General features: G+C 39.3%; 112 protein-coding genes, 3 tRNA genes and 3 pseudogenes (2 of these 118 cut by a window edge). 61 read left to right on the forward strand and 57 right to left on the reverse strand.

Translation table 11 applies throughout. The features are described from left to right. The 9 genes from F885_RS11200 to dnaX all read right to left on the reverse strand — a co-directional run. Window positions 1–516, reverse strand: the start of a protein-coding gene (locus F885_RS11200) for a phosphoribosyltransferase domain-containing protein (protein WP_005315969.1). It extends 624 nt beyond the left edge of the window; 516 of the gene's 1,140 nt are visible here — the first part of the coding sequence; it begins with the start codon at window positions 514–516; its stop codon lies beyond the left edge, outside the window. 42 nt (window positions 517–558) lie between these two features. Then, entirely contained in the window at window positions 559–1,611 is a 1,053-nt protein-coding gene (locus tag F885_RS11195) for an ATP-grasp domain-containing protein (protein ID WP_005315972.1), read from the reverse strand. Then, window positions 1,608–3,137 carry a helix-hairpin-helix domain-containing protein gene (locus tag F885_RS11190; RefSeq protein ID WP_005315992.1) on the reverse strand — a complete coding sequence of 510 codons (1,530 nt, stop codon included), beginning with the start codon at window positions 3,135–3,137 and terminating at the stop codon, window positions 1,608–1,610. The genes F885_RS11195 and F885_RS11190 overlap by 4 nt, the downstream gene beginning before the upstream one ends. Further along, entirely contained in the window at window positions 3,130–4,941 is a 1,812-nt protein-coding gene (locus F885_RS11185) for a PP2C family serine/threonine-protein phosphatase (protein ID WP_005315996.1), read from the reverse strand. The genes F885_RS11190 and F885_RS11185 overlap by 8 nt, the downstream gene beginning before the upstream one ends. Before the next feature lie 21 nt (window positions 4,942–4,962). Continuing rightward, window positions 4,963–6,021 carry a TerY-C metal binding domain-containing protein gene (locus F885_RS11180; protein WP_005203234.1) on the reverse strand — a complete coding sequence of 353 codons (1,059 nt, stop codon included), beginning with the start codon at window positions 6,019–6,021 and terminating at the stop codon, window positions 4,963–4,965. 34 nt (window positions 6,022–6,055) lie between these two features. Further along, window positions 6,056–6,691, reverse strand: a complete 636-nt coding sequence (locus F885_RS11175; protein WP_005316005.1) for a vWA domain-containing protein — start codon at window positions 6,689–6,691, stop codon at window positions 6,056–6,058. Between the two features lie 37 nt (window positions 6,692–6,728). After that, the gene (locus F885_RS11170) at window positions 6,729–7,370 is read right to left on the reverse strand and encodes a TerD family protein (protein ID WP_004653171.1); all 642 of its coding nucleotides are present in this window, start codon (window positions 7,368–7,370) and stop codon (window positions 6,729–6,731) included. A gap of 34 nt (window positions 7,371–7,404) precedes the next feature. Continuing rightward, a complete protein-coding gene (locus tag F885_RS11165) occupies window positions 7,405–8,043 on the reverse strand; it encodes a vWA domain-containing protein (RefSeq protein ID WP_005203231.1) in 639 nt (212 codons plus the stop codon). 113 nt (window positions 8,044–8,156) lie between these two features. Beyond that, the gene (dnaX, locus tag F885_RS11160; protein WP_032859336.1) at window positions 8,157–10,175 is read right to left on the reverse strand and encodes a DNA polymerase III subunit gamma/tau; all 2,019 of its coding nucleotides are present in this window, start codon (window positions 10,173–10,175) and stop codon (window positions 8,157–8,159) included. Window positions 10,176–10,377: 202 nt separating this feature from the next. On the opposite strand from dnaX, the gene F885_RS11155 reads away from it, so the two are divergent. The 10 genes and pseudogenes from F885_RS11155 to F885_RS11115 all read left to right on the forward strand — a co-directional run bounded on the left by F885_RS11155 (window position 10,378) and on the right by F885_RS11115 (window position 21,040). Next, complete coding sequence (locus F885_RS11155; protein ID WP_005316011.1) at window positions 10,378–11,544, forward strand: cupin domain-containing protein; 1,167 nt, start codon at window positions 10,378–10,380, stop codon at window positions 11,542–11,544. Between the two features lie 197 nt (window positions 11,545–11,741). Beyond that, entirely contained in the window at window positions 11,742–12,797 is a 1,056-nt protein-coding gene (locus tag F885_RS11150; RefSeq protein WP_005316014.1) for a linear amide C-N hydrolase, read from the forward strand. A gap of 37 nt (window positions 12,798–12,834) precedes the next feature. Beyond that, window positions 12,835–13,347 (forward strand): annotated as a pseudogene (locus F885_RS0120135) (hypothetical protein). Between the two features lie 476 nt (window positions 13,348–13,823). Further along, window positions 13,824–14,390, forward strand: coding sequence for a TetR/AcrR family transcriptional regulator (locus tag F885_RS11145; RefSeq protein ID WP_005316020.1), 567 nt, complete (start codon window positions 13,824–13,826; stop codon window positions 14,388–14,390). A 565-nt stretch (window positions 14,391–14,955) separates the two neighbouring features. Continuing rightward, window positions 14,956–15,267 (forward strand): ArsR/SmtB family transcription factor, encoded by a 312-nt coding sequence (locus tag F885_RS11140; protein ID WP_004807645.1) that lies wholly within the window; start codon window positions 14,956–14,958, stop codon window positions 15,265–15,267. An 80-nt stretch (window positions 15,268–15,347) separates the two neighbouring features. Next, window positions 15,348–17,048: a SulP family inorganic anion transporter gene (locus tag F885_RS11135; RefSeq protein ID WP_005316021.1), complete on the forward strand. Its 1,701-nt coding sequence runs from the start codon at window positions 15,348–15,350 to the stop codon at window positions 17,046–17,048. Window positions 17,049–17,245: 197 nt separating this feature from the next. Continuing rightward, a complete protein-coding gene (sstT, locus tag F885_RS11130) occupies window positions 17,246–18,448 on the forward strand; it encodes a serine/threonine transporter SstT (RefSeq protein ID WP_005316023.1) in 1,203 nt (400 codons plus the stop codon). A gap of 6 nt (window positions 18,449–18,454) precedes the next feature. Continuing rightward, window positions 18,455–19,135, forward strand: coding sequence for a YoaK family protein (locus tag F885_RS11125; RefSeq protein ID WP_005203216.1), 681 nt, complete (start codon window positions 18,455–18,457; stop codon window positions 19,133–19,135). Between the two features lie 3 nt (window positions 19,136–19,138). Next, on the forward strand, window positions 19,139–19,678 hold the full coding sequence (locus F885_RS11120; protein WP_005316025.1) for a DUF2058 domain-containing protein: 540 nt from the start codon (window positions 19,139–19,141) through the stop codon (window positions 19,676–19,678). Window positions 19,679–19,798: 120 nt separating this feature from the next. Beyond that, window positions 19,799–21,040, forward strand: a complete 1,242-nt coding sequence (locus tag F885_RS11115) for a mechanosensitive ion channel family protein (protein ID WP_005316027.1) — start codon at window positions 19,799–19,801, stop codon at window positions 21,038–21,040. Between the two features lie 35 nt (window positions 21,041–21,075). Here F885_RS11115 and F885_RS11110 read toward each other — a convergent pair whose 3' ends face one another. From F885_RS11110 to F885_RS11085, 6 genes are all read right to left on the reverse strand, one after another. Continuing rightward, complete coding sequence (locus tag F885_RS11110) at window positions 21,076–21,330, reverse strand: hypothetical protein (RefSeq protein WP_005316029.1); 255 nt, start codon at window positions 21,328–21,330, stop codon at window positions 21,076–21,078. Window positions 21,331–21,465: 135 nt separating this feature from the next. Beyond that, window positions 21,466–21,747, reverse strand: coding sequence for a hypothetical protein (locus F885_RS11105; RefSeq protein WP_004653154.1), 282 nt, complete (start codon window positions 21,745–21,747; stop codon window positions 21,466–21,468). Between the two features lie 160 nt (window positions 21,748–21,907). Then, window positions 21,908–22,420, reverse strand: coding sequence for a lipopolysaccharide transport periplasmic protein LptA (gene lptA, locus F885_RS11100; RefSeq protein ID WP_005316031.1), 513 nt, complete (start codon window positions 22,418–22,420; stop codon window positions 21,908–21,910). A gap of 161 nt (window positions 22,421–22,581) precedes the next feature. Continuing rightward, on the reverse strand, window positions 22,582–22,914 hold the full coding sequence (locus F885_RS11095) for a hypothetical protein (protein WP_032859339.1): 333 nt from the start codon (window positions 22,912–22,914) through the stop codon (window positions 22,582–22,584). 261 nt (window positions 22,915–23,175) lie between these two features. Further along, window positions 23,176–25,047 carry a non-contractile tail sheath protein gene (locus F885_RS11090; protein WP_005316034.1) on the reverse strand — a complete coding sequence of 624 codons (1,872 nt, stop codon included), beginning with the start codon at window positions 25,045–25,047 and terminating at the stop codon, window positions 23,176–23,178. 184 nt (window positions 25,048–25,231) lie between these two features. Further along, window positions 25,232–25,885 (reverse strand): hypothetical protein, encoded by a 654-nt coding sequence (locus F885_RS11085; RefSeq protein ID WP_005316037.1) that lies wholly within the window; start codon window positions 25,883–25,885, stop codon window positions 25,232–25,234. Window positions 25,886–26,741: 856 nt separating this feature from the next. Here F885_RS11085 and F885_RS11080 point away from each other — a divergent pair. Beyond that, window positions 26,742–26,984 (forward strand): hypothetical protein, encoded by a 243-nt coding sequence (locus tag F885_RS11080; RefSeq protein ID WP_005203192.1) that lies wholly within the window; start codon window positions 26,742–26,744, stop codon window positions 26,982–26,984. A gap of 153 nt (window positions 26,985–27,137) precedes the next feature. Here F885_RS11080 and F885_RS11075 read toward each other — a convergent pair whose 3' ends face one another. From F885_RS11075 to F885_RS11065, 3 genes are all read right to left on the reverse strand, one after another. Further along, on the reverse strand, window positions 27,138–27,440 hold the full coding sequence (locus tag F885_RS11075) for a hypothetical protein (protein ID WP_005316041.1): 303 nt from the start codon (window positions 27,438–27,440) through the stop codon (window positions 27,138–27,140). Window positions 27,441–27,532: 92 nt separating this feature from the next. After that, on the reverse strand, window positions 27,533–27,727 hold the full coding sequence (locus tag F885_RS11070; RefSeq protein WP_005316042.1) for a hypothetical protein: 195 nt from the start codon (window positions 27,725–27,727) through the stop codon (window positions 27,533–27,535). A gap of 152 nt (window positions 27,728–27,879) precedes the next feature. Beyond that, complete coding sequence (locus F885_RS11065; protein WP_005203189.1) at window positions 27,880–28,197, reverse strand: hypothetical protein; 318 nt, start codon at window positions 28,195–28,197, stop codon at window positions 27,880–27,882. 523 nt (window positions 28,198–28,720) lie between these two features. Between F885_RS11065 and gltS the strand changes: the two genes are divergently transcribed. The 3 genes from gltS to F885_RS11045 all read left to right on the forward strand — a co-directional run bounded on the left by gltS (window position 28,721) and on the right by F885_RS11045 (window position 32,369). After that, window positions 28,721–29,950: a sodium/glutamate symporter gene (gene gltS, locus F885_RS11060; protein WP_005316044.1), complete on the forward strand. Its 1,230-nt coding sequence runs from the start codon at window positions 28,721–28,723 to the stop codon at window positions 29,948–29,950. 232 nt (window positions 29,951–30,182) lie between these two features. Continuing rightward, window positions 30,183–31,130 (forward strand): metal-dependent hydrolase, encoded by a 948-nt coding sequence (locus F885_RS11055; protein WP_005316052.1) that lies wholly within the window; start codon window positions 30,183–30,185, stop codon window positions 31,128–31,130. A gap of 163 nt (window positions 31,131–31,293) precedes the next feature. After that, window positions 31,294–32,369 (forward strand): IS3 family transposase gene (locus tag F885_RS11045; RefSeq protein WP_085946061.1). Its coding sequence is split into 2 segments (ribosomal slippage): window positions 31,294–31,546 and window positions 31,546–32,369, totalling 1,077 coding nucleotides; the frame shifts between segments, so codons are not numbered across the junction. Between the two features lie 271 nt (window positions 32,370–32,640). Here the strand turns inward: F885_RS11045 and F885_RS20655 are convergent. From F885_RS20655 to F885_RS21020, 3 genes and pseudogenes are all read right to left on the reverse strand, one after another. After that, a protein-coding gene (locus F885_RS20655; RefSeq protein ID WP_085944219.1) for an IS3 family transposase occupies window positions 32,641–33,785 on the reverse strand; the annotation gives its coding sequence in 2 pieces (ribosomal slippage) (window positions 32,641–33,521 and window positions 33,521–33,785; 1,146 coding nt in all). An 82-nt stretch (window positions 33,786–33,867) separates the two neighbouring features. Continuing rightward, window positions 33,868–34,092, reverse strand: a pseudogene (locus tag F885_RS11030) (hypothetical protein); the annotation flags it as partial. Between the two features lie 224 nt (window positions 34,093–34,316). Further along, a complete protein-coding gene (locus F885_RS21020; protein WP_005316059.1) occupies window positions 34,317–34,493 on the reverse strand; it encodes a hypothetical protein in 177 nt (58 codons plus the stop codon). A 281-nt stretch (window positions 34,494–34,774) separates the two neighbouring features. Here F885_RS21020 and F885_RS11025 point away from each other — a divergent pair, with 281 nt between their 5' ends. From F885_RS11025 to gcvH, 4 genes are all read left to right on the forward strand, one after another. Further along, entirely contained in the window at window positions 34,775–36,622 is a 1,848-nt protein-coding gene (locus F885_RS11025) for an ABC transporter ATP-binding protein (RefSeq protein WP_005316061.1), read from the forward strand. Further along, on the forward strand, window positions 36,622–37,062 hold the full coding sequence (locus tag F885_RS11020) for a MaoC family dehydratase (RefSeq protein WP_005316063.1): 441 nt from the start codon (window positions 36,622–36,624) through the stop codon (window positions 37,060–37,062). The genes F885_RS11025 and F885_RS11020 overlap by 1 nt, the downstream gene beginning before the upstream one ends. Before the next feature lie 128 nt (window positions 37,063–37,190). After that, on the forward strand, window positions 37,191–38,216 hold the full coding sequence (locus tag F885_RS11015) for an AraC family transcriptional regulator (protein ID WP_005316065.1): 1,026 nt from the start codon (window positions 37,191–37,193) through the stop codon (window positions 38,214–38,216). 80 nt (window positions 38,217–38,296) lie between these two features. Beyond that, a complete protein-coding gene (gene gcvH / locus F885_RS11010) occupies window positions 38,297–38,671 on the forward strand; it encodes a glycine cleavage system protein GcvH (protein WP_005211933.1) in 375 nt (124 codons plus the stop codon). Between the two features lie 92 nt (window positions 38,672–38,763). On the opposite strand, the gene F885_RS11005 is transcribed toward gcvH, so the two are convergent. Beyond that, window positions 38,764–39,921, reverse strand: coding sequence for a lytic polysaccharide monooxygenase (locus F885_RS11005; RefSeq protein WP_005316068.1), 1,158 nt, complete (start codon window positions 39,919–39,921; stop codon window positions 38,764–38,766). A 262-nt stretch (window positions 39,922–40,183) separates the two neighbouring features. After that, the gene (gene aspA / locus F885_RS11000; protein WP_005316071.1) at window positions 40,184–41,632 is read right to left on the reverse strand and encodes an aspartate ammonia-lyase; all 1,449 of its coding nucleotides are present in this window, start codon (window positions 41,630–41,632) and stop codon (window positions 40,184–40,186) included. A 473-nt stretch (window positions 41,633–42,105) separates the two neighbouring features. Between aspA and putP the strand changes: the two genes are divergently transcribed. Next, on the forward strand, window positions 42,106–43,602 hold the full coding sequence (gene putP, locus F885_RS10995; RefSeq protein ID WP_005189254.1) for a sodium/proline symporter PutP: 1,497 nt from the start codon (window positions 42,106–42,108) through the stop codon (window positions 43,600–43,602). Window positions 43,603–43,646: 44 nt separating this feature from the next. Here putP and F885_RS10990 read toward each other — a convergent pair whose 3' ends face one another. Beyond that, window positions 43,647–44,138, reverse strand: a complete 492-nt coding sequence (locus F885_RS10990; protein ID WP_004807694.1) for an Lrp/AsnC ligand binding domain-containing protein — start codon at window positions 44,136–44,138, stop codon at window positions 43,647–43,649. Window positions 44,139–44,258: 120 nt separating this feature from the next. On the opposite strand from F885_RS10990, the gene putA reads away from it, so the two are divergent. From putA to F885_RS10970, 4 genes are all read left to right on the forward strand, one after another. Further along, window positions 44,259–48,020, forward strand: a complete 3,762-nt coding sequence (gene putA, locus F885_RS10985; RefSeq protein ID WP_005316074.1) for a trifunctional transcriptional regulator/proline dehydrogenase/L-glutamate gamma-semialdehyde dehydrogenase — start codon at window positions 44,259–44,261, stop codon at window positions 48,018–48,020. A gap of 123 nt (window positions 48,021–48,143) precedes the next feature. Then, window positions 48,144–48,626: a GrpB family protein gene (locus tag F885_RS10980; RefSeq protein ID WP_005316076.1), complete on the forward strand. Its 483-nt coding sequence runs from the start codon at window positions 48,144–48,146 to the stop codon at window positions 48,624–48,626. A gap of 81 nt (window positions 48,627–48,707) precedes the next feature. Then, a complete protein-coding gene (gene trmA, locus F885_RS10975) occupies window positions 48,708–49,793 on the forward strand; it encodes a tRNA (uridine(54)-C5)-methyltransferase TrmA (RefSeq protein ID WP_005316079.1) in 1,086 nt (361 codons plus the stop codon). Window positions 49,794–50,042: 249 nt separating this feature from the next. Further along, a complete protein-coding gene (locus tag F885_RS10970; RefSeq protein WP_004653128.1) occupies window positions 50,043–50,270 on the forward strand; it encodes a hypothetical protein in 228 nt (75 codons plus the stop codon). Window positions 50,271–50,320: 50 nt separating this feature from the next. Here F885_RS10970 and F885_RS10965 read toward each other — a convergent pair whose 3' ends face one another. Next, window positions 50,321–51,058: a phosphodiester glycosidase family protein gene (locus tag F885_RS10965; protein WP_005316082.1), complete on the reverse strand. Its 738-nt coding sequence runs from the start codon at window positions 51,056–51,058 to the stop codon at window positions 50,321–50,323. A gap of 164 nt (window positions 51,059–51,222) precedes the next feature. On the opposite strand from F885_RS10965, the gene F885_RS10960 reads away from it, so the two are divergent. From F885_RS10960 to F885_RS20660, 3 genes are all read left to right on the forward strand, one after another. Then, entirely contained in the window at window positions 51,223–51,756 is a 534-nt protein-coding gene (locus tag F885_RS10960; RefSeq protein WP_004807701.1) for a lecithin retinol acyltransferase family protein, read from the forward strand. A gap of 233 nt (window positions 51,757–51,989) precedes the next feature. Beyond that, window positions 51,990–52,247 carry a YjhX family toxin gene (locus F885_RS10955; protein ID WP_004807702.1) on the forward strand — a complete coding sequence of 86 codons (258 nt, stop codon included), beginning with the start codon at window positions 51,990–51,992 and terminating at the stop codon, window positions 52,245–52,247. Between the two features lie 112 nt (window positions 52,248–52,359). Further along, the gene (locus F885_RS20660; protein ID WP_081401674.1) at window positions 52,360–53,427 is read left to right on the forward strand and encodes a bifunctional HD family hydrolase/N-acetyltransferase; all 1,068 of its coding nucleotides are present in this window, start codon (window positions 52,360–52,362) and stop codon (window positions 53,425–53,427) included. A 63-nt stretch (window positions 53,428–53,490) separates the two neighbouring features. Here F885_RS20660 and F885_RS10950 read toward each other — a convergent pair whose 3' ends face one another. The 5 genes from F885_RS10950 to F885_RS10930 form a co-directional block, all read right to left on the reverse strand. Then, window positions 53,491–54,042 (reverse strand): hypothetical protein, encoded by a 552-nt coding sequence (locus F885_RS10950; RefSeq protein ID WP_005316087.1) that lies wholly within the window; start codon window positions 54,040–54,042, stop codon window positions 53,491–53,493. 58 nt (window positions 54,043–54,100) lie between these two features. Beyond that, a complete protein-coding gene (locus F885_RS10945) occupies window positions 54,101–54,496 on the reverse strand; it encodes a hypothetical protein (RefSeq protein ID WP_005316091.1) in 396 nt (131 codons plus the stop codon). A 138-nt stretch (window positions 54,497–54,634) separates the two neighbouring features. Continuing rightward, window positions 54,635–55,375 (reverse strand): hypothetical protein, encoded by a 741-nt coding sequence (locus F885_RS10940; RefSeq protein ID WP_005316093.1) that lies wholly within the window; start codon window positions 55,373–55,375, stop codon window positions 54,635–54,637. 730 nt (window positions 55,376–56,105) lie between these two features. Further along, window positions 56,106–56,657, reverse strand: coding sequence for a hypothetical protein (locus tag F885_RS10935; protein ID WP_005316099.1), 552 nt, complete (start codon window positions 56,655–56,657; stop codon window positions 56,106–56,108). A gap of 60 nt (window positions 56,658–56,717) precedes the next feature. Continuing rightward, window positions 56,718–57,125 carry a hypothetical protein gene (locus F885_RS10930; protein ID WP_005203155.1) on the reverse strand — a complete coding sequence of 136 codons (408 nt, stop codon included), beginning with the start codon at window positions 57,123–57,125 and terminating at the stop codon, window positions 56,718–56,720. A 134-nt stretch (window positions 57,126–57,259) separates the two neighbouring features. Here F885_RS10930 and F885_RS10925 point away from each other — a divergent pair, with 134 nt between their 5' ends. Next, the gene (locus F885_RS10925; protein WP_005316102.1) at window positions 57,260–57,937 is read left to right on the forward strand and encodes a LexA family protein; all 678 of its coding nucleotides are present in this window, start codon (window positions 57,260–57,262) and stop codon (window positions 57,935–57,937) included. Between the two features lie 124 nt (window positions 57,938–58,061). On the opposite strand, the gene F885_RS10920 is transcribed toward F885_RS10925, so the two are convergent. Then, window positions 58,062–58,640 (reverse strand): YceI family protein, encoded by a 579-nt coding sequence (locus F885_RS10920; protein WP_005203153.1) that lies wholly within the window; start codon window positions 58,638–58,640, stop codon window positions 58,062–58,064. A gap of 227 nt (window positions 58,641–58,867) precedes the next feature. On the opposite strand from F885_RS10920, the gene F885_RS10915 reads away from it, so the two are divergent. Continuing rightward, window positions 58,868–59,278 (forward strand): OsmC family protein, encoded by a 411-nt coding sequence (locus F885_RS10915; RefSeq protein ID WP_005316105.1) that lies wholly within the window; start codon window positions 58,868–58,870, stop codon window positions 59,276–59,278. A 12-nt stretch (window positions 59,279–59,290) separates the two neighbouring features. On the opposite strand, the gene F885_RS10910 is transcribed toward F885_RS10915, so the two are convergent. The 3 genes from F885_RS10910 to tkt all read right to left on the reverse strand — a co-directional run bounded on the left by F885_RS10910 (window position 59,291) and on the right by tkt (window position 62,406). Continuing rightward, window positions 59,291–59,794 (reverse strand): hypothetical protein, encoded by a 504-nt coding sequence (locus F885_RS10910; protein WP_005316108.1) that lies wholly within the window; start codon window positions 59,792–59,794, stop codon window positions 59,291–59,293. 17 nt (window positions 59,795–59,811) lie between these two features. After that, entirely contained in the window at window positions 59,812–60,345 is a 534-nt protein-coding gene (locus F885_RS10905; protein ID WP_005316111.1) for a DUF3916 domain-containing protein, read from the reverse strand. Between the two features lie 72 nt (window positions 60,346–60,417). Beyond that, complete coding sequence (tkt, locus tag F885_RS10900) at window positions 60,418–62,406, reverse strand: transketolase (protein WP_005316114.1); 1,989 nt, start codon at window positions 62,404–62,406, stop codon at window positions 60,418–60,420. A 382-nt stretch (window positions 62,407–62,788) separates the two neighbouring features. Here tkt and metK point away from each other — a divergent pair, with 382 nt between their 5' ends. After that, entirely contained in the window at window positions 62,789–63,955 is a 1,167-nt protein-coding gene (gene metK / locus F885_RS10895) for a methionine adenosyltransferase (RefSeq protein WP_005211901.1), read from the forward strand. 63 nt (window positions 63,956–64,018) lie between these two features. Here the strand turns inward: metK and F885_RS10890 are convergent, their stop codons facing one another. Beyond that, entirely contained in the window at window positions 64,019–64,276 is a 258-nt protein-coding gene (locus tag F885_RS10890) for a hypothetical protein (protein WP_004653110.1), read from the reverse strand. A gap of 243 nt (window positions 64,277–64,519) precedes the next feature. Between F885_RS10890 and F885_RS10885 the strand changes: the two genes are divergently transcribed. Then, window positions 64,520–64,705, forward strand: a complete 186-nt coding sequence (locus F885_RS10885; protein WP_005316118.1) for a hypothetical protein — start codon at window positions 64,520–64,522, stop codon at window positions 64,703–64,705. Window positions 64,706–64,749: 44 nt separating this feature from the next. Here F885_RS10885 and F885_RS10880 read toward each other — a convergent pair whose 3' ends face one another. From F885_RS10880 to F885_RS10850, 8 genes and pseudogenes are all read right to left on the reverse strand, one after another. Continuing rightward, window positions 64,750–65,313, reverse strand: coding sequence for an FxsA family protein (locus F885_RS10880; RefSeq protein WP_005316121.1), 564 nt, complete (start codon window positions 65,311–65,313; stop codon window positions 64,750–64,752). A 186-nt stretch (window positions 65,314–65,499) separates the two neighbouring features. Next, window positions 65,500–65,935, reverse strand: a pseudogene (locus tag F885_RS10875) (putative hemolysin). Window positions 65,936–66,099: 164 nt separating this feature from the next. Beyond that, on the reverse strand, window positions 66,100–66,261 hold the full coding sequence (locus F885_RS21025) for a hypothetical protein (RefSeq protein ID WP_005316127.1): 162 nt from the start codon (window positions 66,259–66,261) through the stop codon (window positions 66,100–66,102). Between the two features lie 167 nt (window positions 66,262–66,428). Further along, window positions 66,429–67,847: an NAD(P)/FAD-dependent oxidoreductase gene (locus tag F885_RS10870; RefSeq protein ID WP_005316136.1), complete on the reverse strand. Its 1,419-nt coding sequence runs from the start codon at window positions 67,845–67,847 to the stop codon at window positions 66,429–66,431. Between the two features lie 600 nt (window positions 67,848–68,447). Continuing rightward, complete coding sequence (locus F885_RS10865; RefSeq protein ID WP_004807774.1) at window positions 68,448–68,660, reverse strand: cold-shock protein; 213 nt, start codon at window positions 68,658–68,660, stop codon at window positions 68,448–68,450. 459 nt (window positions 68,661–69,119) lie between these two features. Further along, window positions 69,120–69,329, reverse strand: a complete 210-nt coding sequence (locus F885_RS10860) for a cold-shock protein (RefSeq protein WP_004653101.1) — start codon at window positions 69,327–69,329, stop codon at window positions 69,120–69,122. Window positions 69,330–69,439: 110 nt separating this feature from the next. Beyond that, window positions 69,440–69,673: a hypothetical protein gene (locus F885_RS10855; protein ID WP_004807776.1), complete on the reverse strand. Its 234-nt coding sequence runs from the start codon at window positions 69,671–69,673 to the stop codon at window positions 69,440–69,442. A gap of 185 nt (window positions 69,674–69,858) precedes the next feature. Next, window positions 69,859–69,935: transfer RNA gene (locus tag F885_RS10850), tRNA-Met, on the reverse strand. Between the two features lie 297 nt (window positions 69,936–70,232). Between F885_RS10850 and ruvC the strand changes: the two genes are divergently transcribed. Next, on the forward strand, window positions 70,233–70,778 hold the full coding sequence (gene ruvC / locus F885_RS10845) for a crossover junction endodeoxyribonuclease RuvC (RefSeq protein ID WP_004807778.1): 546 nt from the start codon (window positions 70,233–70,235) through the stop codon (window positions 70,776–70,778). Here the strand turns inward: ruvC and F885_RS10840 are convergent. Further along, the gene (locus tag F885_RS10840; protein ID WP_005316141.1) at window positions 70,775–72,268 is read right to left on the reverse strand and encodes a bifunctional ADP-dependent NAD(P)H-hydrate dehydratase/NAD(P)H-hydrate epimerase; all 1,494 of its coding nucleotides are present in this window, start codon (window positions 72,266–72,268) and stop codon (window positions 70,775–70,777) included. The two genes, ruvC and F885_RS10840, sit on opposite strands and share 4 nt — an antisense overlap. Before the next feature lie 23 nt (window positions 72,269–72,291). Here F885_RS10840 and queG point away from each other — a divergent pair, with 23 nt between their 5' ends. Both queG and bioB read left to right on the forward strand, forming a co-directional pair. Beyond that, window positions 72,292–73,416, forward strand: a complete 1,125-nt coding sequence (queG, locus tag F885_RS10835; RefSeq protein ID WP_005316142.1) for a tRNA epoxyqueuosine(34) reductase QueG — start codon at window positions 72,292–72,294, stop codon at window positions 73,414–73,416. A gap of 91 nt (window positions 73,417–73,507) precedes the next feature. Beyond that, on the forward strand, window positions 73,508–74,497 hold the full coding sequence (bioB, locus tag F885_RS10830; protein ID WP_005203134.1) for a biotin synthase BioB: 990 nt from the start codon (window positions 73,508–73,510) through the stop codon (window positions 74,495–74,497). Window positions 74,498–74,540: 43 nt separating this feature from the next. Here the strand turns inward: bioB and F885_RS10825 are convergent, their stop codons facing one another. Then, entirely contained in the window at window positions 74,541–74,753 is a 213-nt protein-coding gene (locus F885_RS10825; protein WP_005316145.1) for a hypothetical protein, read from the reverse strand. A 132-nt stretch (window positions 74,754–74,885) separates the two neighbouring features. Beyond that, the gene (locus F885_RS10820) at window positions 74,886–75,233 is read right to left on the reverse strand and encodes a hypothetical protein (protein WP_004807786.1); all 348 of its coding nucleotides are present in this window, start codon (window positions 75,231–75,233) and stop codon (window positions 74,886–74,888) included. Window positions 75,234–75,721: 488 nt separating this feature from the next. Here F885_RS10820 and F885_RS10815 point away from each other — a divergent pair, with 488 nt between their 5' ends. From F885_RS10815 to F885_RS10775, 9 genes are all read left to right on the forward strand, one after another. Continuing rightward, window positions 75,722–76,255 (forward strand): fimbrial protein, encoded by a 534-nt coding sequence (locus F885_RS10815; protein WP_004653088.1) that lies wholly within the window; start codon window positions 75,722–75,724, stop codon window positions 76,253–76,255. A gap of 80 nt (window positions 76,256–76,335) precedes the next feature. After that, window positions 76,336–77,067, forward strand: a complete 732-nt coding sequence (locus F885_RS10810; protein WP_004807790.1) for a fimbrial biogenesis chaperone — start codon at window positions 76,336–76,338, stop codon at window positions 77,065–77,067. Window positions 77,068–77,133: 66 nt separating this feature from the next. Beyond that, window positions 77,134–79,707, forward strand: coding sequence for a fimbria/pilus outer membrane usher protein (locus F885_RS10805; RefSeq protein WP_005316149.1), 2,574 nt, complete (start codon window positions 77,134–77,136; stop codon window positions 79,705–79,707). Beyond that, window positions 79,704–80,732: a fimbrial protein gene (locus F885_RS10800; protein WP_005316153.1), complete on the forward strand. Its 1,029-nt coding sequence runs from the start codon at window positions 79,704–79,706 to the stop codon at window positions 80,730–80,732. The genes F885_RS10805 and F885_RS10800 overlap by 4 nt, the downstream gene beginning before the upstream one ends. Window positions 80,733–80,888: 156 nt before the next feature. Continuing rightward, a complete protein-coding gene (locus F885_RS10795) occupies window positions 80,889–81,788 on the forward strand; it encodes a DUF4882 family protein (protein ID WP_005316156.1) in 900 nt (299 codons plus the stop codon). A gap of 356 nt (window positions 81,789–82,144) precedes the next feature. Further along, entirely contained in the window at window positions 82,145–82,438 is a 294-nt protein-coding gene (locus F885_RS10790; RefSeq protein ID WP_005203129.1) for a hypothetical protein, read from the forward strand. Between the two features lie 311 nt (window positions 82,439–82,749). Further along, entirely contained in the window at window positions 82,750–85,776 is a 3,027-nt protein-coding gene (locus F885_RS10785; RefSeq protein ID WP_005316159.1) for a LodA/GoxA family CTQ-dependent oxidase, read from the forward strand. Next, window positions 85,777–86,883 carry an FAD-dependent monooxygenase gene (locus F885_RS10780; protein ID WP_005316162.1) on the forward strand — a complete coding sequence of 369 codons (1,107 nt, stop codon included), beginning with the start codon at window positions 85,777–85,779 and terminating at the stop codon, window positions 86,881–86,883. Between the two features lie 107 nt (window positions 86,884–86,990). Then, the gene (locus F885_RS10775) at window positions 86,991–88,142 is read left to right on the forward strand and encodes a catalase family protein (RefSeq protein WP_005203126.1); all 1,152 of its coding nucleotides are present in this window, start codon (window positions 86,991–86,993) and stop codon (window positions 88,140–88,142) included. 185 nt (window positions 88,143–88,327) lie between these two features. On the opposite strand, the gene F885_RS10770 is transcribed toward F885_RS10775, so the two are convergent. The 5 genes from F885_RS10770 to F885_RS10750 form a co-directional block, all read right to left on the reverse strand. Next, on the reverse strand, window positions 88,328–88,537 hold the full coding sequence (locus tag F885_RS10770; RefSeq protein ID WP_004807805.1) for a cold-shock protein: 210 nt from the start codon (window positions 88,535–88,537) through the stop codon (window positions 88,328–88,330). Window positions 88,538–88,637: 100 nt separating this feature from the next. After that, window positions 88,638–88,871: a hypothetical protein gene (locus F885_RS10765; protein WP_004807806.1), complete on the reverse strand. Its 234-nt coding sequence runs from the start codon at window positions 88,869–88,871 to the stop codon at window positions 88,638–88,640. A 185-nt stretch (window positions 88,872–89,056) separates the two neighbouring features. After that, window positions 89,057–89,133: transfer RNA gene (locus F885_RS10760), tRNA-Met, on the reverse strand. A 284-nt stretch (window positions 89,134–89,417) separates the two neighbouring features. Then, window positions 89,418–89,816 (reverse strand): hypothetical protein, encoded by a 399-nt coding sequence (locus F885_RS10755; RefSeq protein ID WP_005203125.1) that lies wholly within the window; start codon window positions 89,814–89,816, stop codon window positions 89,418–89,420. A 688-nt stretch (window positions 89,817–90,504) separates the two neighbouring features. Further along, window positions 90,505–90,581 (reverse strand) — tRNA-Ile (locus tag F885_RS10750). Window positions 90,582–90,858: 277 nt separating this feature from the next. On the opposite strand from F885_RS10750, the gene F885_RS10745 reads away from it, so the two are divergent. Both F885_RS10745 and F885_RS10740 read left to right on the forward strand, forming a co-directional pair. Then, window positions 90,859–91,404 (forward strand): 1-acyl-sn-glycerol-3-phosphate acyltransferase, encoded by a 546-nt coding sequence (locus F885_RS10745; RefSeq protein ID WP_032859286.1) that lies wholly within the window; start codon window positions 90,859–90,861, stop codon window positions 91,402–91,404. Window positions 91,405–91,546: 142 nt separating this feature from the next. Further along, window positions 91,547–92,296, forward strand: a complete 750-nt coding sequence (locus F885_RS10740; protein ID WP_004653079.1) for a YebC/PmpR family DNA-binding transcriptional regulator — start codon at window positions 91,547–91,549, stop codon at window positions 92,294–92,296. 43 nt (window positions 92,297–92,339) lie between these two features. Here the strand turns inward: F885_RS10740 and F885_RS10735 are convergent, their stop codons facing one another. Both F885_RS10735 and F885_RS10730 read right to left on the reverse strand, forming a co-directional pair. Further along, the gene (locus F885_RS10735; RefSeq protein WP_004661600.1) at window positions 92,340–92,810 is read right to left on the reverse strand and encodes an Lrp/AsnC family transcriptional regulator; all 471 of its coding nucleotides are present in this window, start codon (window positions 92,808–92,810) and stop codon (window positions 92,340–92,342) included. Between the two features lie 458 nt (window positions 92,811–93,268). Further along, window positions 93,269–94,039: a glutathione S-transferase family protein gene (locus F885_RS10730; protein ID WP_005189386.1), complete on the reverse strand. Its 771-nt coding sequence runs from the start codon at window positions 94,037–94,039 to the stop codon at window positions 93,269–93,271. 359 nt (window positions 94,040–94,398) lie between these two features. On the opposite strand from F885_RS10730, the gene F885_RS10725 reads away from it, so the two are divergent. The 7 genes from F885_RS10725 to ychF all read left to right on the forward strand — a co-directional run bounded on the left by F885_RS10725 (window position 94,399) and on the right by ychF (window position 102,030). After that, the gene (locus F885_RS10725; RefSeq protein WP_005316171.1) at window positions 94,399–95,610 is read left to right on the forward strand and encodes an SfnB family sulfur acquisition oxidoreductase; all 1,212 of its coding nucleotides are present in this window, start codon (window positions 94,399–94,401) and stop codon (window positions 95,608–95,610) included. A 13-nt stretch (window positions 95,611–95,623) separates the two neighbouring features. Then, complete coding sequence (locus F885_RS10720; protein ID WP_005316173.1) at window positions 95,624–96,847, forward strand: SfnB family sulfur acquisition oxidoreductase; 1,224 nt, start codon at window positions 95,624–95,626, stop codon at window positions 96,845–96,847. Continuing rightward, complete coding sequence (locus tag F885_RS10715) at window positions 96,847–98,259, forward strand: LLM class flavin-dependent oxidoreductase (protein ID WP_005316176.1); 1,413 nt, start codon at window positions 96,847–96,849, stop codon at window positions 98,257–98,259. Before F885_RS10720 ends, F885_RS10715 begins: the two co-directional genes overlap by 1 nt. A 27-nt stretch (window positions 98,260–98,286) precedes the next feature. After that, window positions 98,287–99,117 carry a MetQ/NlpA family ABC transporter substrate-binding protein gene (locus F885_RS10710; protein ID WP_005316178.1) on the forward strand — a complete coding sequence of 277 codons (831 nt, stop codon included), beginning with the start codon at window positions 98,287–98,289 and terminating at the stop codon, window positions 99,115–99,117. Window positions 99,118–99,128: 11 nt separating this feature from the next. Then, window positions 99,129–100,199, forward strand: coding sequence for a methionine ABC transporter ATP-binding protein (locus tag F885_RS10705; protein ID WP_005316180.1), 1,071 nt, complete (start codon window positions 99,129–99,131; stop codon window positions 100,197–100,199). Then, window positions 100,180–100,839 (forward strand): methionine ABC transporter permease, encoded by a 660-nt coding sequence (locus F885_RS10700; RefSeq protein WP_004962596.1) that lies wholly within the window; start codon window positions 100,180–100,182, stop codon window positions 100,837–100,839. The genes F885_RS10705 and F885_RS10700 overlap by 20 nt, the downstream gene beginning before the upstream one ends. A 99-nt stretch (window positions 100,840–100,938) precedes the next feature. Then, the gene (gene ychF / locus F885_RS10695; protein WP_005271118.1) at window positions 100,939–102,030 is read left to right on the forward strand and encodes a redox-regulated ATPase YchF; all 1,092 of its coding nucleotides are present in this window, start codon (window positions 100,939–100,941) and stop codon (window positions 102,028–102,030) included. A 51-nt stretch (window positions 102,031–102,081) separates the two neighbouring features. Here ychF and F885_RS10690 read toward each other — a convergent pair whose 3' ends face one another. Then, a complete protein-coding gene (locus F885_RS10690; protein ID WP_005316182.1) occupies window positions 102,082–103,029 on the reverse strand; it encodes a GlxA family transcriptional regulator in 948 nt (315 codons plus the stop codon). A 102-nt stretch (window positions 103,030–103,131) separates the two neighbouring features. On the opposite strand from F885_RS10690, the gene F885_RS10685 reads away from it, so the two are divergent. Then, window positions 103,132–103,911 (forward strand): alpha/beta fold hydrolase, encoded by a 780-nt coding sequence (locus F885_RS10685; RefSeq protein WP_005316184.1) that lies wholly within the window; start codon window positions 103,132–103,134, stop codon window positions 103,909–103,911. Window positions 103,912–104,013: 102 nt separating this feature from the next. Here the strand turns inward: F885_RS10685 and F885_RS10680 are convergent, their stop codons facing one another. Next, complete coding sequence (locus tag F885_RS10680) at window positions 104,014–104,547, reverse strand: Mpo1 family 2-hydroxy fatty acid dioxygenase (protein ID WP_005316186.1); 534 nt, start codon at window positions 104,545–104,547, stop codon at window positions 104,014–104,016. A gap of 107 nt (window positions 104,548–104,654) precedes the next feature. Between F885_RS10680 and F885_RS10675 the strand changes: the two genes are divergently transcribed. Together F885_RS10675 and F885_RS10670 are read left to right on the forward strand one after the other, a co-directional pair. Continuing rightward, window positions 104,655–105,359, forward strand: coding sequence for a Crp/Fnr family transcriptional regulator (locus F885_RS10675; RefSeq protein ID WP_005316188.1), 705 nt, complete (start codon window positions 104,655–104,657; stop codon window positions 105,357–105,359). A gap of 203 nt (window positions 105,360–105,562) precedes the next feature. Beyond that, the gene (locus F885_RS10670; protein ID WP_005316191.1) at window positions 105,563–105,880 is read left to right on the forward strand and encodes a hypothetical protein; all 318 of its coding nucleotides are present in this window, start codon (window positions 105,563–105,565) and stop codon (window positions 105,878–105,880) included. 64 nt (window positions 105,881–105,944) lie between these two features. On the opposite strand, the gene F885_RS10665 is transcribed toward F885_RS10670, so the two are convergent. Then, window positions 105,945–106,409, reverse strand: coding sequence for a hypothetical protein (locus F885_RS10665; protein WP_005316193.1), 465 nt, complete (start codon window positions 106,407–106,409; stop codon window positions 105,945–105,947). A gap of 187 nt (window positions 106,410–106,596) precedes the next feature. Between F885_RS10665 and F885_RS10660 the strand changes: the two genes are divergently transcribed. The 4 genes from F885_RS10660 to dapC all read left to right on the forward strand — a co-directional run bounded on the left by F885_RS10660 (window position 106,597) and on the right by dapC (window position 112,253). Next, window positions 106,597–106,986 carry a tautomerase family protein gene (locus tag F885_RS10660; protein ID WP_005316197.1) on the forward strand — a complete coding sequence of 130 codons (390 nt, stop codon included), beginning with the start codon at window positions 106,597–106,599 and terminating at the stop codon, window positions 106,984–106,986. A gap of 120 nt (window positions 106,987–107,106) precedes the next feature. Further along, a complete protein-coding gene (gene purT, locus F885_RS10655; protein WP_171068210.1) occupies window positions 107,107–108,324 on the forward strand; it encodes a formate-dependent phosphoribosylglycinamide formyltransferase in 1,218 nt (405 codons plus the stop codon). 70 nt (window positions 108,325–108,394) lie between these two features. Continuing rightward, the gene (gene glnD, locus F885_RS10650; RefSeq protein WP_005316204.1) at window positions 108,395–111,058 is read left to right on the forward strand and encodes a [protein-PII] uridylyltransferase; all 2,664 of its coding nucleotides are present in this window, start codon (window positions 108,395–108,397) and stop codon (window positions 111,056–111,058) included. 25 nt (window positions 111,059–111,083) lie between these two features. Beyond that, the gene (dapC, locus tag F885_RS10645; protein ID WP_005316206.1) at window positions 111,084–112,253 is read left to right on the forward strand and encodes a succinyldiaminopimelate transaminase; all 1,170 of its coding nucleotides are present in this window, start codon (window positions 111,084–111,086) and stop codon (window positions 112,251–112,253) included. A 55-nt stretch (window positions 112,254–112,308) separates the two neighbouring features. Here the strand turns inward: dapC and F885_RS10640 are convergent, their stop codons facing one another. Continuing rightward, window positions 112,309–112,926, reverse strand: coding sequence for a LysE family translocator (locus F885_RS10640; RefSeq protein WP_005316209.1), 618 nt, complete (start codon window positions 112,924–112,926; stop codon window positions 112,309–112,311). A 148-nt stretch (window positions 112,927–113,074) separates the two neighbouring features. Here F885_RS10640 and F885_RS10635 point away from each other — a divergent pair, with 148 nt between their 5' ends. The 3 genes from F885_RS10635 to F885_RS10625 all read left to right on the forward strand — a co-directional run. Next, complete coding sequence (locus F885_RS10635) at window positions 113,075–113,527, forward strand: Lrp/AsnC family transcriptional regulator (RefSeq protein WP_005316213.1); 453 nt, start codon at window positions 113,075–113,077, stop codon at window positions 113,525–113,527. Between the two features lie 182 nt (window positions 113,528–113,709). Next, window positions 113,710–114,900 (forward strand): efflux RND transporter periplasmic adaptor subunit, encoded by a 1,191-nt coding sequence (locus F885_RS10630; protein WP_005316216.1) that lies wholly within the window; start codon window positions 113,710–113,712, stop codon window positions 114,898–114,900. A gap of 1 nt (window position 114,901) precedes the next feature. Further along, on the forward strand, window positions 114,902–115,343 hold the 5' end (the start) of the coding sequence (locus F885_RS10625) for an efflux RND transporter permease subunit (RefSeq protein ID WP_005316219.1). It continues 2,711 nt past the right edge of the window; only the first 442 of its 3,153 coding nucleotides appear in the window; its start codon is at window positions 114,902–114,904; its stop codon lies off the right edge, out of view.

Raw genomic sequence — 115,343 nt, forward strand, 5'->3', positions numbered from 1 at the left:
TAGTGCAGACACTAAATTGATAAAGGTTTTCCCTGTAGAAGCTTCATCATCAACCAATACGATACTTTTACTGGCTAAAATTTTCTTTTGGATATCAGTATCAGGAGATCCATACAGCAATTGATCTTGGGCATGGCTATGTTCTTCTAAAAAGCGAGCCAATAACGGTGCGCCTTCAACAGGATGACGAGTCGTGGTGACATACAGTGCATCTGGATAGCGTTCTTGCAGGACTTGATGTACACCTGCGCCTAAACCTACCGCGGTTTCTGCCATCCCAATCACCAAGATTGGCTCAGGTAAATCACTCGGAATCAGTTGGGCTAAATCAGTAAACGCATGGCGCATGACTTGAGGGCTAACTGGAATATGTCTCCCCAAGACTTTTGAGACAAATAAAAAGGCTCTTTTCGGATTTATTCGTTCAGCAAAACCGAGTAAATCCTGCCATTTCCAATGGCTATTTTCATCGGGCTTTAAATCCAATTTGCCACGTTGTAATTCAATCTCAATCATATAATTCTTAAATCTAAGTTAAAATAATATACATAATGGTCTTTATATTACACAAATACTCTGACTTATGCTGCGTACAGTGACCGAACTTTTCATCTTTTCAGGTTGATAATTGAGCTGTAGTGCTTGAGCAATCGCCAAATGGACCAAATTCACACCACTCATGAAGGTATGTGCAATGCCACCTGATGGTCGAGAGTTCACCTCCAAAATATACAACTGCTGTTGATCATTATATCGAGCTTGCATATTCACTAACCCATCACAACCAAATAATGCAGCCACCTGATTGGCCAACTCGATCGCAGGATCTTCGAATGTCAAACTCTGGCAGCCATTCTTTTGCTTATAACGTGCGATCGCACCATGCACCTGACCATGTACGCACAACATATCCACTGAGCACTCCAATCCAGCAAGAAATGGCATGACCAAATACACAGGAGGCTGTTCTAACTGGCGATAACTCTCAATAAAACTTTCAGGATGCGCCTTGAATCTCATACTATTGGCAAACACATCAAAAGCATTCGCATTAGGGTCTAAATGCCAAAACCCTGAAGCAAACACCCCTTTGGCAGGCTTGACGCACACATCGCCTTTTTGCAGCCAGTCATGATATGCATCTTCTAATTGCTCGGCATTTTCAACTATGGTTGCTGGTGCAACTGCCAAGCCGTGAGTTACACAGATCTGAGTGAACAGAGCTTTGTCATTCAGTTGCTCGATCTGCTCGACCGTATCACAGCCCGCCATGAGACGGATGCCCAATTGTTCGAAGCGCTGTTTTTGCGCCAGATAAAGTTCAGCATGATGCCCAGCAATAATTAATTTGACGTTTAAGCATTGTGCCTTCTGTAAAACCCACTCGACTCGCTCTGACAAAGGCGGTTCTTGTAAAGCGATATCTGCAACAGATGTAATTTCAGGACGATCGTCTGCATGTGATGCCACCACATGAATTCGGGTATCAAACGGCGCCGTTTTTGCGGCCAAAATTAAATCACGTTGACAAGAATGCGCTTGGGTAAACCAAATCCCGATCGAATTTTCAGCAATGCCAATCTGAGCAAGATCATTCACTATTTGTGTCATACACATTCCACCATTTGCACCACTACTAAGCGACCTCCATCCTGACGTGAAAGTAAAATTTGTTTTCCATCTAGCAATTCAACTTTTTCGCCAATTGGAATCGTTGTTTGGGTTGCCACATCCATGAGGTCAGGCAGATTTTCATTGACCAGCCACCACTGATTTTGGTGAAAAACAAAATAGCCGACGCGTTTAGTTTGCTCTGCTGTTAGACGCTCATTGGGTGCAATCAGATTATTGGCATGCCACGGGTACAGCGATTGCCCGGTCCAGACCATTAAACGGTGATTATCGGGTCTAAAGCTGCCTTCTCGACGTGCCGAATAGAGGTTCAGTACAGGTAGCTTGCCTTTAAAGGCTGTGCCACAAAATGGACATACTGGTTTTGTTGTATTATCAAATACATACCATTTTTGACCGCAATCACTATTTAAGCATGGCTGAATCAAATCCACCGTTTTAACCAAAGCGGTTTCCCAATCATTGGCAGATGGTCGTTGTTGTGGCTGGTGCAAACCCGTCACAAAGCTTTGTAAAAACAGTTCTTTTAAATAAGGACCTGTCACGGTGAATGGAATTTTTTCTGGATCGGCCCACGGTAAAGAACTTGGACGTACCTGACTGACTTTTACACGATTGCTTGGATCGGTTGGATGCTCAATAAATAAAGCATTTTCACCCATTGCCAGATTTTCATCGCGCTGCGGATCATTCACATCATGGACCTTGCCACCACGCAATGGATGTCGATACAGCAAATACATATAAATCAATACCGCCAAGGCATGGCGATCAGTCATGATATTCGGGAGACTTCGCTGCGGATCATCCTTTTTAAAGTGATTGGTTTTCACCACTTCAGGCGCAATGAAATCAGGTGTCCCCACCACATCGGGTGGGTATTTGCCTGGCACGACCAAACCATCAACATCAATTACACAGGCACGCCCAGTTACAGGATCAATCAAAATATTCTTATAGGATAAATCTGAATGTGCCAAACCTGCTGCATGCATACGACGCACAGCACGGGCAATCAAAATACAAATTCTTAGATAATTCGACCAATTGCCTTTTTCTTTTTCATCTAAAAACCGATTTTGGTTATTGGCACTGGCAAACCATTTCCCTTCTTTTTCCTTACCTTTAATGCCTAAAAAATCATTATTTTTAGAACCATGCTCAAAGAAAAACTGTTTTTGGTACGTCGGGGCTGTAATCCCCAATAAACCATTATATTCAATCAAACCATCGGGCCAGCAAAACACATTTTTCCAGTAATCCCCGCCTGCACTGTTGAAAATACCTTGCCATTTATTGCCAACAATTTCCTTTAAGCGGTCCTTCTGTCTTTCCAGCTCAGCATGTGACTGATAGAAATGGTTTTTTTCTTTGCTAAAAAAACACACCACATAAGATTTATCAGGCGAAAAATAGACATCTTTCATTGCTCCTGAGCCAATGACTTCATCAACGAATGCGACTGGTCGACCATCTAAAGTTTGACATTGGATAATCTTAGTCATGGACAACACCCTCCACATCCACACTCACAGGCTTATTCCATAAAATCGCCAAAGTACGATCATCGTGATGTCCAGCACTAAAGAACTTTGACCACTCTAATAAAGCCTGATCTGGATGTGGCTGCTGTAACTGTGGTTCAATTTCTTGCCATAAGGCCTGCCATTTTTCGAGGTTCGCGAGTCCAGCATCCGTTTCAAAGCGTGGATCGGAAATACCATCTGTCATTAAAATCACAGCTTCACAATCATCGTAATAGCCAATATTGACGCGACTAGCAAACTGCTGTGCAAAACTGCGATCTAAGAAACGGGTTTGTCCAGCAAACTCTCCACCATCAGGTTTACCCATTAAACGCACTTTATCTTTGGCATATACAGCAATGGCACCATCACCCATCCAGAAGGTGCTAATAAAGGTTTTTTGCTCGCATTGTTTAACCACAGCCACCAATAAAGTCGTGGCATAAGCCTTGGCTGCAACCTGCTTTAACTCAGCTTCCTGCTCAATGGTCTCAATCGCCACTTGGGCTGTTTTATAGAAGGTATCGTGAAAATCTTTATAAATCTGCTGAGCAACAGACTTGGTCATTTCGTCGTCACTGCCAACTTGCCATTGCTGCAATAAGAGATCCAGATGCGGATGATGCTGTTCGAGGTAATCCGTCAGCGTTTTTGCTGCACTTTGCACCGCAAGTAAAGAACCTTGCCGAGAATAACTAGCACTACCAGCACCGTCTGCAACAATCAACACTGACCAATCAGTCTCTGCAACACGTGCAATCAGAAAATCATCATCACGGAAAGTACCTGCGTGTTCATGTGAACGTCCGCGCTGACTACAGGCTGCAAGGTTAAAATGCTCAGTCTGAATCAATTGGTGGTCACTATGTGCTTTTTGATAAGGTTCATTGCTATCAGGTTCATTGACCTGCCATAAACTACGCGGGTCAGCAGTAATAATAAAGGTCACCTCACCCGAAGACCATACTTGTACGGCTTCGTTGTTTTTATACTGAAAGGCCAGTTTAAACTCACCTGCTTGTAGCGGTATGCCCTGTAATTGTTGTGCTTCATCATCAAATACGATGCCTAAGTCGTCTGGAATTTTGATCGATTCAGAGCAAATCAGCACGTCCTCTTTGACTGGATATTGCATTTGGATACGGGCTTGATAGTCTTGCCCAACACGCGCATTGGGTATCTGAAAATGAGGCATTTTGTTCACCATTTTCACCTCATGATTTGGTCTTCCTGAGGCATTATTCTGATTGTGGTCTGTATTATTTGAGTCAATATCTGCAGTCGAATTAACTAAAATTAACGAGGTTGTCGGAAGTGACGTAGCGACAGAGCTATCATTGATGAAAGATGGTTCAGCTTCTGCTTCAACGGGAGATGACAAATAAAGCTCATCTAGAAAGTCAAGCTGATCAACTGACTCTAACGCATCAGTCTCATGAATTGGATTCTGCATCATTTGGGTATGATCGAATAGCGGTTGGCTTGAATCAGCGCTATTGATATTTTCAGCTTTAGAGATGTAAACCGGCAAGCGCCCCTGCTCCAAGATGCGCTGTAATAAAGAATGCTGAAACACTGCTGACTGTTCTAATTGAAAGCCTATTTGCTCATAAATCTGTTCAACCAAATCATGATAGGCATTATAAATTTTTTTACTGTTCAGCAATTGATCAAGAGAATCATCATCCAGTAACAGAGGGTTCTGTTGAGTTTGATCTTGTAACAGCTGCTTTAATGTATTTAAAAAAGCAGTCTGAACGTCAGAAGTCAAAGTTTGCGACATGGCTTTTCCTAAATCCAATTGTTAACCACGCCCTCGTTGCACATCGAAGCCGTCCATTCCACCATAACCAAAACTGACTTGGCGACGACACCATGGGCAAGTCACGTCCTCGCTAAAACCGTCATAACACATCAATTGGCCACAACCACACATGGCAAAAGCCGTTTCAGCCAAACAATGTGGACATTCTGGAGTACCTTGTAATAGCGTGGTATTGACCTGCTGCTGATGTTGGGTTTGATCAGACCAAGTAAAATAATCCTCATCAATTCTGCAGCATTCGGTCAATTGAAAATGATATAAATTCAGGTTGATATTTAAATCTTGAGGCGCTTGATACTGAATTTCACGTTCAAATTTCATTAAATAGGGGCGATTCAGCTTGCCACAACGCCCCACAAAAGTGACACAGTTTTCATCCACCAAAGTTTTCTTGGCAGGCAAATCCTTGACCAGACGCATATAGCGCTCATCAATTGGCGGTAAATGATCTTGCTGCTGCCCGTCCCCAATACTTTTACTTTGTGCAACCACAGACGCACTAATCCATTGGAAAAACTTTTTAAAGTCTTGTTCATTCAACTCATCAAAAGCAATACAGTGTTCTGTTAATTGCTTGAGCGTTGCATAATCGACGTTTTTACCCATTCCTAAGGCAATCAACGTACAGCGTCGCGCATATTTCTTTTGCCAGCGATATATCGCATCTTTACATTCATCGGTCGGACGACCATCTGTAAACAAATATACGATTGGCTTCCAATCCCCTTTAATTTCTTCCGTTGTTTTAATCAAATGACGATCAAATTCATTCATCAAATGTTCTAAGGCTTTGCCTAAATGTGTCCCACCACCCAAAGGTAATTTCGCAGGATAATAAGCAAATACTTCCACTAACGGAACTAAGGTTCGAACAATCCCTGCAAAGGCAATAACAGAAACATACACGGTTTCCAAGGCATATGGATCTTGACGTAATTGTTGCATAATCAACTGGATGCCTTGTTGCATCTGTTGAATATTTTGCCCCGCCATCGACTCAGAACAATCCAATACGAAAAAAACAGGTAAACGGCGCATCTTCTGATTATCCTTAATGTATTCTTTATTTTATTTACAACACCAATTGCACTTCCGGCGGCGGTGGCGGCAATGAAACAGAACCTGAAATGCCCGCACTACTACTTCCCACCACGACACTGGCAGACACCCACTTAAAGAATCCTGCAAAAGAGGCCGCATCCATAGTATCCAATACCGCAACTTTATCGGTCAGTTGCAGGAGATGTTCCTGTTTGGCTTTTGGCCCAGCGGCACAGGCAACGATACTGGCAAAGTTTAACTGTTTTATGACAGGAATCGCTTGCTGGTAAGCATAGACATCTGAAGGTGAGCCGTCAGTCATCACAAATAATAGCGGACGCCAATCCCCTTTGACCTCATCGGTACTTTTTTGTAATTGCTGAGTGACTTGCTCAGCAAGCAACTCAAGTGCAGCCCCCATAAAAGTTGCGCCTGCACTTGGAACATCGATATCGGCAAGCTGCACTTGATCCAAGGGCGTTAAAGGCAAATAAACCTTCGCTTCCAGATCAAAGGTAATAATACTTAAATGCACACTCTCCAATGCATAAGGATCTTGCCGCAATGCACTCAACATGGACTGCAAGCCGACGTTCACCGAATGAATTGGCTCACCTCGCATCGATCCTGAGGTATCTAATAAAATATAAACGGGTAAACGGCGCATGTTGTTCTAAACCTTTCTTTAGCCGAAAATCAAATTTTTAAGCGTATTGTTTTAACCATTCCACAAATGAATCAGATTGGGAAGCCTGTCCGACTGCATTAAATTTCCATCCTGCTGATTCACGGACAAGTTCAGCAAAGAGTAATGAGCGCTGTTGATCATATTGTCCAGTACCCGACAAATCGAAACGGACCATTTCCTTACCTGTAGTATCCACTGCACGGATAAATGCATTTTTGACTTGACCAAAATGTTGGTTATTTTCTGCGGCTTTATAGATTTGCACCACAAAAACCACTTTTTGGTATTGTTGATTCAGGTCATTGAGCTTCACGATAATTTGTTCATCATCGCCATCCCCCGCACCTGTACGGTTATCACCGGTTAACCAGATATGTCCAGAAGAATGCCTTTGATTATTAAAAAAGATAACATCACTATTTTCTAAGGTGACATTCCCCTGCGCATCTCGCCCCAGATTATTAACCTTGCCATTACTCCCCACCAGAAAAGCAATCACATCCAGATCATATTCAGCGCTATTGCCACCAAATAATCCGCCAAGAAAGCCTTTTTTCTGTTCCTGAATATCCCAACCTAAACCAATCGTTACTTGAGACAAATTATTTTCAGTTTTACTTAAACTTATGCCTTGACCTTTATTTAAACTTACAGCCATGGTTTTACCCTCTTATTTAATCTTTATTTTGCTTTTATAGTACGATGTTGACTTCAGGCGGTGGAGGTGGCAAATCGCCCAAGCCTGTGACTTCTTTTTGCCCTGCATCCACTTTCTGGCTGCCAGTTGAAATACTGGCAGAAACCCATTTAAAGAATGCTTTAATCGTATTTGAATCTGCCGTTGCCAATTCAACAACAACTTCTGTGATTTGTTTTAAAATTGAAGTATCAGCACCATGTCCCGCTGCGCAGGCCACGATCACCCCTGTTTTGACTTGTTGTAAACGTTGCAAACCTTTACGCCAATCATCTGTTGGCACACCATCAGTCATAATGAAAATCAATGGTTTCCAGTCACCTTTGACATCTGCTGTGGTTTTTGCCACTTCTTGTTCAATTTTATCGGCTAATAGCGCTAAAGCATCGCCCAAGGCTGTGGTTCCTGTGACCTGCAAATCTGGTGCTTGGAAAACAGCCAATTCAGTTAAAGGCACTAACTGTTTGGCTTGGCTGTCGAAACTGATTAAAGATAAATAGGCCGTTTCCAGCGCATAAGGATCTTGACGTAAAGTCGAAAGTAAAATTTGTACCCCATTTTTTACGGCTTCTATAGGCTCACCATGCATAGAACCTGAGGTATCAAGTAATAAATAAACTGGTAAACGACGCATTATTTTTTACCCTTATTTCGTTATGATTTAAATTTTAAGCCTAGATTACACTTTTAGCTTACCTAAATCATTACAAAGTAAAAAATAAATACTCTTCTGTCTACCTATTTCAGCTAAGGATTGAGCTTAATATTAACCAATTCGGCATCAAAGGTATCGACCAGACTCTTAATTGTTGGCTCTTGGTGCAATAACTCAACCGCACGGTTAAATGCTCGCTCTTTACGCTCATTCTGCATCATTAAAGGTGTATTGGAATCCACTGCAGCATATTGCACACTAAACAGGGTTTGTGGCCATTGCGCTTTTAAAGCATCCTCCAAGCCATGCTGCAATTGCGATAACATGCCTTCATATTCTTGAGGAATCTGAAAAACACAAGCAGCATTGATCTGTCCTTGCATCACACCATGCTGGGCTAATTCTTGAACCGCAGGTGAAAGCTGGCTGGTTCTAAACCAATACTCCCACTTCTCTAAATTCCACTCGCCTTCTAAAACCTGCTCACGCAGTTTTAAAATATCTTGAGGCATCAGATCAGTTTGTTCATGAACTTGCTGTTGTATTATTGGTGCAACTGGTTTGTCTGCGACAACAATCGGTTCCGAAACAACCGCTTCAAGCACTGGCTCTGCGATGAGATCAAGTACTTGCTCAACTTTGGGTTGCTCCAGCTGTACTTGAGAATTTTGCTCAACAGGAAAAACCAGCACATCATCTGCCTCAACGATATTCGACTGAATCGTGTGTTGTTGTACTGATACATCCAATCCAATTAACTGACCTTCCTCAGCATCAAACACTATGAGATGAGGATCTTGATTGCGCTGTTCAGGTTCAGGTTCAGGTTCAGGTTCAGGTTCAGGTTCAGGTTCAGGTTCAGGTTCAGGTTCAGGTTCAGGTTCAGGTTCAGGTTCAGGTTCAACGCTAACCGTTTCTTGCTGAACTGCAAACTGATTTTCTGTACTTAAATCCTGTATTGTCTGATGCACCTCAGGTGCTGTAATTTGCGTAACAGGCGTTGCCGTTACCGTGACTTCATTCAAAGTTAACGGTCTGAACGCCAGTAAACGCAACACCGTCATTTCAAAGCCTTGCTCTTGTGTCACCGCAAGTTGCAACTCAGCTCGACCTTTACAGGCAATTTGATAATACAACTGCAAATCTTGAGCAGAAATGAGTTTCGACAACTGTAGAATTTTCTGGTTAATTTCTTCACTATATTTCAGTGCAAGATCAGGCAAGTATTGCAACAATGCCAGTTCATGCAAGGTAGAAACCAATTGATCCAAAACCAAAGACACGTCTAAAGCTTGCTGTCTAAATTGTAGAAGTAGCTGACTTACTCGTGCTTGCTGATTTTGATGAATTGCCAAGATCAAATCATAAATAATGGTTCGGTCAATCAAACCGAGCATATCTTTAACATCTTGATGATGGACTGCACCTTGACCATAGGCGATTGCCTGATCTGTTAAAGACAATGCATCACGTAATGAACCTTGTGCAGATTCTGCAATTTGCCAAATCGCATCTTGATCGGCTTCGATATGCTCTTTATTTAAAATTGCTGTCAAATGTTCCGTGATTTCATCGACGGCCAAAGGACGTAAGGTAAATTGCAAACAGCGCGAGATGACGGTAATCGGCAGTTTTTGTGGATCTGTCGTTGCAAAGAGGAACTTCACATGCTCAGGTGGTTCTTCCAGTGTCTTGAGCAAGGCATTGAATGAATGCGTTGAAAGCATATGCACTTCATCGATCAGATAAACTTTGAAGCGACCCTGCGTTGGCGCATAAGGCACATTGTCGAGTAACTCGCGAGTATCCTCAACCTTGGTCCGAGATGCCGCATCGATTTCAATTAAATCAATAAAACGACCTTCATTTACCGCCTTACATGTTGCACAAACTTCACACGGTGTTGAAGTCACGCCTGTCTCGCAGTTCAAACACTTGGCTAAAATACGGGCAATCGTGGTTTTCCCGACACCGCGCGTTCCAGTAAATAAGTAGGCATGATGCAAACGCCCGCGTTCTAATGCGCTGGTTAAAGCACGAGAAACATGGTTTTGCCCCACTAACTCATTGAAATTACGTGGACGGTATTTTCTTGCCAGTACTTGATACATGAATGCTCCTTTTTGCGTCTTAAGCATACTGTTTTTTTGAAAGTCTGTGAATGAATCCGCTTCTAATTGATCAAGATTAAATACATTGCTGCACTTTTGATGACTATTTCCGAGCTTTTCATCACATTCAGACAAGACTTGCACCAATATTCAACTCAAGGGAGAATACGCACTAATTTATGTGTTGTTGGTTTTATTTCCCATGTCTCAATCTTTAACGGTACTCGGCGGCATTAGCGCAGAACAATTTCTTAATGAATATTGGCAGAAAAAGCCGTTGTTGGTCCGTAATGCAATGCCTGAAATTATCGGCTTATTAGAACCAGCAGATGTTCAAGAATTGGCATTGGAAGAGGATGTCACTGCCCGTTTGATCCGTCAAAAGAATAAAAATCCAAATGAGTGGCATGTGAAGTCCTCCCCTTTAACCAAAGGTGATTTCCAGAAGCTGCCAAATCTTTGGACACTTCTGGTTCAAGCAGTAGATCATTATTCATTTGATATTTCAGAGCTTTGGAAGAAGTTTCCATTTATCCCTCAATGGCGCCGCGACGATATCATGGTGTCTTATGCACCTAAAGGTGGCTCTGTTGGTAAGCACTTCGATTTTTATGATGTGTTCTTGGTACAAGGCCATGGTCATCGCCGTTGGCAATTAGGTCAAATGTGTGATGAATCAACTGAGTTTTTGCCAGATCAACCGCTGAAACTTCTAGCAGACTTAGACATTCATTTTGATGAAATTCTTGCCCCAGGCGACCTTCTTTATGTCCCACCAGGTCTCGCGCATTATGGTGTGGCTGAAGATGATTGCTTAACCTACTCTTTTGGCTTCCGCATGCCAAACCTCTCAGAAATGATTGATCAAGTGAGTGATAAATTTTCAGAAAATACTTTACTCAAAAATCCATTGATCGATATTGCACGCCAGCAAACAGCACATTTAGGGGAAATTAACAGTACTGAGTTTTCATATTTAAAGACTCAATTACTTGATTATCTCACTCAGGCACCTGAATTTGATGCAGCGATCATGGCCTATATGAGTGAAGCAAGCTATCCAAACAACATTCCAGAACCTGAAGAGGTTGATGCTCATGATGTTGCCGAGATTATTGGTGCGGATTATCAAATTATTCTAGAACCCGCCTCTCGTTTGCTTTACAGAAAACAAGGTGAATCTTTAGAGTTTTGGGCAAATGGCGATACCGTTTGCGTATCAGAAACGTTCATTCCTTATCTAAAGCAGATTGCAGATGGTGAAAGCTTATTGCTAGATGAACAATTGAATCAAGTTGAGATTCTAGAAGATATCACAACGCTGCTGAATACCGCCGTTGTGATGTTATTACCGCCAAACGAAGATTAGAACACGCATTTCCTTGTGGATAGAGATTAATCTCTATCCACATTTATCTAAATTCCAGATCAAAAATAAAACCCTACTTTTTATAATGATTACATTTTAATGCTTGAATAAGAATTTTTTTTTAATAGACTAAAGCCAAGTCATTATAAAAATATTTGATATAAATCACTTTGATACAACAGCAAGGAGTACGACTTGTGTTTAAAAAAATATTATGTTTTTCCTTTCTCGCATCCTCATTCATTCTACAAACCAGCCATGCCTGCACCCGAGCAGTTTATTTAGGCAACAATGACCATATCATCACCGCCCGCTCCATGGACTGGAAGGTTGATGTAGGCACTAATCTTTGGATTTTACCCAGTGGTGTACTTAGAGACAGCAATGCAGGGCCAAAATCTCTAAAATGGAAAGCTAAATACGGCAGTGTGATTGCCACAGGTTATGATATTTCAACGACTGACGGCATGAATGAAGCTGGATTGGTTGCCAATGTATTATGGTTGGTTGAATCTCAATATCCAGACACCAAACAATCTAAAAAACCGCAACTCAGCATTTCGGCTTGGGCGCAATATGTACTTGATAACTATGCAAGCGTTGCAGAAGCTGTCAGTGCTTTAGAAAAAGAACCCTTCGATCTGATTACTGACAGCGTGCCAGGCGAACAACGCCTCGCGACATTGCATTTATCTATTTCAGACAAAACCGGTGATAGTGCCATTATCGAATATATTGGGGGCAAGCAAGTTATTCACCACAATAAAAAATATCAAGTTATGACCAACTCACCAATATTTGATCAACAACTGGCACTCAACACTTACTGGCAACAAATTGGTGGTACAGTCATGTTACCAGGGACCAATCGTGCTGCTGACCGCTTTGCACGTGCCTCTTTTTATATCAATGCGATTCCAAAAAATGACAATCCTAAAGATGCCTTAGCTTCTGTTTTTAGTGTGATTCGTAATGCATCTGTTCCTTATGGCCTCAATACAGCAGAAGAACCGAATATTTCATCGACACGCTGGCGAACTGTTGCAGACCACAAACAACAACTTTATTTCTTTGAATCTGCAGTCTCCCCCAATGTATTTTGGGTGGATTTAAAGAAAATTAACTTTAAAGATCGTTTAACGCGTAAACTTGATCTTGGCAAAGATCAACAGAATACTTTTGCTGGTGATGCAACCAATCAATTTAAAATATCAAAACCATTTGAATTTCTTGGTCCACAACTACATCATTAACACTGAAATATTGAGTACATCCTAGAGAGTTAAAAAGATGAAAAAAACTTTAAGTTTACTGAGCCTTTGTATTGTGATGAGTGGCTGCGCGACCTTACCTGACTCTTCTGCAAACTCAACAGACAATCTCGCAACCGCAGGCTCTTTGAACTGCAAAGCCAACGAACTTTGCCCGAATGTTTTTGTTGAATGGGATAAACAACACAAAGAGCAATTAAGAGTCGAGACCGTACTCAACAGTAGCTATGATTATTATGATATCAAAAGCCTTACTTTCTTAATTGATGATAAGACTTTTACTTATCAGCCCGTTGGCCCAACGCAGCAAAAAGACATCAATCGACTTATTCCAAGACGCTCATCGAATAGCTTCATTCTGCCGAGTACATTCCTGTACTAGCTGAAAAAAGCAAAAAATGTCGAACTTTCGATCGAAACAGATAAAGGCAACATCAAACGTTCAGTCTATACCCCAAGCCAACAATCGATGCTTTACCATAATTTTATAAAGCTCATTGCAACACTACCATTGCAACAAAACAAATCTTAAAATAGAAAATTATACGATGAAAGTCAGTTATTTATTTTAACTATAACTAACTGGCTTTTATATTATGTATTTATTCAAAATAGATTCCAGAGTAAGCATTAAAACTAGAAGCGTTGCTTAAATATACACAAACCTACAAACAAGAATAAATCTCAACACAACCATCATAATTAAATCTAAACACCCCATCAAACCAGTTATCCTTTGAAAACAATTAGATGAATAATCACGAATCAAATAAATTTAAGTTATTCTAATCTTTTATCGTATTTTAAGATTTTATTAATAGTTATTTTCTATAGATATAAACATTATTTTCAAACCCTGTACTTGAAAATACGGACAAAAGAATCATTTAAATGAATAATGTTATTTTTTCCTATGATATTTCCAAAATACCATGTAAAATCCCTGCCAAAATTGCATGATGAAATGCAACATGATGCTCTTGGCGATGGGCGAACTAGAGGCGTTGTATGTCAAAAAAAGAAGATATTATTACCACTGCATTAAGACTTTTTAATTCGCATAGCTATAACTCGATCGGTGTAGATCGAATCATTAGTGAATCGGGCGTTGCAAAAATGACTTTCTACAAATACTTCCCTTCAAAGGAAAAGTTAATTGAAGAATGCTTAGTGCAACGTAACATTAATCTCCAAACTTCTTTAAATGCAACTTTGGCAGAATGTGATCCAGAGGATCATCTTGACCAACTTAAAGCAATCTTTGGATGGTATGCAGCCTGGTTTAACAGCGAAGATTTTAATGGCTGTATGTTTCAGAAAGCGTTAGAAGAAGTGATTAAAATCTATCCTTCTACGTTGCAACCTGCTACCCAATATAAAATTTGGTTAACAGCTTTAATTGAAAACTTATTGAAAAGTTTGGATATTCGTAACCCGACTCATCTTGCAACATTGATTGTCAGCATTTTAGATGGCATGACGATTCAAGCCCAAGTCAATAAGCACTCAGTTGAAATGGATGAATACTGGAAACGCGTAGAGCACTTAATCAGTTTTGAAAAAACTTTGGCATAAATACAAAATATCCCTTTATAAATAAAGGGATATTTTTTTATTAAAAGTGTTTGAAAAATCAGGTATCATTGCATAAAAAAATAAAGCGTGATTTATAGTTATTATTGTGGCTCACGCTTGCGTCTGAGTGTAAAAAGAATAATAAATATTATTACCCTCTGGCGGTTGCACTTTCGCACTTCCGATCCTTCTTATGCAGACAGATCGTTCTGTCTTGTTTCTCATTATATATGTTTTTTTGTAAAGCACAATCTTTTTTTTAGTTTTTTATATTCGTTAATTATATTAACCACTTAATTTTATTATTTAGTATTTTTAAAGAATAAAGCAAAGGATATCGAATCTTAATGGCGTCAAACTGGATATAAATCTCTCAAAACCACGATAATGTGAATTTAATCACGAATTTCACTCAAACAACCGATTAATCAACAGTATAACACCTTCTTATTACTTTTACTGATATACATTTTCATTAAAAACCATTGCAATTATTCAGTTTTACTACAATTTTTTCATTGCGTGACTTTATACTAGCCTCGGCTGTAACCTAGAGAGTATATGCATGCAAAAGGATTTCGAGATCGACGCCATGAGAGAGTCAGCTGGTACAATTGTGACTGTACTGAAATCTCTGGCAAATACTGATCGTTTAATTATTTTGTGTCATTTGGCTAAACAAGAACTTAATGTTTCACAAATTGAAGAATTAACCCAAATCTTCCAACCTACGCTTTCACAGCAATTGATGATGTTAAGAAAAAGTAATGTTGTTTCTACCCGTCGCGATGGCAAACAAATTTTTTACTCAATTTTAGATCCAAAGTTGCAAGTGGTTTTGAATACGCTGTATGAGCATTACTGCCCTCAGGCATAATTCTCAAAAAAATTCAATCGTACCCTCTTTAGCATTTTTTCTGCATAATATATATAAATTTATGATTTAGACTATTGCGCATGAAATTGCTAAACCTAAACCTATCTAAACTTTTTCCTGCGCGAAAATGGTTAAGTCATTATCAGCTTTCCAGCCTAAAGTCTGATCTGATTGCAGCCTGCATTGTATTGGCTATGTTGGTACCACAAGGTATGGCTTATGCAATGTTGGCAGGGCTTCCGCCAATTATGGGGATATACGCCAGTATACTACCCATGATTATCTATGCCTTTACAGGAAGTAGTACCACCCTTTCGATTGGTCCTGTCGCCATTATTTCGATGATGGTATTTACAGCGCTCGACCCACTATTTGCTGCTGGATCAACTGCCTATATCGAAGCTGCTTACTTATTAGCACTACTTGTCGGGATCATTTCTCTGCTTTTAGGTTTATTGCGTTTCGGTTTTCTTATTCAGCTTATTAGTCATCCTGTTATTCAAAGCTTTATCATTGCCTCTGCGTTACTGATTGCCTTAGGACAATTTAAGTTTTTACTGGATATTCCGTTGCAAGCAGGCAATATTCCTGAGTTTTTACTGAGCTTATCTCAAAACTTACACCAAGTGACTTTGACTGGCATAAGCTTTGGGCTAATTTCTGTTTTACTCCTGTTTATGCTTCCGAAACTGATTCGATCCAGCTTTCTGAACAAAATATTACCTTTATTACTGGTTTTGCTCTCTATCGCGGTCATCACCTTTATTGGAAACGATGATCAGGCAATCAAAACAGTTGGAGTCATCCCAACAGGCCTGCCCAATTTTCATTTCCCAACATGGAACACTGAGCTGATTCTGCAACTACTCCCAAGCGCATTTATGATTGCAATGATTAGCTTTGTAGAATCGCTGGCCATTGCGCAAGCCACAGCACTACAAAAGCGCGATGACTTAGACAGTAACCAAGAACTGATTGCTTTAGGCTTAGCCAATATTGCTGCGGGATTTAATTCCGGTTTTGCAGTCTCTGGTAGCCTATCTCGTACGGTTGTCAACGTTGATGCGGGAGCGAAAACCCCGATGTCTGGTGTTATTTCATCTTTATTGATGATTGCAGTCAGCCTTTACTTTACAGGCTTCTTTCAAAACCTACCACTCGCTGTATTAGCTGCCACAATTTTTGTTTCTATCTGGAAGTTGATAACACTGACTCCATTTATTGAAACATGGAAATATTCAAAAGCTGACGGACTGGCAATGTGGGTTACCTTTTTTGGTGTAACCTGTATAGATATTTCAACAGGACTGATCATTGGTATTGTACTTACCTTTATTCTACTGCTTTGGCGTATTAGCCGCCCTCATATTGCTGTTATTGGTTTAATTGAAGGAACTCAACACTTTAGAAATATCTCAAATTACAATGTCATTACAACTCCAACTGTGGCTTCTTTCCGTGTTGATGAAAACCTTAACTTTTTAAATGCCCATGTTCTGAAAGGTCATGTGATTACAGAAGTTAGCCAGAATTCGCTGTTGCAACATGTTGTGATCAACTGCTCAAGCATTAGCAATATTGATCTCAGTGCATTAGAAATGTTAGAAGACCTAAATCGAGAATTAGCTCAGTTGGCTATCCAATTACATTTATCCGAAGTGAAGAGCCCTGTTATGGAGCGACTATGTAAATCCCAGCTCAAAAATGAGCTTACAGGTCAAATATTTTTATCACATTATCAAGCAATACAAACACTTTCGCCTGAAATGCTTGTAGAATGAGCAGCTTTTATTGGATTTTTTTTATACAAAAGGATGTATCATGTTTTCATAATTATTTTTAAAAAACATTGTGTTAATTTTTTCGGTATTTTTAAAGTAATTGAATTGCAAAAAAAATTTTATTATTCACGGTTCTTAGGTATAGAATACCGCGCTTGTTTAACCTTAAACCGTGCATAGGTTTATAAGGCCTTTATATGTTTAATGTACTGTCTCGCTTGAGCTTAGTTAGCAAAATTATTATCGCTATTTTTTTAGGGATTGGCGTCGCTTTGCTCTTTCCTAACTTTACACCCTACTTAAGTTTATTGGGTGAATTATTCATTAAAGCATTAAAGTCTGTTGCACCGATTTTAGTTTTTGTTTTAGTTCTATCTTCAATTGCAAATTTCCAGATTGGTCAGAATTCAAATATCAAACCTGTACTGGTTTTGTATGTGGTCGGCATGCTACTTGCTGCATTCAGTGCGGTAACTGCAAGTGTTTTGTTTCCAAGCCAACTGTTTTTACATTTACCGGCAGAAACAGGCCTTCAAGCACCAGGTAGCCTTGCAGAGATTCTAAAGAATTTACTTTTAAGTTTTATTGCAAACCCTGTTCAAGCAATTGGTGAAGCCAACTTTATTGGTATCTTGGCTTGGGCAATTGGTTTAGGCCTAGCTTTACGTCATAGCTCTGACACGACCAAGCAAGTTTTGACTGATGTGGCTGGAGCAGTTAATAAAATCATTCATACCGTGATTGGTTTTGCCCCGATTGGTATTTTTGGTTTAGTTGCAGTGACATTTGCAAGCGAAGGTCTAGCAACACTGACCAGTTATGCCCACCTATTAGCGGTCCTCATCGGCACAATGCTATTTGTTGCACTGGTGATTAATCCAATTTTGGTTGCGATTACCATGAAGGCTAACCCATATCCTTTAGTCTTTACCTGTTTAAAAGAAAGTGGTATTACCGCCTTCTTTACCCGTAGTTCAGCTGCCAATATTCCAGTAAACCTAGATTTGGCTCAGCGTTTAGGTGTCAATGAAGCAACTGCAAGCGTATCAATTCCATTGGGTGCGACTATCAATATGGCAGGTGCAGCAGTCACGATTACGGTACTTACCCTTGCTGCTGTGCATACACTCGATATTCCTGTCGACTTGAGTACCATGATTATTTTATCGGTGGTTGCAACGGTTTCTGCATGTGGCGCTTCAGGCGTTGCAGGTGGGTCTTTATTGTTAATCCCTGTTGCTTGTAGTTTGTTTGGTATATCATCTGAAATTGCCATGCAAATCGTTGCGATTGGTATGATTATCAGTGTATTGCAAGATTCAACGGAAACAGCATTGAATTCATCGACAGATGTATTATTTACCGCTGCTGTTGATTTTAGAGACCATCCAAGATCATAGGTTGCTATGCCACTTCAACGTTTACCTAACTGGATTCAACTCGGTGCTTTCTTCCTTGCACTGAATGCAGGAATGGTAAACGTTTTGGGCTTATTTACAGTCCTCCATCAGTCCGTTTCACACATGACAGGCAATGTCAGTATGTTAGCAATGAGTTTGCTTGACTGGCAGCCTGAGCATTTTATCTACCTCAGTCTGGTTATCCTTTGCTTTGTGATTGGCTCTTTTTATAGTGGCTTAATCCTTGGCAATGGCAGCGTTGCATTTGGTCGACGTTATGGCTTGCCGCTTAGTTTAGTCGCGATCTTTCTGGTTCTCACTTGGCTCTTACTGCCTTATTTCCCGCGCTACGGCCTCTTATGGGCCTGTGTTGCCATGGGCGTACAGAATGCCATGGTGAGCCACTACAAAGGTGCAATTATCCGCACAACGCACTTATCTGGCGTCCTGACCGATATCGGTTTAGCATTAGGTTATAAAGCACGTGGCTTAAAAGTAGAAAAACGCCGTATTTTTCTGCATCTTCTCATCTTTATCGGTTTTTTATGTGGTGGACTTATTGCGAGTCTGCTTTATCCTTATTTAAACTTACAGACCTTTCTCATTCCAGCAGCATTAAGCTTAGCAATGAGTGTTGCCTACTGGATTTTCTATTTTCGTTCTTCATCAAACTCAAATTTGGATTGAATTATGGTTAAAAATGCATTGCAAGCTCAATTGTTAAAAGCGGGCTTGGTTGATAATAAGAAAGCAAAAAAATTAACTAAGCAAGCACAACATGGACAACGTACTGGACAAAATGATGATGCAGCATTGAAAGCTGAAATTGACCGTGCCAAACAAGAAAAACTAGCCAAAGACCAAGCATTGAATCAAGAAAAGCAAGCTGTACTGGAAGAGAAAGCCCTAAAAGCTTCGATCATCCAGATGATTAAGCACCACAAAGTCAAAGAAATTGAAGGTGATGTAACTTATCAATTTATTGATGAAGCTAAAATCAAAAAAGTCTATCTTTCACAGCAAGTTTATAATGCCCTTGTTTCAGGTTCACTTGTGATTGCCAAAGATCAAGACAGCTACGCTTATTTACCTAAAGCACTTGCGGAAAAAATTGATCAAAAAATGCAAGGTTTTATCTTGATAAATAACAATACCGAGAAAAATGATCAAACTACGGATGAGGAAGATCCATATGCAGCATATGTGATTCCTGATGATCTGATGTGGTAAATCATCCAACAGTTATGTAAAAACGCCTTTACAAATCGTATATAAACTGTGATCAAGTTAATATAAAACACCATTACACCTTACAATTCCGTCTCAAAGAATTTATAAGGTGTTTTGGGTTTGGATTATTTAAAGTATTTGCGTAGTGAGTTAAGCCATTACCCATGGCTAGAAACAGCGATTGCATTCATCATTTTGATTTTGTTTGCGGCACTTGCCAACTTTATTGCGAAAAGAATTATCGTCCGTGGTATTCGCCATTTAGTTACAAAATTTAAATCTCCAAATCAATCAATTTTCGCACAACATAGTGTGACTCAGCGTTTTGCCAATATCGTCCCTGCGATTGTCATCATGAATGGCATTACCACGATTCCACATCTACCAGAGAAATTCATCAGCTTTGTACAAATGGGTGCACAGGCTTTTATCTTCCTGACCCTAGCACTTACTGTCAGTGAAGCGCTGAATATTTTTAACTTAATTTATCAACGTAATCCCAAGTCTAGAAATAAGCCGATTAAGGGCTATCTGCAACTTGTTAAACTGATCTTATTCGTTGTTTGTGGCCTCATGATTTTGGGTACCTTCTTGAAAAAAGATGTGTTTACCCTACTTGCAGGCTTCGGTGCAATGGCTGCGGTATTGATGTTGGTGTTCCAAAATACCATTCTTTCTTTGGTTGCCAGTGTTCAAATCGCTTCTTATGACATGGTCCGTATTGGTGACTGGATTGAAATGCCATCTTTAAATGCAGACGGCGATGTCATTGATATGTCATTACATACAGTGACCGTACAGAACTTTGATAAGACCTTTACAACCATTCCAACAAATAAACTGGTGACTGACACCTTTAGAAACTGGCGTGGGATGAGTGAGTCAGGCTGCCGTCGTATTAAACGTTCACTGTTCCTAGATCAAAGTAGTGTTCACTTCATGTCTGATGCAGAACAACAAAAGCTCAAAGACTTCTTGTTACTTGATCAGTACCTCGATGCTAAGAAATCTGAAATTGAAGAGTTCAATAACCACTTGAGTAATCAGTCTCAGTATAATCAACGTCGTTTAACCAATCTTGGGACATTCCGTGCTTATGTTGAGTTTTACTTACGTCAGCATCAAGGGATTGCCCAAAACCAAACTATTTTGGTACGTCAAATGCAACCAACCAGTGAAGGCTTACCATTAGAAATCTATGCATTTACCAATACCATTGCATGGGCTTCGTATGAAGCAATTCAGTCTGATATTTTTGATCACTTGATTGCAATTATTCCTGAATTTGGCTTGAGAATTTATCAAGCACCATCAGGTCACGATTTTCAGTTACTCTCTACTGAACAAACCGATAAAGCCTAATCTAGCTCAATAAAAAAGCACCGTCAGGTGCTTTTTTATTGATTGATCTCAAAGTACTTCTTACACCCTTGCATCCACTCCGCTGATACTGGTGGCTCTTTTGGGTTTTCTGTATTTGCTAATTCACAATCTGCTGGATTGTTTAATCCATTGTCTCTCGGAAAAAAATAACCATAATAGCCATCACTATTCTTCTGATAACCACCCGTTTTTTTATAATCCCAGTAGAAGTAACTGGCAAAAGCCAATGCCATCCCTAACATGACAAAGAGCAATCCTTTTAAACTCATCCATCGCTCTAAATTGATTTTTCAACATTATAAACAAATTTATTAAACATTTAGGGATAAGTTTTACTTCTAGAAAAGAAAATGGCGCATAAAAAAGCCCCAATCAAATTTGGAGCTTTTTACGGTCTTTAGGAATCAGTCCCACTCTAGCTGAAACTGAATATTGGTATTGGTAAAATTAGGATTTAAGAAAACTCTATAACCTGCTTCCTTTAATTCAGTTACAACAATATCCGCATCTTCGCTACTGACTTCATGTTTTGAAAATTGTTGTAAGGCATCTCGATCACCGTCACTGGCTCTTAATTTAATCGTACTGGAAATTTTTGAGAGAATTTTATCTACTGTTAACTTTTTAACATTTGCATTAGAAATTGCAGTCGCTCGTGATGCAGGTAACAAAACTTCTTCGTTCACCGTATTCCGCCTGTAATATCAGAATAAGAAAAAAATTATAATATGTTCTATTTCCAGTTTTTCAAGTCCATAAAGTCAACTAAACGACAGATTTTGGCGCGCAAATACAAGAATAACAATTTTATGGGCTAAATAAGCAAATGGAAGTACTTTGACTCGCCTACTGACTTCTGATCAGCGGCTTCATTTGCACATTTTTCTGTGGTGGAATAACCATCTGAACGCGTTTATTCGAGCTACCACGAGCCTCAACATCACCTATGGTTAAATTATATCTTAGCGTTTCACCTGAAATACTGGAGCCATCCATGATAATGGATGCATTACCTTTTAATACAATTTCAGTTGCTGAAGTGCTGTACTCAACGCGGTTGGCCTTACCATAAACCATTCCCTTTTCTTCACTCACTTTTTGCTGAAATCTGACAGGGCTTCCCATAAGCGCAAGTTGATAAGGCTGGCCATTTTTCAAAGTTCCTATGGCTTTAGCCGCTTGGATATCAATCGTACCTTGTTTAATTTGGATATTAGAAGCCGAAAAGGAACTTTGATTTGGGCTATAAAGCGTATCTGTAGCTTCAATATAAATCGACTGCTGAAAGTCAGACTCAAGCGCATAAATATATGTACTGCACATCAAAATTGATGTAATCGAAACAATTTTCTTCATCATGATATTATTTTAGATCAATGCATTTATAAACGGCTGATCTTAGCACAAGATGAGATTAATTCTTATTTGAAATAATTAAATGAGCGTAAATACTGACTCTAAATATGCGAAAATTCCTGATGGGTAAAAATAAGAGAGGAAAATCTCCTCTCTAAGCCAGTCTATTGACAATTGATATCCAGTTTTTCAACATAATAATCAGTCGATACTTTTAAATCAGACATCAACTTCTCTTTGCTATAGTCCTTAGGTGCAAGTTTTAGTAAAGCAGGAATATACTTTGATTCATATAGATTAGGATAATCTTTGCAAAGTACACGTGTCTGCTCTTGTTTTGGTGTATCTGGATTATCCAAGATGTCCATGTATTCGGAGATTTTATTGTCCACGACTTCAAAACTTTCTTGCGCCTTCTCACTTTTAACTTCAGGCTGCTTGTTACAACCAACAAATAAGATGGAGATTAAGCCTAGAGATAGAATTCTGATTTTCATAACAATGCTGCATACGATAAATTCATAGAAATCCGCCATTGCGGGTCATTTGTTCTAATTTATCATTAAAGTACGACACCGCAGATATCTTTTGTACCAGTTGGGTAAGAAAAATTTAACAGTGTATGATCAAAAAAAAATTCTATGGATGTTCCGCCAGTACTCACTTCGTGATTCAAATCATTCTATTAAAAAATTAGGTAAATGATGAAAATAGAAGTGGCTTTTAATTTAAAAAACCACTTCCAGTCTAAGTATTAATTATAAATAAATCTCAGGTGGATACGGCGTATCATCGCTAATTGGCGTATACAGTGTATTTTCGACAAAGAATCCATTCGGTGCCTGTACAGTATCAATCGTCACAGAATCCTGCATCACTTGCGGATAGGCCCAGATAAACTGCTTCATCAGTCCTAAAGGATTATTATTCTTCATATCTCCAAATACACGCTGCCAAATTGGTGTTCGATAAGGCTTAGTGTTATCAAATCCATAGAGGTGAGCAATTGAGGAATCAGGAACAAATCCTGCTAAATAAGCCACTTTATCAGCTGGGTAGTTCAAATCTTGTGTAGGAATCTCTGAAACCGCCTGATGAGCCAAGCCTAAACGCGCTTCCAAAATCCAGTCATAGGCTTCCGTCATGATATAATCGAAATTCGGATAACTATAGTGCTCACTTGGATAATTGATATCTGTCGCCAAGGTTTCAATCGGTGTGCGAATCGTTGGAAAGAAAATCAGTGGACACACTTTTGCTGTTGGATACTTGGTTTTAATCACTATACGAATATCTCGACATGTCTGTCCTAGTTTATTGCGTAACCAAGCCTTAAACTCATCATATGGTGTGCCTGTTTTATTTACTGCATCATAAATCGTGCCCAAGTCTGGTGCATACAATCCCGTGTCTGCGTTAAATGCCAGTTTAGTTGGATAATCATAGACACATGGTAAATCTGTACCCTGATTATACCACCACCAAGGTTCACCAATTTGCATATTTACAGGGCAGCCGCCTACAGCCATCGTATCAGCAAACTCAATAAACGCTTTATGTAGATAAGCAAGTGCATTTTGATCACACGGGCTAAAGAAATAACTTGGCGGTTCATACCCCGTACGGCCTAAATTACTATTCCAATCGCGCTGTGCCCAGAATTCATTTGCGCCCAATGAGTACATTTCAAAACTGACACCAAATACAGGCTGCATCCCAGCATTTTGCAATGCTTGAGCAAAACGCTCATGCCATTTACGTGTACATGGATTTACAACAGATTGATTGGTCACCAACGTATCTGGAATTTGCCATTTATTAATACTACTGTTCCAAGACATTTCAGGATACTTTGACATACCACAATAATGATTGATCAAACCGTGATAGCCCAAAGCCTGCATATTATCGACCAAGCGCTGTGGATTCAGATCATAATGGTCATCGTAGCTGGTACAGATGCCGTAGTCATGTTGCGGAACAGAAACGCGCTTGAGCGTAAGTTTGGCATTTGGCCCTGTGGTTACCGAATTCGTTAAACGAATATAGCCATCTTCGACTTGGGCTAAAGGCTGGGTAGAATGCCCATTATAACTGCTCGTAAAACCTGAAAACGAAATTCGCTGAATGTTGGTGACAGGAAAAGACTCTGTTGCTGAAAACCCCGCTTTGACTGTATTCCAATTGATATGAATATGTGCCGAGCGAGATGCTGGCTGATTTGCATAGTTAAACAAGACAATGTAAGCAACCTTGTCTTCACCATTGGCTTTGTATTGCACAGTAAGTGTCGGTGTTAATGTTGGATTATTTAACATTGGCATAGATGCCGAGAGTTCAATATCAAAATCCCAAATCACACCGCTGTAATCATATTTAGTTTCATAAGCCAAAAACTTATGATCTTTCGCATCATATGAATCCCAAATAATCCCTGCAAGATCGGTTGTGGTACGTGAGCGAAATGATGCTTCAAAGCCATTCCCATAATTGGTAATTGCAAACGACATGGTCTGTGGACCATCAATGCGCCAGTACTTTGGACTAAAACGATTAATCATTGAGGTTTGGATGCTAATTGCGGGAGTTGTTTTTAAATTTTTTTGTTTATATTCAAAAGTATTTGTCATTTTTTAAATGCTCTCATTAATCACTGAATCTTTATCTTAAGCGATCGTGATTTTTTGACTGTTTGCATGAGTAAGGATTGATCAAAAAGTACGCATTTATTTCGACTTTATGTAAAGCTAAACTGAATCAGATCAATAAAAAAGCTCATCTTGTGACGAGCTCTTTTATTGCAAAAACGGATTCTTAGAAATTGTAACGAATGCCCACTTTATAAGTGATTCCATCTAGATCTAACACATCAGACGCGGTGCTCTCACAAAAATAACCTGTACATGCATCGTCAAAGTTTTCGATGTACAGCCATTTATATCCAAGTCCCACATAGCCTGCAATATCCTTTTGAATATAGTGACCTAATTCAAAATCAATCGGCAAAGTTACATAACGCAGTTTAGTATCATAGTCATCTGCATCAAGCCATGCATAACCAATACCAATACTTGCATTCGCATAAGTATTATTTTGATTATAAAATTTATAGCCACCTTTAACATTGATTTCAGTGCTGTGCCAATCTGAACTTTTTTGGTAATTCAATCCAAATGTTGTACTTAAGGTATCCAAGGCTGTAAATGTAACGCCTGTACCAAAGCCATTTAATTTCTCATGACCATCAATCGCATCCGACTGCAATCTAGAGCCATAATATTCTGCAAATACAGAAGTCTGAATTCCGCTGCTCGTCTCACTACGATAATTCTGATCTATGGGTTGGACTGTACGCTGTCCAAGCTCTTGAGGTGTCCCATAATTGACTTGTAAAGGTGTATCTGCCCACCCATTTACGCCCATGAGAGATACTGCTACTCCCATCACCCCGACAAATATTTTTTTCATCCTAATGCCTATTTTTATTTGAATTTAAGAGCTTAGAGAATAATTTATTTTCAATTTTTTAAAAATCATTTTTTTTAAAGACTATCAATAAAAACAAGAAACCGACATCTGGTCGCCCTTATATCGTTGTGTAATTTTAACACAAAACCATGTTCAGCCCTAAACTCACCGTATTGTTGTCTCATAGACACACTGAATAATATCTCCAAGAGATTTATTATCTTCGTTAACTTTACAGTTCAATTTTTTTATGTTGTATTAAGCCACATGCTAATTCATTAATAAAAAACATATTTTTTCATATAACCTATATAGGAAAAAAATGACAAATATTCTTCCATTGCGTTCATTTTTGCTACCCCACTATTTTATTACTGCAAAAAAACGTCATAATTGTCAATTTAGGGTCGGCTTTTACAATTTCAAAGTATACAAAAAAAATTGATTATTAAAACTTAGTTATTGATTAAATTAAATAAAAACTTAAAAACAGAATTATATAAATAATTATTAATGCTTGTCACAAAACACACAAAAAAGGCCAATCGAAATGTAACCGTCAGTTGACTAAAGCTTACAAATTGCATTATAAAATTAGAGTATTTTTCATTTATTTGTGAAATTTAAACCTGAAAGTTGACAAAATAATGATGCAAGATTCAGTATTGCCAATTTCAGAGTTATTCTCAGCTCAAACTTATAAATAAAAGTGACGCGCTGCAAGCAGTGAGAAATACATTAATGAATACCTATAGCATTTTATTTATTTAATATTCAATTAATTTTAATTTAATAAATCATTAAGCTATTTCCGTATTCTATTAATTATTGAGATACCTTTTATAGGAGAAAAAAAATGTATCAAAAACGGCAAAAAGATGCAGCAATCGACTATATCAAAACTGAAATTGATATGTTAATTGATCTTGACAATTCTGATGAAATCATTAAGAGCAAAAATCATCTTGAAATGACGCTGCTATTATTGGTCAAATTAGAGATATTTGGTTGGGATCAAGCCCAAACTTTAGCTAGAGAACTCAGTGTAACAAGTAGGACCGCAATTGACTGCTTGGAACATATGAAAAAAATAGCATAAGCGCAAGCAACTAAGCATCAAGAACACATTTCCAAGCAACTAGAATGAATAAACGCTCAAAATCAATGATGAAAATGAGCGTTTTAATTTTCAAGTGCCACTACTCGAACCTAAATCAAATTACTTCTAAACATTTAGTTCATCTGTTTTTTGTTATGGGCAGATCTCTTTATCTAAGCGTCTAGAAACCCAGTCAATAAAAGCTGTTTTATTACGAAATTGGGGTGTATTAAACAAGTTAATATCCAATTCAAAATGATCAAAATTCAGTAGCTTATACACTCCACCACCTAAAGGAATTAAACCAGTATGCGGGTATTTAATTGCTTTTAGCGCATTTCTCAAAAATAATGCTTTGATTTGTATGTCACTGTTTTTATAGGATTGATAGCTTTGAGAGTTTATGAATAGCTCATATTCTCGATCTAAAGTTTGAACAATTTCAGAAAAAAACACTTTATGCTCCTTTATTATTGGAATTATTTTTATACCACATAAAAATAAAAAGCCCATCATTTGATAAGCTTTTGTACAATTAAACATAAATTCTATTGAATACTTAATTCATCATCTTTAGCAACAATGACGGAAGTGAGCATTGGAACACCAAGAATAATCGGAACCATGATAATCCATAAATCCGTAGTCAACTTACTGGAAAAGAAGAAATGAATCACAAGAGCGACCAGAGCCAATACTGTGAATAAAACACCCATGAATCGGACTGCAAATTTAACAAGCACTTTTTGGTTCCTTATGATTCTAATACATATAAACAGTATACGCCTACTCTAGGAGTTAGGGCATTTTCTTTTTCTATTGCACTATAAAACCAACATATATATTTCTAAAGTTCAAAAAAGCCCAACATGAAGTGGGCTTTTTTAAACTAAAATTATTTCGCTTCGTTTACCCCAACGATAAACTGGCTGCAATTTGAACCTGCAGAAGCATTTGCCAGCTGTTTTTCAGAAAACTGAAATTTGGAAGCAACAGATTGATAGTCTTTCTTAAGACTTTGTCCAGTCAGTGTGCCTAACTGTTTAACCTGTTCTGGCGTTAATAATTCATTTTCAACCGCTTGATTCATCATGACACAAGCTGTAGTCATTGCATCATAACGTGCTGCAGTCTTTGAATAACCGAATGAACCGATTAAACCACCAATAACTAAACCGATAAGTAAAGATAAAATAATATGCTTTTTATTCATTTAAGTAACCTAGACAACCAATAAAAAATTAAGCAAATAAATATATTCACTTTTTCAAAATAAACGATTCGTTTTCTGTTTTTATTGTAGAGCGCTTTGCGGGATTTAAGCTACGAAATGTAACTTCTTATGAATTCAGCAACTTTATGGTTCCTGCGCGATAAGAGCGTCTTGATATTGCATTTCTCTAGCGTATTCATGATTGAAATTCTAAATTTTGCTGCAGCAAGCGTATAAAAAGTACCCTTTTAGATCCCATTCAGACAAAAAAATAATTTTTCTCAATTTCATGTGAAATCCATGGCAGCAACATGCCTTCTCAAATAAACAATCATTAAATTAAATGCTTAAATTTACTGTAATTTTACTCTTTGTTTACTTAAATATTTTGCAACAACTATTTAGATGCAGCAATGTTTAATTGTTAACCACATCACATATTTTAAAGCTGTTTTTTTTAATTTAATCTAGCGCCCTCAGAGAGCCTTTTATGCTCTTAACGGTTCATACTTTAAGGATATCTATGGATTTCATTCTTAATCCAACATATACGCTCATGCTAGCGGTGTTGGTCCTCTACGTAGGACGCATTTTAAACAAGCACATCCCGTTTTTAACAAAATACAATATCCCAGAGCCTGTTGCAGGCGGTTTAGTCGGCGCAATTATTTTTTACTTAATCCATCAATTTGCGGGTTATACAATTTCTGTAAATAAGCCAATGCAAGACACTTTTATGCTGATGTTTTTCGCATCCATTGGTTTAAGTGCTAATTTCGCCAAACTCAAAGAAGGTGGCAAACCATTAATCATCTTCTTAATTGCAATTTCCTTCTTTGTCATCATTCAAAATGGCGTTGGTATGGCAATTGCCTCTGCCGTAGGCCTTGATCCATTGATGGGTGTTGTTGCAGGTTCAATTGCCTTAGTCGGTGGCTTAGGTACTGCGGGTGCTTGGGGTCCAATTTTTGAAACCAAATATGCAGTTGAAGGCGCATTACCAATGGGTATTGCGAGTGCAACTTTTGGTATGGTGGTTGGCGGTTTAATGGGTGGTCCATTAGCGCGTTATCTTATTCGTAAGCATAATCTGGCGTCACCTTTAAACGCTGAAATACGCGAAGAAAATAAAGATGCCCCGCTTACTGATAGCGAATACACATTTGAAGCACCACAGAAAGTTCGTTTGATCACTGCAGACAACGCAATTGTCACCTTAGGTATGTTTGCATTTGCGCTAGCGTTTGCAGAAACAATGAAGAACCTGACGATTGGTACTGCAATTGAATTGCCTACCTTTGTCTGGGCATTGGGCGGCGGTATTCTGTTACGTAATGTGTTAGAAACAGGCTTAAAACAAGAAATCTTTGATCGTTCAATTGATGTATTTGGTAACACTGCCCTCGCGCTTTTCCTCGCCATGGCACTGGTATCATTAAAACTCTGGCAACTCGCAGACCTTGCAGTTCCAATGATCATCTTGTTGATTGCTCAGTCTATCGCAATGTGGGTCTTTGCAGTTTATGTTTCATTCCGTGTGATGGGGAAAAACTACGATTCAGCAGTACTAGCTTCTGGTCTGTGTGGTTTTGGTATGGGGGCAACACCAAATGCGATTGCAAATATGCAAGCCATTACCAACATGTATGGTCCTTCACATAAAGCATTCCTGATTGTTCCTCTTGTCGGTGCATTCTTTATTGATCTGGTAAACGTTGTTGTTATTCAAAGTATCTTACAAATCTTTGGTTAATTGCTAAGTCATAGATTGACTGCTTGATTAAGTTTATTAAAACCATATCTTCAAATGATATGGTTTTTTTATGTATGGCATTTCAAGCTTCAAAGTGAGAAGTTCTTGCTATTTTATCTTTAGAATCTCTAGATCAGTTTTTTTTGTCCTATAAGCACATGGTGAACAATTTTACTCAATGCTAAAAATTACTTATTCAAATTGATTCGTAATTTTATATTGGGTGACAGGAATGATCACAGAAAATCATCAACTAAAAGCAAGAAAAGTTTATTTCGATTTTTCGGAATCTTCTGTTTGTTGGATGCCAAATGACCCGCTATGCTCTCACATTGCCAATGGTATCAATATGTTGTTACCTGCAGGTGAATTTTGGTTTTGTCGAGTTTTTAATAAAGCACTCCCTTATGTAACTGATGAAAACCTAAAACAAGAAGTTATCGGATTTGTTCGTCAAGAAGCTGCTCATGCCCGTGCCCACGAAAAAGCACAAGATTTCTTGAGAGAAAATGGTTATGACATTCAAGATCCATTAAATCGTGCTCACTTTATTTTTAATATTCTTCTCGGTGACAAACCTTTAGGGATACCGTTCCTCAAGAGTGAAAAGTTGGAGGAATACTGGTTGTTGTTCCGAGTTGGTGTTATTGCTGCAATCGAGCACTTTACTGGAACCATTGGACAATGGACACTCGATAGCAAGTCTTGGGATACAGCAGATCCAGCTATGACTGACTTATTTCGCTGGCATCTTGCCGAAGAAGTTGAGCATCGTTGCGTTGCCTATGACCTTTTTGAGCATTTACTCACCAACAAATTTGGCTTCTATGTCTCTCGACAAGTGATTATGATGGGTGTATTCCCTCTGTTTATTTTCTTCCTTGCAGATTTTGCGCGTAGCCTTGGACAACAAGATCTAGAGCATCAAGATATCCAAAAATTAATGCGTCGCGGATTCTTTAGATTTATCCGCGAATTTGAAAAAACTGCAACACAAACAGATAATCTGCCAACCATTAAATATTTATGGAAAGCAACTTTACGTTGGACATCTCCAAAATTTAACCCAATCCATGAAGGCGATACTGAACAGGCATTGGCATATATGGCCCGCTCACCAGCAGTACAATATTTCGAACAAATGACTCAAAACTCAGGCAAGACGCCTGTAGCAAGTTAATTTTTTGCAATATCCTTCATCAGTATCATACTTTTCAATTTCACACCCTTAATTCGTTAAGGGTGTTTTTCTTCAAGACTCGAGCTTAAACGGGTAATCCCCCCTAAAAATAATAGGATCTAAAAGTAGAATTTTCTCTTAAGATACGAGCAGGAGATTCTGCATGAAAACATCTAAATTTACTGACAGTCAGATCATGTCCATCTTGAAACAGGCAGAATCTGGCACACCTGTAGCGACCCTTTGCCGTGAACACGGCATGAGTAATGCTACCTTTTATAAATGGCGTGCCAAATATGGTGGTATGGATACATCATTAATGGCTCGACTGAAAGAGCTAGAAGCCGAAAATACCAGACTTAAAAAGATGTATGCGGAAGAGCGATTAAAGGCCGAAATCATCCAGGAAGCGATGGCAAAAAAGTGGTAAAGCCATCTTGCCGGCGTAAGATGGCACAACAGGCAGTTGCCCAGCATGCCATTAGTATTCGTTTGGCTTGTAAAGCATTTGGTATTAGTGAAACCTGCTACCGCTATCAAGCCAATCTCAGCGATGACAATGCACTCATTGCTGAACAGCTCATTGAACTCACTGAGGAAAATTCCGATTGGGGCTTTGGTTTGTGCTTCTCGTATTTACGGCATGTTGAGAGTTGCTGCTGGAATCACAAGCGGGTTTACCGCATTTACTGTGAGTTGGCACTGAATCTGCGTATTAAACCGAGAAGAAGACTAAAACGGCATGCGCCTGAACCATTGAAAGAACCAATCCGAGAAAATCAGGTTTGGTCATTAGATTTTATGCATGATCAGCTTTCCGATGGTCGCAAGTTTCGATTATTGAATGTGATTGATGATTACCGCCGCGAAGGCCTAGCCATTGAAGCAGGGTTCTCATTGCCCACAATCAGGGTTATTCGTACGTTGAATCAATTGCTGGAGTGGCGAGAAAAGCCGTTAGTTATTCGGTGTGACAATGGCCCGGAGTTTATCAGTCACGAATTTGTGCGCTGGGCTACTGAGCACGGTATTCGTATTGAATATATTCAACCGGGTAAGCCACAGCAGAATGCGTATATTGAACGCTATAATCGGACCATACGTTATAGTTGGCTGAGCAAGCATTTATTTGATACTTTGGATGAAGTACAAGATTATGCAACAAACTGGTTGTGGCATTACAACCATGAAAGACCACATCAAGCTAACAAAGGAAAGCCACCTCTAATGGCTGCTTAACCTCTACTTTTAACTTCGGTTATTTATGGGAGGATTACCAACGCACAGCAGTTAGAAATAATAACTAACAGTTACTTAACAAGGAAATTTGGTTTGTTTTAACTCATTTTTAAGTACTGCATAATTTTTTTGTGCTTCATTTTGAGTAAAATTAAATTCATCTTTGGCCATCACACTTTCAGCAGCATCCTGCATATAGCCCTGATACTCAGAGGTGGTCCCACATGTTTGAACAACTAAAAGCTTATTTATAAGTGATACTCTGCTCTAGTTAAGCTACCTTATTTTGTTGTGGTAGCTGGTCATAGTAAAACTCATCTGGAGTCATTTTGTCCAGACTCGAATGAGGTCGTTTCAAATTATAAAATTCAAAATATGCGTTTAATTGCTTCTTCGCATCCAAAACATTGCTGTAGGCTTTGAGATACACCTCTTCATATTTAACGCTCCGCCATAATCGTTCAACCATCACATTATCAACCCATCGACCTTTACCATCCATGCTGATTTGGATGTCATTTGATTTCAATACATCAATAAATGCATCACTGGTAAACTGACTGCCTTGGTCTGTATTAAATATTTCAGGTCGACCATATTTTTCAATAGCTTCATTTAATGTTTCTATGCAAAATGTAACCTCCATACTAATCGATACTCTATGCGCAAGTACCTTGCGGCTATGCCAATCAATCACAGCACATAAATAAACAAAGCCTTTTGCCATAGGGATATACGTTATATCCGTAGACCACACTTGATTACTGCGCTGAATAGCCAATCCTTTGAGCAGATATGGATATTTGCGGTGAGCTTGATTAGCCTGGCTTAAATTTGGTTTGCAATATAACGCATTAATGCCCATTTTCTTCATTAAAGTACGTGTATGACGTCGTCCTATATGATGTCCTTGACGATTCAACAAATCACGCATCATACGGCTACCTGCAAAAGGGTATTGCATATGTAACTCATCCATACACCGCATCAGCTTCAGATCTGATGCACTCACAGGTTTTGGGCGATAGTAATAACAACCACGGGAGACTTTCAGCAGCTGAGCTTGCTTAGATACTGAAATCTGAAGTGAGTCATCGATTAACTTTTGTGGTTGAAGCGGCCCAGTTTCTTCAACACACCTTCTAAAAAATCAATTTCTAATGCCTGCTCACCGATTTTTGCATGTAGTTTTTTTAGATCGATGGGTGGTTCTGTTGGAGCTTTTGATTGATCGAAAGCTTGCGAGGAAGCTGAAATCAGTTGATTTTTCCAGTCGATAATTTGGTTTTGATGAACATCAAATTCAGCACTCAATTCAGCAAGTGTTTTTTCTGCTTTAATCGCAGCAAGTGCTACCTTAGCTTTAAAATCATTTGAATGATTTCTTCTTGGTCTACGTGCCATAAAATACTCCATATATTGATGTTTATAACATCATTTGGGGAGCAAAATATCACTTATAAGTGTTGTTCAAATTTCCTGATCCACCTCTCTCTAAATAATGTTCCATAATGAGCTTATGTAGATTTACTTTACTCTTCTCAACCAAGCATTCTTTTTGCTTTGCCTCTAACTGCTCATTTTTCGACTTTACTTTTCCTCTCAAACCATATTCAAATTGAATTTGATCATCTATAGATTTGAAATAAACATCAGATAAATTAACGTAATCATCTTTAAAGTTCTTAGCATCTGCAGTACGACATATACCGAATAAAAACATAAGTATAACTATAGATATTATTTTCATCACCGTTTCTATATATATTAATTTTCACTTATTATAACATCATATTGCACAAAAAACCGCCTTAAAATCAAACACCAATATGTTTAAAAACACAAAACAAAGCATGAAGAATAACTAAATAAAAACTTATTTAATATCTACCTATTTTAAATGACTACACTTAGTTATAAGACATACTTTCTAATCAAAAAGTCACATCAATATTCTCTATGTATGGATGAGGCTATATCTAATGCATCTCTTCCAATCTCAACTACAATTTCAACTAAATCTACTGGATTAAAATTAATTGAATTCACCACCGAACTCTGTGGCTGCTGATCTTCATTTTCTAATTCCTTTATTTTATTATCTTGGCTATTCGTTTCTACCATTACCTATTAGTGAAGCCATTTAATTCATAAAAAAGTAGTATATTATCAAGGGTGTAATTCTTGAGCTTGGTGATTAAAACAACCTCACTATCTTTATAAATTACATCCTTACTATTTCTATCATCTATTCATCTAATAGTTTTTCTTCACTTAAAATAGAAGCTTGATCTATTGTCTGTTTCCTTTCTCATCATTTATTTTCTTTTACCATCTTTTGGCAGCTTTTCTGCTATCCTACAGGGGTGAGCTGAATCGTACTGTATAATTAGAGGAAATGCGGCATGCTGCAATGGTTTGAAAAATTAGTTGATCCCTATCCAACGAAAGACTTAAACAAACCATTACCAACCACTTTTTTTGCTTTCGTTTGGCAATCAACCAAAGGCATCCGCCCTTATCTCTTTATTCTGATTGCATGTACTGCAGCCGCAGCAAGCTTCGAAGCACTATTTTTCTCTTATATAGGCAAATTGGTCGATTGGCTAACACAAAGTCACCCGAGTACGTTTTTAGCAAATAACCAACAAAACCTCACCATCCTGATTAGCATCCTTTTTGCCAATATCTTCTTTGTCAGCCTGCAATCTGTAGTGAAACATCAAGTTTTGTTTAGTAATTTCCCAATGCGCATGCGTTGGCGCTTCCATAATTTGTTATTACAACAGAGTCTAGACTTCTTCCATACTGACTTCGCAGGGCGTCTTTCTGCCAAAGTGATGCAAACTGCTTTGGCTGTGCGCGAATTCTGGATGATTCTAGGTGACATGCTGGTTTATGTACTGATCTACTTCATTACGATTAGTGTGGTCTTAGGCTCCATTTCTCCTGTACTTATTATTCCTTTAATGTTGTGGCTGGTTTTTTTCATTGTGATTGCCAGCTATTTTATCCCCCGTTTAGGTAAAATTTCCAAAAAACAAGCGGATTCACGTGCTGTCATGACAGGCCGTATAACGGATGCTTATACCAACATCCAAACTGTAAAACTTTTTGCGCATGCAGGCCGTGAAAGCCAATATGCCAAAGAATCCATGCAAGAGTTTATGGTGACGGTTTATAAGCAAATGCGTTTAGGGGTCAAATACGAAATCAGCATTCGTTTACTCAGTGCATTCCTATACATTGGTGTTATTGGCACTTCAGTTTGGTTATGGACGCAAGGTCAAGCTGCTATCGGGGTGATTGCAGCAACCACGGCGATGGTACTGAAGCTAGACAGTATGGCTGAGTTTTTAATGTGGCATGTCACCATGCTGTTTGAGAATGTCGGTACCATTCAGGATGGCATGACAACTTTAGGTAAACAGATCCAGATTCAAGACAAGAAAGATGCGACTGAATTAAAAGTTCAGCATGGTGAAATTCGATTTGAGGACGTTAGCTTTGCTTATAACCAAAAAAATGTCATCGAGCATTTTAATTTAACCATTAAACCTGGTGAAAAAATTGGGGTTGTCGGGCGTTCAGGGGCAGGTAAATCGACACTGATTCAATTACTGCTTCATTTCTACGATATCAACCAAGGTCGTATTTTGATTGATGGTCAAAATATTCATGATGTAACCCAAGACAGCTTACGCGCCAATATTGCATTAGTCACGCAAGATACCTCTTTATTACACCGCACTGTTGCTGAAAATATTAAATATGGACGCCCAAATGCGACTGAAGCGGAAGTGCAACTTGCGGTTAAAAAAGCCAGAGCAGAAGAATTCATTCCCCAACTGACAGATCAGAAAGGTCGCGTTGGATTTGATGCCTACGTTGGTGAACGTGGTGTGAAACTCTCTGGTGGACAGCGTCAACGTATTGCAATATCGCGTGTTTTCCTCAAAGATGCACCGATTCTCATCCTTGATGAAGCAACCAGTGCGCTTGATTCGGAAGTTGAAGCAGCAATTCAAAGTAGTTTAAATGACTTGATGGTTGGCAAAACAGTCATTGCAATTGCGCACCGTTTATCTACTATTGCTCAAATGGATCGTCTTATTGTCCTTGATCAAGGTCGAATTGCTGAACAAGGAACACATGAGGAATTGATTGCTAATGATGGCTTGTATGCACAATTATGGAAACGCCAAACAGGTGGTTTTTTAGTTGAACAGCGAGTGACTCAGGACACAGAATAATGTTGTATTTAGAAGACTTAAATATTGGTGATCGTTTTACAAGCCGCGAATATGAAATGACACTTGAAGAAGTGAAACAATTTGCAGGTCAATACGATCCCCAACCTTTTCATTTGGATGAGCAAGCAGCAGCAGAACATCCTATATTTCAAGGATTAGCCGCAAGTGGTTGGCATACTTCTGCGGTGACCATGCGCTTATGGACGGAATGTTTTCCCGTTGCAGGTGGTCTGTTAGGCACTGAATCAAGCTTACGTTGGCCTCGACCAACCCGTGTTGGCGATAAAATTCATGTAGAGATTGAAATTACTGCAATTGTGCCATCTAAAACCAAAAATGATCGTGGTATCGTCAGCTACGTAACACAAGCTTTGAACCAATATGGTGATGTGCTATTAATATCAACAACCAAAATTATGGTGTTTAGAAAACCAACTTGATTCTTGAATATTCGGTGACTCTTTTGTCCAACAATTTTTATGATTGATTATTTTTTTTCATGTAAAGATGTTTAAGACTTAAATGTTTAAAAGATATTGGCAAAATTGATGAGCGCCACGGAAAGCACATGAAAACAACCTCAACTCGTCAAGATCAAGGAATACCAGGCGTCTATGGCTTATTGCTATTAGATGTCGTTTCTCGCTGGGGATATAGCGATGAAACATTGTTTGCACCGTTTCACTTAACCAGCGAACAACTGGCTGATCCAAACTATCGAATTCCAACACCGATTGCGAATGAATTGGTGAAACACTCTTTGCGCCTTACCGGTGAAAGCACACTGGGCTTTCATCTAGGTACGCAGATGCGTATTTCCATTCATGGTTTTATTGGCTATGCCATTATGACGGCGCATGACATTACCGATGCAATTGCACTGGCAAGCCGTTTCATTCAGTTACGCCTTCCCTTTTTACAGCTCTATTTCTCGACTTTCGGCCCTAAAGCAACTTTACAACTACAATGTGATATTGAAGTTGAGCCATTGCGTACTGAAATCATTTTAGGCTTAACCATTGGTATTATGACCATGGCAAAAGCCTTAACCGGAATTGATGACCTCAGCGGTGAAGTTGATCTGGACTTTCCTGAACCTACTGGCTTTGAAAAATATAAAGATCGATTAACCAGTACAGTACGCTTTAATCAGCCCCATCTGATTTCAAGCTTCGATAAAAAATATCTCGGCTTAAAAATGGTCAATGCAGATCCTATTGCCAGCCAGATTGCTATTAACCAATGCGAAACTGAACTTTCAGCGCTAGGCGAACGTCGCCGTTTAGCAATGCGGGTGCGTGATATTTTAACCAATTCAGAACAGCACTATCTGAGTATCGAAAGTGTGGCTGAACGCTTGCATATGTCAGATCGTACCTTGAAGCGCCAATTGGCTGCGGAAGGCACATCATTCTCTACGCTCGTGGATGAAGTTCGATATCGTCACGCAACCTCTTTGCTGTCTCGAACCGATTATAGTTTGGAGCAAATTGCTGATGAACTCGGTTATTCCGATGTCGCGAATTTCAGCCGAGCATTTAAACGTTGGAGTGGTCGTAGCCCGAGTAACTGGCGTAAAGACCCTTACTTATAAGTTCACGAAAGCTTTTGTTTTTATTGAAAAGCATGTATAAACCAAATAAAAATGATACGACAGATTGTTAAGGAGTTGTCATGAATCATCCAGCAGAATTGAAATATGCACGTACGCATGAGTGGGTAAGAATTGAGGGCGACCTCGTTGTTACAGGGATTACTGACCATGCACAAGATGAGTTGGGTGATTTAGTGTATGTGGAAACCCCAGAAGTGGGTAGCCATGTCACTGCAACCGAACAAGCAGGCATTGTTGAATCTGTGAAAACAGCCTCTGATATTCACGCACCTGTTTCTGGAACCGTGGTTGAAGTGAATACTGACCTTGAAGATGATCCTGACTTTGTCAATGACGAGCCGTATGGTAAGGGTTGGATCTATAAGATTAAGCCAGACAATATGGCTGATGTTGAAAAATTGCTTTCAAATAGCGAATACGAATCAGGTTTATAATTTTTATAAATCAGACCAATCTATTTGGATTGATCTATTAAAAAAACCGAGTTAAACCTTAACTCGGTTTTTTTTATTTTTTAGAACATTGACTATTTCACTAAAAGCCAAGCATCCTGCCAGTTCGAGCCTGTGCCAGGTACGTATTGATGCGCTTGAATGGTACACCAACCACTATAAGGAAAAGGCTTGCACTGATATATCCGTCCATCACCGCCCAAGACCTTGGTCCCTGCTTTATATGTAGCAATACTCTTCGGATAAACAAAATCATAAGAACCACCACCACTGATCGGGGCACGCTCAATTTTGATTTCGACACGTTGGATGCCACTATTTAAACTACTATAAACATCATTTTTCCCGCTTACAGGCACAATCTCACCGTTGGTATTTTTAACGCCTGCGCGTAAGGAACTGTGTTCTCGATTAATCGCCTCCGCTAATAAGCGAGGCCAAACATTTCGATTGCCATTGGCAGTACTTGTAATCCGTAATTCTGTTTTTAAATTTGGATTTTCGCCATTCGCATCAAAGACTCGTGTAGATACACGATCATTTACCGATAAGTCATCAAGCGGATTAATATCACCAATATCATTCCAGCTTTGAACCGGTTTCGGGGGTTGTGGATCGACTGGTGTTGTTGGACTACCTGAACCGACATTTACATCAATAACATTATAAAAGGCATTACTGGTATCCCCGATATCCCAAACCGCTAGAATGACATGGTAGCCACTTCGGTCAGCAGGTACATAACAGCGATGTGTTTCTACACTGGCAGGTTTTTGGTACTTACCATCTACAGTACAAAAAGGATTTAGATCAAAAGAACTACGTGCTAAAAGTGTTGAAGAGTTCCACCCCTGTTTAGTGATGAAATAACGCCAGCCTTGAGTCACATGTTGTGCGGTAAACTGCCAAGTAAAGTCATTTGCACCTGTGGGCAAATTTGTTTTGACCCATCGTGTCGGTGATTGGGCATTCAATTCTGAAAATTGACTCAAATTGGCATTGGCAATCTGTCCATCTGGTGGTCCAGACTGCGGAAAACCTTTCGGAGCTTCTAAACTTTGTGGTTCCCACACAATACTGCCGCATTGGGTATTCTTATTTAACTTACATGCATAAGCTCGAGATTCTGGTTTAAGTACATAGCCATGTGCAAAAACCAATGAAGGTACAATAGGCAGTACCAATATTCCAATCGAGATTAAACTACGTCTAATAAAGTGATGCATCATCATTATTCTACCTTTGTCATATAACTTATTTATTGTTGTTAAGCATAGGTGTTCTTAAGACACCTCTTAGACCATAGGTGAGCTGCCTAGACAAGACAACCACCTACTCTGTAATGATCTGTAATACGTCAGTTGACTTGATCACAGGAATAAAAGCTTATGATGACCCGATCAAATTATGGCACCAATCCATTATTTCTCAGTGCAATCAAAAAAGCCTAATTCAATTTGAATTAGGCTTTTATCACAACTTAATTTTCAGGATTTAAGCAACATAATCCACTTGAATGCCATCGACTTCTGAAACCAAGTTTTCAAAAGAGAAAATCTCATCCAGTTGCGCTTGAGTCAGCAGACCACGCTCTAAAACCACCTCTTGAATGGTTTTATGTTCAGCAATACATTGTTTACCGATTTCATCACACAATGCATGCCCCAAGAGTGGATCAAGCAGCGTAATAATCCCGACACTACGCATCACTGCATCATGGCAAGCCTGTTCATTTGCTTTGATGCCACGTACACATTTTTCATCTAGACTTTGAATTGCATGTGTAAGTAATTCAATTGATTCATTCAATGAAATTGCAATCACAGGTTCCATTACATTGAGTTGTAATTGCCCCGCTTCTGCCGCGAAGGTAATGGTTAAATCATTACCAATCACTTTAAATGCAATCTGATTGACCACCTCAGGAATCACAGGATTTACTTTTGCAGGCATGATCGAAGAGCCAGCCTGTAATTCAGGTAACTGGATTTCACCTAAACCTGTCCGCGGTCCTGAACTGAGCAACCTTAAGTCATTGCTAATTTTGGAGAGTTTGCATGCTAGGCGTTTTAATGTACTGGATAAAATGATGAATACACCACAGTCACTGGTTGCTTCAACATAATCTTCTGCACCCACCAGATTCAAGCCTGTAATCTCTTTTAAACAGGAAACGGCTTTGATGGCATAACCTTTTGGTGTATTTACACCAGTGCCAATTGCAGTCGCACCCAAATTTACTTCAAGTAACATTTCTCGGGTACGCTTAATCAAACGCACATCTTCTTTTAATAAGGTCGCAAAAGCATGAAATTCCTGCCCGAGCGTCATCGGCACAGCATCTTGCAGCTGAGTACGGCCCATCTTTAATACATATCGGAATTCAATTGCTTTATTTTCAAATGAAGTAATCAACTTATCCATTTGCGTGAATAAAGCATCCAAAGAACAGTAAGTTGATAGACGAATCGCTGTTGGATAGACGTCGTTGGTTGATTGCGACTTGTTCACATGATCATTTGGATGAATCACATCGTATTGGCCTTTTTGATGGCCTAATGATTCAAGTGCAATATTTGCAATCACTTCATTGGTATTCATATTAATTGAAGTGCCTGCACCCCCTTGATAAATATCAATCGGGAATGAGTCTTGCCATTTTTCAGTTTCAGTAATTAAAGCATCACATGCATGTTGAATCGTCAGACTTTGAGTTTCAGTGAGTTTACCAAAACTTAAGTTCGCTTGAGCCGAAGCCTTCTTTACTTGCGCCAATGCACGAATAAAATAGCTATTTTGTCCAACTTTTTGCGAAGAAATTTTAAAATTTTCAATGGCGCGCAATGTATGAATTCCATAATAACAATCAGCTGGAACTTCTTTCGCACCGAGCAAATCATGCTCTATTCTTATCGTTGCCGTTTGAACCGTTTCCACTTCCATTTCTCTCAGACAATGCACCCTTATGGTGCAATGATCTAATATGAAATATTCCAACTAATTTTTCATTAGCAAAACTGCTTAACATTATATTTTTTTATAATCAAATTTCTCTGAATGGTTATAAATGTAACATTATGTGTCATAAATTTTGCTCAGTTTTTAACTCCAAAAATTTAATCTACAGATGTACATTTTATTAATTGTAACTTCCATATACATTTTGAGTTTTTTTTGAGCGAAACGATTCTATCTTTTGATGAAAAAAAATCCTATTTTTTTGATAAAAAAATTAAGATTCATACACTTATTTTAAATTACACAAAGCATACAATATAAATACATAAACATAACAGTATTTTAAAAATCATTTGTGCTTGAATCTGTGACCTTATCAATCCCAAGAATAGTAAATCATTTTTTTAGCTATTCAGGTGTGATTGCAAATTATGGATATGTAAGGACAGGCATCCATTATGAATTTTTCTAACCCCACTGTTGTTGTATTCGTGGTATATATCGCCGCCATGCTTGGTATCGGTTTGTACGCCTATTTTTCTACCAAAAACCTTGACGATTATATTCTTGGAGGCCGAAGTCTAGGCAGTTTTGTAACCGCTTTATCTGCGGGCGCATCAGACATGAGTGGTTGGTTACTCATGGGTTTACCTGGCGCAATTTACTTAACTGGCTTATCTGAATCGTGGATTGCCATCGGTTTAATTATTGGTGCATGGCTAAACTGGTATTTGGTCGCAGGACGTTTACGTGTACATACTGAAGTACAAAACAATGCCCTCACCTTACCGGATTATTTTACTGGTCGTTTTGACGATCAGAAGAAAATCTTACGCGTCACATCTGCATTGATTATTCTTGTATTCTTTGCAATTTATTGTGCTTCTGGCATGGTCGCTGGTGCACGTTTATTCGAAACATTATTCCAATTACCATATAGCACTGCCTTGTGGTTAGGTGCATTTGCGACGATTGGTTATGTGTGTATTGGTGGTTTCCTAGCAATTAGCTGGACCGATACTTTCCAAGCTGGCTTAATGATTTTTGCATTGTTGCTCCTTCCAATCGTAACCTACATGTCTCTAGGCATTGGTATGGAAGAGTTTACTGCCGTAGTTGAATCTGTTCGCCCGCACGCTTTTGATTTTGCGACAAACTTAAGTGTTGTTGCGATTCTTTCAGCAGCAGCTTGGGGTCTAGGCTATTTTGGTCAACCGCATATCCTTGTACGCTTCATGGCTGCAGATTCTGCAAAATCAATTCCTGCTGCTCGCCGTATCGGTATGACATGGATGATTTTATGCTTAGCAGGCGCAGTTGGTTCAGGCTTTATCGGTATTGCTTATTTCCAAATGCATCCTGAGTTCGCAGCAGCAGTAACAGCTAACCCTGAAACTGTATTTATGGAACTCACCAAAATCTTATTCAACCCTTGGGTTGTTGGTGTAATCCTTGCTGCAATTCTTTCTGCAATCATGAGTACGTTAAGCTGTCAGCTTCTGGTCTGTTCTAGTGCTTTGACAGAAGATTTGTACAAAGGCTTTATCCGTAAAAATGCATCTCAAAAAGAGTTGGTTTGGATTGGTCGTGCAATGGTGATCGCGGTTGCAATGCTTGCCCTTGTTCTTGCACAAAATCCAGAAAGTAAAGTACTAGGCTTAGTTGCTTATGCTTGGGCTGGTTTTGGCGCAGCATTTGGTCCATTGATTATTCTTTCATTGTTCTGGAAGCGTATGACCTTGAACGGTGCATTGGCAGGTATGGTTGTTGGTGCTTTGACAGTCATCCTGTGGAAAAACTTCTTCGGTTACACGGGTATCTATGAAATTATTCCAGGCTTCGTTTTTGCCTTGATCAGCATCGTTGTGGTGAGCTTACTTGGTAAAGCACCAAATGCAGCGGTTACAAGTCGCTTCGAACAAGCTGATGAAATCTATGCACGTGAAATGAAATAATTCTGATAAAAATTCAAGGGGCTTTCGAGCCCCTTTTCTTTTGCTTAAAATTTTGTTTTTGATTTAATTTTTATTTTAGAGCTGTCTTTTACCACCTGCATGACTGGATAGCTTCGTGTTTCCTTTACACCAGGGAGCTGCCATAAAATCTGCCCCGCAATCCGACGAAACTCCTCCATCCCTGCACTCCGCAGTTTAATCAAGAAATCAAAGCCACCACTGACCATATGGCATTCTACAATTTCAGGATATTGGGTCACTGCATCGATAAAATCATCCAGTACATGCGGTGTGGTCTTATCGAGCAACACTTCCACAAAGACCAAAAAACTGGCATTGAGCTTATTCGGATTGAGTTTTGCCTCATATCCCAAGATAAATTCATCCTTGGTCAGCTTCTGGACGCGGGCCATCACCGCAGTCGGTGAGAGGTTCACTAATTCTGCCAATTTACTATTAGAAATTCTCCCATCTGCTTGAAGAATATCCAGAATTTTCAGATCAGTTCGATCTAATGTATAAATAGGGCCATTCAACTGAATTTTCCTCTAAAAAATAAGTAAATTATAGTGAGTTACTCGGGATTCATTCTGTAATCATAAATTATCTAAACCTCTCTACTCAATATGTTCTAGAGATTGTTATTGGAATTTAGTATGAATACATTGGATACTCCCGCACAAATGGAAACAGCTCACATCGACGGTTATATTACCGAATTTAAAGAAAAAAGTGAGTTTGAGCAACGCATTAATACAGCTTGGCGACGTGCTGAGCCTGAAGCAGTCGCTGTACTTGCTGAAGCAGCCAACATTTCCCCTGATCTTGACCACAAAATTTATGAACTTGCATTTAGCCTAGCGCATAATTTACGTGAACGTAAAAGCTCGGCGGGTAAAGCAGGTATTGTTCAAGGTCTTCTACAAGAATTCTCACTTTCTTCACAGGAAGGCGTAGCGTTGATGTGTTTGGCAGAAGCTTTGCTTCGTATTCCAGATACAGCAACTCGTGATTTATTGATTCGCGACAAAATCAACCAAGGTAACTGGAAAGATCACGTCGGTCAAAGCAACCTGATGTTCGTAAATGCTGCTGCATGGGGCTTAATGTTAACTGGCAAGTTAATGGAAACTCCAAAGCAAACCAGTTTATCAAGTGTTTTGACTGGTCTTTTAGCGCGTAGCGGTCGCGGCATCATCCGTAAAGCAGTTGACGTTGCAATGCGTATGATGGGTGAGCAATTCGTTACGGGTGAAACCATCGAAGAAGCACTTGATCATGCAAAACCATTTGAACACAAAGGTTTCCGCTACTCATACGACATGTTGGGTGAAGCTGCACTGACTGAACATGATGCTGAGCGTTATTATAACGACTACACTCAAGCGATCCATGCCATTGGTAAAGCGTCAAATGGTCGTGGCGTTTATGATGGCCCTGGTATCTCAATCAAGCTATCTGCGTTACACCCACGCTACCAACGTGCACAAATTGCGCGTGTTCACCACGAACTTTACAACAAAGTCTTCGAACTTGCGTGCTTGGCAAAACAATATGACATCGGTTTAAACATCGATGCTGAAGAATCTGAACGTTTAGAAATTTCCCTCGAGTTGCTTGAGCGTTTATGTTTCGAACCAAAACTTGCTGACTGGAAAGGCATTGGTTTCGTTATTCAGGCTTATCAAAAGCGTTGTTTCTACGTTGTTGATTACATCGTTGACCTTGCAAAACGCAGTAACAAGCGCCTGATGATTCGTTTGGTGAAAGGTGCATACTGGGATAGCGAAATCAAGAAAGCTCAAATTGATGGTATGACTGACTACCCTGTGTTTACCCGCAAAGTACACACTGATTTGTCATACATTGCTTGTGCGAAAAAATTACTTGCTGCACCAGATCAAGTGTATCCGCAATTTGCGACACACAATGCACAATCACTTGCAACGATTTACAACTTGGCTGATCCAAGCAAATACTATCCTGGTCAATACGAATTCCAATGCTTGCACGGTATGGGTGAGCCATTGTACGAACAAGTGGTTGGGTCTAAAGAAGATGGTAAATTAGGCGTACCATGTCGTGTCTATGCGCCAGTGGGTAACCATGAAACTTTATTGGCTTACTTAGTCCGTCGTTTACTTGAAAATGGTGCAAATACCTCATTCGTAAACCGTATTGCTGATAAGACTTTAAAAGTTGAAGACCTGATTCAGTCTCCAATCAAAGACATTCAAACTTCTGCAAAAGACGAAGGTCAACTTGGCTTAAAACACCCTGCAATCCCGCTGCCGCATGATCTTTATCCATTACGTCCAAACTCAAATGGCTTTGATTTAAATAACGATCAACCATTAGCAGACTTGGATGCGACGGCACAGAAATTACGTAGCCAGATTTGGAAAAGTGCGCCATTACTTGGATTTGAATCAACAGTTCACGACGAAAGTAATGCACTTGCAATTACAAACCCAGCACAAAACAGTGAAATTGTCGGTTATGTAAACGAAGCAACCAGTGCGGATGTACAACTGGCGCTAGAAGCTGCAGTGCAAGCTGAACAAAGCTGGGCTGCAACAGATAAAGTTGAACGTGCAGCTTGCTTAAAACGTGCTGCAGATTTGATGGAAGCTCGCATTCAAGAGTTGATGGTCTTACTTTGCCGTGAAAGTGGTAAAACCTATGCCAATGCTATTGCAGAAGTTCGTGAAGCAGTCGATTTCTTGCGTTACTATGCAACTCAAATCGAAAACTTGCCTGCAAATGCACAAGTCAAGCCATTAGGTACCGTATTGTGTATTAGCCCATGGAACTTCCCTCTTGCGATTTTCTCTGGTCAGATTGCAGCGGCATTGGTGAGTGGTAACTGTGTGATTGCCAAACCTGCTGAACAAACACCGTTAATTGCAGCTCAAGCCGTTCAAATGCTTTGGGAAGCTGGCGTGCCACACGGCGTTGTTCAACTTCTTCCAGGTCGCGGTGAAACCGTTGGTGCGCAATTAAGCCAAGATGATCGTGTTCAAGGCATCATGTTCACAGGTTCGACTGAAGTTGCAAAAATTTTGCAAAAGACTGTCGCAAAACGCTTGTCTCCAAACGGTCAACCCATTCCGTTAATCGCGGAAACCGGTGGTCAAAATGCGATGATCGTTGATTCATCTGCGTTGACTGAACAAGTGGTTCTCGATGTTGTCAGTTCTGCATTTGACAGTGCGGGTCAACGTTGTTCTGCACTTCGTATCTTATGTGTGCAAGAAAACAGCGCTGCAACAGTCATCAAAATGTTGAAAGGTGCAATGCAACAGTTGATCGTTGGCAACCCTGCGATCTTAAAAACTGACATTGGCCCAGTAATTGATACTGAAGCAAAACAAACCATCGATACGCACATTCAAAAGATGAAATCTAAGGGCTACCCTGTTCATCAATTGATGTTTAACGATGCGGTAAGCCAACAAGCGCTTGCACAAGGTACATTTGTTCCGCCAACAGCGATTGAATTGCCAAACCTTGACGATCTAGAACGCGAAGTGTTTGGTCCTGTATTGCACATCATCACTTATAAATATGGTGAGCTTGAGCAATTGATCGACCGTATCAATGCCAAAGGCTATGGCTTAACCATGGGTCTGCATACACGTATCGATGAAACCATTAATACTGTGATCCAGCGCGCTGAAGTGGGTAACTTATATATCAACCGCAACATCGTGGGTGCAGTAGTCGGCGTACAACCATTTGGTGGTGAAGGCTTATCAGGTACAGGTCCTAAAGCGGGTGGCCCGCTTTATATGTACCGTTTGATGGAGCATTGTTCAGAGAAAGTATTAGCGACCCCATTTGCGGTGAAAGCTGAGATCTCTAACTTTGATGCAGTATCAAATGTTGCTTATCAAAGCTTATTGTCTTGGGCAAACCAAAACATGCCGCAAGCAATCACAGCGATTCCAGCATTTGGTGTAGGTAAGTTCTACGAGTTGCAAGGCCCTACGGGTGAAAGCAACCAATACATTATCTTGCCTCGTCATCGTGTGCTTTCGATTGCGAATGATGAAGCAAGCCAGCTTCAACAATTACTTGCAATTTTCTCCGTCAGCAGTACTGCGGCTGTGTTGAAAGACAATGCATTCTTAGTAAAACACAAAGCGTCTTTACCAAAAGATGTCTTAGATGCAATCACTGTGATTTCAAGTGTTGAAAAAGATGCGTTTGATGCAGTACTTCATCATGGTTCTGTTGAACAGTTGCAAGACTTGCAAACTAAAGTTGCGAATCGTTCAGGCGCAATTGTCGGGATTACCCAGTTACAAGCTAATGAACAAATTCCTTTAGAACGTCTTGTTATCGAACGTGCAATCAGTGTAAATACTGCCGCAGCTGGTGGTAATGCAAGCTTGATGACTTTATCTGAAGATTAATTTCTAAATCCCTTGCGGAGCTTCAAACGCTCCTCATCCCAGCCCGAATCATGTTTACATGGTTCGGGTTTTTTATTATTTTTTAGATCACCTTATTCCTATTATAAAAATGAGACCATTTAGATGCAGTTTTTCTCAGCTCCCGAATATCAACCCAACTGCGCTCAGCTTTTTGAGGATTATAAAAATAAGATCCAGCAGCTTGTTCCTTTTGCGCTTGTTGAACATATTGGTTCATCCGCCATTCCCAATGCAATTTCAAAAGGTGATCTCGATATTTATATAGAAGTACCGGCTCATCAATTTTTAGATTCAATTGAAAAATTACAACAGCTTAATTTTAAAGAAAAACTTGATACACTACGTACTCATGAGCTTTGTATGCTGGAATCACAACAACATGATGTGGCATTGCAAATCGTGGTGACAGGTTCAGAATTTTGCAATTTCATTACCTTTCGTGATCTATTAAGAAACTCACCCAGCCTGACCCAACAATATAATCAGCTCAAACAAAGATGTGTTGGCTTATCTCAAGACCAATATCGGCAAATTAAAGCAGATTTCATCCAATCTGTACTCTCTATAGATGCAGCATCTAAATAAGTGAATGTCATAATTTCCTGCACCTTAGCACGCTTTTTTGATACCATTCCCGTTTAGATTTCACCTGTAGTTTTCTTTTTTATGACCATATCTTACCAACAGCAACTTCAAGAGAAAGTTGAACGTATTACCACACAGTTTGCATCGTTCAATCCACCAGCTTTAGAAGTGTTTCAATCGCCCGAACAGCATTTCCGTATGCGTGCAGAATTTCGTATTTGGCATACCGAGGATGATTTGTTCTATGCCATGTTTGAACGTGCTGAAGATGGAAAACAAAAAGAAGTTATCCGCGTGGATGCGTTTCCGATTGCAGATCAAAGCATCAATGATTTGATGCCACGTTTATTAGATGAATTAAAAGCAGTTCCTATTTTATCGCAACGTGTTTTTGAAGCAGACTTTCTGTCAACCCTAAGTGGCGAGATGCTGGTCACCCTGATTTACCACCGTAAATTAGATGCTGAATGGGAAACAGCGGCTAAAGCCTTAGCTGAAAAACTAAATATTAAAATCATGGGCCGTAGCCGTGGCCAGAAAGTGATTATTGGCGATGACTATGTGGTTGAACAACTTAATGTTCACGGTCGTACTTTTAAATATAAACAAATTGAAAGTAGTTTTACCCAGCCGAATGCGCAAGTGTGTCAGCATATGTTGGAGTGGGCTTGTGATGCTGCACAGAAGTCCGAAAAAGACCTTTTAGAATTGTATTGTGGTAACGGTAACTTTACTTTGCCACTGTCTTTGAAATTTAAGCGTGTTCTAGCAACTGAACTTGCTAAATCTTCAGTCTATGCAGCGCAATGGAACATTGAACAAAACCAGATTGAGAATATTCAAGTGGCGCGTTTATCTGCCGAAGAGTTTACTCAGGCATATCAAGGTGAACGTGAATTTAGACGCTTGCAAGAAGCTGAAATCGACATGCAAAGCTACGACTTTGACACAGTTTTTGTTGATCCACCACGTGCAGGTATCGATGATGAAACGCTCAAACTATTACAAGGTTTTGAACGGATTCTCTATATTTCATGTAACCCAGATACCTTGCATGACAATTTAAAAACACTTAGCCAAACCCATCGAATTGTGAAGTTCGCCATGTTCGATCAATTCCCTTTTACCCATCATGTGGAATCAGGTGTTTTGCTTGAAAAGATTTAAACAAATTATTTCAACGTAACAGTAATTTATAAAGGGTTCGAGTAACCCTTTATTTTTATTCGAAGTATATTTATAAAAAAATGATATTTTTCAAAGGTCAAGTCATTCAAATGTCATAATTTCGTTAAACTTTAAAAGACTCATCGAAAAAATTGAAGTTTAACTGCTGCTTTTATCACTTAAGCTGACTTGTATTTTATTTTAAAGCGGCTATATTTCGACCTATGTTAGGTTGTATATGAAGGCTCTATGAGTTTTTGGCAAAAACTGTTCAATGCAGATGAACAATATAACGAACACAAGAACCAAACTTCTTGCGTTGAAAATGATTGTTCATGCAAAACCAATGAACAACTGTTGGATGCTTTAGTTAAAGCAACAGATGAAGATGTCATTAAAGGCATTAAGAAAGTACTGATTTCTCGAGGCTACAGCCGCAAAGAATTACTTGCGATGATCAAGCCGCCGATCCAATAAAAATAAGTCCCCCCTAATCTCTTTGTATCAAGAGATTAGGGTCATCTGCATTACATGCACTTCTCTCTATTCACTTCTGCAACGATTGGACCTAAATTAAAAGTTTTATCATGGCGTTTGGTTTGTGCTGAATACACACTGGAAATCGAGCCATCTAAATACAATGCATTGTCTATTTTCAACTGCTGCTTAAAAAACAGGGCAAATTGATAAAAACTGACGCGTTGCCGTGAAATCACAAAATACAACTGATTCCCTTTAATACCCACCCCATTTCTAATTTTTAATGAATTCGAGTCAGCAATAAACTGGCTGTTGATTTTCCCGTGATAGACCAACATTGGCCCTGACTGTGTTGCAAATTTTGCTTTAAATTGATCATGCGTATAATCAGCAGTGCTTTTAATCACAGCCTGTTGGTCATTCCAAGCAACCACACCATTAGGCTGCATAAAGAAATTACCAAAGCCCTTCGCGACATTAAGCTTAGCCAACTCCTTGCCATTTTCAATATACAAACCTACGGGTTGAAAATTTGCATGATACATTCCTGCATTCATTGCAAAATTAAGCTCCTCACAAGCAGGTAGCGCTTTTTGGATAGCTGCAAACTTCTGATAATAACGATTGCTCTGAGGTTGCTTTAAAAATAGTTGCAACTGATTTAGATGCTCAACTTTAATCACATCATATTTTTGTTGATTCAATTGCAAGGTTTCATGCTGCATCGCATGTACAGGTGAACTCGCTAAAAATGCAAACGATAGGAAAAACCATTTTTTCATCATAAATACGAAGTTAAGCCTAGATTTTCCTCATTGTCCCATAGCAAGGCATACTGCAAAATAGCAGATACAAACACCACACATAATCATGAACTAGATGCTGCAAATAGGCTCGATTGATTCACATTTTTTCACTAAAATACCAGTGTAAACATCATAGTATCGACATGCAGCAAAAACACCCGCGCTATTCAATTGGCGCTCACCTCATCGTAAAACACTTTGGCTATAGCCATCATGGTATCTATGCAGGTCGTGGACGGGTTATTCATTATTCAGGGTTTGCACATATTTTTAAAAAGCATCCGATTGAAATGACATCTATCCAGCGTTTTGCCCGTGGTAAGCCAATTTATACGAGACATTATCAATCCCCACGCTACAAAGCCAAAGCTGTTGTACGGCGTATGCGCTCACGCATGCATGAAAATCACTATCACCTCATTATTAATAACTGTGAGCATTTATGCACGTGGGCAATCACAGGAATTGAATCCAGTACTCAAGTTGAGCGTATGCAGCGTCGTTTAGCAACCATAGGTTACGTTAGTTCTGTTATGAGCTATATGAATAGCCTGATGCTCACTGTTGCCACCGCATGTTTTGCCATCGTTTTATATATTAAAGTTATGCTACGTCGGCAAGCAAAGAAATCTGTACCAGCCTATTTACGCCTCAAAGAAAAACGACCGAAAAAATAAGTTTTGACTCTAGTTAAAAATGTTATTTTTCACGAAATTATTGCTTTTTAATTTATCTTACTTTAGTATTTCTAGCGATACATATCGTATCGCATCCATATCGAGGGTTTTATGTTGGAGATAGCAGTAATCTGGTAACTACATTTCAATCACATATTGAAATTGGTTATCTTCGCGAATTTTTTGGCTTCAAGCCTAACTTTGCTTCTGATTACTTATATCTGGATAACAACATGAACTTATCTAAGTCCGAACAACGGACACTTCACGTCTTGGCTAAAGGCGGAAAAATCGTAAAACTTCGCAATGACGCCGGTCAAACCATCGCTGTAGAATGCTATAGCCGAGAAGGTTTCCTGCTGTCTGATTGCAACCTCGACGTTTTTAATAAGCTAAGAAAAAAAAGACTGATCAAATCCTGTAATGGACAGCCTTATCAAATTAATCTACATGGGCTTAGATCTGTACGTCCTCAGTTAGACAATCGTTAACCAACAATCATAGGGTTTGGATAAACCCATGATTGCTCTTAGATATGTCTATCCTACTGTTGGGTCAATCGGGTCTATCCAAATTACATATGGTTTATTTTTGAGAAAGAAAATGGAACTAAACCTAATTCAAAATCGCTTAACATTTTTACGTGAAGCGGAAAAATTAAAAAACGTGACTCGCTTTTCACATACATCGAACGGCCGTAAGGAAAGTACCGCTGAACACAGCTGGCGTTTATGCTTAATGGCGGTGGTTTTTGCAGATCAATTTAAAGACATTGATTTGGAGAAATTACTAAAAATGTGTTTAATTCATGATCTTGGCGAAGCCATTCATGGTGATATTCCTGCCATTCTGAAAGATCAATTTCCAACTAAGAATCAGCAGGAAAAACAGGATCTTTATCAATTAACCGAATGTTTAGATGATCAACCTCAAATATTGATTCGATCACTCTGGCAAGAATATGAAGATGCAACAACACCAGAAGCAAAAATCGTTAAGGCACTAGATAAGTTAGAAACGATCCTTCAACACAATCAAGGAATCAACTCACCTGATTTTGATTATGAATTTAACTTAAGTTATGGAGAGAAATATACAAATGATTCTCCACTACTCAAACAAATTCGAGCAATTTTAGATCAGGAAACACAAGAGAAAATGAAGATGAATATACACATTCGCGATGAAAACCCATCTGACATTGAGAGCATTTTTGATTTAACCAAAGCTGCTTTTGCAACAGAACAACATTCAAGCCATACCGAGCAATTTATTGTGAATGCTTTACGTGATTCCAATCAGCTCACGCTTTCCCTAGTCGCGGATTGTAACAATAAAATTATCGGTCATATTGCCTTTTCACCTGTGCAAATTTCTGATGGCACAACTGGTTGGTATGGACTTGGTCCGATCTCGGTACTTCCAGAATATCAAGGTCAAGGAGTAGGTTCTAAACTAATGCATGCTGGTATCGAAGCGCTTAAAGATTTGGATGCGGTTGGTTGCGTTCTACTTGGTGACCCACAGTATTACGGCCGATTCGGTTTCAAAGCAGATTCAAGACTGGTATTAGCTGGTGTCCCTGCCGAATATTTCCAGATATTGCCATTTACAGAACATGTCCCGACAGGTGAAGTGGTTTATGCGGATGCATTTAATGCCACGGCATAAATTCACAGACTAAATCACATGAAAGTAGAAGTTCGTATCGAATCAATGTGAACTTCTATTCTTTCAACAAGACAAAATCGTGACTTCTGAAGCCTGCAAGACCGCCTCAAATGTCTCTGCATACGCTGCAATCAACTCAGCTTTATCCGTTCCATTGATGATTCGCCGAGCACCTATATAATCTTTCTTATTTTGGCAGATGTAATCAGACAATTTCTTACCGGTAAACATGCCCTTTTTCATTCCAACAATCATGACACGAGCTGCAATATCCGCTTGTAGAGCCAGTTTCGGATTTTTCACTAAATCAATTTTTAAGTAATCCCCCATTCGCTTATAGTTTGCCAACCAGGTCAGTTGCACATAGCCATAGCCGATATAGGGATAATATTGCTTAGACTTTAGATACTTTTCTGAACCATATTCAATCACGGGTTGCATGGTTTTAGCCGTTTCATGCCAAGCCGTTGCCAAGATATAAGCGGCTTGGGCAGATGTGATCGCCCCATCTTCATCAAGCACTGAAACCAGAAAATTGATTCCATCGGCCTGCAACTGACTTAATTTTCCAAATGTGTGGCGCAAAATATCGAAACCGTCTTGTGTTATTTTCATGTCATTTTCCTCTTTATAATAAAAAACCGCCCGAAGGCGGCATTGGATTGTTTTTTCTTTAGAATTTGTCTTTAAAGTCTTTCACCTCTTTTGCTACATCCAAAATGGTTGAATCTTCTCGTGCATTAATATAATTAAAGGTCCAACGAATAATCGCCCATACTGGCAAACCACAAAGGAAGTACAGCCCCCCCAAGGCAAATGCGCCATATGGGTTTTGACTCCACTCTTGCAAGCCAAAATGCTGAATCACAAAAGCACCTCCTGCAATGCTGCCAACTGCTGTTGAAATGAGTGAAACTACCCATTCTCGTCTAGACTTGGGTAGCCGAGTCATAATCACAACCATCCAAGCCAAAAACATAAAAGTGAGTGCCATCACGACAATAAAAAAAACTCCATAAGATTTAATTACGGCTGCAATCCCTGCACCCGTTGAAACAAACTCTGTCATTATTTTTCCTCCATAAATAGAAAGGCTCTAACTTATGCAAAGTTAAGGCCTCGATTGACATTTTAAGCAAAACCACATAACCGACTACTCTCAATTCATTCTGATCACCATTGCTTAATTATTTAATTTAAATTCATACTATTGTGGATAATGCGTTATCCAACTTTGCTGATCATGAAACTGTACAAAATCACCTGCATTCACTTGTAAGCCCAAGATTTCACCTTTACTGGTTAAGTGATAATAAATATTGTCTTCAAGTGCTAATGGCATTTTATAATCCAAGCTGACATAGGCCTCTCGCAGATCAAAATCCAGTTGCATTAAATCTTCTTGTGCAACAATGTGATAATACTTCGGCAACTTTAGGGAATTGGTTGAATGCCACTCTCCAACAAGTTCATAGTCGACATAGACCTTCATCGATTGAGAGCCAGTAATCTCAAAGGTCACAATTGGGTTTTCTGAGGGGTTAGCTTCAATAAAAGTGACGTTATTCAGACTATTATATTCGCCCAAAGTCACCACAAATTTATCATCCAAAAAATAGCTATGAATGACAAATCCACGCTCAACTTGGTTTAACTTCACCTGATGTTCAGGTTGCTGATCCACACCTAAAATGACAATTGACCGATGCGTTGTATTTGCGCTGCTAAAAGAAAATTGACCTCTCTGTGCTTGGAAATAAGCAGATAAAGATACTTGGCACGCATCCTTCATTTTGACAGAACCTAATTGAGCGTTCCCTTCAATATATGCAGTCGCTGTGAGATCGGCTGTTGTTTGCATAATCGCAGGCACAATCTCGGCATAAGAAAGAATATCTAAGTGTTTAATGGAGAAAGTGCCCAGCATCATTTTATTTGTACAATTCATTTTAATCACCTTCAGTTATTTTCGGCTTTAAGCCACCATCAATAGACAGCAACCAACAATCCGTAGATATAAAAAAACTCGGCCTCTATAAGAAACCGAGTTTTAGGCAATAAAAAAGCCCATCTATTAAATGAGCTTTTTAATTATGATCGAAAATTTTATATTACGACCAGTATAATAAAACTATAGCTTAGTTTCCTCAAAAATGGAATCATTAAATCACTGGCTCTTTGTAAACATTTCTTTCTTTAATTTTTAAAACCAATACATGAATACTAAAATTAATCACCCCAATCAAATTTCAATCATCAATATACACTTTTGATATCATTTCTATTTAGAATTAAAAAGGTTTACACAATATTTGTAATTTTCCTCTTTGCTTACATGTCCACCGACATGGACACATGAGCAAAAATTTTCCATCTGATTGTATTTTATTGATTTAGGAACATCGACGCCATAGCATCTAGAATCTAATCGAACAGGCTTCCTCGGAAACAATGAATTCGAGCTATACATTGAATAGAAAATTCCGCCGCAGACAATAACGATTAAAGTCAAAATGGGTGAATGTTTTTTTAACATTAATAGTCTCCTTCTTTTTAGATATATTTATATTATCCACATATTAAAAGCCCACATAAAAATGAGCTTTTAATCAAGAATATTTTAACAGAAAAATTAGAATAAATATAATTATATAGTTGACAATTACAACTATAAAATATCATGCCTTCATTATTTTATAAGTATCTTTCCTATATTTTTCTATTGCAATTTCTGCTTCTTGAATTGCATTTTCAAGCACATTTATGAGTTTAATCTCATAACATTTCCATGTCTTTCTATAACAATCAAGACTCATTTGATGGCGGCTGATCCCAGCATAAGCCAGACGTCCTTTTGCAGTATAGTTTTCCTCTAAATCAGGATCTAATACAAAATCCAATACCATCCGTGCTATCAATTCTGCCAAATGGTACATCGCAATACGTTCAGGCTCTCGTTTTTTATCTTGTACGGCTTGCTCAATAAATACTTTAGCCAAATGCTGACGGACATCGTCATAGTCTTGCTTGCTTTTATGTTCGAACACAATCAATGCTGTGACCGACTTTGCCAATTGACTTTGCATGGCGGCAATCACACCCAAACGATCTTCATAACTCAATGTTCTCTCGCCTGTGCCACGCACAAAAGGCTCTAAATTTGGTGAACGCAAGCTTAGCCCCTGCATTAACCATTCAAATTTTTCAAACTTTGCTACATTTGCATTCATAACTTCACCTCTTATTGATTTATATATTTTGTGATTTAGCGATCATTGTATTTGTTGCGTTTAGTGATACTTTTCTCTCGCTTCAACAATATTCATGGCCTGATGAATTTCTTCAAATCGAGCTTTTGTACATGGTCGAGTTGCACTTTTGATTTGGGAAATATAACTATGTGCACAGCCCAAAATACCCACCAATGCTTTTGCCCGTCCCTTATGCGCATCTAACCACTGGCTAAACATCTGAATTTGGGCATCTGTTGCCTGATTGGCGATTCTTATACTTTTCTTTAATTCTTTTTGGGTTTTTTCAGGTGATACAAATTTAGCTATATGATTCGGCCTCGCTTTCAAGCGCTGCTCATATGTATTTTGGATCTTTGTGATTACGTTGCCTTGAGCCAACCATGCTTCGATTTCCGCATCAAGATTTTGCTTAATATGCATGTTTGGATTGATTGCCTTGTTCATGCCGCACCTCCAGCATTTAACCTAATGAATAAGACAATTATATTAGTAAACTAATATTAATTCAATAAGAATACTAATTTGACTTCACATTAGCTTGCTAATATTCTTAATTTATTGATTTAAGGTGCATTAAAATGCTTAAAGATCGGCTCAAAGAAGCAAGAAAAAAAGCCAAGAAGTCTCAAAAAGATGTGGTTGCTGCTGTCGGCATTACACAATCTGCACTCAGCCAGCTTGAAACAGGACTGGTAAGCTCATCATCACATTTGCCTTCGATTGCTAATTTTCTAGGTGTAGATGCTTATTGGTTACAAACGGGTCAAGGGCATGCCACGCCGAAAGAATCTGGTCATGAAGATACTTCAAATATCTCCCCTGTAAAAGCCAATATGGCTCCAGTGCTCTCCTGGGTCCAAGCTGGCGTTTTTACCAATGTGGAATCGGTTGATATCACACAAGTTGAAGAATGGCTGCCATTGCCAGATGATTGTGATCACTGCTTCTATTTAAAAGTTCAGGGTCTCAGTAATTACCCTGTCTTTCATGAGGGCGATTACATCTTGGTTGACCCAACCGTGCAATATAGTGATATGCAGTCGGGTGACATGATTGTGGTGAGAAAGCATGAAGATGCAACATTTAAGCGTCTAGTGATCGAAACTGATAATTCAAGATATCTGCAAGCACTGAATCCAGAATTCAAACCCAACATCATTCCACTGGATGAAGAATGTATTTTTGTCGGTGAAGTGGTCGATTCCATTCGCTATATTTACCAATCCAAACGTCGATCGAAGATCAAACATAGCTAATGGGTAAAGACTTATTTATTAGTATTCTTATTTAAAGCTAATATTAGCATCTTAATCATTTATACCATCAAACTCATATAAAAAAGCCTAGATGATGATCTAGGCTTTTTTGTTCAACGTCATATTACTTCGCAGCAGTTGCTTCAGTAGTAATATTCACAGTGATCTTGTCACCAACATTAGGCACATAGTTACCGATACCGAATGCAGAACGGTTAAAGCTTGTTGTTGCATTAAAACCAATTGCAGGTACTTTCGCCATTGGATGCTCGCCTTGTTTATTCAGCACAGCATCTAATACAACAGGTTTAGTCACACCTTTAACCGTTAAATCACCTGTGATTTTGAAGTGTTTCTTGTCTTTGGTTTCTACTTTAGTACTTTTGAAGGTAATGTTTGGATATTTCGCAGCATTAAACCAAGCTTCTTCTTGGAACTCTTTATCCAAAGCAGCAACATTGGTATTTACGCTGCTTAAAGGAATAGTCACTTCTACAGATGAATTTGCAGGTTTTGCATTATCAACTTTAATCGTACCTTGGATGTCAGTGAAATTTGCACTTGGTGTAGAGAAACCAAAGTGATTCCAGCTGAATACGGTCGCAGTATGCGTTGGGTCAATTTTATAGTCGACTGGCGCAGCCAACGTTACAGAACTAGCTAAAGCGACTACTAAACCGAGGCTTAATGTTTTAAATTGCATTTTTCGTATCCTTGTTTGATATAGTGATTAGTGTATAGATCATGTATTTTTATTCACTAGTCTTTATAAAACGATATGTTTCACCAGTGCAACAATAAAAGCGTTACAGCGCTTATCAAAAATCAATATCATAAGACTATTCGATACTGGACAATTGATCGGCAAGTTCACATGATCAAAGGGTATATTCTGATTTAGATACTTCACGATAAACAACAAGGTAAAACATGACACATACAGCACAAGCTCTCAGTACATCAACACCTTATCGCGTTACATTGACAGATCTTGCTGGCCATACATGGTATGCAGATGAGCCTGCAGATAAAGGTGGTCAAGATACTGCACCCAACCCAGTTCAGCTTTTACTTTCGGCTTTAGGTGCCTGTACGACCATTACTTTAGAAATGTATGCCAATCACAAAGGGATTAAGCTTGATCATGTTCAGGTTGATTTAGCCTTAAATCCCAATGGTGAACCTGAATCAGGTCAAAATAATATTGAACGTAAAATTATCTTAAAAGGTGAATTTACTGAAGATCAGCATAAACGTTTATTGAAAGTAGCGGAAAGTTGCCCGATTCATAAGTTATTAACGTCAAATATTTCGATTCAGAGTGAATTAAGTATTGGGTAAGTGGTCCTTACACTAAATTTCAATCACATCCATATGCCATTCCAATGAGCCACTCATCGAAATATCTATTGCTCGATCGACAATATTTGTGAGCTCATTTGGAATAAATGAATATAAATTTTCCCCATCGAAATGAATCCAAAATTCAGGTGGTGGAGTGTCACAACCATCTATAAAGCCAGCTGTTTCTTTTTCACCCAAACTGTCAAACATTGATGAGTGCACATCAAATACCAATATTTTTCCCTTTAACTTCGCCCAACTTGGCATGTGATGACATTTAACTCGAGCTTGCATCGCCTCTTCAAAATAGACCTGTATGCGATAAGCATAATCATCGCCACCCAATGCTTGGTCACCATTTTTATTTTTGAAACGTTCCTGTAATGCGCGATATAAAAAATTATATTGTGCGCACTGCCAAAATATTTCTTTTTTATTTAAATTTTCCAAATACCAATATTTAATATCATTTAATATTTGATCAAAAGCATGAAGTTCGAATTCTTTTTTCATCACAACACCTGAATCTTTTAATTTTCAATAAAGTACCAGTAATCGGCTATATAATTATCTGTTTCATTTTTTAGATCAATATAATGAATATGTATCCCTTGCTCTTTTATTTTCTCAGGAACTTTTAATCCCCAGCTTCGAGCCAGACTCATTTCATCTCCTAAAAGATATTTGGAATCATAGCACCCTGCCGACAAGGTATGGGCATTAAAATAATCTTCATCCAGATATAAACAAATTTCACTCGCAAACATATCTGGTTGCACAATGACACATACCACTTTACAAAATCTTGTGCCAACAGGCTTCGCCTCAATTAAATACTGACAAGCATTAATAAGATATTGAGCACACTCAGCCTTTATTTCTTGTTGAGCATGTTTTCCTTGAACCATATTCATGGCTACAGGTATCTTCCAATTATAATACCGTTCTTCATTCCCCTCTAAATCAGGGAAATACCCCTTAAAACTTTCACTCCAACCCCGAAGATTTCTTAATTTACGTGGAATTCCCCGTTCTTTTTTATTTGATAATGCAAACCGTCTCATTTTTATATTCCATTTAATTATCATAAAAAAAGCGCCCTTAATCAGAGCGCTTTTTTATACCACTTAATTTGATTAAGCAGTCAATTCTTTAACCGCAGCAACAACCGCTTCAGTGGTGATACCGAAGAATTGGAACAAGTCTTTTGCTGGAGCAGATTCGCCATAAGTCGTCATACCGATCACTTTGCCGTCTAAACCAACAAACTTCCACCAGTAATCTACATGAGCCGCTTCAACCGCTACACGTGCACGGATATGCGCAGGCAATACCGCTTCACGATACGCAGCATCTTGCTTCATAAACTCTTCAGCACATGGCATAGACACTACACGCACACCTTCAAGTTGTGCATATGCTTCCATTGCCAATGAAACTTCTGAACCTGTTGCAATGATGATTGCCTTCAATTCACCTTTCTCTTCAGCAAGTACATAACCACCTTTTGCAACGTTTTGAATTTGAGCTTCATTACGTGCTTGGAATGGTAAGTTTTGACGAGAGAAAATTAATGCTGATGGACCATCTTTACGTTGAAGAGCAGATTTCCAAGAAACAGCTGCTTCAACTGTGTCACATGGACGCCATGTATTTAGGTTCGGTGTACCACGTAATGATGCAATTTGTTCGATTGGTTGATGCGTAGGGCCATCTTCACCTAAACCGATCGAGTCATGTGTATAAACATGAATCACACGTTGCTTCATTAATGCTGACATACGTACTGCATTACGTGCATATTCCATAAACATCAAGAATGTTGCAACGTAAGGAACAAAGCCACCGTGTAAAGCCACGCCGTTTGCAATTGCAGTCATACCGAATTCGCGAACGCCGTAATACACGTAATTGCCCGCTGGGTTTTCTTGTACGCCTTGGCAACCTTTCCAAAGTGTTAAGTTAGAACCCGCCAAGTCAGCAGAACCACCCAATAATTCAGGAAGTAATGGACCGAATGCTTGTAAAGTATTTTGGCTTGCTTTACGTGTAGCAATGGTTTCAGCTTTAGCATTAGTTTCAGCAATAAATGCATCTGCTTGCGCCGCAAATTCAGCAGGTAAATCACCATTGATACGACGTAATAATTCAGCTGCTTCAGTTGGATATTTTGCTTGGTATTGAGCAAACAATTCATTCCAAGCTGCTTCAGAGGTTTGACCTTTTGCTTTTGCATCCCAAGCTGCATAAACATCTTCAGGGATAACAAATGAATCTTCTTTCCAGCCTAATGCTTCACGGGTTAAAACGATCTCGTCTTTACCCAATGGCGCACCGTGACAATCTTCTTTACCTTGTTTATTTGGCGAACCTAGACCAATAATCGTTTTACAGATGATAATGGTTGGTTTATTGGTTTCAGCTTTCGCTTCTACAGTCGCTTGACGGATTGCAGCAGCATCATGACCGTCTACGCGAAGAACTTGCCAACCATACGCCTTGAAACGTTGTTCAGTATCATCGCTGAACCAACCTTCAACTTCACCATCGATCGAGATGCCATTGTCGTCATAGTACGCAATAAGTTTACCAAGACCCAAAGTACCTGCAAGTGAACATACTTCGTGAGAAATACCTTCCATCAAGCAGCCATCACCTAAGAAGCAGTAAGTGAAGTGATCAACAACATTTAAACCGTCTTTGTTGAACTGAGCTGCCAAAGTTTTTTCAGCTAATGCAAAACCAACTGCATTTGCAATGCCCTGACCTAATGGGCCAGTTGTTGTTTCAATACCAGGTGCATAGCCATATTCTGGGTGACCTGGTGTTTTAGAATGTAATTGACGGAATTGTTTTAAATCTTCAATAGATAACTCATAACCAGTCAAATGCAACAATGCATATTGCAACATTGAACCATGACCATTCGACAATACGAAACGGTCGCGGTTCGCCCATTGTGGGTTCGTCGGGTTATGATTTAAAAATTCACGCCAAACAACATCAGCGATATCTGCCATCCCCATTGGTGCACCTGGATGCCCTGAGTTTGCTTGTTGCACAGCATCCATTGCCAAGACACGAATTGCGTTTGCAATACGACGTTCATTTAAAGGGGTTGTCATAAGTCAGAATCCGATTAAATCAAATAAGATGAGAGAAGATGAGAAACCATCTTTCAAAAGATGCGACTATTGTCTTAAAAAAACGACAGTGGGTAAAGTGCAATACACGATATTTCTTATTTTTCGCTGATTCATCTGTCATTCTATGTGTAAATGTTCATGTGATAAGCAGAATGTAAACAATAGCTAAACGATTCAGTGACCAAATTACAGATTTATTCATATAAAAAGGCATTAATATCAGTTTCACTGATACACATATCAATAAAAACATAATGAAAATGAAATAAATTCATGCTTTTTAGTCAGCTTGTGCTAGTCCTATCCGCCAAGTCGATGTAACATACTCTGTCTTTTTGAAAATACCAATGATAGGACGTTCATGCGCGAGTATGCTGTTTTTACTTCAGAATCTGTAAGCGAAGGTCATCCAGACAAAATGGCTGACCAAATTAGCGATGCAATTTTAGATGCAATCCTAAAAGAAGACCCGTATGCGCGTGTCGCTTGTGAAACATTAGTAAAAACAGGTGCGGTTGTTCTTGCTGGTGAAATCACAACAACAGCAAATGTGGACTTTGAAGCGATTGTACGTCAAACCGTTAATGGAATTGGCTATCACCATTCTGATTTAGGTTTTGATGGTTCGACTTGTGCCGTCATCAACATGATCGGTAAACAATCTCCTGAAATTGCACAAGGTGTTGACCGCCAAAAGCCAGAAGATCAAGGTGCGGGTGACCAAGGTTTAATGTTTGGTTATGCAAGCCGTGAGACAGATGTACTCATGCCTGCCCCAATCTCTTATGCGCACCGTTTAATGGAGCGTCAAGCAGAATTACGCCGTTCAGGTGCCTTACCTTGGTTGCGCCCAGATGCGAAGAGCCAAGTAACGTTTGCTTATGAAAATGGCAAACCTGTTCGTTTAGATGCAGTTGTGTTATCAACCCAACACGATCCTGAAATCTCTCAAATTCAGCTTAAAGAAGCGATTATTGAAGAGATCGTTAAACCGATCATCCCTGCTGAAATGTTCCATGCGGGCACGAAATTCCATATCAACCCAACAGGTATGTTTGTAATTGGCGGCCCTGTAGGTGACTGTGGTTTAACTGGTCGTAAGATTATTGTAGATACTTATGGCGGTATGGCACGTCATGGTGGTGGTGCTTTCTCTGGTAAAGATCCATCGAAAGTAGACCGCTCTGCTGCTTATGCGGGTCGTTATGTGGCAAAAAACATTGTTGCTGCTGGCTTAGCAGATAAATGTGAAATCCAAGTGAGTTATGCAATCGGTGTAGCAGAGCCAACATCGATTTCTATTAATACCTTCAATACAGGTAAAGTATCAGATGAGTTGATTATTCAACTTGTACGTGAACACTTTGACTTACGCCCGTATGGTATTACACGTATGTTGAACCTGATCCAACCAATGTATAAGCAAACTGCAGCTTATGGCCACTTTGGCCGTGAAGGTTCTGATTCTGCATTTACGTGGGAAAAAACCGATAAAGTTGAAATTCTTAAAGATGCTGCCGGATTGTAATCCGCACTGCTCTTTCGTAAAAAAGCTCGCATTTGCGAGCTTTTTTATTCCCCCTAACATCCATCATTTATTCGAATTGGTATTATCTTGCTTAAACATTTCAAAAAGTGAATTGCTTTGAACTGGCTGATCTTCTTGGTGATGTTGCGTATACAAATGTGCAAGCTTAATGACCACGACAACTGCCAGACAGGCCGCCACACAGAACATCCACATACCATACGGACTGCGGATATGATGAGAGCCACAGTGTGGACACTCTTTATCAGTTGATGCGACGACCTTGTCACAACATGCACAATGATATTGATATAACATCATTAATTCCTCCTACCACTTATTTTTTTATTTTCTTTTTACAACAATTTCATATGTCGCACTTTTATCCTATGAAAAAAAAACCAAGAATTCAATCTAGTTTTCTGACCTACCCATTCAAATTAACAATTTTTTATGACAATTTGATTAGAATTTTGATTTTAAGCAAATTCTTAAGTGCTTAATATTATTTTGATCTTTCACGTAATTTGCTAAAATAAACTTTTGCACGTTATGGAATACATCATGACTCAATTAATTAATAAAGGTGGATTTCGCGAACGAGCAAATCGCAGTCGAAAGTATAAACAATCAGAAAATCAGATTACGACGCTGCAACCGAGCCATTACCAACCTCAAAGCAAAGAAGCCAACTTAGCTGCTACGTCCGAGCCCACACAGAATTCTCAAGACCAAAAAGATCAGCCATAAAAAAAGCACACTTGATCAAGTGTGCTTTTTGAAGCAAATTAAAATTAATTCACATCTTTAAATTCAATTTTCTTTTGGTCAGGTTTTACTTCACGTGCTTCACCATCAATAATGGTTGAATCTCGATATTGACCACCACCTTGTTGATTCTGCATATCCTGCATCTGACGCATCAGATCAGCAAATGGGTTCTGTCCTGCAGCACCACCAGCGCCCATCCCCCCCATCATTTTATCCATCATGGCTTGCTGACGCTTGGCCATGGTTTTCATCAATGCATTACGAAACGCCGTTTGGACAGATGGAATTAAAACCAACACGGCCAATACATCAGAAATTAAACCAGGCACCATCAACAAGAAACCAGACATCGCTAGCGCCAATTTCTTGGTTACGGCTGGATCACCACCTAATTGGCCCGTCATCTGCATTTGCTGTAATTGAGGCATAATACTCGACGTGCTTGAACGAACCATATTCAAGCCAATAAAGAATGCGATAACGAACCAGAAAAAGACATACCACATACTTCCAACGAGGTCACCCACGCCAATCCAGACCAAAACTTCAGCAATTGTGCCAAATACCACGATAAGAAGTAGATTCATGTCAAATCTCGAAAATTAAAACCTTGTGCAATCTTGAACAATCAAGCCTGACACAACAAATAAAATAAACTCAATAAACTAATTGATGGGTACATTTCTCAATTTATCAAGTCTTATACGCTAGCTTATATAAAAAAGCTCCCAATCAAACCTAATCTAATTGAGAGCCTGAAGCATTTTTAACGATTAACCACAAGTCGCTTGGACAATCTTTTTAGATTGAGGGTCAATGGTGACAGTTACACGATTTTCACGATAATCCATGGTGACAGGTTGGTTTGGTCCAACACTGCGAACAATCTCAGACTTGGTTTTTTGTTTGATTTGCTCTTCGCTTAATCCAGACTGACCGATTAATTTTGTCGCTTCATCTGCTAGGCATTTGGGCTGGCTTGCGCGGAATAATTCCCACTCTTCAACCACTTGACCATTAGCTAACTTACAGTACCCAACCTGACCATTGGCTTCATTTTTAATTTCCAACTGACCACCTTGCTCTACGCAATATTTGCTTGCAGGGTTCGCCATACCAATTTTTGGCGGGGTCATATCTTTATTTGGTGTTGCTGAACACGCCGCCAATGAGGCTACAATTGCACCCTAAGAGTAAGATCTTTTTCATAATTTGAATTCTGATAAAGTGAAAAGGCAAAGATAACAAAATAATGTCGATTATTATGTCTATGATTTGAAACAAAAAGAACTTAGGCAAAAAAGCATGGGCTGCATAAGGATGTAACCCATACTTTTTCATTCACAAACTTATCCAATAGAATAAAGATACGCTTATTGAATAATGATGTATTCCAACCGAATAGCCTGATCAATCAAGTAATGCTCTTTGATAATATAAAAGTAAGGTCGTGTATCCACCCACTCATCCATTGCCATAATAGCTTGCGTATACCCCGTTGCCGCTGAAAAATCTTTAACTTGTATAATATCCATGGACTTCATCCTTTTTTATTTAGCCTAACATATTATATTTATTCATATATAGAACAAATTGAAGTCGAATAAGTCATTTATACACCACTCATCTTTCAAGCTTAAGAAACATAAAAAATGTCTCACAAGATGGAGACATTTTTATTAGAAATGAAGAAAATCGAATATTAAAACGAAACCATTTTGCCAGGATTGAGCATTCCAGTAACACCATACCAACCTTTTGACATTGGAATCGCTAAGGGCGCCAATAAACGACCAAATAAAATATCGTTGTGCTGAATTTTAGTGAGCATTGCATAATCGGTGTTCTTAGCTGAAAAATCATCTGCAATTGCTTTACCTATACGGACGGTTTGCGCCACACCATGCCCACTCCAACCATGTACCGCATAAATTGGAAATTTATTGCCAAATTTTCGATTATCAGTTGCGCCATTCATAGTCAAATCACTGACACCACTCCAGCAAAAGTCCATTTCGACATTTTCAAGCTGCGGAAAAACTTTATTAATTCGGCCTAATAAATATTGATTCATTCTGCCTACTGCCCAACTTATGCCTGTACCTTGCCCACCAAAAAGCAATCTATTCTTAGAAACACCACGATAATAATCAATCTGTAATTGCGTATCGTAGACAGGATGATCGTGTGGTAATAATTCAGTCATTGGCATGTCTAATGGCGCCGTAACTGCAATATAAGTATGAAATGGAATTGCTGTTTGTTTCTTTTCAGGGAGTAACTTAAATGCATTGTGATGTACTGCAATCACGACACTTTTACGTGCTTTAATCACACCCGATGCCGTCTGTACATAAACTCCATCAGCTTGTTCAGCGATCGACAATACTTCCGTTTGTTCAAACACCCGCCCGCCATTCTTGCAGAAGCCATGTGCCAAAGCACGGTTAAGTGCCAATGGATGAATATGACCACCCAAGTTATCGACCAAACCACCTTTATACAGGTTGGACTTGATCAACTCTTTTAATTCATACTCACCCACCACTTTCGTGTGATCCTCACCCAAATATTTCCGAGCATCTGCACCTTGAGTCAAGGCAATCAAATGTCCCTCATGTACCGCAGCGGTAATATGTCCACGTTTACGTGCCAAATTTACAGCATACTTTTCAGCAATTTGATCAATTAAAGTCATCGCTTCCGTAGAGGTAAAATGCCAAAGTCTCTTGGCATCTTCATAACTAAAGCGCTTAATCATCTCCTCAGCTTCCCAACGCGCCAAACCTGGGGTAAGCTGCCCACCATTTCGACCTGATGCTGCGGAGCCAATGCGATTCTTTTCAACCAGAATCGTATCAACACCCTGCTCAGCCAAATGCAATGCTGTTGAGGTACCTAACAATCCACCACCGATCACAACAACATCACATTCTTGATCTGCTGATAAAGCATCAAAACAATGCCAGTCCTCTAAAGAACTCTCATAATAGTTTGCAGGATGATCAAATTGACCGTGTTTCGGATTAACCCAATTCCACTCACTCGAATTTTTATATGCTTTACTTTCTTTAAAAACAACATCATCTAAATGCGCTGGTTTCTTTATATCACCAAACATTCTAAATTCACCTAAAACAATTTTTTACCGATTAATGCAAGCAGCTTATCGCAGAAAAATTGAGTAACAAAACCAGAATCTTTCAATAATTTTGATAGGTATATCCGTAGCCGAATATTCCATCAATATACTCAGATTATAAAACCAATTAAATTTGATGTGCCCAGATCTTTAAGCATCGACGATAAAAATGAGGTGATTCAATAAAAATCAATAATTGAAATTAAAAAAGCACCCGAAGGTGCTTTTCTCTCTTATAGGCTAGTTGCAATCAATACCACAAAGCTGAATAACAATGTACCTAAAGATCTCTTGCAATGTACATGAACTTCTTGCTCAAACCCTTGAGCATACGGCTCCAAGTTTTCCATAACTTTAACGCTCATTAAATGTACTACACTTATTAATTTGCCTAACAAATCAATAGAAATAAATTAGCAAAAAGTCGTATATCTCGCTAGTGCAATTTTTCAACCAAATGGTGAATTTATGACAAAAATCGACACTTAATACAAAATAATTTTAAAAAAGAGCGTGCTTTACATCAAGACATAAAAAAAGCCCACCAAAGTGAGCTTTTTTTAAATATCGTACTTAGTTTTAAGCAACGACAGTAATACCACTTGCTTGAGGGCCTTTTTTACCTTCAGTAATTGTAAAAGACACACGTTGACCTTCATGTAGTACTTTGAAACCACTGCTTTGGATTTCGCTGAAATGAGCAAAAACGTCTTGTCCAGAGTCTGCATGAATAAAGCCAAAACCCTTAGTTTCGTTGAACCACTTAACTGTACCAGTCACAGTATTAGACATATATTTAAACCTATTTTAAAAAATTTGGGGCGCTTAGCAGCGAGCAACTTGGAATCATAAACTCTGAGAGGAAATCTGATAAAACGAAAGGTTTATCTACAACTATATGAGATGCAAGATTTTCTGAATCAACAGCGTTATTCTTCTAGTTAGCTTTCACTATACACGACTTTACATTTTTCACGCAATCTCTATCTATCAATCCTACTCCCTACGTCTTTTTCCCGCAGGTTATTCAAGACTACGAATAAGTAGGAAATAATTTTTTTAATTAATTTTCAGACACTTAAATTTAAATATTTTCATCTAAATTCTAAATTATGATTTTTATATAAATTTTTAACATATTATTTCATTTTCTTTTACTCTCAAATATTCGCTATTTTCACTCAGTTCAAATTGTTTTAGCCACAAAAAAAGCCCACTGTTGTGAGCTTTTTTTTCACTGGTCTAAAGTAATTAGATAACAGTAATTAGAGTTGCTTGTGGGCCTTTTTTACCTTGACCAAGAACAAACGAAACGCGTTGGCCTTCATTCAATACTTTGAAGCCCTTGCTTTGGATTTCGCTGAAATGAGCAAAAACATCTTCGCCAGAGTCAGCTTGAATAAAACCAAAACCTTTAGTTTCGTTGAACCACTTAACAGTACCAGTAACTGTATCAGACATACCTTTAAACCTTTTAAACTTTGTTCATTTATGAATTAAATCAAAATTTTTACATCATGATTTAATACAATCTATCCTTATTGAATAGATACTACAAGTATGTGAACCATTTATGTCAATCGATAAAGTTGATTAACATCCGTATAAAAGCTTTTCCCGTCCAAATTAAAGTCAATTTCTTGACCTGATTCCAACAGGATCTTCTTTCCTACTTCTACCCATTTAAAACCATTCAGCGTATTTTGCTGACGCTTTAAAGGGATGATTCTCACACAAATTTCATTGCCATTACTGGCTTTGGCTACACGCCATTCATTAATAATTTTCAACACAAAATCACTCATTTCTGAGCTCAAGTGATCGATTTTGATTTACTATAACACTAGATAGATGAGAGAGGATAGCTACATTTCTAGAATCTAATAATTTTTAGCTTTATTTAGGGTTATTTCAGCTAACTTTATTACTGTCTATTCTTTTTAGACAGCAACCTTAAATACATCACAGAGCATAACTAATTTAATTCGGTTGGTAGCGGGAGCTGGATTTGAACCAACGACCTTCGGGTTATGAGCCCGACGAGCTACCAGACTGCTCCATCCCGCACCGACGAGTTAGCTTTATACGCACATCTTCCCCACAATGCAAATTATTTTTATAAAAATCGCTTAATTTATCAATTAATGTCTAAATTACACACAAAGTGATCAAAACGCACTCTTATTCAATATGCCTGAGTTAAACTTGCAAATGAGTTCTCAATTTTCAGATATTGAACAAATCAGTTAAGATTCGTTCAATAAAACAACTATTTCTTTATAATTCAAAATTCTACAAAAATATTATGCAGTAAAAAGCCCATTATGTAACAATATCATCACCCTTTCATTTATATAGTGCTGCATGTCATTAATTATTGGTATTGACCCTGGTTCACGCTTAACAGGTTATGGAATTATCGAAAAAGATGGCAATAAGCTGCGGTTTGTTGATGCAGGAACCATTCGTACTGAAACACAAGAAATGCCTGAACGTTTGAAACGTATTTTTGCGGGTGTCGAACGTATTGTTAAATTTCATGGTCCAACAGAAGCAGCGGTCGAACAAGTATTCATGGCACAAAATCCCGATTCGGCTCTTAAGCTCGGTCAAGCCCGTGGCGCGGCAATTGCTGCACTGGTGAATCTAGATTTACAAGTCGCAGAATATACAGCACGTCAAATCAAGCAGTCTGTTGTCGGTTATGGCGCTGCTGAAAAAGAACAAGTACAGCTTATGGTAATGCGTTTGCTTAATTTAACCATCCAACCCCAAGCAGATGCAGCGGATGCGCTTGCCGCAGCAATTTGTCATGCTCATGCGTCAGGTAGTATGAGTAAAATGGCAGTACTCAATGCATTAGGCGGTATGGCACGCGGCCGTAGCCGTTCCAGTAGCAGACGCCGTTAAACCTTTTGATTCACGACGTTATATATCATTTTTGCCATGTCCTGCGCTTGTAATCCCCTCATACCCTTTTCAGCCAGTAGATCGCCTGCCTGTGCATGCAGGCTGACAATCTCATGCAATGCAATCTGTTGATGAAATTGAGCTTTTAAACTCGCGATCATACCTGCCAATACATCCCCCATTCCACCTGTACCCATACCCGCATTGCCCTGCGTACAGATAAATAATTGTTCTTCTAAAATTAAACTACCTGCACCTTTCAACACCCATTTCCCTGCATATTTTTGTTGTAACTGTTGAATGGCAGCGATACGGTCTTGTTCTATATCCGCAGCAGTACATCCCAACAACGTTGCGGCCTCACCTGAATGTGGCGTTGCATAGAGATGCTGGTTTAATTGTTGCGGATGCTTGGCCAGAAACCACAAGCCATCTGCGTCAAGTACAACCTCTAAATGTGAGTTTAGCTTGAGTAAATCAAACCATTGTAAATATGTTTGCTCTGCCCATTCATCTCGACCTAAGCCCATACCAAAACAGACTGCATCTACTTGCATTAATAGCTGTTGAATGACTTCCTGATCTAAGGCATTAATGTCTCGCACCATAATATTTGGTGAACGTGCCAAAATGGCTTGATGATGTTTGGTATGACAGATCACACTGACTTTGCCTGCCCCTGCATGAAACGCCGCTTCAGCCGCCATAATCACTGCACCGCCCATATCTGCATGACCACCGACAACAAGCACATGCCCATAACTGCCTTTGTGACCAAAGGCTTGACGCTTGGGTAAAACAATTTTTTCGGGGGATAGATAGGCAAGTGGTTTTAATTCTTGGTCAATCGGAATCAAACTCAGCAAATGTAGTTTCCCCACATATTGCTTAGCTTGACCCGTAAACAAACCTGCTTTGTAGCCTAAGATCGTAAAGGTTTGATCGGCTTGTACTGCGCAAGGCAAAGCTTGTCCTGTATTGGCCTGTAAACCACTAGGAATATCGATTGAGACTTTTAAGCCTGTTTGTGCATTATACAGCTGAATAATTTCTTGCCAGTTTGGATCTAGCATTCGATTGAGACCAATGCCAAATAAAGCATCAATATGACAATCAAAAGTGGGCAGTTCTTGATGGACAGCATTTTCAGATAAAAGATAATCAACACTTTGAATATCGACTTGATGAGACTGGGCAAATTCCGCGGCTTTTTTTAAATCTACGGATTGTCCGCGTTCTGTTGCAAATACCGTAATGCTAAATCCGTATTGCTTAAGAAACGCAGCAATATAATAGCCATCACCCGCATTATTACCCTGCCCGCACCACATTGCGATCTTTTGAGTTTTATTTTGCTGAAATTGTTGCATTAACTGTTGTGTGATTGTCCAAGCCGCTTGCTGCATGAGCCCTAAAGATGAGTTTTGCTGAGCAAACCAACGCTGCTCCCATGCTTGGATACTTCGGCTATGGTAAACTACAGCTTGCATGTTTTTCTCCTTATTATCGCTTTATGGCTTCAAGCACACCATCTCAAACACAGTCTCAGAAAACGCCTGATAAAATCAAGTTGCAACAACTTGACCCTCAAGCATTAAAAGACTGGATCAAAGCACAGGCTTTAGACTTGGGCTTTGCTGATTGTGTCATTGCCAAACCAGATGCTCAAGATCAAATGCCACGTTTTAAAGAATATTTAGAACGTGGTTATCATGCAGATATGCACTATTTAGAAGAAAACTTAGACAAGCGGGCCGATCCAACCTTGCTCGTTCCTGGTACAAAAAGCATTATTTGTGTGCGCATGAACTATCTTGTGGCATCACCCAAGCCCCGTTATGTACCATTTGAACCAAATTCTGCCATTATTGCGCGTTATGCACGTGGTCGTGACTATCATAAAGTCATGCGTGGACGTCTTAAAACCTTAGCGACCCGTATTAAGGAAAAAGTCGGCGATTTTGAATCACGCCCCTTTGCTGATTCGGCCCCTATTTTTGAAAAATCGCTGGCTGAAAGTGCAGGTATGGGATGGACGGGTAAGCACACCTTATTGATTCATAAAAAATCAGGTTCTTTTTTTGTGTTGGGTGAATTGTTTACGTCACTTGACTTGCCCTTCGATCAACCTGCCAGTGCACATTGTGGCTCATGTACCGCTTGTATCGACATTTGCCCAACACAGGCGATTGTTGAACCGTATATGCTAGACGCCAGAAAGTGTATTGCTTACTTAACCATTGAATATAAAGGTATCATTCCTGAAGAATTACGCTCAGGTATTGGCAACCGTATCTTTGGCTGTGACGATTGCCAGTTGATTTGCCCTTGGAATAGCTTTGCTAAAAAAGCGTCTATTCCAGATTTTGATCCAAGACATAATTTAGATGACATTAGCTTACTAGAGATTTGGCAATGGGATGAGGCAACGTTCTTAGCCAATACAGAAGGCAGCCCAATCCGCCGTACAGGCTACCAATCCTTTAAGCGTAATATTGCAATCGGTCTAGGAAATGCTCCATACTCGGCTGAGATCGTGACGCAATTGCAAGATGCAAAAACGCTGCACGATGAGGTCGTCAATGTACATATTGATTGGGCAATTCAACAGCAATTGCAGCAAATAAACGTACACTGAATAGAAAAATGGTGTTTTTTGCCCTTTGGCTTTGGCACGATTTCTGTATGATGAATCTCAATGTCTGTAATCAATCATCATGGATATAACAATGACTTTACGTAATGACTGGACTCGTGATGAAATCCAAGCTTTATATGACCAACCTTTTCTAGACTTAGTATTTCAAGCACAAGGCGTTCATCGTCAGCATTTCCAAGCAAATGCGATTCAGGTCAGCACGCTACTTTCAATCAAAACAGGTAAATGCCCTGAAGACTGTAAGTATTGCTCACAATCTGCTCGTTACGACTCTAAGTTAGAAGCAGAAAAGCGTATTGCCGTTGATAAAGTTATTCGTGAAGCACTTGCAGCAAAAGAATCTGGTTCATCGCGTTTCTGTATGGGAGCTGCTTGGCGTAACCCGCATGAGCGTGATATGCCTTACGTGCTTGAAATGGTGCGTGAAGTCAAAGCATTGGGCCTAGAAACCTGTATGACTTTAGGGATGTTGAATCAATCTCAAGCGGAACGCTTAAAAGATGCAGGTCTAGACTATTACAACCACAACCTAGACACTTCTCGTGAATATTATTCACATATCATTAGTACGCGTACGTTTGACGACCGCTTGGATACTTTAGATCATGTTCGCCAAGCGGGTATGAAAGTATGTAGTGGTGGTATTGTAGGTTTAGGTGAAAGCCGTAATGACCGTATCGGCTTATTACATGAACTTGCAACCATGCCAGTACATCCAGAATCAGTGCCGATTAACATGCTGGTTCCGATTGAAGGTACGCCATTGGCGAATGTTGAAAAATTAGATGTAACTGAGTGGATTCGTACCATTGCTGTTGCGCGTATCATTATGCCGCATAGCTATATTCGCCTTTCAGCGGGTCGCGAGTCATTAAGTGACTCAGACCAAGCACTTGCTTTTATGGCGGGTGCGAATTCACTCTTCTCTGGTGAAAAACTCCTTACCACCCCAAATGCGGGTGAAGGCAAAGATCAGGTCTTGTTTGCCAAATTAGGTTTAACTGCAGAAAAACCAAAACCGACGGTTGCAGAACTCTCTGTCGATGCCATGAGTGCATAAATAAAAAAGCCTTGTCATCTGACAAGGCTTTTTTTAGGTATGATTAAATTGATGTCACCAGAATGCCGTATTTGGCATTTAAAAACATTCCAATACGGATGATATCAACACCTGCTGCATGGGTTACTGACAATTCTTGGCTATGCACATCAAAATGAAATGAATCAAAAATGTCTTGATGTTGCATCAACCATGCAATCGTATCAGCAATACACTCATCAACAGTATATGTTTCTGATTTAAAGTCCTTATTCATAGCACTATGTTATATCTTCACTTGATCTTTCCATCATAACGGATAGATAAGCTTCGTGCAGCTTGTTAAAAAAACACTTAGTAAAGGACATTACTCACTAAGTGTATTAACTTGAAATATGTTTTGAATTGCTTAAGCCGCTTGTGGGCTCAGGATATTTTGGCCCGCCTTTAAGCTTGCAACAGCTTTGGCATTAAATTCTAAAGTCAGCACATGGTTGTCTAAATGAACATGATAAGACTGAATCAATGACTGCTGACCCTCATCTGTTTCAAGCACATATTCATCTGCAATATTTAAAATACCTTCTAAATTAGTTGTACTAGAGGCACGATCATGGCTGAATAAATCATAGATCGTCTGCAGATTAAAGCTTGTTTGCTGTTCCGTAGCATGGCTTTTTAAATAACTTTCTAGGAATAAAACAAACTTGTGTGCGAAGAAATAGTAGTTTGGTTTGTGGGTATAAAGCATGTTCATTGAAAGCTCCTTTACGGTGTTTTTTTCATCTAATCATGACTAAAAAACTAAGGATTTAACCTTAAAAGATTCTTAAAAGAACTTTGAGCTTTTTGTTAATAAACTTAATAATCACGCTAAAAACTTGATTATTCATCTAAATTATTTTTTTATTTTTGCAATACAGATCACAAAAAAATGTGAATTCCTTTATTTTTTGATCAAAAAATATTCAAATAGGCCTTTTTTATGAAAGGAAAAACAATCAGTCTTAAGCAATATTAAACAAACAGGCTAAAAAATCTGTTTTTACCAGAAATAAAAATACTTTATATCAATAACTTATTTATGATCGGAATTTTAGATCGAAATACACCATAAAAATGTGATGCAGTTTGCATTTATAAAACCTAGTGATATATATTTCGCACATTACTTGTTCAGCGCAAAAATCCAACTGAGAAGTAATTTTAATTCAAACTTTTAGCCGATGTGTTCGAGAAATTATTATGAAAAAACTTGCTTTGATCGCTGCTCTTTCAGTTGTAGGTATTGCTAACGCTCAAGCTGCTGACGGAACGATTACAATTAATGGTCTAGTAACAGACAAAACTTGTGACATCGTGACTCCAGCTGGTAAAGACTTTACAGTAACACTTCCAACTGTTTCTAAACAAACTCTTGCTAACGCAGGTGATGTTGCTGGTCGTACTCCATTCCAAATCAACTTGGGTAACTGTTCAGAAGGTAAAGTTGCAACTTACTTCGAACCAGGTGCGACTGTTGATTTCAATACTGGCCGTTTACTTAACCAAAACGCTGGTGGCGCTAAAAACGTTGATGTTCAATTATTAGGTAACAACAACCAAGTAATCCCAGTTCTTGCTGCTGGTAGCAACGGTGCTCAAGCTAACTCGCAATGGGTTGACGTTGTAGAAGGCGGTACTGCTGACCTTAACTACTATGCTGAATACTATGCAACTGGCGCGTCTACTGCTGGTGAAGTAAACACTTCAGTTCAGTACACTATTATTTATCAATAATCTATTGATAAACTTTGCGAATTTCTAGATTTCTAGGAATTCGCAGTTGTACACTTCACGCAATCATAGAGAAAATTTAAATGGCACTGAACGGTTACAATTTTTTGCTTGGTTTAACGATGTCGTCGGCTTTGATCGCAAGTCATACACATGCGGAAATTATTTTGCATGGAACTCGCGTTATTTATCCATCTGACGCTCGTGAAGTGACTTTGCAAGTCAGTAACAATGGTTCTAAGCCATCGCTTGTTCAAGCATGGATTGATGAAGGGGATGCTAAAAGTACACCGGATCAGTCTAAAGTTCCGTTTATGATTACCCCTCCTATTTCGCGTGTAGACCCAACGAAGAGCCAATCGCTTCGTATTACTGCATTACCCAATGCGGCTCAGTTAAATCAAAAACAAGAAACTGTTTTTTGGTTGAATGTTTTGGATATTCCACCAAGACCAACCGCAAACAGTAAAGATGCTATTCCTGATAATTTTTTACAGCTCGCAATTCGTTCACGCATTAAGTTTTTCTATCGTCCAGCCAGCATCAAAGCTGATGCCAATCTCGCTGGTGAAAAATTACAATGGGCGAAAAGCGGACAAACTTTAATCGTAAAAAATCCAACACCATTTCACGTCACCATGACTGCGGTGTACCAACAAAATGCAGGAAAGCCAGTTGACCTACTGCCTAAAGGTCTAATGCTCTCACCTTTTTCAGAGGACAAAATCCAATTGAAAACTGGGAGTACTGAAAAATTGAGCTATGTAAGCATCAATGATTACGGTGGTCGTATCGAACACCAGATCAAGCTTTAATAACAAACAAATTTATTTCCAATCAATAAATGATTTTGTACCTATCATTGAATAGGCGAACCGATTATGTCAAAGAAAAATGCAACAGCTAAATTCTTGAAGCGTCGTATCTGTTATTACCTTACTTCTGGGGTAGTCACAATCACGATGCCTATGGCTGTTTATGCAGTAGAACAGACAGCAGAAAAAGCTGCACCAATGGAAGCAGAATTTGACTCTGTTTTTTTAATCGGTGACGCCCAAAAAGTAGATATTTCTCGTTTTAAATATGGGAACCCCGTTTTACCTGGGGAATATAACGTTGATGTTTATATCAATGGTAACTGGTTCGGCAAAAGAAGAATGATGTTTCGTTCGGCAGAACAAAACCAAAATGCCTTTACCTGTTTCACTTCAAGCTCATTGCTTGAATACGGCGTAAAACAAGAAGTTCTGGTTAACCGTACAGAATCTGCTGCGCCGAATGGTTGTTACAAAATCGAAGAATGGATCGAAAATGCATTTTATGATTTCGATACCTCACGCCTGCGTGTCGATATTTCGATTCCACAAATTGCATTACAAAAAAATGCGCAAGGCTATGTTGATCCAAGTATTTGGGATCGTGGAGTTAATGCTGGATTTTTATCTTATAGCGGTAGTGCCTACAAAACCTTTAATCGCTTAAATGACAATAAAGAAACCACCAATGCCTTTATGGCGATTACTGCTGGTGCAAACATTGCTGGCTGGCAATTACGCCACAACGGTCAGTGGCAATGGCAAGATGGTGCTCAAAGTGAGCTAGATCCAAATAACAAAAAGAAATCAAACTATGAGTCTACCAGTACCTATTTACAGCGTGCTTTTCCTCAATATCGTGGCGTTTTAACCTTAGGCGATAGCTTTACCAATGGTGAGTTATTTGACTCATTCGGTTACCGCGGTTTAGATTTTTCTAGCGATGATCGCATGCTGCCGAATAGTATGCTCGGCTATGCACCCCGTATTCGTGGTAATGCAAAAACCAATGCGAAAGTAGAAGTTCGCCAACAAGGTCAATTGATTTACCAAACTACGGTTGCACCGGGTAGCTTTGAAATTAATGATCTCTACCCTACAGGGTTTGGTGGTGAGCTTGAAGTTTCGATTATTGAATCGAATGGTGAAATTCAGAAGCTTGCCGTTCCTTATGCATCTGTCGTGCAAATGCTACGTCCTGGATTAAGCCGTTACTCAGTCACTGCAGGTGAATTCCGCGACCGTGATATTGATTTAACGCCTTGGGTCACGCAGGGTAAATACCAACGTGGTATTAACAACTATTTGACGGGCTATACTGGCTTTCAATTGGCTGAAGACTACAGTGCCCTATTATTAGGTGCTGCCGTTGCAACGCCTATTGGTGCGGTATCTTTTGACGTTACCCAATCAAATACTGACTTTGATAAGCAAGGTTCGCAATCTGGACAAAGTTTCCGTCTAAGTTATAGCAAACTTATTTCACCAACCAATACCAACTTAACTTTGGCAGCATATCGTTATTCGACAGAAAACTATTATAAGTTACGTGATGCCCTACTTATTCGTGATCTTGAAGATAAAGGTGTGAATACTTTTGCTGTGGGCAAACAGCGTAGTGAATTCCAAATTACCTTGAACCAAGGTTTGCCTGAGGGTTGGGGTAATATTTATATGGTCGGTTCATGGAACGATTACTGGAACCGTAATGAGACCAGTCGCCAATACCAAGTAGGTTATAGCAACAATTATCATGGCTTAACCTATGGCCTTTCTGCGACCAATCGTCAGATCGAATATGGTTCAAATAATCAAACTCGTGATACTGAATATTTGATGACCCTCTCTTTTCCAATTAACTTTAGAAAGAGCGCTGTTAACGTCAACGCTACCGCATCTGAAAACAGCCGCACCGTTGGTATGAGCGGCATGGTCGGTGATCGCTTTAACTACGGTGCTTCGGTATCTCACCAAGACAGACAGAACCCAAGTTTTAACGTTAACAGCCGTTATCGTACCAACTTTGCGACAGTGGGTGGTTCTTATAGTATCGCTGATTCATATCAACAAGCGATGGTTAGTATGAGTGGTAGTATCGTTGCACATGAAAAAGGCATTTTGTTTGGTCCAGAACAAGGTCAAACCATGGTACTGGTCTATGCACCAGATGCAGCAGGTGCCAAAGTCAACAATACCGTTGGCCTCAGTGTGAATAAATCTGGTTATGCTGTGATTCCTTATGTAACACCATACCGTTTAAATGACATCACACTTGACCCACAAGAAATGTCGACCAATGTTGAATTAGAAGAAACCAGCCAACGTATTGCGCCATTTGCAGGTGCGATTGCTAAAGTTGATTTCTCAACCAAGAAAGGCTATGCCATCTACATCAACACCAAAACAGCAACGGGTGAAAGCTTACCGTTCGCTGCACAAGTGTTTAACACCAAAGATGAGTCTGTTGGTATTGTTGCACAAGGCAGCATGGTGTATTTACGTACGCAAGAGCCAAAAGGTGATTTGTATGTAAAATGGGGCGATGAAGCCAATGAACAGTGCCACTTCAGTTATGATGTTACAGCACAAATTTCTAACGATCAGCAAAGCATGATCATGACTGAGGCAGTATGCAAATGAAAAAATTACTCTTAAACAGTGTTTTGCTTACCGCAGGTCTTGGCATCTATACAGAAGCAAATGCAGCTTGTCGTATGCGTAGCTATACTGCAAATGATGTACTTATGTCAGTAGGCCGAGTTGTAGTACGTCCAAGTGATGAAGTTGGAAAGATTCTGCGTAAAGCTACTTTTCCAATTAGTTCTGTAGGTGGTGATAACGCTACTGTAGTAGACAATTGTAACTCTAGTGACCGCCTGATTGCAGAATTAAGTCAGGGTTATCCTCTTAGCTCTCAGGGAAATAATATTTATACAACTAATATCCAAGGCATTGGTATTCGTCTGTATCGTGAAGCGGAGAATGCAAGTAATTTCTCTGGCTATTATCCCTATGTTCGAGGAGGCTTAACTTCTGGCAGACGATACAATTTAGCATCAGGTTATTTTGTGGTTGAAATTGTTAAAATCGCAGAACAAACAGGATCAGGTGCTTTAGTGCCTGGTCGATACAGCAGTTACTATGTGCAAGGTTATTCTGACCGACCATTTCTTACCAGTACTGTACTTGCTAATGCCATTACCATTGCATCTTCTTCTTGTGAGCTGCAAGGTAATATTAATAAAGTGGTTCAACTTCCTACTGTGATGAAATCAGGGTTTAGCGGTGTTGGTTCAACCCAAGGTGAGCAGGCTTTCGACTTAAATATCCTATGTAATGGTGGTAAAAACCCAACGGGATATGAAGAAAAGAACCAGATCAGTTTAGATTTTGATTTTCCACAAGATGGTACCAACAACCAAGTGATGGCCAATACAGCACCAAACTCAACCAAAGCCAATGGTGTAGGTGTTCAGTTACTTTGGAAATATCAAAATAAAAATCAGGTGATCCGCAAAGGCGACAAGTTGGATGTTGGTACAGTCAACTCAAACCAAACTGTACAATACAATATCCCGCTGTCTGCCCGTTATTATCAAACAGCAACCAATGTCACTGCGGGTACTGTTCGTGCAATGGCAACCGTAACCATTCAATACGATTAAACTTTTTATAAGACCTCTTCCCAAACGAGAGGTCTTTTTTTTATAAAACTCAAAAAACATATATCTAAGTTATTAATTTTTAAATTTATTTATTAAAAAGTCGTATTTTTTTATTTTTGATAATAAGCCGTGAACAATAAACCAGAGGAACAATCAATGAAAAAACTGAGCATATTTGCACTTAGCCTAGCCCTAGTTGGCTGTGGAGAAAATCAAAATAGTTCACAAGATAATTCCAATGCTCAATCAACAGTAACAACATCCAGCAACTTTAACTTGCGTAGTTTTAGCCAAGCACAAACATGCCAATATAACTTCGATGCAACACAGCAAGATTATGATGCTTGGAACCTACAAAACCCAGGATACACTTCAGCCACTCAATTTCCTGAAATCAATGGTCAAAAATTTGGATTTACAGTGAAATCAACTCCTATTGAAGAAGAAGCCCACACCAGCTACACCGCAACCAGTAAAGCTGCATTAGAACCAACAAACAATAATGGTGATTTTCCTCTACCTACGACAGGTATTATTGCATTTGAAATGCAGGTAAAAATTCCAACTCCACCTCCTACAGGCGATTCCTCATATACATCTTCATTCTGGATTAGAGGCATGACTGATAATGGATATGCAATTCACTCAGATTTTGGCTTTCAGTCTGGAACTCATGATCCAGACTTTGGAGAAAATCCAGCTGCATTATTCTATTCATTAAGATATCAACTTAGTGATGGTACTGGACCTACGACAGTTGGTCATTACAAGAATACAAAAGTGACCAGTAATACAGATAATTATCAACGTTTAGGTATCTATATCAACCAGCTAACAAAACAGGTTGGATTTATCTTCAATGGTGCTGATCAAGGCTATCAATCTACCCTACCTGCAGCACTTGAAAATCTTAGTTTTAACATTAATAGCGGAGTTTCTATATATTCCAATCATTTAGATGGGCAAGAGCTATCATCTGAGCTGATCACTGACCGCAACGCTCTACAATTCAGCTACCCTCAAGGTACAACAGACATCTGTGGCAATGTGATTTAACCCAGTTAGAGTCAAAAAGCCTAATCGTCGATTAGGCTTTTTTCTTGCCAAAAATAGCAATCACATAATTTTCCCGTAACAATGGTCTGCCTAAGTTCCCTATTTGAATTTTAAAATATTCTACAGCGACCATATAATGCAGACCAGACAGGTCAGGTTTCTAAATTCGCATTAAAACAAAAATATGTGACACAATTAACAAATCAAAATAAACATATTAATTATCAATTTAAAAGCAAAATTTTAAACACATCACACTTTGAATAAATATTTAATCAATATTTAATTTTAATATTGCCTTAATAATAATACTTATGTTAATTAATACTTAATACATTATATAAAAGGCAATAAACATGTATAACAATATCTATAAATCTGCCCTACTTTTATCATTAATGGCATTTGCTTCGGTGGGTTATTCTGCAAGCACAATCCAAATGAATGGAAGTATAGTAGAAGATACTTGCTCTCAGCAGCATAACACTAGTGACTGTCAGCAATTGAATCAAATCAGAGATAAGATTGATTCTCAATCAATTTCTCTCAGTGACTTAAGCACTCATACACAAAAAAATACAACCACCGACATTAGCTTCGAACAGCTACCAGATAAAAAGAATGCTGTTATTATCGCAAGTTACTACTAGTTAATAAAATATACGTCAATATGTGAACTAATTAACATTTAAATTATTGGTTCACATTGTTCCAATCATAAAAACACTTAACAAATACTCGGCTTTATTTAGATTTTATTAAAAATTAATTCAAAAAAAACTACCCACTGCTTATTTTCAATAAAATATTCTTAATAAAAAAACTTAAAAAACAATTAAATTAAAACAAAATATGGAATTATTTTATTTATTCCATTGCATACATATTGACCACCCACAATATTTTCTATAATTTCATAAACGATGAAAATAAAAACACTTTAAAATAATAAGGACAAAAAATGGATCACTTAAAATTAGATTCGCCCAGCAATACGCCATGTGTTGATTGTACAAAAGACCCGATTGAATCTTTGAAAGCCATGTTTGTGGACATGGTACAAGCTGGGAGAATTCGCAAAGGTCAATGCCCTGCTATGCGACCAGTATTTCTTAAACCACACGGAATAGCCGCTGCTGAATTCAAAATCCGTGATGATTTACCCGAGAAGCTCCGTGTCGGATTATTTTCAAATTTAGGCAAAAGTTACCCGACCTGGGTTCGCTTCTCATCCGACACCACACCAACAAATACAGACTTCAAATCTACCCTTGGTATCGGGATCAAACTATTTGATGTTGAGGGAAAAAAAATACTCGGTAATCCTGATGCGAGTACCTTTGATTTCTTGATGCAGAATTTTGATGCTTTTTTTGTCGACACTGCAAAAGATATGTGTGAATTTACCAAAGCTGGTGTGGTCGATGGTGATTATGATCCTTATCTAAAAGCTCATCCAAAAACCTCAGAATTACTGGATGCAATGGCAAAACCCGTTGCCAGTGTTTTAGCTTCCGCTTACTGGAGTGGTTTACCCTTTCTATTTGGTCCAAATGAGTATGTAAAATATAAACTAGAACCAGTTTTTTATCTTGACCCACCGAACCATTCGCCTAATGACCCTTCTTATTTAGCCAACGACTTAATCTCGAGATTAAAAGTCTCTGAAGCACGATTCCGCTTCATGATCCAACTCAGAACAGATCCTGAACGTATGCCATTAGACGAAGCAACTGTCGTCTGGCCAGAAGATTTAAGCCCACCTATTCACGTTGCCGACATCATCATACCCATTCAAGATATTTCAGCTCGCGGGCAAGCCGAATATGGTGAAAACTTAGCAATGAATATTTGGCGTGTCACTGCTGAACATGCCCCAGTCGGTTCTATCGCAGATGCTAGACGTGTTGTTTACGCAGCTTCGGCAGAGTTACGCCGTAATGTAAATGGTGTAACTCTAGGTGAACCTGATACTCCTCGTCCTGTTATTTCCCCAGCAGCTTATATTGATACCAAGATCGTTCGTGCAGCAATCCATCCTGCAATTGGGATCGCTCGCGTAGGTGACAGTGAAAATGAGTTTTTTATCGGACCTGAGCTTGTTGATGCTCCAACAGACCCAACCCAGCAGCCCAATAGCTATCGAGATAAGACTGGCGCAATCAAAAGGCAAGCAGCTCGGTTCCGTATCTATGGCTACAATGCTGCTGGCGACGTAGTCCGTGAGCTGAATCCTGACAATGCAGATATTGTCTGGACTGTCCATGTTGCCAACCGTAAAGCTGAATGGTATCAATTTCAGTATGCACTGGACATACCAGAAGCCGTCAATGCTCCTGATAATGCGTTCACGTTACGTAACCCCAAAGTCAAACCAGCCAATCGACATAAATTAGTCATTGATCCAGGTCCACGTAGTATTTTTGGTCGTAATGTTTCGGGTGGTGCTGAACATCGTTTTGATACTGGAACTTTCCAAGCAGCAGCTGAACAGGCTGTGACTGTGCCTTTAGGTGAAATTCAAACAGATGAAAATGGACATTTATTATTTTTAGGTGGGCATGGTAAATCAGCATCTCCAACCCATGCACCTGTTTATGATCCAGACCATCCGCCAAGCTTTAATAATGCTGATGATTGGTATGATGACACATCCGATGGCCCTGTCACTGCAACAGTTTCCATAAATGGAATCGAGATACCCGTTGAATCGGCGTGGGTTGTTGTTGCTCCCCCCAACTATGCGCCCGATGTTGTGAGCTGGCGAACCATGTACGACCTGATGTGTGATGTCTACGTCAATGCAGGTTGGATGGTGATGCCAGAAAAACCATCCTTTACTAAAGACATTTGGCCACTCTTGAAACGTCTGGGCGGTTTACAGTGGGTAAATAAAGGTTTTGCAGCCTACTTTGGCAAAGGCTGTCCAATGGATTTTAATAACCCTGCACTGCTGGCTAAACTTTCATTCCAATCAAAGAATAAAAATTTGGCTGATCCATATAGTGAATTACGCCGTGCCATCTTGCATAGTTTCAGACCATCCAAACCTAGCGTAGCTGAGCCAGTACAATGGCCACATATTTGGCCTTGGATTTATGGTGATGCGTTTGGAAGCTTTCCAGAAAATGGGCCCGGCAATATGCTCACTATGACGGGTTTACAAGAAGGTCTACTCCGAAACTGGGTGGACGGAAATTTTATCGATGACTGGTCTAATGAAGAAATTAAACCTCCTTCATCTTTAGATCAAGTTCCATTACAAGATCAACCTCATACATTAGATCAGGCAGCCTTGCATTATTGTCTGGCAGATACCTTTCATCCCGGTTGTGAAATGACATGGCCGATGCGTCATGCCAGTATGTATAGTTCACCATTCAGAATCAGATTACGTGCAGCTACAAATCCCGAACCAGACTATGGCTCAACAATGACACCCATCAAAGTTCAGCAAGTTGATGGTCCCTTATATGCTCAAGTCGCAGGCAGTATTACCCGCTGGATGGCAGTCCCATGGCAAGGAGATACTGCATTCTGCCGCTCTGGATACGATCCAGATTTCGATCCCTATCTTCCAACATTTTGGGCAGCCCGTGTTCCAAACCACGTTCTCACAGAACAAGACTATCAAAAAGTTATAAATTCTGACCTATCGAGAGAAGAACGTATTGCTGCCTTTAATCAACGTCACAGTTGGCTGCGCGCAATCCAAAATGCAGATACTGCCGAAGTGATGAAGCGTATGATTGCTCAATTTAATGAACTTGGTATTGTTGAAGTCCGTGCAGGTGTAAAAGACGATCCAGATATTCCTGAATATATCTATGTTGAAACACTGATTGCTGGTCAGCTAAAAACGGCTGCCGAACATGCAACCAACTTGTTAGAAAGTAAGGTTGAACCACTTACCGACTTAGAAAAAGCAGGCTGGGCAAGTCATGAACAGTTATTGGCATTCCGCTCTGTCCGTGTACAAAAACGCTAAATGAATAACTTAAATGTAGATGTCTGTATCGCAGGTCATGGGCCTGCTGGACTTATAGCGGCAAGACAACTTGCTTTGGCTGGGTTATCTGTGTGCACCATTGATAACCCAAGCCATAAGGTACATAAATTTGGTGAAACACTCCCCGGATCGGCAATTCGTTTATTAACCAAACTCGGCCTTCAATCAATCATTGAGCCTTTACAAACAGAGCAGCATGCCAATGGCTACTATTCACCTCGTGTCGGTGGAAATATGTCTTTTTGGGGAAGCGAGTCCCCCATCATTTCTGATGCCTTACATGATCCCTATGGGGTTGGACTTCGGATTGATCGGCAGAAATTCGATATGCTTTTAGCGCAGCATGCTCATGTTGAGGGAATAGTAAAATTTAGTGCAAACATTTTGGATTTAAAAAAAGATCGTAATAATTGGAACATTCAATTGGAATGTGGCAAATCCATTGCAACAAAATGGATTGTTGATGCAACAGGCCGCAGCGCCAAAATCATCCGTCTACTCGGTATTCAGCGCCATCGTGGTGTACCATTGGTTGCGCTGTATCGAACATTTAAACCAGAGAAAAGTATTTCACTCAGTAAAACCATCATTTCATCACATAAAAATGGATGGTTATATGCAGGGAAAATTTCTGAACAAAAATGGGTTCTTGGCTATCACACAATCCCCAAAACCGCAGCAGCACTTCACAACTATCCTGTACACTGGGATGAAATAATTAAAACCAATACGATCATACCTGAGCTTTTTGGTAAATTAGAATTTGGAAAAAATATCTGTTGTCATGATGTACGTAGTGTTTGGTTAAAACAGGGTTTAGGGGAAGGCTGGATTGCTTGCGGTGATGCTTTATTGGCATTTGATCCTATCGCAGGGCAAGGTTTATTTAATGCAATTTATACCGCAATGAAAGCAGCAGAAACGATTGTACAATATGATCAAAATAAGGATGCTCATCAACACTATTTAGCTGAAACTCATAATATTATTAGAATCTATGAAAATCGAAGATATTCATTATATAAGCAAGAACAAAGATGGTTGAACAGTCCATTTTGGAAAGCACATCAAATGACCACTGGCTAAGCTAGACCAAATGATGAACACAAGTATAAAAATCAATTAGATCAGCGTATTTCTTCTACTCACGATCTTTTAAGTTGCTAAACTGATTTATGTTATGGAGCAAATATATGTTAGGTCTGATGCCTTTAGTACGCTTCGGTTTATTTTTCACAATCACTCCTCTACTGATCAGTATAAGTGGTTGCGCTTATCAGCATCAAAAATCAAGCATTGTGGCCAATACACATAAAATCCCCTATCCAACCATTGATACGGAATTAGGTGAAAAGTTACAACCGAACGAGAGTATTTTGGCTGCACAAATTTCTGAGGAAATTGGACAAAATATCCGTAAACAGTACGCAGCAGGCCATGTGCTACGTGATGCACATCCTAAAGCACATGGCTGTGTTCGGGCAGAATTCCATGTCTCAAAATCGTTACCATCAAACCTAGCGAAAGGCATTTTTATTGCTGATAAAACATATTCAGCATGGATTCGTTTCTCCAATGCTTCAGGAGATGCCACCCAAGCCGACAATAAAAAAGATGCGCGCGGCATGGCAATCAAAATTTTAGGTGTTACTGGAAAAAAGATTATGGAGAATGACAATCAGGCAATGACTCAAGATTTTATTATGATTAATCATCCTGTATTTTTTGTAAATCAACCTGATCGCTATTTATCCTTTATACGGAATATAAATAGTGGAAGTACGCTCAAAAAATTGCAGATTCCTTTTGCCCTAGGTTTGCAGGGCACTATGAATGCGCTTAAAGCGAGAAATTCAATCATTTCCAATCCAATACAAGCCCGATACTGGTCAATGGTGCCCTATCAATTAGGATTAGGCGCTGAGCGTCAGGCAGTTAAATATTCAGCAAGGCCTTGTTCTCAAAATACAACACTAGTGCCAGATCACCCCAATCATGACTTCTTAAGAGAAGCGCTTCGAAATAGCTTACAAAAAGGTGATGCATGTATGGAATTTCTGATCCAACCGAGAACATCAAATAAAATGCTCGTAGAAGATTCGATGACTGAATGGAAAGAAGCTCAAGCTCCATTTTATCAAGTTGCAACGATCCATATACCACAACAAAATTTTGATACGCCTGCTCAGAATGAATTTTGTGAGAATCTTTCATTTACCCCTTGGCATTCACTGCCTGAGCATAGACCCTTAGGCGCTATAAATAGATTGCGTAAAGTGATTTACGAGAATATTAGTGCAATCCGACATGAAATGAATTCTACTCAAAGAAAAGAACCACTATAAACATTTTTGTAGATATTCAATTGAATGAGCCATTCTTGATCTTATATTAAGTTTGATAGCAACTCGCCTTCGTCATAAGAATCGAGGAACAGATTAGAATTTATAATAGTATTTAATTAAGCTAGTGCATTAAATAAACATAAAAAAGCCCATCTATCGATGGGCTTTTTCACTGCTCTAACTAATTAGATTACAGTGATAAGTGTTGCTTGTGGTCCTTTTTTACCTTGTCCAGGAACATAAGAAACACGTTGGCCTTCATTCAAAACCTTGAAGCCATTGCTTTGAATTTCGCTGAAATGAGCAAATAAATCTTCGCCAGAATCAGCTTGAATAAAACCAAAACCTTTAGTTTCGTTGAACCACTTAACAGTACCAGTAGCTTTATCAGACATACTTTTAAACCTTTTAAACTTTGTTTATTTATGGATCAAAACCTTAAATTTTGATCCAATCTATCTTTACTAAAAAAGATACTACCATTGTGTGAATTATCTATGTCAAACGATAAAGCTGGTTAACATCAGTGTAGAAACTTTTTCCATCTAAATTAAAATCAATCTCTTGACCAGACTCTAGAAGTACTCTCTTTCCAACTTCAACCCATTTAAAACCTAACAACGTATTCTGTTGACGTTTAAGTGGGATAATTTGCACACAAATTTCATTGCCATTACTGGCTTTGGCCATACGCCATTCATTAATAATTTTCAACACAAAATCACTCATTTCTGAGCTCATGTGATTGATTCGATTTACTATAACGCTAGACAGATGAGAAGAAGATAACTGCATTTCTAGAATTTAATAATTTTTAGCTTTATTTAGGATTATGTAAGCTAATTTAATTGCTATTTGTTCTTTCCAGAATAGCAACTATAAATACATCACAGAGCAAAATTAATTAAGTCGGTTGGTAGCGGGAGCTGGATTTGAACCAACGACCTTCGGGTTATGAGCCCGACGAGCTACCAGACTGCTCCATCCCGCACCGACGAGTTAGCTTTATAGGCGCTTTAACTTAATTATGCAAGTTTAATATTGATTAATAGCAACAAGAGCTCAATTTACAGTCGATTTATCAATATTTTTGAGTTTAACTGCACTTTTACTTCAATTTGAGTTGTATCAGTTTTTCACTAAAGTTAGATAAAAATAAGAAGAAAGTGAAAAAAGTAATATGTAGTATTACCTCTTCAAAGTATAGCTGCATAAATTCCCCTAATTTTATAGAGGTTTAGCCCTTTTCATTTAGAGCGAATAAATTAGTATCAACTATTCAAAAATATTTACTTGAGTCTGTCCATCTATAGAAAATATACACTTCCCTTTGAATTCTTGTGCATTACCCAACTCATTTTCGGCACAGAACTCTAGGTAAATATACACATCTCCACTTTTTTGATTTATATAGTAATTACCACGTAAATTATCATTAAAACTAACCGTCTTTTTCTTTGTTACATTCGAAAGTACGAGTTTTTTGCACTTTTCAATCAGTTTCTCCTTATTTAAATTAATTTCGGACTTCCGAATATAAGCAGAGCTTTTACTCAAATCTCTCACATTTTTTCGATTATCATTCTCAATTATATAAGAATCAAATTCTGTAATAATATTAGAGTCTTTGCTCTTATAATCTTCAAAACTTTCACACCCCAATAAACCTAACATGATGGTGAAAGCTAAGATATTCTTCACTTTAATAATCTATAAAATCAAAAAATATAATATAGCAAAAATAATGGAGTATGACAAAATTGAAAAGTATCTATAATTGTATAAATTATTGTAGGGACGATTTCTTATACTTTTAAGTTAGATTCTTAAATTGGATAAAATTCACTTAAGTATCGGATATAACTATATTTTATTAAAAAATAATTTTTCTTACAACTATAAGTGACTTTAAATTTTAATTAGCTACAAGCTTACTTTGTAATATAAAAAATACAATATATCTAATAAAAATATTTCAACCCGTCACCCTGCCGAAGATATTTAAGCTTATAGAATAGATTTCATTTCACTCTTTATTATTCATCTTTTTCTTGTAAAAATAATTCATAGTAAATATGTCGGGAATATAAATAGTCATTTTCTTATCATCCTCTAATCATAGCTAACTGACTTAGGCTAAAAGCAGGTTTAGATCATCAAATTATTTAAAAAGTCTTGTTCACTAATTTCGATGTACATTGAATTGATTTAGCAAAACTATAAATAATATTCAGCATCTTCCAAACCTAGATAGATCTTGTTTTCACTCTTACTTATTAATTTTACTGATTACATAACACTTACATAAATTTAGCCAATAAAAAAGCACTTACAATTAATGCATGTAAGTGCTTGATATATATGGTGGGCCCACCGTGACTTGAACACGGGACCAACGGATTATGAGTCCGCTGCTCTAACCAACTGAGCTATAGGCCCTAAACTTAAATCATATTTTATGTATGATTAATGCTGCCTGATCTTAGTCAAATTTAACTTAAATTACAAGCAGATGATTTTATCAAATTACGAAAATAATGTTAAAAATCATAAACTGCGCTGATTCTATCTGATCTTCCCAGCTTGAGTAAAGATCATATTGCACTATTTTGATCATTAATAAGACATCCAATTTTTTTCATCTGGTGTTTTAGGATATGTATTTTCCTGAAAACTCGTATTACACTGCTGCGACTCAAAGCCTATGATGATAAACATGAAAAAATTTTTAGGAAAATCTATTTTTAAAGCAACAGGTTGGGAATATAACGTAGACCCAAGCATTTTAGAAAAAAAACAAGTCATTATTGGCTTTGAGCATACCTCAAATCTGGATACCATCCTTTCTCTCGCTTTATTTGAAATTTTAGAACTCAAAATTCATACCCTGATCAAAAAAGAATTATTCAAAGGTCCCTTAAAACCAATTTTAGAACGTTTAGGTGGCATCCCTGTCGACCGTAAAGCCAATAAAGATATCGTGACGCAAATGGTTGAACTGTTTATTCAAAATGACAGCTTTAATCTCGTGATTGCGCCTGAAGCAACACGTGCCAAGGATGGTGAAGAACGCAAACCCATTCGTACTGGTTTTTGGCATATCGCCAAAGCAGCCAATGTGCCCATCATTTTGATGTATGCCAATGCCCGTACCAAGCAAGGTGGCATTCTAGGGAAAATTTACCCAAGCGATTTACAATCAGATCTGGAAAAGATCAAAGCGCTTTATGCGGAATACGACATAGACGTAAAAATTAGCTAATTAATCCAATCTATTTGATCAATCTTTGACGCTTGATCAAGATTTTAAAGTTTGAATATGAGCGATGCTAGTTTTCAACAAAACCATCGCTATGCTAATATTCCTGCACTTTTTTTAAGTTTTATTTTTTGGAGTTACTTCCATGGCGGGTCATTCTAAATGGGCCAATATTAAGCATCGTAAAGCTAAACAAGATGCAAGTCGCGGTAAGGTTTTTACTAAATACATCCGTGAAATCGTAACCGCTGCACGTTTGGGCGGGCCAGATGCGGCGAGTAACCCTCGTTTGCGTGCTGTAGTTGAAAAAGCACTGTCTGTGAATATGACACGTGACACCATCAACCGTGCAATCCAACGTGGTGCTGGTGGTGAAGACAATGATGATTTAAAAGAAGTTACCTATGAAGGTTATGGCGTTGGTGGTGTTGCGGTTATCGTTGAAACCATGACCGATAACTTAAACCGTACTGTTCCAGATGTTCGTCATTGTTTCTCTAAAACCAATGGTAACTTAGGTACCAATGGTTCGGTGGCTTACCTATTCACCAAGCGCGGTGAAATTTCTTTTGAAGATGTTTCTTTAGAAGACAAAGTCATGGAAGTTGCTTTAGAAGCAGGTGCTGATGATATCGAGATTGATGAAGATAGCATCTTGGTTATTACTAGCCCAGAAAGCTTTGGTGATGTTCAAGATGCACTTACAGCAGCAGGTTTAAAATCTGACAATGCTGAAGTTGTGATGAGCCCATCGACTAAAGCTGAAATCAATGATATTGATCAAGCTAAACAAATCATGAAAATGATTGATATGCTTGAAGATCTTGATGATGTTCAGAACGTTTATACCAACGTTGAATTCTCTGAAGATGTATTAACGCAACTTGATGCTTAATACATTCAGATCTGTAAAAAATGCATCTTTTTAGATGCATTTTTTATAGCTTATTTAAAAGTTTATAGCAGTTAAAGACATTATATTCTTTGATCACGAAGCTTGAATGTAGTGCGACGACACTGTCAATCTTACCAATACGGCGTAATAGAATTTCACTATAGTCATCCATATTACGTGCGACCAATTCCAAAATAAAATCTGCACTCTGCCCTGTCACGAGAAAGGCATTGGTCACTTCTGGAATATCTTCAATTTCTTGTAGGAATTTATCAAAAGTTTCACTATCGTGTTTGCTCAACGAAACCTGCAAAAGAATATGCAAACTAAAACCGAGTTTATTAAAATTAATTTCGCGTTTGAGCTGTCCCATCACTTGGGATTCGATCAGATTTTTAATGCGACGATGCACTGAACTAACCGAAAGGTTAATACGTTCTGATAGCTCATTCAGATTGACATCTTCATGGGTCAAAATTTCAAGAATTTGTTTATCAAAACGATCCAATTCCATTCTACAGTCCTCACTTTCAATCGATGTTTTTATCGGAACTGCTCACTCAGTAATTTTTAAGGGTCAAGGGAAAACATTCGTTTAACTTTTGACGATGCTGCATGGATAACGCAAACATGATTCCGATAAACTTTTGGTTTATCTTTGTCTCAAAGCCGAAACAAGACCTTTTGAGCAACTGTTCAACTGATCTCCCAATAGTTGAACAACTCGTTTCGATCCCCATCACACCCTGAAACATAAGATAACAAAGCCTTTTCACAATTATTTCCCTCTTTTCAGTTTTTTTAAAGTAAATTTGGCAATAATTTCTAATATTTTCTGCTTAAAACGAATTTTCTTTTAAAAATTAATTTTATTCCCTAATTATTTTTTGCTTTATCAATAGTTTTTCAATTTTATTTCCCATAAAAAAGCCCCGATTTTATTCATCAGGGCTTTTCGACTCAAAATTTGATTTACAAACCACGCCAATCGACGCGTGCATTACGCTCAGTCGCGTAAATACGCTGAACGTATTGCCCAATCGGTAGGTCTGATAAATAGTCATAATATTGCTTCAGTTCGCCATCAAACTGTTCAATATCGTCATTCTCGAGTTCCCAAGGCGTGCCTTTGATCACCAATAACGGTGCAAGAATAGAACAGACTGAAATATCCGCTAAACCAAGCCGATCACCGACCATATAACGCCCTTGATTATCAATCAAACGCTGATTCAGATCGCTAATCAACTCGGTCATACGCAACTTGGATTGAGCAACTTTTTCAGGGCTCAATTTATAGTTCGTCGAAACCAGACTTTTTAATATTGGTTTCGAAATCTTCTCAAACTGACGTAAATAGCCTTGTTCACCCATCATGATTTCAAGTGGATGATCACCCACTGACAGTGCATGTGCCAATGACCAGCGACGAACATGTACACCAAGTTCATCAGTCAATTTGTCGATTTCTAAAGCTTGCTCACGTAACTGCTCATCACGTCTCAATAACGCATGTTCAGGATAGGTCGTATCAAGATATAAAGCGATTTGTGTTGAATCAGCAACCCACCGCTTATCATCTTTCAGCATTGGCAATAAATATTGCCCAGACTTTAGATAAGTAAACGCACGATGGAAACCTGGAATTAAATTATGTGCCACATAGTCCAATTCCTTATGATCTAACAACCAGCGAGCTTTTTCACAATAGTGGGACAAAGGAAATTGATATAAAACCCGCATAAACTCTCCAAATTTATTTTTCTACTCGATCAAACATAAGGTTTTCCCTACTTTAGAAGTAAAAGTTAATGAATACAATGTCCTTTTCGTTCGATCTTTTTGAATTCTGGCGAAGTCGCTTTATAAATTTTCATGGTGAGATTATTCCTCTCATTCATAGAAAATGAATTTTTATACTGTTTAACAAACCAGCATAAAAATTCAAATTATTGTTTTATATAAATATTTAATATTAATTTTTCTGTTATTTTTCTCATAAAAAATGCTTAGGAATTATTGTGATATACAAGCCATAACTGATGGTTTAGTTGAAAAGTAAAACTTTTGTAAAGTGTCTCTTATCTATTAGAGGTGCTCACATGTCCAGTAATCAATCAGTGATTCAAGTTCAAACACAACTGATTTCAAATGATCAGCAGGCCATTAATGCTGCCTATCAAGTTGCTGACTTTGCATTAGAAGATCGAAATAATCGAGATCAAAATCGTGTTTTACCCACCGAACAAATCATTCAGTTTAGCCAAAAAGGTCTCGGTGGAATCCGTGTACCGCAACAATATGGTGGTGCTTTTGTCTCCAATAAAACCTTAGCCCATGTGTTTCGTATTTTAAGTAAAGCCGATGCCAATGTTGGACAAATTCCACAAAACCAATTTGGCCTTCTAAATTTTATCAATATCACTGGTTCAGATGCACAAAAGCAGTTTATTTACGCTGAAATTCTGGCAGGCAAACGCATTGCCAATGGTGGACCTGAAAAAAATTCCAAAGATACCAAAGCCATTCAAACCACTTTAAGCTTGGAAAATGGTCAATACCTTTTAAATGGGGAAAAATTTTACTCAACTGGAACCAGTTTTGCAGATTGGTTAGCGATTCGTGCCTTACATCCAGATGGCTATACTGTATTGGCAATTGTTGATCGACATGCTGAAGGTGTTGAAGTGATTAATGACTGGAATGGCTTTGGTCAACGTACTACAGCCAGTGGAACAGTAAAACTACGCAATGTTGTAATTGATCCTGCACTATTTTTTGATGAGCGCATTATTGCCGACACTCCAAATGTTCGAGGTGCCTATTCTCAACTTTTACAGGTTGCGATTGATGTTGGCATTGCCGAAGCAGCTTTTGATGACACCTTATCCAGTATTCGTAAAGCACGTCCCATTATTGATGCAGGTGTAGAAAAAGCCAGTGAAGAACATTACACCCTACAAGAAATTGGTAAGCTCAATATCCTGCTCGATGCTGCCATTTTATTACTGGACGATGCTGCCGAATATCTAGATGAACTGGATCAAATCGCTAAGATTTCTGCCGAGCAAGCCGCGCGTGCCTCTATTTTAGTGGCAGAAGCAAAGATCTATGCCAATGATGCTGCTCTGCATATCTCAGAAAAATTACTGGAACTTGGTGGAAGCCGTGCCAGCCTGAGCCAACATAATCTTGATCAGCATTGGCGCAATGCTCGCGTACATACCTTACACGATCCTGTGCGTTGGAAATTCCATGCCATCGGTGACTATTACCTCAATGGTACACACCCTGCCCGCCATGCATGGATTTAAGGAGCAAATCATCATGACCTCATATCAAGAATTACAAGGTTTTGCCAAAACCAATTTTAAAGCGGCGCATGTTATTCAGAGCGATGTCGAAGCACTGGAAATTGCGACTCAACTCAGTCAACAGTTTAAACAAGCGGCAGTTGAACGCGATGCCAATCGAAACTTGCCGTTTACTGAAATCGAAACCTATAGTCAGTCAGGTTTATGGGCGATTACGGTACCTAAACAGTATGGCGGTGCAGAAGTTTCCAGCCTAACCGTAGCTAAAGTGATTGCGCTGTTTAGTGGTGCGGATGGCTCAATCGGTCAGATTCCACAAAACCATTTTTATGCATTGGAAGTATTGCGCAATACTGGTACGGAAGCGCAAAAGAAACGCCTCTATCAAGAAGTGTTACAAGGTGCGCGTTTTGGTAATGCGCTGGCTGAATTTAAAACCCGTACCTCTGCACATAAGCAAACCACACTGATTCCAAGCGAAAACGGTTATCTGATCCAAGGGGAAAAATTCTATTGCACCGGGAGCCTATTCGCCCATCGTATTCCAACACTAGTGGTTGATGAAACAGGTAACGAATTTTTGGCTTTTGTACAAAGAGACAGTCAAGGATTAGAACTGATTGATGACTGGTCTGGCTTTGGGCAACGGACTACGGGCAGTGGTACAGTAAAATTTAATCAGGTCTTCGTTGCCAAAGAAGATGTGATTGCTTTTGATACTGCGTTTAAGCAACTGTCTTTGGTGGGGCCATTTGCTCAAATCATGCATGCCGCGATTGAAGTCGGGATTGCCCGTGCAGCTTTTGAAGAAACACTGGAGCGTGTGCGTGTCGCCCGCCCTTGGATTGATGCCAATATTGATTCAGCTACTCAAGACCCCCTAACCCTGTCTGAGCTGGGTCGTGTGGCAACCGATGTCAAAGCCAGCGAATTACTCCTCAAACAAGCAGCTCGATCTGTTGATGCTGCTAAATATGAGTTGAATGCTGAGACCTTAGCCAAAGCCTCAATTGATGTCGCCAAAGTTCGTGCACATAGTACTGAAACAGCATTAAAGGCATCATCGAAATTGATTGAGTTAGCGGGTAGTCGTGGCAGTCAACGTGCTGATGGTCTTGATCGTCACTGGCGCAATGCGCGTGTACACACCTTGCATGATGCTGCACGCTGGAAATATTACTTTATCGGTAATTATGTGTTGAATGGCATTCTGCCGCCACGTCGGGGGACTTTGTAATGAGTCAAACGACTGCTAAAAAAATCTTGTTAAATGCCTTTGATATGAACTGTGTCGGTCATATCAATCATGGCTTATGGACGCATCCGCGTGATCAATCACATCGCTTTAATGAACTGAGTTATTGGACTGAACTCGCACAAACTTTAGAACAAGGTTTGTTTGATGGCTTATTCCTTGCAGATATTACAGGTGTTTATGATGTCTATCAGAATGGCATCGATCTCACCCTGAAAGAATCGATTCAGTTACCAAGTCATGATCCTTCTACCCTAATTTCGGCGATGGCTTTGGTGACACAGAATTTAAGCTTTGGCGTGACCGTCAATCTCAGCTATGAACAGCCCTACCAATTTGCACGGCGCTTTGCCAGTCTCGATCATTTAACCCAAGGTCGTTTAGGCTGGAATATTGTCACAGGCTATCTGGATAGTGCCGAACGCCTAATTGGGCAAAAAGGCTTAAAAGATCATGATGCGCGTTATGATCAGGCCGAGGAGTTCCTACAGCTTTGCTATAAATACTGGGAAGGCTCTTGGGAAAATGACGCTCTAAAGAAAGACAAGCAACAGCGCGTTTTTACTGATCCAAATAAAGTCCACTCGATCAATCATCAAGGGCAGTATTATCAAAGCCAAGGGGTATTTCAGGTTGCGCCGTCGGTACAACGTACGCCAACACTCTTCCAAGCAGGTGCTTCACCGAAAGGACTACAGTTTGCCACACGTCATGCCGAATGTATTTTTATTGGTGGTGATCAGCCTGAAAAGATTCGTCAGCAAGTTAATAAAATACGACTACAAGCACAGCAACAAGGTCGAGATGAAGATGCGATTAAAATCTTTGTCGGCATTACCGTCGTTGTGGCTGAAACACATGAACTCGCCCAGCAAAAACTGGCTGAATATCGTCAATATGCCAGCCCTGAAGCAGGTTTAGCACATTACGCCAGTTCAGTCGGTATTGACCTTGCCAAGTTTGCAGATGATGAAGCGATTCCTTATCAAAAGAGCAACAGCATTGCTTCCGTCAATGAAAAGTTTAAAGAACAGCGCATCAGCAAAAATGATCTGAAAGCACAGCATGTGCTGGGTGGACGTTATCCCCTGATTGTCGGTAGCGGTACTGAAGTTGCGGAATACCTGATTGAACTGCTTGATCAGACCGGCATTGATGGTTTTAACCTGACCCGTACGGTTGCACCTGAATCACACCATGATTTTATTCGACTGGTGATCCCTGAGTTACAGCAACGTGGACGTTATAAAACTGAATATGCCACAGGTTCACTGCGAAACAAACTGTTTGCCCAAAGCGATCATTTAGCCGCAAGCCATCCTGCTGATCAGTTCCGATGTAGACCGCACAACAACGCAGATGACCTAAAAATAATTGAAGAAATTAGTGCTTAACATTTAAGAAAAGAATTGGAGAAATATATGGCTCAAACAGCCTCTAAAAAATGGCTTGGTATTGGCCTTATCGTCGTTGTTGCGATTATTGCCTTATTGATTTGGAATAAACAAAGACAGAACCATAGCAGTGAACTGGTGATTGGGATTAGTCCTTCTTTTGCTCATCCACTGCAAGTTGCAGCAGATGAAGCCAAACAACAAGGTTTGAATGTCAAATTAGTCGAGTTTTCCGACTGGAATACGCCTAACATCACTTTGAATCATGGTGATATCGATGCGAACTTTTTTCAGCATCAACCTTTTTTGGATAATGCCATTAAAGAAACTGGCTTTAAATTAAAGTCATTTGCTGCGGGTGCGGCTTCACATGTTGGACTGTATTCAAAAAAATATAAAAGTTTTGATGAACTCCCGAATGGTGCCACTGTTGCGATTCCGAATGATCCTGTCAATCAAGGCCGTGCGCTATTACTGTTACAACAAGCCAAGTTGATTGAGCTGAAAGATAGCAATAATCATCTTTCAGCACTGAAAGACATTACAGCGAATCCGAAGAACCTGAAATTTACCGAAGTTGAAGGCCCACAAACTGCACGTGCCATTGATGATGTTGATCTCGCTTTTGGCTATCCACATTACTTACGTTTAGCCAAAACGGCTGATCCTGAAAGTGCCTTATTGTTTGATGACAACACCAATAAACGTTATGCGATTTTATTTGTGGTGCGTGATGACTATCAGGACAAAGACAACAAGCTACAGAAATTTGTCGAGATTTATCAAAACTCACCCAAAGTTAAAGCGGCCTTGGATAGCGATTTTGGCAAGACACTGTGGTTCCCAGGTTGGAAATAAGGAGAACAATCATGGTGAGTTTTGGTTCACAGGTCGATTTTTCAGTACCGCATCTGAAAATACGCGGTTTAAATAAGTTTTATGATGTACAGGGCCAACGCTTACATGCCTTAAAAGAGATTAATATCGATATTCCCAAAGCACAGATTGTTGGGATTATCGGAAAAAGCGGTGCAGGTAAATCCTCCCTACTGCGTACCTTAAATGGATTGGAGTCGATTGATACAGGCAGTATTTTGATTCACCAACAAAATATTGCTGAACTCAGCCACGCCGAGTTGATCAAAACTCGGCAGAAAATTGGCATGATTTTTCAGCATTTTAATTTAATGTCTGCCAAAACGGTGTGGGAAAACGTAGCTTTACCACTCCGTATTGCGGGTTATGACAAGGCTGAGATCGAACAACGCGTCACCGAGGTACTGACGCTAGTGGGATTAGAGGCAAAGCGAAATTATTACCCTGCTCAATTGTCTGGTGGACAGAAACAACGTGTTGGTATAGCACGAGCCTTGGTTTCTCAGCCCGAGATCCTGCTCTGTGATGAAGCCACCTCAGCACTGGACCCTGAAAGTACCGCTAATATTCTGTCCTTATTGAAACAGATCAATCAGGACCTTGGTTTAACTATTGTCTTGATCACCCATGAAATGCAGGTCATCCAAGAGATTTGCGATCAAGTCATCGTAATTGATCAAGGTGAAATCGTTGAGTCTGGGCAAGTCTGGTCGGTATTTTCCAATCCACAACAACAGATCACGCAGGAATTACTTAACTTTGAACAGGTGAATTTACCCTTTGAGTTGAGCCAAACCATTCTGCCTCAGAGTACGCATCAGATTTTAAAATTAAAATATGTCAGTGAATCGAAATCGGTGCCTGATTTATATGAACTATTGGATGGCTTTAATAGTCCCGTTCAGGTGTATTACAGTCAAATTGATAGCATTCAGCAACGTACCATTGGCTCATTGATCATCGGAATTCGCAATCTCGACTTTGATCTAAACCGCTCACAATCTGAAAAACATCCAGCAATAACACAACTTGAGGTGATCGGTTATGTACAATCAACTCATTGATCTATTACTGACAGGAACCACCGATACTTTAATCATGGTCGGTGTTTCTGCGATTCTCGCTTTTTTGATTGGTCTGCCAATTGCCTTAATTTTGGTGAGTACTGCTGATTTTGGGATTTATCCTTCCAAGAAAATCAATCAGTCTTTAGGCTGGATCATTAACATCACTCGATCAGTCCCCTTCCTGATTTTGATGGTAGCTTTGATTCCATTTACCCGATGGATCGTCGGTACCAGTTACGGCGTCTTGGCTGCGATTGTCCCCTTAACCATTGCTGCTATTCCGTTCTTTGCCCGTATTGCAGAGGTCAGTCTACGTGAAGTCGATCAAGGGTTAATTGAAGCAGCACAGGCGATGGGCTGTAACCGCAAGCAGATTCTTTGGCATGTATTGCTTCCTGAAGCTTTGCCAGGAATTGTTGCAGGTTTTACCGTGACCATTGTCACCATGATCAGTTCCTCTGCCATTGCAGGTGCCATTGGTGCAGGTGGTTTGGGCGATATCGCCTATCGTTACGGCTATCAACGTTTTGATATGCAAGTCATGCTGGCGGTGATTTTAGTCCTGATTGTTCTGGTCATGTTGGTACAAACCACAGGCGATAATATTGCCAAACAGCTCGATAAACGCAAAGTTTAAGCTCGAAATAAAAATCCGCACTCGCCATGACCTGACTTTGTCATGGCTTTCATGTAAAATCAGCAGCAATTTTTAAATAACACATTTGTGAGTGGTTTCATGGGTTTTAATTGCGGTATTGTTGGTCTGCCAAACGTAGGTAAATCTACATTGTTCAATGCATTAACAAAGGCAGCGATTGCAGCTGAAAACTTTCCGTTCTGTACCATTGAACCGAATACAGGTATTGTCCCTGTTCCAGATCCACGCCTAGACAAACTTACAGCGATTGTTAAACCGCAACGTGTTATCCCGACCACGATGGAATTTGTTGATATCGCAGGTTTGGTTGCTGGTGCATCAAAAGGTGAAGGCTTGGGTAACCAATTCCTTGCCAATATCCGTGAAACAGATGCGATTGCACACGTGGTTCGTTGTTTTGAAGATGAAAACGTGATTCACGTAAATGGTAAAATTGACCCATTAGATGACATCGCAACCATCAATACTGAACTTGCACTTGCGGACCTTGATACTGTTGCAAAAGCGTTATTACGTTTAACTAAAGCGGCAAAAGGTGGCGATAAAGAAGCGCTTGCAACTAAAGCAGTGTTAGAAAAAATCCAACCTTTACTTGATGAAGGTAAACCAGCGCGTGCAGCTGACCTTTCTGACGACGAACGTAAAGCCGTTCGCGGTTTCGGTTTAATGACACTTAAACCAACGATGTATATTGCCAACGTGGCAGAAGACGGTTTTGAAAACAACCCGCACCTTGAAGCAGTAAAAAAACTTGCTGCTGAAGAGAATGCCATTGTTGTACCACTTTGCAACCAAATCGAAGCTGAAATTTCATTATTAGAAGATGAAGATCGCGCTGAATTCTTGGAAGCGATGGGCATGGAAGAACCAGGCTTAAACGTGGTGATTCGTGCAGGTTATAGCTTACTTGGCTTACAGACTTACTTCACTGCGGGCGTACAAGAAGTTCGTGCTTGGACTGTGAAAGTTGGTGCAACTGCACCGCAAGCGGCTGGTGTGATTCATACCGACTTCGAAAAAGGCTTTATCCGTGCTGAATGTGTGGCATATGATGACTTCATTCAATACAACGGTGAAAGCGGTGCCAAAGAAGCTGGTAAATGGCGTTTAGAAGGTAAAACTTATATCGTTCAAGATGGCGATGTTTTACACTTCCGTTTTAATGTATAAATCAGTGTTTTGATTTCCAAACCGCCAGTAATGACCTTATTGGCGGTTTTTTTATTTTAGCCATTGGCTTGGGGTACAACCTGTTATTTTCTTAAATACGCGGATAAAGAAACTGACATTTTCATAACCCACTAGATAGGCAATCTGCTGTACATTCATCTCAGAGGTTAATAATAGTTTCTTGGCCTTATCTACCCTCACCTGCTGTAAATATTGATTAGGTGAAATCTGTGTCGCTAATTGAAACCGCCGTTTTAAATTTCGCTCACTAAAATTAAATTGCTTGGCCAAATCAGCAATACGATTTTCCTGAGAAAAGTTGATATCAAGCCAATCTTGCACCTGCAACACGGCTTCATCACAATGATTTCGAAAATTTGGCAGTACAGGATTGAGTTCTTGTGGAGCGTGCATTAATAAATGACTGGCACAGAGTTGTGCAAAATAATCCCCTTTCTGTTGCGCCACAATGCCCAACAAAGCATCAAACGTTCCAAGCAATGTACCTGTCGTATAAATCTGCTCGCTTTGCAGATAGTTTCGATTGGCAGTAAAAGAACTTTGAGGAAACAACCGTTTTAGTTCTCGCAGAAACGCCCAATGGGTCGCAAGCAGGACATGCTGCAATTGCTGAGTGGCCGCCAAAAAATAAGCAGCTGTTGTGAGCGCGAGAATTGGTGTTTGTTGCTGTATTTGACTTGTAAGCCAGTCGACCAAGTCATCATTTTCTTCTTGAATCTGAATAAGCCGATTCCCTTCAAAACTGGGAAGAATGACTAAATCATAAGTTGTCTCCCTTCTAACTTTGTCATCGACTTCGATACTTGGACCACTGGCACTTGTTTTGGCTAAACCATCTAGACTGATCATCTCAACTTGATAGCTTTCGGCTAGACCTTGCCGGATTGATAGTAAATTAACGACATGAAAGAAATCTTTCAGCATCATCACACTCATGGCCCAACACCCATCATAGACAATAATGGCGATTTTTTTCATTTTAATGGCACGATCAAACTATCCTTATTCACGATTATAGCTATATCAGATCGTTAGTTTTTTATTATTCTTTGATCAATTTATACACTTGGCCTCGCTTCAATGTCACTTTTGCATAGCACAGAACAAATACTTGCGATAAAGCATGCACATGTCTTTCTAAAGATGTGGCAGCCACAAGACACACGTTACCAGACTCCAATCCTATTGCTGCATGATTCGCTTGGCAGTGTGCAACTCTGGCGGGATTTCCCAGAACGACTCTCGGTCGCAACCCATCGAACTGTAATTGCCTATGATCGTTTGGGCTTTGGCAAATCTGATCCTATTCTCTCTAAGCTATCTCATCATTTTATTCAACAAGAAGCCGAAGTGGTTACTGAACTTTTAAATCAACTTGAAATACCACAAGTGATTGCGCTTGGTCATAGCGTCGGTGGTGGTATGGCGGTCAGCTTTGCAGCACAAAATCCTTCACGATGTACAGCAGTCATTACGCTTGCAGCACAAGCCTATGTTGAACAGGAAACACTGGATGGTATCACTGCGGCTAAAAAAAAATTTCAACAACCTGAACAACTGCGACGCCTAGAAAAATATCATGCTGAAAAAGCACAATGGGTTTTAGATGCTTGGACAGAAACATGGCTTTCTACTGAGTTTCGAGATTGGTCGTTACAATCAGATTTGCAGGCAGTCTCCGCTAAAATGCTGATCATACATGGCGAGCATGATGAATATGGCAGTGTAGAACAACCCAAACGATTGGCTGAATATACCCACGCTGAAACGAATATCCTCCCGCAATGTAATCACTTCCCCCATCGAGAACATCCCGAATTAGTCATCGAAACGATTCAGAAATTTATTGCTCAACTTTAACCGCTTTCAAAAGCGTACTGATATCACTCGCTATAAGTGCTCTTTCATCCAAATAAAAAAGCCGACTCATCCTGATATCGGCTTTTACATCAAGCTAACAACTTAAGACACCGTCTGCGGCTTCATATCCATTTCAGCGCGTTTCATTTGAGCTTCTTTTAAAATCCGTTGATGCAACGGCTTACGGAAACCTAGTAAGAAAACAAATTCAGCCAAAACAAATAAAGGCCCAATTGCCAAACCGATCAGATCATCAACAAAGGCTGGTTTTTTCTTTTCAAAATAATGACCCACGAATTGGAATACCCAACCCACCACAAAGATACCGATACTCGCACCTAGCCAACTCCACATTGGTAAAGCCGCAATTTTCACAGCCAATGGATAAGCCAAGACAAATAAAATCAGCATCAAAATACCAAACAACTTATCCAATGAAATATAATAAATCGTACTTAGGACGATAAGCAGCATGGCTAAAGTAATTGAAAAGCCAGAAATTTCTACGCCAGTACGCGCTGTTAAACACAGAATAGAAAATACAATTAAAGGAATCCCCACAAAATGGGTCACAACATTATTTCGATCTAAGTGATAAGCCGCATATTGACTAAGTAGACGTTCCAAATTTGTCATTTCTCATTCCTCATATAATTCGTTTATGCTGTTAATCTATAAGAAATATTGCAGCGAAGTTGTCATGTAGCTGACAAATGGATTTATTTTTCTCAAAGGAACTCGTTGTGCTAGATTCGATTTATATCCAACATTTGCAGCAAAACTCATGGTTTAGCCATCTAGCCGAGCCTTTTCAAAATTTTATTATTGAACATGGTAAGAAACATATCGTCGAGAAAAATGCAGCCGTTTTTAGTGCGCAAGATCGATTTGATGGAGTTTATGGCGTATTGGAAGGCTCAATTAGCTTGGGTTATATAGACGTCAATGGCAATGAAGCGATTGCTGCAATTGCTGAACCGATCATGTGGTTTGGTGAAATTTCCCTCATCGACCAGCAACCCCGCTCACATGATGCGATTGCATTGAAGAAAAGCGTGGTTCTACAAATACCAGCACAACCACTCAATGATTTCTTGCTACAGAATCCGTATTACTGGTACTACTTTGCCTTGCTGACCAGTCAGAAACTACGCTATGTATTTTTAGAGCAAATTGCGATTCAAACCCAAAGCATTACCCAGCGTCTGGCACAACGCTTATTGTTTATTTTAGAGGGTTATGGAAATCGTTCGTTTATTCAGGATTTTAGTATTCAAATTTCACAAGACCAATTGGCCAATATGTTGACGGTATCTAGACAGACAGTAAATCAAGAGCTCAACCTGTTCGAAAAGCAAGGCGTCATTCAGCTTGGTTTTAAGAAAATCGAAGTCATTGATTTAGATCGACTTAGAAAATTGGCAACAGTCGGTCACCTAAAAGCATAAGTATAATGTCTTGTATTTTAAATGGATAAGCACAGCATTTTTTGCAATATGCTTTTAAGCTTAAACATAAATTAAAAGATAAACTCTCACTATAAAATACTACTGATGCCCTAAAATATTTCACAAAATCAGTCTGCTTTCCTGTCCTCAACACGCATACATTAAAGCTAAGCACTATCGCTTACCCGATGCAGATGACAATCATGAGAAAAATTGCAACGATTTTAACAGCAGGCCTATTTACAGTACTCAGCGCTAGCGCATTTGCCTGCCCGAAAGGAACTCAAATCCAAGGTGGTACAGGACCAAATCACAAAGGTGGCAAATGTGTTGCAACAAGTGTGGTAAAAACCAAGAAAGAAGCAACCAAAACAACAGATACTGCAAAGCATGACATGACGAAAATGAAAGATACTGCAAAACACGATGCGATGAAAGCAACAACAGATACGAAAAAAGCAGCCAGTACCACCGCAACAAAAGCCAAACAGGAAGCAGCAAAAACGGTCAAAACCTCATAAGCGTTTGATGTCTTTAACCATAAAAAAGCGAGATAAAACATCTCGCTTTTTTATTTGTATATGCTTACTTAGGTGAAGTATTGCCTAGCGCGGGATTATCAATTGCATCCTTACACTGTGCTTTATCACGCTCGTAATCAGTCTGCTTCTGAGTCGATGCATTGGCATTATCTTTTACATCACGTGCCCAAGTATCCAAACTGGTCAATGCTTTACGACACAAGGCATATTTGCCCTCCGTTACGGAATCGGTCATTTTGACATTGATACGCCAATCAGTGCTGAGCTGACGCAATGGTTTTCTGACTTTTTCTTCAATCTCAGTCACTTGTTTATTATAAATAATCGGATCGATGTCATTGATCAACTTCCATGCTGTATTGGCATAGGTGGTGGCATCGTTGTTAAGTTTCGGCGCAGGTTTGATTTCGACCTTTTCTTTTGGCTCATTATTTGAGTTTCCGCAAGCAGCCAATAAAAATGCACTACACAACAGGATTGCGGATACACGAGAGTTTGGATTAGACATAGCAAATCGCCGATGAAACATTTGGACATTATGCTAGTCAATTTGGGAATAATTCTCAATGATTGTTACTTATTTACCCAGCAGAATGCTTTTTATTCTAAGTAATTGATTTTATGTTTTTGTTCAGCATACTGTCAGACTTGTCCATCTATAAAAAACTAAAACTTCGAGAAGGAAGAAATCCACAATGTCACAGATCAAGATTTATGCCTTACAAACCACCATCGAGCAGTTTAGGAATCAACTTTCTCATGCCGTACATCAAGCACTAGTTGAAAGTTTGAACTATCCTATCGAAAAGAAATTTCAGCGTTTTATTGCGCTAGCGAAAGAAGACTTTATCTATCCCAATGATCGGAGCCAGCATTATCTAATTATCGAAATTTCGATGTTTGAAGGCAGAAGCACTGAAGCCAAAAAACGTTTGATTCAAAATATTTTCACTTATATAGAGCAACAATGTGGGATTTCAACACAAGATATTGAAATTACAATTTTTGAAACACCGAAATGCAATTGGGGAATCCGTGGTCAACATGCAGATGAATTACAACTGAATTATCAGGTAGATGTGTAAGCAGCCAAATCGCAGATAAAGTGCAATTTTCTGTCTAACAAAAAGCAGGTTTTTTGTGTCAGATTAGCTTAATTCCACAAAAAGTTCTGCTATGCTTAAACGCAAATTACTCAGGATAGGATTATTCGCATGAGCGTCACTCTTGGAACTCCACTTCAATCTTCTGCATTTAAGGTTTTACTGTTAGGTTCTGGAGAGCTAGGTAAAGAAGTTGTGATTTCTTTACAACGCTTAGGTGTCGAAGTTCATGCTGCAGATCGTTATGATCACGCGCCTGCCATGCAAGTCGCACACTATGCTTATACCCTAAATATGGCCGATCCAACCGAATTAAAACAACTGATTGAAAAGATCAAACCCAATTTAATTGTTCCTGAAATTGAAGCCATTGCCACAGAAGTTTTGGTTGAAATTGAACAAAGCCAAACTGCAACGGTGATTCCATCTGCAAAAGCAGTTAACCTCACCATGAACCGTGAAGGCATTCGTCGTTTAGCTGCTGAAGAACTCGGCCTGCCAACCTCTGCTTATCGCTTTGCCAATACCTTAGAAAGCTTCCGTGCTGCCTGTGATGACATTGGTTATCCAAACTTTGTAAAACCTGTCATGTCTTCTTCAGGTAAAGGTCAATCTCGTGTGAAGAGCTTTGATGAAGTGGATGCTGCTTGGGATTATGCAATGCAAGGCGGCCGCGTCAATCAAGGCACCGTGATTATTGAATCGCAAATTGATTTTGATTTTGAAATTACCTTGCTTACCGTTCGTGCAAAAAATCCAGAAACAGGCGAAATCGAAACCCATTTCTGTGATCCGATTGGTCACCGTCAAGATGCAGGTGACTATGTGGAAAGCTGGCAGCCACAACCAATGACACCTGCTGCACTGGAAGAAGCAAAACGCATTGCCAATAAAGTCACTGTTGCTTTAGGCGGTTGTGGTATCTTCGGTGTAGAGCTGTTTATTAAAGGCGATAAAGTTTGGTTTAGTGAAGTTTCACCTCGCCCTCATGATACAGGTCTAGTCACTTTAGCTTCACAATTCCAAAGTGAATTTGAATTACATGCCCGTGCAATTCTCGGTCTACCTGTCAATACAGCACGTCATAGTGTGGCTGCAAGTGCGGTGATTTATGCAGGTGTTGATGCTAAAAACTTGAGTTTCACTGGCTTGAATCTTGCTTTAGCAAATCCAAACACAGACTTACGTCTATTTGGCAAACCTGAGGGCTTTAAACGTCGCCGTATGGGCGTTGCAACTGCTCGCGCTGAAACGACTGATCTTGCACGTGAATTGGCACAGCAAGCCGCAGACCAAGTGAGTGTACAAACTAACGCTTAAGATGACCTTAGGTTATTATCATCACAATTTCCCCTCTTTTTAGGGGGGCTTTGATAGAAGATCCAGCTTTATGATCAAGACCTCTCCTTTGTTGAACTACGTCACCAGTCTTCATGATATTCAAGCCATTAACCAATGGCGTACGGATGTAGAAAAGCAATTACAGGAGAGCTATGAAAATGGTCAACCTATTCGTGACGTGATTGGAGCGCGTTCAGACTCTATTGATGAGGCCCTGATCTTTCTTTGGAATCATGCAGGCTTAGATCAAACTGAATTGGGCTTATTTGCAGTAGGCGGTTATGGTCGCCATGAAATGCTACCCTATTCAGATACCGATATCATGATTTTGTCTGAGGATGAAATCAGTGAAGAACAAGAAAAACTGATCTCGACCTTTATTTCTTCTTTATGGGATGTCGGTAATTTCAAACCGGGGATCAGCGTTCGTACCATTCAAAACTGTGTTGAACAAGCCATTAATGATTTAACTGTTGCGACTACATTGATTGAAGCTCGTCTCATAACTGGTAATCAGCAACTGGCAAAATGGCCACGCCGTATCGTTGCGCAAACATGGACAGATCAAACTTTCTATGATGCCAAAATGGTCGAACAAGCCAAACGTTATGCGCAACACAACAATACCGAAAGTAATTTAGAACCTGATATTAAAAATGCCCCAGGGGGTATTCGGGATATCAATCAGATTGGCTGGATTGCCAAACGTCACTTCCGCGTCAATCGTATTTATGATCTTGTGCATTTGGGTTTTATCACTGAATTTGAACTAGGTGTATTGGAAGAGGCCGAAAGCTTTTTATGGGAAATTCGAACCCACTTACACCGTTTAGCCAAACGCGATGAAAACCGTTTATTGTTTGAATATCAACGTGATATCGCGGCAAAATTTGGTTATGTGCGTGAAGAAGGTCAGCCTGTTAACTTTGCTGTTGAACAGTTTATGAAGCGCTACTATCGTACCGCGCAGCAAGTTTCAACGCTCAATGAAATGCTACTCGCCTATTTTAATGAATCGGTGATTACCCCACGCCTACCTGATTATGAACGCCACATTATTGATATTAATGAACGTTTTAAAATTGTCGATGGGAAATTGGCTGTTCAACATCACAAAGTATTTTCTGAAGAACCAATTGCCATCTTAGAGCTATTCTACTTATTGGCAAATCGACCTGAAATTACCGGTATTCGTGCCCGCACCTTACGCCTACTGGTGCTTGCTGCAAAACGGATTGATCAACGCTTCCGCGACAATCCAGAACATCAAGCCTTGTTTATGTCGATTATTCGCTCACCGCATTTATATGACACCATGGTAGCGATGAAGCGTTACGGTGTATTGGGCAATTACATTCCTGCTTTTGGACAGATTACAGGCTTAATGCAGTACGATCTGTTCCATATTTATACGGTCGATGCACACACCCTGTTATTACTCCGCAATTTAAGTCGCTTTAAAGAACCTGAATTTGCCAAAGAATTCCCAGTGGTCAGCTCTGTGTTCCAGCGTATTGCCCGCCATGACATCGTGTATATGGCTGCAATTTTCCATGATATTGCCAAAGGTCGTGGTGGTGATCATAGTGAACTTGGTGCACTGGATGCGATTGAATTCTGCCGTACCCATGGCTTTACCGAGCGTGAATGCAAACTGGTTGCATGGCTGATTAACAATCACTTGTTAATGTCCCTCACTGCACAGAAAAAAGATATTTCAGACCCTGACGAAGTCAAAGACTTTGCTGAAAAAGTCGGTGATATGGAGCATCTCGATTATCTTTATACCCTGACAGTTGCCGACATTAACGCAACCAATCCGAAACTGTGGAATACATGGCGTGCGTCCTTGATGCGTCAGCTCTATACCTACGCACGTGATGTGATTCGTTCAGGCTTAGGTCGTCCAGTTGACTATCAAATGCTGATTGAAGATACCAAATTTGCTGCCAGTGAACTCCTGGTCAATGACTTCTCTCTCGCTGAAGTTGAGAAAGTCTGGCAAGAGCTGGGCGATGAATACTTTGTCAAAGAGTCAGCCAATGAAATTGCTTGGCATACCCAAGCCATTCTGCAACACGGCGATAATCCAGAACCTTTGGTTTTATTACGGGCGCATCGTAATGCTGCTGATGATGCGGTTCAGATCTTTATCTATACCCGTGATCAACCGAACTTGTTTGCTACTACCGTTGCGGTACTGGATCGTATGAATCTTGATGTTCAAGATGCACGTATTATCACCGCCTCAACTTCATTCAGCTTAGATACTTATCTGGTCCTTGATCGTTTTGGTACCTTACTGACTGATCCAGATCGCGAACGCAAAGTGAAAGCCGCGCTAGTCGACGCATTGAGCCACTCGGATCAATATCCGGGAATCATGCAACGCCGTATTCCACGTCATTTGCGTCATTTTGATGTGCAAAATACTGTAGATATTGTCTTGAACCCTACGCTGCAGCAGCACATGGTTGAAATCTCAACCCTCGACCATCCAGGTCTGTTGGCGCGTATTGGTGGTTTGTTCATGTTGCAAGGTTTGGATATCCATTCTGCAAGAATTGCCACACTGGGTGAACGTGCCGAAGATATTTTCTTTGTCACCAAGAAAAATGGTGTCTTGCTCACCGATGAAGAAGTGAAAACTTTTGCGGAAAGCTTAAAGTCCGCTTTAGATGAAGCATCGAATCAAATTTGTAATCCATCTTAAATTTTATTGTTTGGTAACTGTTTAAATGAACTCTAGCTTGTCGTTATTGCATCCCTATCCTTTTGAAAAGTTAAATCAACTTTTTAAAGATGTGCAACCTGCCAATTTACCATTGATTCCTTTATCAATTGGTGAGCCTAAACATCCTGCACCAGAGTTCGTTAAACAAGCGATTATTGATAATTTTGCCCATCTATCGACCTACCCGAACAGCAAAGGCCTGCCTGAGTTGCGCCAAAGTATTGCACAATGGCTCAGCAATCGATTCAAGTTGAATCATATTAGTGCAGAAGATCATATCCTGCCTGTTTCTGGTACACGTGAAGGTATTTTCTCTTTTGTACAAGCTTTGATTAAGCGTGAAGATGCACCTTATGTGGTAATGCCAAATCCGTTTTATCAGATTTATGAAGGTGCCGCCCTGCTTGCAGGTGCAAAACCTTATTTTATTAACTGCACTGAAGAAAATGGTTACTTAGGTGACTTTGATGCAGTTCCAGCGGAAGTCTGGGAAAAAACAGCATTACTGTTTGTGTGCACACCAGGTAATCCAACAGGAACGGTTCTATCTAAAGAACAGTTTAAAAAACTGATCACCCTGTCTGATCAATATGGTTTCGTGATTGCATCGGATGAATGTTATTCAGAACTTTGGTTTGATCAAGCGCCAATCGGTCTGTTAGAAGTTTGTGCCGAAATGGGACGTGATGATTATAAAAATTGCATCGTGTTCCATTCATTATCTAAACGTTCAAACTTACCAGGCATGCGTTCTGGTTTTGTTGCGGGTGATGCGGCTTTATTGAAACCTTATTTGCAATACCGTACTTATCACGGCGCTGCGATGCCCGTACAAAATCAATTGGCATCTATTGCAGCGTGGAATGATGAAGCACATGTTGAAGAAAACCGTCAGCAGTATCGTGCTAAGTTTGATTTATTCCAGTCTGAACTCGGTCATTTATTGCCTTTACAAAAACCAGATGCGGGCTTCTACTACTGGTTAAAAGTGGACAACGATGAAACTTTTGCCAAAATGCTGATGGAAAAAGCGCATATTAAGGTTTTACCGGGTCGTTATTTGTCTCGTGACACCGAACAAGGCAATCCAGGCGAAGGTCATGTCAGAATGGCACTTGTTGCAGATTTGGCGCAGTGCGAAGAAGTGGTCAAGCGACTGAAAGCCATTCTATAAATAAAAAAATCCCCGAATATTCGGGGATTTTTTTATTTATGAAAAGACTTAAGTTTTAAATTTGCCCAATAAATAGGATTCCTGCGATGAGCATCATCAATCCACCCGAAATACGACTGACTACTTTTACTGCACGTGGTCTGCTTCTAAGCAATTTCTTGGCTGCTATACCAACCAACATATACACCACAGCACAGCTGATTAAATGAATGAGCCCTAGCAAAATAATTTGTACGGTTGGTGAAAATTCCATTTGTGGATGAGTAAACGGTGGCAATAAGGCAAAAAATAACAACAATACTTTTGGGTTTAAGCCACTAATCCCCACTCCTTTAATCAACCATGAACCTGCTGAATCAAGCGTTTGCGTTATATCGGTCTCAGTTGAAATGGTCGCTGGATGTATAAATAGATTGATGCCCATCCATAACAAATAGCAAGCGCCCATGACCGTCATCACAGTGAGTAAAATCGGATAGTGTTGCACCAAAGCTCCCATACCAGCTGCAACACATAAGATCGCCATGAGGTGCCCAAACACCAAACCAGTGACGGCATTCAGGATAAATTTACCTTTGATGCCCGCAAGAATGACATAAGCCCAGTCCGCACCTGGCGTTAATACGAATAAAATCGAAACGCACCAAAATGCAAAAATCACACTAAGTTCCATAAGCAAAGCCCTTCTCACATCAACAAGGCTATCTTTGATAGCATTTTCACCATTTGGTGAAGATTGTTGAGAAAGGATATGCTTTAATGGTGAAAATGTTATTCCAAATACTTCTATATATTCAAAGCCCGAAGGGAGATTCTTCCAAATGGATCGCATTGATAAGAAAATTATTACTGAGCTACAAGCAAATGGGCGATTATCTATCACAGAACTTGCAGAAAGAATCGGTTTAAGTCTGTCGCCTTGCCATCGTCGTGTTAAAGCATTAGAAGAAAGTGGTGTGATTAAAGGCTACCATGCTGATCTAGAAGCCTCAAAAATTGGCCTTAATTTCTCAGCGATTATCTTTGTCACTTTAAAAGATGGAGATAAAAAAGCACTTTCTAGCTTTGAAGAAAAAGTCATTGAAATTGGCAATGTGATTCAGGCACAACGATTATTTGGAAATCCAGATTATCTACTGCACGTCGTTGCTAAAGACTTGGCCAGTTTCCAAAAACTCTATGATGACAGCCTGTCGGCCTTACCCAATGTACAGCGACTAACCTCAACCATTGTCATGAAAAATGTAGTCTCAAATCGTTTACTGCCTCTTTAAACAATAATTATCATTTTGGGTAAAATCAAAAGTTCGGAATTGAAACAATTCACACTTTTCCTAAGCTTAAAAGTCATAAACCTAAGCGACTTTATTAATTTTTTTATCTGTCTATGGGCTATTGAGCAACTGTTGAAATCTTCGTCTATACTTAGCCATCAAAACTTGATGACTATGGAAAGATGACTTCTCAAACTCCCAAGAAAATAAAGAAAAAGGGTTGGCTCATTTTAGCAATTGCGGTTGTACTTTTAATGATTGCAGTTGTGGTTTGGCAGACTGGAACTGCTAAAAAATCAGTGAATCCTGAAAAGGCTAAAAACGCAGATACCACTGAACAAAAAGCCGCTTTAACTGTAACAATTGTTCAACCCCAACAACAAAATTGGGAACAAACCTTTACTGCTAATGGCAATATTGCGGCATGGCAAGAAGTGGTGATTGGCAGCGAACTCTCAGGTCAGCGTCTTACCCGTGTGAATGTCAATGTCGGCGATGAAGTGCGTCGTGGTCAGGTCTTGGCTGAAATTAATAGCGAAACCATTCGTGCCGATTTGGCAGCAGCCAAAGCCAGTTATGCAGAAGCTCAAGCGGTACTGGCAGATGCGATTACCAACAATAAACGTATCCAGCAACTGAAAAATACAGGCGCAATTTCAGCGCAAGAGTCTACACAGTATCAAACCTCACAAGCGACAGCCCAAGCACGTCTAGATGCAGCCAAAGCACAAATTGAAAGTAATCAATTACGCTTAGCACAGACTCAAGTGGTTTCACCTGACAATGGCGTCATTTCAGCCCGTACAGCAACGGTCGGATCTCTTGCACAAACAGGTCAAGAGCTGTTCCGCCTGATTCGTGATCATCGTTTAGAATGGCGTGCCGAAGTGACCACATCGGATTTATACAAGCTCAAACAAGGCATGACCGCACATATTGTTTCACCTGACCCAGCCCAACCTTCTGTGACAGGTAAAGTTAGAATGATTGCACCTGTGATTGATCCACAAACCCGTTATGGCTTGGTTTATGTGGACATTCCAACAACTCAGGCTGTGCGTATGGGCATGTTTGTTAAAGGTGAATTTGATTTAGGTCAGAAACTCGCATTGACGGTTCCTCAAACTGCCCTACTGTTGCGTGATGGTTTTGCCTATGTCTTTATTGTCAATGACAAGAATCGTGTCACCCAACAGAAAGTCATTGTTGGTCGCCGTTTGGGAGATCGTGTCGAACTCTTGAATTTACCAGCGAATGTAAAAGTGGTTTCTTCAGGTACAGGTTTCTTAGCTGATGGCGATCTGGTCAGTATTGCCAAAGACATTCCAGAGACACCACTTAGCAAACAACTTGTGACCACACAGGAGAAATAATATGAATTTCTCTGCTTGGTCAATCCGAAATCCAATCCCCGGCATTCTGTTATTTATTATGCTTGGTTTGGCAGGATTGCTCTGTTTTAAATGGATGAAGATCCAGCAGTTCCCTGACATTGAACTGCCGATGGTCACTGTTACCGCCGCACTACCCGGGGCTGCACCACCTCAGCTTGAAACCGAAGTCGCACGTAAGATTGAAAACTCGATCGCAACCCTACAAGGTTTAAGGAATCAGTACACCAACATTCAAGATGGTGTTGTCACTGTCACAGCGGAGTTTCAATTAGAAAAACCTCTACAAGAAGCTGTGGATGATGTGCGCAATGCGGTATCTCAAGTTCGTTCTGACTTACCCGCTGATCTACGAGATCCAATTGTCAGTAAGATCAATCTTTCAGGTTCGCCAATCCTGACTTACACCATTCAATCGCCAAAGA

Origin of the sequence: Acinetobacter higginsii (genome assembly GCF_000369845.1) — a bacterium.
GTDB lineage: Bacteria > Pseudomonadota > Gammaproteobacteria > Pseudomonadales > Moraxellaceae > Acinetobacter > Acinetobacter higginsii.

Bases quoted from the DNA above. Each gene is read 5' to 3' on its own strand.
- F885_RS11080 (WP_005203192.1), top strand. From the start codon at position 26,742: ATGTATCAAAAACGGCAAAAAGATGCAGCAATCGACTATATCAAAACT.
- F885_RS10930 (WP_005203155.1), bottom strand. From the start codon at position 57,125: ATGAACAAGGCAATCAATCCAAACATGCATATTAAGCAAAATCTTGAT.
- F885_RS10670 (WP_005316191.1), top strand. From the start codon at position 105,563: ATGAGAAAAATTGCAACGATTTTAACAGCAGGCCTATTTACAGTACTC.
- metK (WP_005211901.1), top strand. From the start codon at position 62,789: ATGCGCGAGTATGCTGTTTTTACTTCAGAATCTGTAAGCGAAGGTCAT.
- ychF (WP_005271118.1), top strand. From the start codon at position 100,939: ATGGGTTTTAATTGCGGTATTGTTGGTCTGCCAAACGTAGGTAAATCT.
- F885_RS10925 (WP_005316102.1), top strand. From the start codon at position 57,260: ATGCTTAAAGATCGGCTCAAAGAAGCAAGAAAAAAAGCCAAGAAGTCT.
- ruvC (WP_004807778.1), top strand. From the start codon at position 70,233: ATGTCATTAATTATTGGTATTGACCCTGGTTCACGCTTAACAGGTTAT.
- F885_RS10970 (WP_004653128.1), top strand. From the start codon at position 50,043: ATGAGTTTTTGGCAAAAACTGTTCAATGCAGATGAACAATATAACGAA.
- F885_RS10805 (WP_005316149.1), top strand. From the start codon at position 77,134: ATGTCAAAGAAAAATGCAACAGCTAAATTCTTGAAGCGTCGTATCTGT.
- F885_RS10940 (WP_005316093.1), bottom strand. From the start codon at position 55,375: ATGAATTGTACAAATAAAATGATGCTGGGCACTTTCTCCATTAAACAC.
- F885_RS10950 (WP_005316087.1), bottom strand. From the start codon at position 54,042: ATGAAAATAACACAAGACGGTTTCGATATTTTGCGCCACACATTTGGA.
- F885_RS10860 (WP_004653101.1), bottom strand. From the start codon at position 69,329: ATGTCTGATACAGTTACTGGTACTGTTAAGTGGTTCAACGAAACTAAA.
- F885_RS10855 (WP_004807776.1), bottom strand. From the start codon at position 69,673: ATGAGTGATTTTGTGTTGAAAATTATTAATGAATGGCGTGTAGCCAAA.
- F885_RS11175 (WP_005316005.1), bottom strand. From the start codon at position 6,691: ATGCGCCGTTTACCCGTTTATATTTTATTAGATACCTCAGGATCGATG.
- F885_RS11085 (WP_005316037.1), bottom strand. From the start codon at position 25,885: ATGAAAAAAATATTTGTCGGGGTGATGGGAGTAGCAGTATCTCTCATG.
- F885_RS11190 (WP_005315992.1), bottom strand. From the start codon at position 3,137: ATGACTAAGATTATCCAATGTCAAACTTTAGATGGTCGACCAGTCGCA.
- F885_RS10700 (WP_004962596.1), top strand. From the start codon at position 100,180: ATGTACAATCAACTCATTGATCTATTACTGACAGGAACCACCGATACT.
- F885_RS10920 (WP_005203153.1), bottom strand. From the start codon at position 58,640: ATGCAATTTAAAACATTAAGCCTCGGTTTAGTAGTCGCTTTAGCTAGT.
- F885_RS10780 (WP_005316162.1), top strand. From the start codon at position 85,777: ATGAATAACTTAAATGTAGATGTCTGTATCGCAGGTCATGGGCCTGCT.
- F885_RS10635 (WP_005316213.1), top strand. From the start codon at position 113,075: ATGGATCGCATTGATAAGAAAATTATTACTGAGCTACAAGCAAATGGG.
- F885_RS10680 (WP_005316186.1), bottom strand. From the start codon at position 104,547: ATGACAAATTTGGAACGTCTACTTAGTCAATATGCGGCTTATCACTTA.
- F885_RS21020 (WP_005316059.1), bottom strand. From the start codon at position 34,493: ATGGTAGAAACGAATAGCCAAGATAATAAAATAAAGGAATTAGAAAAT.
- F885_RS11020 (WP_005316063.1), top strand. From the start codon at position 36,622: ATGTTGTATTTAGAAGACTTAAATATTGGTGATCGTTTTACAAGCCGC.
- F885_RS10865 (WP_004807774.1), bottom strand. From the start codon at position 68,660: ATGTCTAATACTGTGACTGGTACAGTTAAGTGGTTCAACGAAACTAAG.
- F885_RS10870 (WP_005316136.1), bottom strand. From the start codon at position 67,847: ATGTTTGGTGATATAAAGAAACCAGCGCATTTAGATGATGTTGTTTTT.
- F885_RS11145 (WP_005316020.1), top strand. From the start codon at position 13,824: ATGTCAAAAAAAGAAGATATTATTACCACTGCATTAAGACTTTTTAAT.
- F885_RS10980 (WP_005316076.1), top strand. From the start codon at position 48,144: ATGCAGTTTTTCTCAGCTCCCGAATATCAACCCAACTGCGCTCAGCTT.
- gcvH (WP_005211933.1), top strand. From the start codon at position 38,297: ATGAATCATCCAGCAGAATTGAAATATGCACGTACGCATGAGTGGGTA.
- putA (WP_005316074.1), top strand. From the start codon at position 44,259: ATGAATACATTGGATACTCCCGCACAAATGGAAACAGCTCACATCGAC.
- bioB (WP_005203134.1), top strand. From the start codon at position 73,508: ATGACTTTACGTAATGACTGGACTCGTGATGAAATCCAAGCTTTATAT.
- F885_RS10685 (WP_005316184.1), top strand. From the start codon at position 103,132: ATGTCACTTTTGCATAGCACAGAACAAATACTTGCGATAAAGCATGCA.
- aspA (WP_005316071.1), bottom strand. From the start codon at position 41,632: ATGGAAGTGGAAACGGTTCAAACGGCAACGATAAGAATAGAGCATGAT.
- lptA (WP_005316031.1), bottom strand. From the start codon at position 22,420: ATGATGAAGAAAATTGTTTCGATTACATCAATTTTGATGTGCAGTACA.
- F885_RS10880 (WP_005316121.1), bottom strand. From the start codon at position 65,313: ATGAATCTACTTCTTATCGTGGTATTTGGCACAATTGCTGAAGTTTTG.
- F885_RS10885 (WP_005316118.1), top strand. From the start codon at position 64,520: ATGACTCAATTAATTAATAAAGGTGGATTTCGCGAACGAGCAAATCGC.
- F885_RS10640 (WP_005316209.1), bottom strand. From the start codon at position 112,926: ATGGAACTTAGTGTGATTTTTGCATTTTGGTGCGTTTCGATTTTATTC.
- F885_RS10745 (WP_032859286.1), top strand. From the start codon at position 90,859: ATGAAAAAATTTTTAGGAAAATCTATTTTTAAAGCAACAGGTTGGGAA.
- F885_RS10715 (WP_005316176.1), top strand. From the start codon at position 96,847: ATGAGTCAAACGACTGCTAAAAAAATCTTGTTAAATGCCTTTGATATG.
- F885_RS11135 (WP_005316021.1), top strand. From the start codon at position 15,348: ATGAAATTGCTAAACCTAAACCTATCTAAACTTTTTCCTGCGCGAAAA.
- F885_RS11170 (WP_004653171.1), bottom strand. From the start codon at position 7,370: ATGGCTGTAAGTTTAAATAAAGGTCAAGGCATAAGTTTAAGTAAAACT.
- F885_RS10735 (WP_004661600.1), bottom strand. From the start codon at position 92,810: ATGGAATTGGATCGTTTTGATAAACAAATTCTTGAAATTTTGACCCAT.
- F885_RS10730 (WP_005189386.1), bottom strand. From the start codon at position 94,039: ATGCGGGTTTTATATCAATTTCCTTTGTCCCACTATTGTGAAAAAGCT.
- glnD (WP_005316204.1), top strand. From the start codon at position 108,395: ATGATCAAGACCTCTCCTTTGTTGAACTACGTCACCAGTCTTCATGAT.
- trmA (WP_005316079.1), top strand. From the start codon at position 48,708: ATGACCATATCTTACCAACAGCAACTTCAAGAGAAAGTTGAACGTATT.
- F885_RS11025 (WP_005316061.1), top strand. From the start codon at position 34,775: ATGCTGCAATGGTTTGAAAAATTAGTTGATCCCTATCCAACGAAAGAC.
- F885_RS10790 (WP_005203129.1), top strand. From the start codon at position 82,145: ATGTATAACAATATCTATAAATCTGCCCTACTTTTATCATTAATGGCA.
- F885_RS11125 (WP_005203216.1), top strand. From the start codon at position 18,455: ATGCCACTTCAACGTTTACCTAACTGGATTCAACTCGGTGCTTTCTTC.
- queG (WP_005316142.1), top strand. From the start codon at position 72,292: ATGGCTTCAAGCACACCATCTCAAACACAGTCTCAGAAAACGCCTGAT.
- sstT (WP_005316023.1), top strand. From the start codon at position 17,246: ATGTTTAATGTACTGTCTCGCTTGAGCTTAGTTAGCAAAATTATTATC.
- F885_RS11185 (WP_005315996.1), bottom strand. From the start codon at position 4,941: ATGTCGCAAACTTTGACTTCTGACGTTCAGACTGCTTTTTTAAATACA.
- F885_RS10690 (WP_005316182.1), bottom strand. From the start codon at position 103,029: ATGAAAAAAATCGCCATTATTGTCTATGATGGGTGTTGGGCCATGAGT.
- F885_RS11065 (WP_005203189.1), bottom strand. From the start codon at position 28,197: ATGAATAAAAAGCATATTATTTTATCTTTACTTATCGGTTTAGTTATT.
- F885_RS10785 (WP_005316159.1), top strand. From the start codon at position 82,750: ATGGATCACTTAAAATTAGATTCGCCCAGCAATACGCCATGTGTTGAT.
- F885_RS10955 (WP_004807702.1), top strand. From the start codon at position 51,990: ATGAACTTATCTAAGTCCGAACAACGGACACTTCACGTCTTGGCTAAA.
- tkt (WP_005316114.1), bottom strand. From the start codon at position 62,406: ATGACAACCCCTTTAAATGAACGTCGTATTGCAAACGCAATTCGTGTC.
- F885_RS10795 (WP_005316156.1), top strand. From the start codon at position 80,889: ATGAAAAAACTGAGCATATTTGCACTTAGCCTAGCCCTAGTTGGCTGT.
- F885_RS10765 (WP_004807806.1), bottom strand. From the start codon at position 88,871: ATGAGTGATTTTGTGTTGAAAATTATTAATGAATGGCGTATGGCCAAA.
- F885_RS10890 (WP_004653110.1), bottom strand. From the start codon at position 64,276: ATGATGTTATATCAATATCATTGTGCATGTTGTGACAAGGTCGTCGCA.
- F885_RS10775 (WP_005203126.1), top strand. From the start codon at position 86,991: ATGTTAGGTCTGATGCCTTTAGTACGCTTCGGTTTATTTTTCACAATC.
- F885_RS10800 (WP_005316153.1), top strand. From the start codon at position 79,704: ATGAAAAAATTACTCTTAAACAGTGTTTTGCTTACCGCAGGTCTTGGC.
- F885_RS10705 (WP_005316180.1), top strand. From the start codon at position 99,129: ATGGTGAGTTTTGGTTCACAGGTCGATTTTTCAGTACCGCATCTGAAA.
- F885_RS10710 (WP_005316178.1), top strand. From the start codon at position 98,287: ATGGCTCAAACAGCCTCTAAAAAATGGCTTGGTATTGGCCTTATCGTC.
- F885_RS11195 (WP_005315972.1), bottom strand. From the start codon at position 1,611: ATGACACAAATAGTGAATGATCTTGCTCAGATTGGCATTGCTGAAAAT.
- F885_RS10630 (WP_005316216.1), top strand. From the start codon at position 113,710: ATGACTTCTCAAACTCCCAAGAAAATAAAGAAAAAGGGTTGGCTCATT.
- F885_RS10720 (WP_005316173.1), top strand. From the start codon at position 95,624: ATGACCTCATATCAAGAATTACAAGGTTTTGCCAAAACCAATTTTAAA.
- F885_RS10905 (WP_005316111.1), bottom strand. From the start codon at position 60,345: ATGAGACGGTTTGCATTATCAAATAAAAAAGAACGGGGAATTCCACGT.
- F885_RS10810 (WP_004807790.1), top strand. From the start codon at position 76,336: ATGGCACTGAACGGTTACAATTTTTTGCTTGGTTTAACGATGTCGTCG.
- F885_RS11165 (WP_005203231.1), bottom strand. From the start codon at position 8,043: ATGCGTCGTTTACCAGTTTATTTATTACTTGATACCTCAGGTTCTATG.
- F885_RS10815 (WP_004653088.1), top strand. From the start codon at position 75,722: ATGAAAAAACTTGCTTTGATCGCTGCTCTTTCAGTTGTAGGTATTGCT.
- F885_RS10910 (WP_005316108.1), bottom strand. From the start codon at position 59,794: ATGAAAAAAGAATTCGAACTTCATGCTTTTGATCAAATATTAAATGAT.
- gltS (WP_005316044.1), top strand. From the start codon at position 28,721: ATGGATTTCATTCTTAATCCAACATATACGCTCATGCTAGCGGTGTTG.
- F885_RS11090 (WP_005316034.1), bottom strand. From the start codon at position 25,047: ATGACAAATACTTTTGAATATAAACAAAAAAATTTAAAAACAACTCCC.
- F885_RS10935 (WP_005316099.1), bottom strand. From the start codon at position 56,657: ATGAATGCAAATGTAGCAAAGTTTGAAAAATTTGAATGGTTAATGCAG.
- F885_RS10960 (WP_004807701.1), top strand. From the start codon at position 51,223: ATGCAGCAAAAACACCCGCGCTATTCAATTGGCGCTCACCTCATCGTA.
- F885_RS10825 (WP_005316145.1), bottom strand. From the start codon at position 74,753: ATGAATAAGGACTTTAAATCAGAAACATATACTGTTGATGAGTGTATT.
- F885_RS10840 (WP_005316141.1), bottom strand. From the start codon at position 72,268: ATGCAAGCTGTAGTTTACCATAGCCGAAGTATCCAAGCATGGGAGCAG.
- F885_RS11180 (WP_005203234.1), bottom strand. From the start codon at position 6,021: ATGCGCCGTTTACCTGTTTTTTTCGTATTGGATTGTTCTGAGTCGATG.
- F885_RS10820 (WP_004807786.1), bottom strand. From the start codon at position 75,233: ATGAACATGCTTTATACCCACAAACCAAACTACTATTTCTTCGCACAC.
- dnaX (WP_032859336.1), bottom strand. From the start codon at position 10,175: ATGTATCAAGTACTGGCAAGAAAATACCGTCCACGTAATTTCAATGAG.
- F885_RS11110 (WP_005316029.1), bottom strand. From the start codon at position 21,330: ATGAGTTTAAAAGGATTGCTCTTTGTCATGTTAGGGATGGCATTGGCT.
- F885_RS11095 (WP_032859339.1), bottom strand. From the start codon at position 22,914: ATGAAAATCAGAATTCTATCTCTAGGCTTAATCTCCATCTTATTTGTT.
- F885_RS11120 (WP_005316025.1), top strand. From the start codon at position 19,139: ATGGTTAAAAATGCATTGCAAGCTCAATTGTTAAAAGCGGGCTTGGTT.
- F885_RS11005 (WP_005316068.1), bottom strand. From the start codon at position 39,921: ATGATGATGCATCACTTTATTAGACGTAGTTTAATCTCGATTGGAATA.
- F885_RS21025 (WP_005316127.1), bottom strand. From the start codon at position 66,261: ATGGATATTATACAAGTTAAAGATTTTTCAGCGGCAACGGGGTATACG.
- F885_RS11155 (WP_005316011.1), top strand. From the start codon at position 10,378: ATGTCTCAATCTTTAACGGTACTCGGCGGCATTAGCGCAGAACAATTT.
- F885_RS11015 (WP_005316065.1), top strand. From the start codon at position 37,191: ATGAAAACAACCTCAACTCGTCAAGATCAAGGAATACCAGGCGTCTAT.
- F885_RS10770 (WP_004807805.1), bottom strand. From the start codon at position 88,537: ATGTCTGATAAAGCTACTGGTACTGTTAAGTGGTTCAACGAAACTAAA.
- F885_RS10945 (WP_005316091.1), bottom strand. From the start codon at position 54,496: ATGACAGAGTTTGTTTCAACGGGTGCAGGGATTGCAGCCGTAATTAAA.
- F885_RS10725 (WP_005316171.1), top strand. From the start codon at position 94,399: ATGTCCAGTAATCAATCAGTGATTCAAGTTCAAACACAACTGATTTCA.
- dapC (WP_005316206.1), top strand. From the start codon at position 111,084: ATGAACTCTAGCTTGTCGTTATTGCATCCCTATCCTTTTGAAAAGTTA.
- F885_RS11055 (WP_005316052.1), top strand. From the start codon at position 30,183: ATGATCACAGAAAATCATCAACTAAAAGCAAGAAAAGTTTATTTCGAT.
- F885_RS10755 (WP_005203125.1), bottom strand. From the start codon at position 89,816: ATGTTAGGTTTATTGGGGTGTGAAAGTTTTGAAGATTATAAGAGCAAA.
- F885_RS10915 (WP_005316105.1), top strand. From the start codon at position 58,868: ATGACACATACAGCACAAGCTCTCAGTACATCAACACCTTATCGCGTT.
- putP (WP_005189254.1), top strand. From the start codon at position 42,106: ATGAATTTTTCTAACCCCACTGTTGTTGTATTCGTGGTATATATCGCC.
- F885_RS10965 (WP_005316082.1), bottom strand. From the start codon at position 51,058: ATGATGAAAAAATGGTTTTTCCTATCGTTTGCATTTTTAGCGAGTTCA.
- F885_RS10740 (WP_004653079.1), top strand. From the start codon at position 91,547: ATGGCGGGTCATTCTAAATGGGCCAATATTAAGCATCGTAAAGCTAAA.
- F885_RS10665 (WP_005316193.1), bottom strand. From the start codon at position 106,409: ATGTCTAATCCAAACTCTCGTGTATCCGCAATCCTGTTGTGTAGTGCA.
- F885_RS11140 (WP_004807645.1), top strand. From the start codon at position 14,956: ATGCAAAAGGATTTCGAGATCGACGCCATGAGAGAGTCAGCTGGTACA.
- F885_RS10660 (WP_005316197.1), top strand. From the start codon at position 106,597: ATGTCACAGATCAAGATTTATGCCTTACAAACCACCATCGAGCAGTTT.
- F885_RS20660 (WP_081401674.1), top strand. From the start codon at position 52,360: ATGGAACTAAACCTAATTCAAAATCGCTTAACATTTTTACGTGAAGCG.